This window comes from Clostridium chromiireducens (genome assembly GCF_003575225.1).
In the GTDB taxonomy this organism is placed as follows: domain Bacteria; phylum Bacillota; class Clostridia; order Clostridiales; family Clostridiaceae; genus Clostridium; species Clostridium chromiireducens.
Window position 1 is genome coordinate 1 of the sequence record NZ_QXDJ01000007.1, and the last position, 115,343, is coordinate 115,343.

Consider the following 115,343-nt stretch of genomic DNA (forward strand, 5'->3'; position numbering starts at 1 on the left):
CGTAAGCTAGTAAGACCCCTTGAAGACTACAAGGTTGATAGGTCAGAGGTGTAAGTATGGTAACATATTTAGCTGACTGATACTAATAGGTCGAGGGCTTGACCAATATAATCAAGTTGTAATACATCAAAATTTATATGCAATTTTGAAAGAACATAATTCTTTCAAGAATGACGTTCCGCGATAGCTCAATGGTGGAGCACTCGGCTGTTAACCGATAGGTTGGAGGTTCGAGTCCTCTTCGCGGAGCCATTTTTTTATTTAAAATTAAATAAAAAATTATGAAAAAATTAAGATTTTAAGGTCGAGAAATCGGCTTTTTTTTGTTGTATAAAACGGATGAAAAACTTATACTATATATAGATGTGACGCAGTATTTTTCAAAATAAATTACTAGTTGTGTTAATTAATAAAGAATAAAAATCATTGGAGCATAAGAGGTATTACAAAAATGAAGCATAATCATAGGTATAATAGTAAAATGAGAAATATTAAAAGAGCAAGAACTATTATTTTATTTATTGTAATGGGTGTATTTGTTATTGTAGGAAGCGCAGTAATGGCCCAAAAATTTTCAGCAAGCAAACAAGAAGTACAAGCTCTCGACGATACTAGTAAGGGAACAAATTCAGAAGCTAATAATTCAGATAATAAGGAAAGTACAACTGTAGAATCGTTAAAGAATGATCCTGTAGCCGATGATGTAGCATTTGTAGAAAAATATTTAGATCAACAGATGAGAGGACAAATGCCTGATGGAGCGGATGGTAAAAAAGTTGTTTATTTAACATTTGATGATGGACCATCAGAAACCGTGACACCACAAATATTAGATACCCTTAAGGCAGAAAATGTGCATGCAACATTCTTTCTTGTAGGAAAGTCAGTTAATGAGAGTGAGACTACAAAAAAATTAGTAAAAAGAGAATTAAGTGAAGGAAATGCAATAGGAAATCATACTTATTCACATAATTATAATTATTTATATCCGCATGGGAAAATTGATTTAAATAACTGCATGGCAGACTTTGAGAAAACAAATCAGGCGTTAAAAGATGTTTTAGGTCAAGATTTTTCCACAAGAGCTGTAAGATTTCCAGGCGGCCATATGACATGGAAGAGTAAGGATGCTAAAGGCATGGGGGATATGGATAAGGCATTACACGATAAAGATTATCACCAAGTTGATTGGAATTCATTGTCTAAAGATGCAGAAGGTGCCCCAAAAAATGCTGAACAGCTAAAGCAAGAAGTTATAAAAACTATGTCTGGGAGACAAAAAGGAATTATATTAATGCATGATACTTATGGTAAAGAGGAAACTGCAAAAGCTTTACCAGAGATAATCAAGTATTTAAAGGAACAGGGATACGAGTTTAGAACTATGAAATAGTTTATAAAATAAATATAATTAGATAATAGTAACATTCACTTATAAATAGGCCATATTACTTAGAGGTAATATGGCCTATTTTTATATCTAAAAACAAATTAGTTATACTACGCGATAGTTTACGGAAATTATAAATAATCGGAATATAAGCTACTACAAATAAAATTATGAATCTTAATATTTATGGTTGTATTAGTTATTTTAAAAGATAGATTAACTAATTATTTCTTCTAATTGAAATACAAAGAATTAATGGTAAACTAGTAATATATACTTAAATGATTAAGGATTTATCAGATAAAATATATGTTAAAACAGTTAATGGGATGCATAGAGTTATAATACTTAGTGAAAATTAACTTTGTATCATATTATATAAGAAAGAGGAGGAATAAAATGTTATCAAAAAATATTGTTAGCGAGGTATTAGCAAAATGCTTAGTAACTGGAGGCGATTTTGCTGAAATATTTGAAGAAGACTCAATTAATAATTCAATATCTTTAGTTGATGGTAAAGTAGATGATGCTATAGGTGGAAGAATATATGGAATAGGAATAAGAATTTTCAAAGGTTTAAATAGTGTATATGCTTATACAAATAATAATAATTTAAACAGTCTTTTAGAAACTGCATATAGAGCTGCATTAGCTTTAGGAGATGTAAAAGGGGAAGCAGGTAATTCAATAGTACTAAATGAAAAGAGTATCACTACAATACATCCAATAATTTATTATCCTAAGGCTGTTGCTTATGATAGAAAAATAGCTATTCTAAAAAGTGCTTATAATGGAGCAAAGAATTTTAATAATGAAATATCACAAGTTATAGCAAATTATGGGGATAAAGAACAGAATGTTTTAATTGCCAATACAGAAGGGTTATATGTTCAAGATACAAGAATAAGAACTAGGCTTGGAGTAAGTGCAATAGCATCAAAAGGAAATGAGAATCAGACTGGATTTGAAGGTCCGGGCAGACATACAGGGATTGAAATGTTTGAAAGTGTAAACCCCGAATATCATGGAAGGGAAGCAGCAAGAGTAGCGCATACAATGCTTCATGCTAAAAATTGTCCTGCGGGCAATATGACTGTAGCAATAGATAATGGTTTTGGCGGAGTTATATTTCACGAAGCTTGTGGCCATTCATTAGAAGCAAGCGCTGTAGCTAAGGGAAATTCAGTTTTTGCAAATAAATTAGGAGAGCAAATAGCATCGACAAAGGTAACAGCTATAGATGATGGTACAGTGCCTAATGCTTGGGGATCACTAAATATAGATGACGAAGGCCATAAGACACAAAAGAACATTTTAATTGAAAATGGTATTTTAAAAGGCTATATGATCGATAAGTTGAATGGAAGACGTATGAATATGGAGTCTACGGGAAGTTCAAGAAGACAAAGCTATAAGTTCCAGCCAACTTCGAGAATGACTAATACCTATATAGCAGCTGGAGATGATAACACAGATGATATTATTAAATCTATAGAAGACGGGTTATATGCTAAGAAATTAGGTGGGGGTTCAGTTAATCCTGTAACTGGAGAGTTTAACTTTGCTGTTCAAGAAGGATACTTAGTCAAAAATGGAGTAATCCAAGAACCAGTAAGAGGAGCAAGTCTTATAGGTAAAGGCAGCCAAGTACTTATGGATATAGATATGGTTGGAAACAACTTAGATGTAGGTCAAGGTATGTGTGGCTCGTCATCAGGAAGCATACCTACTAATGTAGGGCAGCCTATGATTAGAGTAAAGAAAATGACTGTTGGAGGTAGATAGATATGGATTTTAACTTATTTAAAGATGAATTATTTAAAGAGGCTAAAAATTCAGGATTTGAAGAATGTGAAATATATTACTCTGATTCTGAAAGTTTAAACTTAAATATTTATGAAGGTGAAGTTGAGAAATATAAATTAAATAACTCCTTTGGTCTTTCTTTTAGAGGAAAGATAAATAATAGGATGGGATATTCTTATACTGAGATATTAGATGAAGAAGCGATAAATACACTTGTTAAAAATGCAAAAGAGGCAGCGCTTGCTATAGAAAATGACGATGTGCAGTTTATATATGAAGGTGATAAAGAATATAAGAAATTGGACTGTTATAAAAAAGAATTGGATAGTATAAAACCGGATGAACTAATTTCACTTGCACTGGAAATGGAAAAGGAATGTAGGAAGCAATGTGACAAGGTTGTAAGTTTTCAGGGGTGTGGAATTGGATACGGTAAGGGGACTTATGGGATAATAAACACTAAAGGTTTGAACTTAAAAAGTGAAAGAAATAGTTTAACTGCTTATGTAGTTCCAATAGTAGAAGAAAATAATGAGAGATATGATGGAACAGGATATGTTATGGCTAAAAAGGCAAATGATATTAAGCCTAGTGATTTAGCAAAGCAAGGTCTTGAAGAGGCGCTTTCGAAAATTGGTGGGAGAAGCATTTCATCAGGTAAGTATAAGATAATAATAAATAATGAGGCAATGGTATCACTACTTGGAACATTTTCATCAATTTTTAATGCTGAACAAGCACAAAAAGGATTATCGTTATTAAAGGGAAAAGAAGGCGAAATTATAGCGTCAGATATAGTAACTCTAGTTGATGATCCACACTTAGAGGATGGGCTTGGAACAACAGCCTTTGATGATGAAGGTGTTGCAACCTATAAAAAAGAAATAATATCTAAAGGAAAATTGAATACATTATTATATAATCTAAAAACTGCATATAAAGCTGGTGTTAAATCTACTGGTAATGGATTTAAAGGTTCATATGCTTCAATTATAGGGGTCAGTCCAACGAATTTCTACATTAATCCAGGAAAAAAATCTTTTGAGGAGCTTTGTAGTGATGTTAAGGAAGGGATTATCATTACTGATTTTGCAGGATTACATTCAGGGGCTAGTGCTGTAACAGGAGATTTCTCTTTAGCTGCAAAAGGTTTTATGATTGAAAATGGGAAAAAGAGTTTTCCAGTAGAACAAATCACAGTTGCAGGAAACTTTTTCACATTGCTAAAGGATATAAAAGACGTGGGAAGTGATTTGAAGTTTCCAATGAGCAGCATAGGATGTCCTTCTGTTGTTGTAAAGGAACTTTCAGTAGCAGGAAAGTAATTAGATGTATTATGAATAATGAATAATTAGAGACGAAATTCTATAAAAGTTTCTAAATAGATGCAATGTTAAATAGTTATAGAAAATCTCAACTTTAATTATTCATTATTATTATATCAATAAATAAGCTAAGGTGGTTTAAAGAGTAATGAATATAACCTATATTTATCTTTTTCATTTTATAATTTATAGCTTTTTAGGATGGATATGTGAAACTACTTATTGCTCTATTATTGATAAACAATATGTAAATAGAGGGTTTCTAAAAGGTCCATTCTGCCCAATATACGGCGCAGGAGCACTTATAGTTGTTATAATATTATCACCGTTCTCAGATAATATTATAATGTTGTATTTAACTGCAATGATCTTTACAAGTATATTAGAGTACATTACAGGATTTTTACTAGAAACGATGTTTCATCTTAAGTGGTGGGATTATTCAAATTACAAATTCAATATAAAGGGAAGAGTATGTTTATTGAATTCAACGCTATTTGGTATATTATCAGTTATTACAATAGAAATAATAAATCCAATTTTAGTAGATATTACTAAAAGTTTTTCAATAAATGTTGTAATATGGACATGCAATATACTGATTATTTATTTTGCAGTAGATGCAATGATTACTACAGCAAGAGTTATGCAATTGGGTGGAAAATTAAAAGAAATGAGTACATTATTTGAAGAGATTAGGGAAAAGAGTGAAAGCTACAAGGGGCTTCTACAGCAGAATTTAAGTAGGATCGATGAAATAATTGGACAGGATAATGAAGCACTTGCGCATACAAAGGAACAAATCAACAAATTAAAACTTAAATTAGAAAGTGTAATATTAAAAGATAAATCTGTTAATAAACGTATTATTAAAGCATTTCCAAATATAAAATCTTTAAACCATCAATATTCTCTTGATAAACTAAAAGAAGAGATAAAAAAGCTAAGAAGAAAATAAGAGGAATAAATAATGAGAAAAAGTATATCGATGCTTATAGTTATAATGTCATTATTTGGAGTATTAAATCTGATAATTTTAGGATATCAAGATGTTGATATCATTATTAGAATAACGTGTATAATTGGAATTTTAATTCTTGAGTTTCTAAATGGTTTCTTAAAGATTAGTGAAAAATATATAAATTTACTTCAACTTATAGGCATTTTGAGTTTTGAGAGTTTGGGTTTTTCAGGAACTAGTTTTTTTCTGCCAATAATAGTTTTTAAAGTAGTTAAAAATAGAGTAAGGCTCTTTGCTTGCATTGTTATTAATATAGGAATAATGAGTTACTTATCAAGAGAAAACTTGTTTTATATGTACGTGTATATTATAATTGTTAACTTGTATTTATATGAATTAAAAAAGAAATATGAAAACGAGCTAGAAATGAAGGAATTTAACAGAGGACAAAGATATGAAAGCCACCTAATGGAAAATAAGGTGAGAAATTTAGAAAGATATATTGAACAAAATAATATAGTAATAAGCTTAAAAGAGAGAAACTTCATGGCACAAAAGCTTCATGATCATCTGGGTCACAGGATAACAAGTTCTCTTATGCAGTTAGAAGTAACAAAAGAAACATTAGGAAAGGATAATGATATTGCTAACAAATACTTACTTACAGCAATGGAAAACCTAAGAGAAGGGATGGATGAAATAAGAAATATTTTAAGAAATGTTAAGCCTAGGGATAGAGTGATTGGAGTAGAAAAAATAAAGGAACAATTATTAAAATTTGAATATAGCACAGGTATAAAAACAAGTTTAAAAGTAGAGGGCGATATAAATAAATTTATATTAAAGTTATGGATGGTATTAGAAGAGAATATTAATGAGGCTTTAACTAATGCGGCTAAGTACTCAATGGCTAGTGAAATTACAATATCAATTTTTGTATATAACAAAATAGCAAGGATAGAGTTTCGAGATGATGGGAATGGATATAAGAGATTAAATAAAGGATTAGGCCTTAGAGGTATTGAGGAAAGAGTTCAAGGGCTTGGAGGAAGAGTAGAATATTATAGCGACAATGGTTTTGTTATCAATATGATTTTTAATTTGGAGGAGCTAAAATGAGCATTAGGATATTAATATGCGATGATGATACTTTGATTAGAGAAAGTTTAAAAATTATTCTGCCACTTAAGGGCGATATCGAGGTAATTGGAGACGCAGCTAATGGAAGAGAATGCATTGATTTTTGTTTGGAAAATGAAGTTGATGTGGCGTTGATAGATATAAGAATGCCTATTGTTAATGGAGTTGAGGCAGTACGTGAAATTGTAAAAAACACAAAAACTAAATGCATAGTTTTAACGACTTTCGATGAGGAAGATTATATAAATGAGGCAATCATATATGGAGCAAAAGGGTACATATTAAAGAATAATTCTCCACAGCAAATAGCAAATTCAATAGTCTCAGTTTATAATAATACCATTGTAATGAATGAAAATGTGTTGGGCAAGCTTCGGGTAAAAGAAAGCGAACCAGAGATAAAGAAATATAATTTTACGGATAGAGAAGTAGAAATAATAAAAGCTATTAGTGAAGGATTAAGTAATAAGGAAATTAGTAATAAATTATTTATTTCAGAAGGTACAATAAGAAACTATATTACAACAATATTAAATAAAACAGGACTAGAACACAGAACGGCACTAGCTGTTAATTATTTAAAAGGAAATTTATAAATGAACAAAGTGAAATATGACAAATGTAATATATAAAAGGTGAGTTTTCTAACTATTGAAGATTCACCTTTTTTTATATACTTGTATCATGGAGACTAAGAATGTATAAAAAGTTTGAAATAGTGTTTGACTATATATTCATTCGTTAAAGAGTAATTTGGAGGTAATTATTAATGAGAATGTTAGAAATTAAAAAGCTTTATAAGGATTATGGGAATCAGGTAGCTGTTGATGGAATAGATTTAATAATTGAAAAAGGTCAGATTTATGGAATCCTTGGACCAAATGGAGCAGGTAAAAGCACGACGATTGGTATGATATGTGGATTGATCACAAAAACTTCAGGTGAGATAACCTACGAAGAAGAAACTAATAAGATAAGAAAGTGGAAAGAAAACATTGGAATAGTACCGCAGGATTTTGCTTTATATTGGGATTTGACTGCTGAAGAAAATATTAGTTTCTTTTGCTCCTTATATGGATTTAAAGGACAAGATCTTAAGTATAGAACAGCTAAAACATTAGAATTTGTAGGGCTTACAGATGTGAGAAATAAAAAGGTTTCAGAATTTTCAGGTGGTATGAAGCGAAGGCTTAATATCGGATGTGCCATAGCTCATTCACCTAGGCTTATAATAATGGATGAACCTACAGTTGGAATAGATCCACAATCTAGAAATCATATTTTAGAATCAGTTTTAAAACTTAGAGATGAAGGCGCTACAATAATATATACTTCTCACTATATGCAGGAAGTTGATGATATTTGTGATAGAATTGCTATTATTGATAAAGGTCATATTATTGCAGAGGGTACGAGTGAAGAACTAAAAAATTTAATTGGAGATAAGAATACCTTAAATATATCTGTAGCAAAGAAAATAAATGGCTTAGAAAGTATTATTAAGGAAGTTACGGGAGTCGAAAAAGTAGCGTTCTCAGATAACCAATATAAGATTACTACATTGAAAAGTAGCAATTTAATATCGAATTTGGTAACTGTTATTTCGGATAATGGGGGAGATATAAAGAATATAGCTAATGAAGAGCCTAGCCTTGAAGCAGTTTTTCTAGCCTTAACGGGTAAAAAGCTTAGAGAATAGCGTTACAAAGTTAAATATTTAAAAAAAGTAAAGGTTATTCAATTATATAAGTTAGAGTTAGAAAGTTTAAATTTTCAGCTAATGGGGGATTAATATGTTTTTAGCAATGTTAAAAAAGGAATTTAAGCAGATGTTAAGATCTAAAAAAACTTTAGTTTTTATGTTTATATTTCCAATAATTTTAATTACAACTTTGAGTGTGGGTCTCAAAAATTTAATGGCTTCAGGAGATATTTTTGGTTCTGGAAATGAATTTTCAAAGGTCTATTATACAATTAATGGTGAAACGAGATATGAGCATGGTTTTTTAGAATTTAAAGAAGGTGTTGAAAAAGCAGTTAATATCAAATTCGAGGAGACTCCGTCTTTGGATGGGGTTAAAGATGAAGTTGATAAGTATAATGCTTTAGTTCATATTGAAGTTAATAATAGTGGTTTTAACCTCTATTCCTCAAAGAACGGGGAAAAGATTAAAACAAAGATATTTAGAGGAATATTTGAATCAATTCTAAATGAATATGCAGCTTTTGATACTATAGGAGAATATAATCCAAAGGCTTTTGAAAATTTAGTACAGAACAAATATGGCGAGTATGTTGTCAAAGAGAATATTGGTGAAGCTCGTGATATAACTTCATCAGAATATTATACGTTCGCAGAACTGGCCATGATTATTTTGTATATCGCAGGCATAGTAGGTGAGTCTGTATATAAAGAAAAACAACTCACAACAATTAATAGAATAAGACTATCTAAAATGAGAGAAAGCTCATTAATAGGAGCAAAGGTTATTGTCGGAGTGACAATATCTGTTTTACAAGTTTTGTTAATATATATCTATTCTACCTACGTATTAGATGTAAATTGGGGCATCAATACGCTTAAGTTCATGAGTATGTTCTTTGTATTTGGAGTCTTTGTTTCTGTAGTGGGAGCCCTTGTTGGAATTATCGCAAAAAATGATACTACGGTTACAGGCATAGTACAGGTAGCTATAGTAGTAATGTGCTTCTTAGGCGGAGCATATACCCCACTTAGTGTAATGGTTGGAATGGGACCGATAAGTAAGCTATTATGTATTAGCCCAGTGTATTGGATTAACATAGCAATAGGTAGTTTACTATGTGGAATAAAATCGAATGCATACTTCATCGCAATGATAGTACCCTTAGTTTTGTCAGCTTTATGTCTAATTGCATACTTTGGGATCTTAAAAAATAAGGAGGGCATTGCAAATGATTAGAATAATAATAAATGTTGCAAAAATCTTGTTAAAGAGAAAAAGCTTTTTAATTACGACCTTCTTTCTTCCCATTGCATTAATTTTTGCTTTTACAGGTATAGAAGATGGTAATTCAAGTATAAAACTTGCAGTTATAAATGAGGATAGTGGAGCTTTTGGTAGAGAAATAGAAGAAAAATTATCAAAGCTTGATGGAGTAAGTAAGGTAGAAGTTAAGAGTGAGGACTATGTACAAGATCTGGTCTATCACAAATACGAAATGGTAATTAAAATAGATAAGCTATTTACAGATAATATTATAAAAGGAGAAAAGGGGGAGATTTCCTATCAATCAATTTCGAATAATGACACAGAAGCTGTTATTAAAAGTTTCCTAGAAAGTGAAGTAGCTGCTCTAGCTAAGATATCAAATAATATAAATGTAGAGGATAGCGGTATAGATAAAGTTATAAAGACATATAGAGAAGCAAGACCGGAGTATGAGGTATTAAATAGTAGAGATATAAAACCAAGTATATTATCTTCGTTAGGAATAATATTTTATTTATTATTTATTACAGCATCAGGAAATTGTAGATTTATCTTAGAAGATGAAAAAGAAGGTACAAAGGGAAGAGTTCTTATGGGAAATATTAGTGAGAGACAATATTACTTTAGCCAGTGCATTGTATTCTTTCTTTTCACAGCGGTACCATCAATAGAATATTATGCTGTATGCAAGATACTTGATTATGAATTTGGCTTCAATAACACTATAATTTTGTTATTTCTAGCACTGTTAATGTCTTTATTAGCTATTACTTATAGTATAATGATAGCGTCAATAGTAAAAAATAAATCAGTTTTCACCATTATCAATTCAGCATTAACTGTGCCTGTGTTCATGTTAAGCGGTGCTTTTTGGGATTATGGAATGATGAGTAAGGGATTACAGAAAATCGGCGATGCTCTTCCACCAAGATGGATTTTTATGGCCATAGAGAAATTACAGGCAGGAAACGGATTTGTGTCAATTTTACCTATAATAGGTGGAATACTTGTATTATCAATTCTGTTTTTATTGTTGAGTGCTTTTTTTACTCAGAACAAGATTGTATTAGTTAAAGAAAATGGTTAAGTTGATATTGACAGTGATATGAATAAAGATAAGAAAGATGATGCATTAGCTAAACATGATGTAAAATTTAACAGAAGGATTATGAATTTAATAAATCACAAACTTCTTTTATAATATGAAATATATACAATACTAGGAAGGGAGTAAATTCTTTTACGATAAGAATTTACTCCCTTTAGATATCTTATATATGCTTAACTAACATTATGTGCGTAGTTTGCACGAATCATTTTATCTGAAATCTCAAGTGATTTTTTATAAATCTCTTTCTCTTTATCAGTAAGGTTTTCTCCACCTTTAAGAGTTCCATTAGTTATTACAGCAAAGGATTTGTTTGTATTTAATAGATTTCGCCCTAGAGCACTATTTTCATATTTATCCTTTTCAACTCCAAGTAAGTATAACAAAGTTGGCATTACATCAATTTGTCCGTTATACATTTTATCAAATGTTTTTCCTTGTTTAGAAGATGGATCATAAATTATAAACGGAACAGTAGGATTTCCAGTATTTAAATACCAATCTTCTTTATGAGATAATTGACCAATAGTATCATCATAATATTTATGAACGCCAGTATGATCACCCATTATAACTATTAAGCTATTTTCTAGTAAGCCTTCTTTAGTGAGTAAATCAATGAAATGTCCTATTTGTTTATCTGTATAGTGAACACTTTCAAAATACCCTCCAAGCTTACTTGCATTTAACTCTGGATCAAGCCCAAGTTCTCTATATTTTTCAGGAATATCAAATGGTCCATGACTTGATAAAGTTACTGTTTCTGAGTAAAAAGGCGACTTTTGCTGTTTTAGCATAGGGACAACTTGTTCAAAATATCTTTGATCACTAATACCAAGTCCGATTTGCTCATCTACATTGAATGAATAATAATCACTAAACTTATCAAAACCAATACCGATTAATCCATTCGCATAATTCCAGAATGAACCTTTATCAGGGTGAATTGCAGTAGTACTATAGCCTTCTTTTTCTAATAAATTAGGTAGAGAGTTATAGTTAGTATTAGGGTATCTAAAGAAAGTACTTCCTTGTCTTAATGGCAACATAGAAGTATTAACCATTAAGTCAGCATCAGAACTTGTCCCTTCATTAACCTGCTCGAAAGTATTAGGAAAATACAAAGACGTTTGAATTAATTTATTTAAGTTAGGAGTAATCTCTTTACCATTTATTTTTTTACCAATAACAAAACTTTCTAAAGATTCAACTTGAATATATATTAAGTTTTTGCCTTTTTCAATACCAAAGTACTCATTGTTAGGCAAGTCTTCTTTTTTAGTTTCAAATAATTCTTTTATGTCGGCCTTATCCTGATCTGTCAATTTATATGGCTTAGAATCACGGTATACAGTATAGCAATCAATGATATGATATCCGACAGGAGAAAAGTATTTAGCTGTATTTGATTTATCATAATTACTAAATAAATAAGCATTATGAACATCTTTGTTATTAAACACATTTATACTAATGGGAACATAAATTATAAACAATATTGGTAAAATAGAAGTACATAAAAAAGTTTTTATAGCTCGTCCGTGATTTTTCGAAAAGGACTTTCTTGCTATGAATACATATATTGCCAATAGTATAAAATCAAGTAAAAATATAAAATCTAAATTACTGGTCATAGATAGTATACTTCCAGACATATTATCTAAATTAGCTGTTTGTGTTAATATTAATGCAGATGGTACAGTTAGAAAGCCTCTAAAATACCAAATATCAGTTAATATTAATAACGTTAAAAAAAGATCCATAGTGAAAGTGTATATTATTCTGCCTGTCCCTTTAAATAAAAAAGAGAAGCTGAAGAATACTAAAGAAAAAGCTATGTAATAATTTATAAAAGGATCAGCGGCCTGATAACCATTAAAAAAATCAAGAGCATATGGATTTTTATTAGACGCAAAACCTTGAAAAATAATCCCTTTTAATACTATAGAAGCAACAGGGATTAAAAATAAGATAAGTCTTATGATCGTATCTTTATTTAAATTACGTTTCAAAAAATTATTAATTATAGAGTTAAAAGAACTCATTATTTCACCTCAATTCAATATATGACTACATTATATAGTATACATAAATTTATAAATTAAACAAATATAAATTAATGATATAAGAGTAATTAAAAGGTAAATGAAATATTTATAAAAGTGAGGTGATTTATAAATTTGGCATGGTATACTATTAATGAGAAAAAATTTATATAATAAAGGTATAATTAGTTAATTAAATATACTTATGAATTCGAAAACTCACATTTGAGAAATTAGCTACTAAAATTTGATATATTAATAGTAGATTAAAATATTGTAAAGGGGCTATAAGGATGAAAGAAATTGATTGTAGGGGATTACCTTATCTAAAAATAATAAGAGAGATAAAGAAATATTTTAATTCAATTGGTGAAGGTGAAGCAATTGTTATAGTAAATAGCGAGCTTGGAAGATCTAATGTTTTGAGATATGCAGCACATAAAGGATATCAGTTAGATGAAGAAAATGAAGAGAATAGGTTTTTAATAAAGATAGAAAAAAGAGGGTGCTTGGAAGTTGAAGATGAGGGTGAGATATTCTCAATACTAATAACAAGAGAGAAACTCGGAGAAGGTGACGATGACTTAGGAAAAATTTTAATGAATGAATACTTCGAGGTACTAAATGAATATGACAAACTTCCAAAAGAAATTCTATTTTTAAATTCAGCTGTTAAACTATTCCATAAGGATTCTATGGCTATGGAAGAGATAAGGCTCTTATATAAAAAGGGAGTGAATCTTTTAATTAATGATACATCCCTAGAACATTATAATTTAACAGATCAAATTACTTTTGGGGAAATAACAAGTATGTATGATATGGTTGTTGCTATGAAAAGAGCAAAAAAGTTAATAAGACTTTAGGAATTAATACTGGAGGATATCAGGATGCCAAATTACGATTTAGTTATTATAGGAGCAGGAATAGCTGGAATGACAGCAGCAATTGGAGCTGCAAAGGAAGGTATAAAGAGAATCTTAATTATAGAACGAGAGAATTATGTTGGGGGAATAATAAATCAATTTATTCATAATGAATTTGGTAAAAAGTTAATAGGGGAATTAGTAACAGGGCCGGAATATGTTGACTTTGTAGAGAGACAGATAAATGAACTTGGTATACAGATAGTTCTGGATACTACAGTACTTGACGTAACTAAGGATAATGTAATTACTTACGTGAATTCAGAAGAAGGAGTTAAGGATATAACTGCTATATCTATAATTTTTGCTATGGGTGCAAAGGAAAGATATTCAGGAAATGTTGTAATCCCAACCAATGGACTTACTGGTATATTTACTGTAGGTGAAGCTCATAGGATAATCAATCTAGAAGGGTACCTTCCTGGAAGAAAAACTATTATTATAGCAAAAGATAAATGGGGGTTTATAGTTGCAAGAAGGTTAATAATAGAAGCTGGAAGCATAGAAGGAATAGTAATAGAAAAGACATTTAAAGAAATGGCGGATGCTGAAATAGTAAGTATTATTGATGGATTTGATATTCCTATAATTCAGAACTCTAGAGTAATTGAAATTGAGGGGAATAATAGAATTGAAAAAGTAAAGATTATGAACTTAACTAATGAAGTAATAGAAGAGAAAGAGTGTGACTCCTTATTATTATCAGTTGGTTTCTTTCCAGAAACGTCTATAATAAAAAAATTAGATATTAAAATGAATAATGAAATTGCAGGTCCTAAGGTGGTGGATTTTGAAACATCAATAGATGGATTATTTGCATGTGGAAATATTATTTACGGAGAAAATGCATTTCACATGAAAGAGACAGACGGAATTGAGTGTGGAATCAAAGCGGCACAATACATAAAGAAGGTTACAAATTAAAGGTATTGTGAAGTATTTTTATGCCTTTCCGTTTATCAATACTTATAATGATTTAATACATTTCATATATAATCTTTAGGAGATATTTGCAAAATACTTAAAGTGGTAGCAAAACAAAGAAATAGAATACATATATGTGGAGCAGGCATTGAAAAATAAGCTGATGCATATCTTAATGGGAAGCTGTTCCGTTTTTGCTTGTCCTGTGCTTGCCACAGGAACATGCAGAAATGGGTGCAACTTTCCATTTAGATATGCCCAGTGAAATTTTTCATAGTCCTGAGGAACATATATGTATTCTATTTCGGTTGTTCATTGCTTCACTTTAAGTTCTTCGTAATACCTTTATAATGTAAAAGTGCTACTTCATACATAAGTTCATGCCCTTGAGAAGTTAAGTGAAGACCATCTATGTAGATATCATTCCTATCCAAGGTTAAATTGTAAAAATCGATGAATGATAATTTATATTTATTACAAAGACTGATAAGTTCTTCTTTTAATAAGAATAAAGCATCTTCAGCATATTTATATAGATGAGAGGGAGAAAAGAGATCATTGGCCATTTTACCAATAATTTTTGGAGGAATCCCGATAGTTATTTCAGAATTAATATCTATTCCATCTTTAATCATTAGTTCTATATTATCAATTATTGAAGATACTTGCCTTCCTAAAAGAAGGTCATTTGTGCCGGCCATTATAAAGATTTTTCGCGGAGAGTAAACTAAAACATCATTGTAGTAGCGGGTAAGCATTGTAGTAGTTGTCTCACCATTATGGGCTTTATTTAGTGCAGATAAAGAAAGTTTTTCAATAAGCTTATATACCCAAGAGTTATTTTTGTTTACTCCGTATCCAAAAGTTAGACTATCACCTAAAAAAATAATATCAATATTATTGCTCATCATTAATTCCTTTCAACTACATGTACATTTAAAATAATTTATTAAAACATTTTTTACATATTAAAGTTTTCCCACTATCGGCTTTTACATAGTCATTTGAAGTTATTACTTTATTACAGATGCTGCAAAGGATATTTTTAGTTGAAGCATCTCTAGGAATCTCACTATGATTTTCTAAATAACTTGGACTTGATTTTGGTATTTTATTCTCTTTCAATCCCTTAGAGTCTAAGGAATTAGATTGGTTATTTAAGACACTTTTCTTTATTGGAGAATATAACTTGGCTTTTGTAGGTACAGTTTTTTTTGTGATTGTATACCCAAAATCATATTCACTTTCAGAAAATAGTTCTAATTCAAATCTAGGATTATCTTTATCATAATATTCTTCTGTGAAAATTTTAGTTATTTGAGCGTCGTTAATAATCAATCCGCTTTTTTCTATACCGTCAAAGATACTTTTGGTAATGTTAATAGTATCTGGATGACGTTTTTCGCTTTTATAATATACTCTTAATATAGCTATCAGACTTTCAGAAAAAGTGATATCTGGATTTTGACTTCTTGCAAGCAATGCAATCTCTTGTTCATATAAAGCGTACCTATCATGATATTTTCCAGAACTATGTGGTAAAATTGCGCGACCGTTAGTATTATGTAATTTAAAGTTCGATTTGGTAATAGGCGAGCCTGTAATTACCACCTTAGCATAATTAGACATTTAGATTCTCCTCAAGTAAAAATTAAATTATTACTTCAAATATACAGTATATATAGCATTTATACAATAATCATGGATTAGAAGCGACTACATATATATGAGCAAGCTACAACTTAGAATATTCAGCGATTTTTTTTGTATGGTTGTCGTAATGAATGTATTTACGATTTTAGTAAGTCGTAACATAAATATATAGTACATGTTGAGCATATATAAGAAAATTTAACTTTGATATTGTAATATATATAAAGTATAATGTTTTAGTGGTAACTAAAAAGTAATATAATTAAATTATGTAAAATATTTGATTAACTATTAAGATTATATTAAACGATATGAAGAACACATGAATTTAGCATAAATATAAGGTAAAATAGATTTTAGTAGAAGATAGTATTATAATTCAGAATAAAGTTAAACTAAGATTCTTTTGTTTAGCTTTGTTTGTGATAAAAGAGGTATGAAATATGGATAAAAAAATAATTTTAGCTATAGAATCAAGTTGTGATGAAACTTCAGCTGCCGTTGTAGTAAATGGCAGAGAGATTTTATCTAATGTAATTGCATCACAAATTGAAACACATCAAAAATTTGGAGGGGTAGTACCTGAGGTTGCATCAAGAATGCATATTGAAGTAATAGACAGTGTTGTTAAGGCAGCTCTTGAAGAAGCAGAAGTATCATTAAATGATGTTGATGCTATAGGGGTTACATATGGCCCAGGACTTGTGGGAGCTCTTTTAGTAGGGCTTCAATACGCAAAGGGATTGGCATTAGGATCAAAGAAGCCATTGATTGGAGTAAATCATATTCAAGGGCATATTAGTGCAAATTTCATTGAACATAAGGATTTAAAACCGCCATTTGTATCACTAGTTGTTTCAGGCGGCCATACATTTATAGTAAATGTGAAAGGTTATAGAGATTTTGAAGTAATTGGTCAAACTAGAGATGATGCAGCAGGAGAGGCTTATGACAAGGTTGCTAGAGCGTTAGACCTTGGATACCCAGGTGGACCTAAAATTGATAAGTTGGCAAAAGAAGGAAATGAAAATGCAATAGAATTTCCAAGGGCTAAATTTCAAGATGATACATTAGACTTTTCTTTTAGCGGGGTTAAATCTGCTGTATTGAACTATTTAAATAAAGCTAAAATGAAAGAGGAAGAAATAAATAAAGCTGATATTGCAGCATCTTTTCAAAAAGCAATAATAGATGTATTAAAGACTAACCTATTTTTAGCCTGCGAAAGAAATGGAATTAAAAAAATTGCAGTAGCGGGTGGAGTTGCATCTAATTCATATTTAAGAGAAACTCTTCTAAGAGAAGGAAATAGAAGAGGAGTAGATATTTTGTTTCCGTCACCAATTCTATGTACTGATAATGCAGCAATGATTGGAAGTGCAGCTTACTTTAATTATGCAGAAGGAGTAGTCTCTAATTTAGATATAAACGCAAGACCCAATCTTAAGCTAGGGGAGAGGTAGATTCTAATATGAAGTTATTATGGCATTCCAATGGAATACATAAAGTTGAAAAGGATAAAGTCAGCAAAAGAAGAGTTCTAAAGAAAAGTATAATTTTCATTATTGGATTACTGGTTTTAGGATTTGCAGTGCATATTATAAATAGTTTTGTAGATAATGCAAGATTGAAATCAAGATTTAAGTATGTAAGAATAGATGGCAAAAAAATGGAGTATAGAATTAAAAATCCTGGAGAATATACTGTAGTTTTTGATGGAACAATTGGAACTAATATGTATGAGTGGGAGAAAATCTGCAAAGAATTGGAAGAAAAAAAGATTTCAACATTCATATACAATAGAAGGGGATATGGATTTAATGATGGCGGGGATGCTAGAACACCTGAGGAACAAGCTAAGGATTTAAAGCTTTTGCTTAGAAAAGCTGGGGCACCAGAACCGTATATTTTAGTTGGAGAAGAGTATGGAAGTTTAGTTTCCACAAATTTTGTTAATTTATATTCAGATTCAGTTGCAGGTGTTGTGTTGGTTAATCCAATATCTGAAGAAGAAATCAAAACTAAACCGTTCAAAGATCTAATGAAAGCAAAATATTATAGAAGTATATTTGAAGAGATAGGCACTAACATTAGTTTAACCTCATTATTAAGTAAAATGGGATTGACTAGTGAAAATACTACTTTTAAAGAGAATTTAACTGGCAGTGAATTAGATGAATTTAATAGTTTTAAAAATAGAACAAATTATAAAGAAGCAGTTTCAAATGAATTTAAAAACTTATACAAGAATGTGTCTAATAGTCAAACCGATGGATTGTTAGGTAGTAAACCATTTTATTTGATAACGGATAAAGAGGAAGATCCTATTAGAAATATAGGACAATCAGCAAGTACAATAGTATATAAAGAGGAGATTGATGGATCCCCACTTTCATTATTAGATTCAGATACAATTGTTAATGGAATAAATAGCGTTCTAAAAGATGCGAAGAAATTAGTTAAGAAGTCATAGCGTTAAGTAGATTTCTTTTGAACTAAACGTAAAAAATAATATTTTTATAGACAAATATTATTTTTTACACCTTAATAAGAAAATTATATTTAATTATATATTATTGTCATTTATTTGACACATAATAATTTTATACTATCATTATAGAACTACTATTACTAGTAGTCATAACTTGAAGTATAAAATACTTTAAAAGCATCATAGATAATGTGGCACAATTGCTAGTTGATAAGTTAATAATTGATATTATATTTAGGAGGAAAAATATATGAGTGATAATAATGAAAAATATATTGATGTAGAATCATTACCAGTAAACGAAGGTCAGCAAGTTTCATGGGAAAACTGTTTTCAAAATAATGGTAATGCTTATGTAGAACCTAAGAGGAAAGAAAGAAGGGGGCTGCGTCTATTAGGAAAGATAGCAGGAATTTTAATTCTTACTATGGTAGGCGGCGTGGCTGGAAGTGGAATTACTTATTCTATAATGAGACCCAATAATGTAGCAGCTACAAAGCAAATAACAAGTTATATTCCTCAATCTTTTACTTCAAGTACATCAGATGCTATGTCAGCAGCAGATGCATTTAATAAAGTTGCACCAGCAGTTGTTATTGTTTCAACTAAAAGTACATCCAGTAATGGATTTACAAGTGGAGAAGTAGATGGAATGGGATCAGGCTTTATTATTAATGAGGAAGGTTATATATTAACTAATTACCATGTAATTTCAGGTGCGAAAGAGATTACAGTTACATTAAGTAATAATACAGAAGTAAGTGCATCAGTAGTCAATTATGATCAAGAAAAAGATGTGGCGATGCTTAAATTAAAAGAGGGAACTACAGTTCCAGCAGTTGCAGAGCTTGGAGATTCAGATCAAATATATCCGGGTGCAGAAGTTATAGCAATAGGAACACCTCTTTCAAAGAATTTTGCACAAACTCTTACAAAAGGAGTTATAAGTGGTAGCAACAGAACAATAGAAGGCCAAAGCGGAACTAGTGTGAATTTAATTCAAACAGATGCTGCTATTAATCCAGGTAATAGTGGTGGACCGCTAGTAAATGCAAAAGGAGAAGTTATAGGAATAAACTCCATGAAGATAGGATCTCAAGCGTTAGGAGAAACTAACATTGAAGGAATAGGATTCGCAATTCCTATAAATGAAGTAAAAAATAAAATTGATTCTTTATCAAAGCCAATATTGAATTTAGGAATTCAAATAAGAGAAATTGATAGTGCTACTGCTAAAAAATATGACTTAGTAGAAGGAATATATGTAGCTTCTGTTGATGAGTACTCACCTGCTGAAAAAGGCGGACTTAAGATCGGAGACATTATTGTAAAGTGTGATGGGAAATCATCTAAAACATTTAAAGAACTTAAGGATATAAAAGAGGGCAAAAAAGCTGGTGACACAATGAATATTGAAGTAATAAGAGATAAGAAAACAGTTGACGTTTCAGTAGTATTAGAAGAAAAAACAAACTAGAATTAAAGATAGCTAAGGTTAAAATGAAAAGGTAAGTTAGAATGGAGAACTAGAATTGGTGATATATGGAGCTAATTCTAGTTTTTCTTTATGCTTTAATAATAAGTTAGTTTATCCTTTAAAAGTTCATAGAAAAGTAGTAAAATTAATGATTATAAGGGTAAGGCATTCTTAGTTTTAGTTTTTAGATGCCGGTAGAAAAGAAGGGGATAAAAACATGGAAGAGGTAATATTGAATATAATTATGCATAGCGGAGAAGCTAGAAGCCATGCTATGGAAGCGATTTCTTCAGCAAAAAGTGGTGATTTTGATGAAGCAAGAGAGCTAATAGTTAGGGCTGATGAGGAATTAGGATATGCCCATAGCTCTCAAACAAGTCTAATTCAAGGTGAAGCTGCAAATGACAATATAGAATTTTCACTGCTTTTAGTTCATGCTCAAGATCATTTAATGACAACGATGACTTTTAAGGATCTAGCAGTGGAACTAATTGAAGTACATGAAAAAATAAACTCTATTAATAAATAGATTGAGGTATTACGTATGAAAAACAAAATTAAATATGCTATTTTATTTTCAGCTCTTTTAGTTATAGGGATAATAAGCATTAACCTATTTCAACCAAATAAGGATCAACAGGTTAAAGGAAGCATAGAACTTTTAGTAAATGAAAATTCCTATGATTATTTGGTAGAGTGTGCTAATAATTTTATGAAGCAAAATGATAAGACTACGATTGTGATAAGCAGATTAGAGAATCATAATCAGATAATTACTAGCAAAACAGAAGATAAAGTTAAAAATAAAGTTCCTAATATAGCTCAAATTGACAGATATGATTTTGAACAACTAAAACTAAACGGTTATGAGTACTATAATAAAGATAATAAACTTTTAAGTGACTATGCTAAGAATTTTTCTAAATATAGAGTATCTCAAGTAAAGTATGGTGAAAACGCTATAGGAATACCATTAACTTCCAAGCCGTTAGCTTTTTATGTTCGAGAGGATATGTTAAGGAAATACGGATATAAGAAAGAGAGCATGAATACATGGGAAGATGTTATAAGGATTGGTAAGGATATATATACAAAAAGTCAAGGAAAAGTTAGTATTATTAATGCAACTGGACAAGATTATGAGGATCTGTTGGACTTAATAACAATGGAGATATTAAGCGATAATGAAAAAAACATGGATGTTATAAAATCAGAAGTTCAAGCTATGATGAAGAACTTAAAAGATAATAATGTTTTAAATTTTCAAGAGGATGGAGAATTTTTAGCTAGGATATCTTCAATCAATGCGATTAGAGAGATAATGGCTTTAAATGAACCTTGCGAATGGAGTGCGGGCAATGTTCCGAGTCTTAAACCAGGAACAAATAAGTTTTTTGCATCTGAGGGAGATAATCTAATAATATTAAATCAGAATAATGATAATGAAAAACTTATAGAAAAATTTATAACATATGTAATTACTAATAATAAGGAAGCTATAAAATATGTAGAGGAGGGAAGATTCTTTTCAAGTTATTTATCAACTTATAATAATAAAGAAATAGAAAATCCAGTGAAGAATTTTATTGGTAATAGTCCGCTTCTAATACTAAGTAATATAGAAGAAAAGGCTCCGGAAATTAGTGATTATGATAAATATATAAAGTTAAAGCAAGAGCTTAGAACACAGTAGGTATTGTATTGTGGGAAACTTAAAGTTAAGCGTGAACAACCGAAAGAGAATACATATATATGTATTCTCTTTCGGTTGCTTGGTGGTAAGTCTAGGTTACTCCATTAAGTTGAGTATTACTCAATAACTTTTTGTATGCATCTAAAGTTTTTTTAGCAGTCTTCCTCCAGGTGAATTCTAGACTTCTTAAATAACCTCTTTCACTTAGATCAGCCTTTAATTGTTCATCATTTAGAAGAGTTACTAAAGCTTTTTCTAATTCATTTATATTATGTGGATTTATTAAAATTGCAGTATCGCCAGTAACTTCTGGAATTGATGTTAAAGTAGATGTTATAACTGGTACCTTACAGCTCATGGCCTCTAATGGTGGTAATCCGAAACCTTCATATAAAGAAGGATAAATAAATGCATCACAACCACTATAAAGAATAGGTAAAATATCATCTTCTAAATATCCACAAAAAACAATTTTATCTTCAAGGTTGTTATTTTTCACAAAAGTGAGAAGTTTTTCACCTTCATCTTTCAAAGGACCTCCTAAAAGTAATTTATATGGTTTATCTAAGTCCTTATAAACTTTACTAAAAGCTCTAATTATACCTAAAACATTTTTTCTTAAGCTAAAACCACCAATGTACAATATATATGGTTCTTTAACTCCGAAGGTATGATCCACATATAGCTTGCAACTATTTTTATCTAAAGGCTTAAAGTTACTATTAGCAGCAAGTGGAGTGACAAATATTTTTTCTTCTGGATAGAAACTAAAGAATTTTAAAATATCTTTCTTTGAGTATTCAGAAACTGTTAGAATACCGCTGGAATTAGATATTATATTAGGCATATCTCGTAAAAATCTTTCCAAATAGCCTTTCCCAACAGTTTCAGGCATAATATATGGAATCAGGTCGTGAATTGTAACAATAGTAGGGGTTTTTGTATCAAAATCAAGTCCTATTCCATTTTGAGGGATATGATATAGATCAGCATGAAATCTATTCAATTGACTTGGAATATAGCATTTCTCATAAAAACCGCCATGTCTACCAGAAGAATATACTACATTTGTATTTTCTTTATTGAAAGCACTGTTAAATTCTCCAGTGCAAAATAAAGTATAGTAATCTTTCGAATCTAAAGAAAGGATTTCTGATATAAGATTATTAGTATAAGTACCAATGCCGGTCCCATGATGTAAAGTAGCACTACGAGCATCAATGGCAATTTTCATATGAACACCTCAATAAATACATATATAGTATAAAGTATTAATTAATATTAATATTTGTGAATCTAAATCACAATAAATTATTTAAATACATATAATAAAAATAAATAATGGCTGGTAGGAAAGTTTTATGGAGAATAATAAGGATATACTCAAAATTAAAAGCTATGTTGAAGAAAATTATAGCCTAAATGTAGATAATATAGAAAAAGTAAAAAACAGCTACAGAATTATTACGAAAGATGAGGGATATTGTTTAAAGGTAATTAAATATGATTTCTCTCATTTTTATTTTATTTTTTCTGCTATGAAACACCTACAAAGAAAAGGATTCACCAATATTCCTGAGTTTATTATGAACAAAGAAAAAAGAGAATATGGAAGTGTGGATGGAAAATATGTTTATTTAACAAAGTGGATTTCTTCAAGAGTAAGTAATTATGATAATCCTTTAGAATTAGCAGCAATATCAAATGAACTTGCAAATTTACATCAATGTAGCAAAGGCTTTACTTTAGAACTAAAAATGAGACCTAGAATTGGATGGTTTTCTTGGACCAATGTATTTGAGACTAGAAAAAATGAGATATTGGATTTTAAAAATAGAATAAACCAAAAAGCATATAAATCGAGTTTTGACTTACTGTACTTAGAAAATGTTGAGAAGGAAGTAAAAAGAGCAGAAAAAAGTATATTAGGTCTTCAAAAAAATAATTATGTAAAGGTTATGGAGAAAGAAGTTTTTACCAGAGGATTTTGTCATCATGATTATGCCCATCACAATGTTTTAATAGATAATAATAAAAACATCAATATAATAGATTTTGATTATTGTATATTAGATTCTCATATTCATGACTTGGGATCTTTGCTAATAAGGGCTATGAAGGATGAAAAGTGGGACAAGGAAAAAGCAGACTTAATACTGAATTCTTATAGCAAAGGGATGGAAATTAAGAAAGAAGAAATACCATTAATAAGAGAATTTATAAGATTTCCACAAGCCTTTTGGCAAATAGGTTTGCAAGTATATTGGGAGCAACAACCTTGGGGAGAGGAGTTTTTCCTTAATAAATTAGAGAAATATTTAGATGATTGTGATGGTAGAGAAAAGTTTATTAATAGTTATTTTGATGGAGGAAATTAATATGGATAAATTATCAATAACTGAATGCTTAAGGTTAAAGGGAATAACTATTATTGGACACGATTTTAGCTATGATAAAAACATAAGCAAAAGAGACATCACTTCTCAAATTGAATTAATAGTAGAAATTCAGAAATCTTTGATAGGTTGTAATTTTCCTGGATTAAGCAGAATTAGAAGCATAATAGGTAGGGAAGTAGAGGAATATAAAGTCCAAGTAAAAAAATTGCAAAGACATTATGAATATATAGTTAGTAAACCTTGCACAAGCGAAATAGAAAATTTAATTTTATCAGATGGAAAGATGATGCTTAAAAAAGCAAAAAGGGCAGTAAATTATATTTATGAACATGATTATTACGGTGTTATAAAGCGTAGTATGAATAGAGAAGAGATATGTATTGGTAAAGTTGATAAAAATAATTTAAGAAAAGTTGAAGGAAATATTGAAATAGGGACAATTAAAGGAATGGCATACAATTTAGTAGAAGAGGATTTATATTATTATATCAAAAGGCTGCAAAGGAAGGAATTTCAAATAGATGAAAAAGAATTAATAGAAATGTTTGTGCGAGCATCTCATCTATCTTTTAACAGTCTTGATTATTTAAAAGGTCTATGTAGTTACCCAAAAGATTTTATGAAGAGCTGGGAAAGGTATAGAGATAGAAAGAAAGATGGAATTAACGAAATACATCACTCATTAAGTGTTTGCAATTTAGAATGTAAGGAGGATAAAAAAGAGAAAACTGTTGAAGAGATACTATCAGAATTAAAGCGAAGTTTAAAGTATGAAAGCAAAAGTTTTATCATATAAGTATCTTTATGAGAGGAAATTTTTATATATAGCTTAGTTATGTGGGAGGAAAAATATGAATAAAACTAAGTATTCAGAAAAAAATTATTTATGTGACTATGATTTGAGTTTGAAATTATTTGATGAATTAGAAATAAAGGTAAAAGATATTACGCCTCTTAGAAAAGTATTTGTATTATATACAGATGAGGGAAATAAGATTTTAAAAAAAGTGAATTATGGAGTAGATAGAATAAATCTAATAAGTGATTCTTTAGAATATGTTAAAAAAAAATATAATCATGTAATATCATACAAAAAATATAAAGATAATTCGAGCTATAAGAAGTGGAAGGATGATATCTATATTGTAATGGATATACTAGATGGACGGGAAGCATCATTTTCAAATCCTATAGAAATAGATCTTTGTGCAGAAAATATAGCACTGATGCATAAGGCATCTAAAGGGTTAAGAGAATATTTAAAAGACAAATATAATAGAGATTTTTTAGATATATCACTTAAAGAAAAGTTTAGAAAGGCATATGATGAATTAATTTCTATGAAGGAGCTTGTAGAGTGTTACAGATACAAAAATGAATTCGATAATTTGTTTATTGATAATGTAGACAAATACTTGATAGAGATTAAAGAAGTTCAACATTTGCTTGAAAAAAGTAAATATGAAGAATTAATAAAAAGTGGGGATACTATTTCTCTTTGTCATAACGATTTAGCTTATCATAATTTTTTAACTAAAAATAATGAGGTAAATATAATAGATTTCGATTTTATGACAATAGATTTAAGAGTAATGGATATTGGAAATTTTATCTTAAAGTCTATAAAAAATGCAGGCTTTGATATAGATAAAATGTTAACATGTATCAATGGATATGAGAATATCTCTACATTAAAGAAAGAAGAAAAAGAGTTATTATATATATTAATAAAATTTCCTAAAGATTTTTATACGATTTCAAGAGATTACTATTATAAAAGGAAAAAATGGGAGTATGAAGTTTATTTAAGCAGGTTTGAAGCAAAATTAAATAATGAGGATTTCAGATATGACTTTTTGAAAGCATATGAAAATAAATTTCTTATAGAAAAGCCGACTCAACAATGAATTAATTTATAGATTTGATATTTAAAGAGGAGCACTCTTTTGAGAGTGTTAAATAGAAAGTGGCTGTAAGCATTTCATTAATAAAAGCTGTTTCGTTATTTGACATACTATTTTGGAATAACTATGGAATAAAACAGCTTTCAGTTAGTAGGATTCACAGCCATTTTTTTGTTAGCTAATACCAGACTATTTCTAATTATATTGAAATTTTATATATAAATCGTTCTAAAAGTATTATTATAGTGTATTAGTATGGGAAAGTTATTGACACAAGACAAACGACTTGGTATATTGTTTATAATTTTAATCGACATAGGAGGGATGCTAAATGCTTAAAAAATCTCTTTTGGATATGAATTTGGAAGACATTAAAACCGGATATTTATTTAATTCAGATAAAGGAATATATGAATGTTTAATTTGTGGAGAAATCTTTGAGGCAGGAGAAGTATATCCGATAAATGGAAGGTTTTTTGATGCTAATAAAGCAGTAGCTTTCCACATTAATGAGAGACATAATTCTATGCTTGAGCTTTTACTTGAGTTAGATAAGAAATATACAGGAGTTACTGAAAATCAAAAAAGTTTGTTAACAGATTTTTATAATGGTTTATCAGATAGTGAAATAGCTAAGAAAAATGGAGTAGCAGCGGCGACTATAAGGCATCAAAGATTTGTGTTTAGGGAAAAAGCTAAACAAGCAAAAGCATATCTTGCTATTTTTGAATTAGTTGAAAATTCTACAAAAAAACAGCAAAAAGAAAATTTAGTTGAATTACATAATGGTGCAAAGATGGTAGATGAAAGATATGAACTTACTTATGGAGAACAAAATAAAATAATAGAGACATATTTTGATAACAGTGAGTCTCTAAAATTAAAATCTTTTCCTACAAAAGAAAAACGAAAAATAGTTGTGCTCAGAAAAATATCTTCTTTATTTGAGATGAACAAGAAATATTCAGAAAAAGAAATAAATATAATATTAAAGACGGTGTATCAGGATATTGCCACGCTACGAAGATATTTAATTGAATATGGTTTCATGGAGAGAACTACGGATTGTAGTGAATACTGGTTAAAGATTTAAGTTGAAAAGCGGCCTAAGTAGAGGTTGATTTTTAATGGTCTAATAAAATTTTCTGGAATTAACAGGCAGCCTATTTTGGCTGCCCATTTTGGTATATAAGTTTTTGATTCAGGTGCAAAAAATCTCCACTTGAAGTATTTTATAAATGGGTTATATGAGGAAAAGGTTATAAGATGATTGAGCAACAAAACTAGGTAGAAATCCTCAGCTCTAAAAATAGGCAAATGTTTTATCCAGTATTATTTTAAAGTTTTAATATGGATTCATAAGCCGATATTGTATCGAGAGCAGTTTTATCCCAGGAAAAGCTTTTACTACGAGTTAAGCTTTTCTTGACCATGGTTAGTCTTAATAAGCTGTTACTTAACACTCTTTCGATATCATAAGATAATGCATCTATATCATTTGGATCTATAAAAAGTGCAGATTCATAACATACTTCTGGAAGTGAAGTAACATTAGAAGCTATTACAGGCGTTCCACAAGCCATTGCTTCTATAGGTGGTAGTCCAAAGCCCTCATAAAATGATGGGTATACTAAAACTTCAGTAGCATTATAAAATAAAGGCATATCTTCAATAGGAATAAAATCTGTAAAAACAACATTGTTAGAGAGATGTAATTCCTCAGCTCTATTTCTATATTTTTCATAGGAAGCGCCTTTTTTACCTGTAATCACTAACTTGAAAGTTTCTTTTAACTTATTAGGAAGATTTGCATATGCTTCAATTAGACCTATTATATTTTTTCTTGGGCTAAAGCCACCAACGTATAATATGAAATCTTCCTGTATGCCATATTTTTTTGTGATAAGATCTTTTGATTGACATTTACTAAGTGGCCTATAAATATCTTGAGCAGCAAGTGGAGTAACATAAATATTTTCAGAAGGAAAATCAAATTCTTTAGCTATATCATCTTTAGAAAAATTAGACACGGTAATTATTCCGTCACAGTTTTTCAGGATTTTAGGCAATTCATTATTAAATATTCTAAGGTATCTATCACTAACAGTTTCAGGCATTCTTAACGGGATTATATCGTGCAATGTAATAACTTTTTTACAAGTGATATTTTCTGATAGTCCAACTCCATTCTGTGGTACATGGTATAGTTCAATATCAGTATTATTCAATATATTTGGAACATTTACATCATCCCAAAAACTGTTAGAAGATGTTGAGTCAACGAATGAAGTTTTAAAATTACTTTTTAAATTTTCTATAGAGTTACATTGTGGCATGAAAATTAAATAGTTATTATCAGAATCAACATTACTAAGACTTTGTATTAATTGATTAGTGTATGTGCCTATTCCAGTTCCGTGATACCACTTTGCAGCTCTGCCATCTATTCCTATTTTCATTATTAAACCCTTTCATAGCATTTATCCTAATCCATTATATTAAAAGAATATAAAAAATGTTAATAAAAGAAATACAACTCTCATATAAATATACAGGAGGTGAGAACTATGATGAGGGAATTTGAAATAGAAAGACAATTTAACATTAAGATAGAAAAAATTAAAGCTAATAAAGGAGTATACTATCTTAAAACAGACAAGGGCGAAAGATGTTTAAAGAAAATAAATTATGGACCTCAAAAATTATTATTTGTATACGGTGCTAAAGAGCACTTGAGGAAAAATGGTTTTAATAATTTAGATAAATATTATTTAAACATAAATGGAGAACCTTATGCATTAGTTAATGAAGATTTATACACTTTATCTGAATGGTTAGAAGGAAGAGAATGTGACTTTCATAATATAGATGAGGTAAAGATTGCAGCTAAAACTTTAGCTAATCTTCATGAAGCATCTAAAGGATATGATCCACCAGAAAATTCTAAGCTTAAAAGTGATCTTGGTAGATGGCCTCATTTAATAGAAAAGAGAATTAAATCTCTGGATAAAATGAGAGATATGGTGCGAAAGAAGAGTATAAAAAGTGATTTTGACATACTGTATTTAAAGTCTATGGAATTTTATAAGGAAATTGGAAAGAAGGCTTTAGCAACCTTAAATGAATCAGACTATTACGAATTATGCATGTTTGCAGAGAATGAAAAAAGCTTTTGCCATCACGACTTTACTTACCACAATATAATCTTAAGTGAGAATATGGATGTACATGTTATAGACTTTGATTATTGCAAAAGAGAAATTAGAACCTTTGATATTAGTAATTTTATGATAAAAGTTCTAAAGCGAGTAGAATGGAATTTAGAATTTGCTAATGCAATTATAGATTCGTATAATTCAGTATATCCGTTAAAATCAGAGGAATATAAAGTATTATATGCATATCTTCAATTTCCACAAAGATATTGGAGACTTGCTAATAGGTACTATTATAATGAAGTTAACTGGGGACAAAATACATTTGCAAGTAAATTAGAATCCATAATAAATGAGCAGGAAAAGTATCTAGATTTCTTAGAAAAATTTAAGAATGATTATAAAATATAACGAGCAAATATTAAAGGAAAGAACTGGTTAAAAATAATTTTATATTATTTTTAACCAGTTCCTTTATTATTAAGACTAAGAAATATATATGAACAGCTATTATAATGAGAAACCTTTAATAACCTCTACCATATTATAAATTGTGAAATAATATCATAGGAAGAGAATAATGGAGATAGGAGATATTGTTGTAAGAAAATCATACAATAAAGATATTACATTTAAGATAATTGATATCAAAAATAATAATGGTAAAGATAATATTATTTTAAAAGGAATTAATATAAGAATAATAGCTGATGCAAGTATAGACGATTTAGAAATGGTTGAAGAGGAAGATAGCGGCTCTCAAGATAAAATTCTAAATACTAGAGTAAATGAGGCTATAAAGAAAGCTATGATTTTAAGGGGAGATCTTAGGGATAAAGTTGAGAAGTCTCCAAAAATAAAAGCAAAAAATGATTTAATGTTTGGTAGGCCTGGAAAAATACTTCATGTTGATGGAGATAGTGAATACATGGAAACTTGCTTGAAAGTATATAAACAATTATCATTGGATGCTGTTGGCAGAGCTATACCTGAAAGAGAACAACCAGATGTAATTGTGGATTTAGTTAAAGAAGTAAAACCAGATATTGTAGTTCTGACTGGTCATGATAGTGTTCTAAGAGACCCCAAAGATTATCTATGCCTAGACAATTATAGAAATTCAAAATATTATTTGGAATCTGTTAAGAATTTGAGAAATTATAATTCAAGTTATGATGAGTTAGTCATATTTGCAGGAGCATGTCAAAGTTGCTATGAAAGGATATTAGATGTAGGTGCTAATTTCGCATCGAGTCCCAATAGAGTTTTAATTCATTGTCTTGATCCTGTTTTTGTATGTGAGAAGATTGCTTATACAAGGATAGATAAAGTAGTATCGATAACTGATGTAATTGAGAATACAATAACAGGGATAAAGGGAGTTGGAGGGCTACAGACTAGAGGCAAATATAGAGAGGGATATCCTAAATCTCCATATATTTAAATATATGGTTAACAAGTTAGCTAGCAATAGTATTAAAATCTTTTTAATAATTTTTTGTTGCAAAATATAACAAATCTAATGTTCATATATTATAAAGAGGGCTATATGCGTATTGAAATAAAAGTAATATGCTATAACCTTCTTTTTAACGCTTTATTTGAGATGATTGCTATTATTAATTAGGATTTGCATACAGGATAATATGGACCAAAATTCAAATTAATAAAATAGTAATTTTTATTATTGATGGAATATGGTTTATAATTAAAATATTAAAAAAACAAAAATAAAGTATGTAAGAAGGAATGTTGATGAGAGCAAATCTAAATTTAATAATTAAAAAGAGTATTAGAAGGATAAAAGATATTTTTTCTATAGAGGAGATTGTAAAAAAGCATAAGCTACACAGTATATTTAACACGATTATTATTATAGCAATATTAATTTTTTCATTATTTACAATTCTTTCGTATAGAATGGTTGAATATAGTAATAGCAACCAAAATAAAATGTATGAGGATGGATACTTGGCATCCAATTATGCTAATAAAATTAATGAAGATATTTTAAACATAAGAATAAATTCAATTTTATATTCAACTTCCTATGAACAAGCTATAGCAGATGAGTTAAAAGTATATGGAAAAGATATTGAAGATAACGTTAATAATTATAAATCACTTCATAATTTAACAGAAGAAGAAAAGGATATACTGAGCAGACTTGAAAAAACCAATGAGCTTCATTCGGTTAAGGTTAAGGAAATGATTTATGACATTAGTAAGTCGATAGAAATTAAAGATACTGTAGTTAAGGAAATTTTTTATTTAGAGAATACAACAATTGGATTAAGTAAGCAATTACTAGACTATTCAAATGTGTATGTACATAATTTAAATGACAAGAATAAAGAGATAAATAGGATAGTTATAAGCACAATTATTATTGTTAATTTGGCTATGGTATTTCTATTTATTATAATTATTTTTATCGTTAGAAAAATTAATGAAACTGCAGATTTTTATGCTTTTTATAGTTCTATTACTGGATTACCAAATAAAAAATATGTGGTAGATACTTTAGCTAATGACATTTCTAAAGTGGGTAAGGATAAATATGGAGTATTAGCAAGCCTTGATGTGGACAACTTTAGGGCAGTTAATGATACCTTGGGACATAGCTGTGGTGATAAATTTTTGAAGGAAGTTGGAAGAAGGTTCAAAAAGATAATAAATGCAGGAGATTATGTCTGTCATGTCAGTGGAGATGAGTTTTTATTTTTTATTAAATCTGTAAATAATAGAAATGAAGCTGAAATTATGGCAAAGAAAATATTAAATACGTTTGAGGAAGTATTTTGTATCAAAGGAAATAGAATTGATTATGTAACTTCAAGTTTAGGATTAGCGGTCATTAATAAGGATGGAAATGATTTTGAAACTTTATATAATTATGCAGATGATGCTATGTATTATTCAAAAAGGGCTGGAAAAAATAGATATAGTTTTTATGATAGGGAAATGAGTTCAGGAGTATATGAAAAAGCCATAAAGAAAAAAGAAATTGAAGAAGGAATTAAGAATGGAGAATTTAAGGTGTTTTACCAGCCTAAGATATCAAATAAAGAAAAGTTTTTAGGGGCAGAGGCCCTTGTAAGATGGATAAAAAATGATAATAAAATCATACCACCATCAGAATTTATAGAATTTGCAGAAAATGAGGGACTTATAAAAAATATAGGTGAAGTAGTTATTATCGAAGTATGTAAAAAAATAGATGAGTGGATTAAGAAAGGTTATAGCAACTTTAGGATAGCGATTAATTTATCAGCGGAACAACTTATAAATGATGAGCTATGTGATAAGGCATTAAATATTATAAAAAAATTTAGAATTCCATTTGAATATATAGAATTCGAAGTTACTGAATCTATAATAATAAAGGACTTTAATGTTGCAATTAAGAATATTGAAAAAATTAAGAGTTATGGTATTAAAGTCAGCCTTGATGACTTCGGTACTGGATATTCATCTCTAAATTACTTAAAGGAACTTTCAATTGATTGTGTAAAAATTGATAAGTCATTCATTGATAATTTAGTTTTTGATGATGCAAGTAATGTTATGGTTAATACAATAATAAAGATATGCCATTACTTTGGTTATGAGGTAGTAGCTGAAGGCGTTGAAAAAAGAGAACAAGTTGACTGTTTAAAAGATTTAGATTGCGATATATTTCAAGGATATTATTTTGGAAAACCAATGAATCACGAGGACTTTGAAAGTCAATTTTTACTAGATTTAGATAGATAGATTTATATAGTCTATTAAGTATCTAGAAAATTAAATGAAAAATATAATTAAAAAGTAAATTTCATAAGAAATAGAATAATAATTAAAAAAATACAGATAATAAAATAAAATAGCCGATAAATATATATAATTGGAAAAATGTTTACATTGACAATATACCGTTGTTAATGATAAAATAATAATTTTACTTGACAAAAATAAGCCTATAAGGTATAATATATAATGAAAGAGGGTGTTTACATGGAAAAAGTTAAAACTATTGCTTCCATTAAAAACGACATAGAGAGGCACGTAGGTCAGAAAGTGACTCTGAAAGCTAATGGTGGAAGAAAAAAGATTTTAGTTAACGATGGTATAATTGAAAGTGTATACCCAAGCATTTTTGTAATAAGATTAAAAAATGACACCCAAAGGACTGTGACATATAGTTATTCAGATGTATTAACAAAGACTGTACAATTGGTATTTCCAACTAGAATATAAACTTCGATTAAATCGGGGTTTTTCTTTTTAATAAAGAATATTAAATAATAACTTTACAAGTAAATTTATTATTTAATATTTATTTTTATTATAATTTAAATAAATGGATGTTTTTAAAAATGTAAGATAATAACTTTCTGGTGATATTTCTGAATAGGCGCCATTAGAGAAGTAAATTATTGGAAAGTTTAAGATGTGTTTATGAGATGTTTTGAAAAAAATTACCAATAAATTGATAATTTAAACGCAAAATTCGCTAAGAAAGCTGAATTAATTGCATGCAAATACAAAAAAAGAAAGATGGTGGGTTTCCATCTTTCAACTATGGTATAAAAGGGTATTGAGAATTTATGAGAGGTTATATGGTCAATAACCACTTACTATATTACGACAAAAAATAGTATATGTCAATAAAAAACGAAAAAAAATTTAGAAGAAAAAATTATCAGGCGAAAATTATAAAATCTTTACTAAAATTTAATATTAAAATAAAAATATACCTATCATAAATTTCATCTTAAAAGTATATAAATGAATAATAGGAATTTTATGGAGGTATAAAAAAGATGGCAGATATAGATATCATAAAAGAAAATGTACAATTTGAGCAGTTACTTAGAGAAAACAATACTAATACAGTATTAAAAGATGAATACTTAATACCAGATACTCATCCAGACGTACAAGAGATATTAACTGTAGAAGCTAGACCGACTATAACTAATAAGGAACTAATTGGTGATAAAATAGTAATTGAAGGTAAAGTTGAATACACAGTAATATATTTAGCTAAAGAAGATGGCTTAGTGGCAAATTCGGTTAGCTATAACCAAAACTTCACTAATAATATTGATTTAAATCAAGGTGAAAATAAAGTGATTTGTGAAGCGGAGTGTAATGTTGAACATATAGAAGCTGCTATAATGAATGAAAGGAAAATATCTATCCAAGGCATAATTACAATAGATTGGGAGCTTTATAAAAGCAATGAATTCGAATTTGTAAAAGATATAGAAGGAAGCGATGAGGTAGAAGTATTAAAAAATACAGAAACAATAAACAAAATGAATGCAACTGAAAATGTTGAATTAGTTGGTAGATCTATGATCAGAGTAGGAATGGATAAGCCTCAAATTAGTAAAATATTAAAATGTTCATTATTACTGCACAAAAAAGAAATAAAAATTGTAGACGACAAAATATATCTTGGATGTTACTGTAAATTAAATATTTTATACAAAGGAGAGGATTCTAGAGAATTAATTCCGTTAGAGGACGATGTTTACTTATCAAAAGAAGAAGAAATTAGAGGCATTACATCAGATATGATTCCAAATGTTTCATATGAAGTGTTAAATAATGACTTAATGTTAGAAGAAGACGACTTGGGAGAAGTAAGAATCGTAAATGATGAGTTCGTAGTGAGAGCGAATGTTAAAATATTTTCAAAGGAAAATATAGATACAATTAAAGATGCATATTCTACTAAATGTTTGCTTGGGCTTAAGAAAGATGAACATGAGGTTGGCATTCTACATGGAATTAATAACTCTGAATCAATAATTAAGTATAATATTCAATTGAAAGATAATGATTTAAGACCTGAACATATTATATCTGCAAATGGAACTATAATAATAACTGATAAGCAAGTTATGAGAGATCGAGTTGTTGTAGAAGGCATTGTTAAAGCAGATGTGCTATACAAGACAACAGATGAGGAAAAATATTTATCACATATTAAAGCTGAAATACCATTTTCAGCAATGATAGATATTAGTGGTGCTGACGAAAATATGAAATCTATAGTGAAAGCAAATTTAGAAAACATAGATGCAGCAATAGAAGGAAATAGTATAGCAATTAAAGCCAATATAATATTATCTGGCAAGGTTTTATACGAAGTAAATAAAGAATTTATTTCAGACATAATTGAGGAAGAGGGAGATATTCCAGAAAAAAAAGCAAGCATAACTATTTATGTTGTGGGTAAAGGCGATACTTTTTGGGATTTGGCTAAGAAGTATAATACAACAGTAAATGATCTGATTAAAATAAATAAAATTGAGGATCCTGAACATATAGAAGAGGGAAGAAAATTAATAATTCCGGGAAGAGCTATTTTTTAGGAAATAATAAGTTCATAAAATAAAGAGAGGTTTCAAGAGGCTTTATAGTTATCTGGAAGCCTCTTTTTGTTGAAGCTAATTTTTTGAATAATTATTAAAATTCGTGGATAGAATATGTAATGCATGATATGAGGTGATAAAATTTGAAAAAAGTTTTAAGTGGTAATTTAATAATCATTGGAGGAGCAGAAGATAAAGAAGGAAAAAAAGAAATTCTAAAAAGAGTATGTGATTCTATTGATAAGAATGAAGATGTATTATTAGTTGCAACAATCGCAACTGACTATCCCAAAGAAGCCGCGAGTAAATATAAAGAAGTTTTTGGAGAGCTTGGAGTAAAAAATATAAAAGTATTAGATATAAGCGAGAGAACAGAAGCATCTGACGATATGAATGTAGAACTAATAAGAGAGTCTGCATTAATATTTTTTACAGGAGGAGATCAATTAAAAATAACAAGTTTAATTGGTGGAACTCCAGTTTACGATGCGTTAGAAGAAGCATGGAAGAATGGTGCATTTATAGTAGGGACTTCAGCAGGGGCATCTGTAATGAGTGACACAATGATAGTTCAAGGACAAGATGATGATGATCCAAGAAAATGTACATTAAAAATGTCTCCAGGACTAGGGTTAATTAAAGATGTTATAATTGATCAACATTTTGCTCAAAGAGGAAGAATAGGAAGGTTATTAACAGGAATCGCACAAAATCCTGAAGTTTTAGGAATAGGAATAGATGAAAATACGGGAATAATAGTTAATCAATCCGGAAGAATAGAAGTTATAGGAGAAGGGGCAGTTTATTTTATTGATGGTAGTGCAATTACTTATACTAATGTCTCAGAATTATACGCGGATGATATTTTAAGTATGCACAATGTTAAATTACATGTATTAACTGATGGAAATAAATTTGATCTTATAAAAAAGTCACCTTTTGAGGAGGAAAAGTTTAGTCATGAAGATACTACAAAAGAGAATATATGAAGGACAGAATGTTTATTCTCATAAAAAGTGTATAAGAATAGATGTCGATTTAGAAGGATATTGTGAAATTCCAAGCAAGGATATACCAAATTTCAATTTTAATCTTGTTAATATTATACCAGAGTTAAAAAATCATAGATGTGGTATTGATGAAGAAGGAGGCTTTGTTAAAAGACTCAGTGAAGGAACATACTTAGCACATATTTGTGAACATATAATGATTGCAATACAAAATAATTTGGGTATGGATGTTTCATATGGAAAGGCAAGAGAAATTGAGGGGGATATGTATTATATCATCATCCAATATGAATATAAAAATACTGCTACTGAAATTGCTAATTTAGCTATTGATTTAGTAAATTCATTAATTAAACAAAACCAAATAGATTTTAGTGGAAGAATAGATATTATAAAAGAAATTCTACAAAATGAGCAAATGGGAGCAACTACAAAAGCAATTTGTGATGCAGCGAAAGAATATAATCTTCCGGTAATGCAACTTGGTGATAGCAATATATATCAAATAGGATATGGAAAAGCTGGTAGAATAATAGAAGCATCAATAGGAAGTAAAACAAAGTGTGTAGGTGTTGATATATCTTGTGATAAGCTTTTAACAAAACAATTACTTCAAAATCAGAATATTCCTGTAGCAGAAGGAAGCAAGGTACATAATTTAATCGGATTATTACAGGAAGCAGAGAGAGTAGGATATCCAGTAGTATTAAAACCTCAATGTGGAAATAAGGGTCAAGGGGTAATCCTTAATATAAATAATCAGAAGCAATTAGTTGAAGCATTCATGAATTTAAAGAAAAAGCAAAAGGATATAATTCTTGAAAAATATCTTGATGGAAGAGATTATAGAGTTTGTGTAGTAAACTATAAGGTGGTGGCGGCATCGTTAAGACTCGCACCTTTTGTTATTGGAAATGGCAAGGATACTTTAAAGAAATTAATTGATGTTATTAATGAGGATCCTCTTAGAGGAGAAGATCACGAAAAAGCATTAACTAAAATAAAAATTAATCAAGAATTAATTTCTTGTCTCTCAAAAAGAGGATTAGAATTAAACTATATACCTAAAGACGGAGAAAAAATATTATTAAGAGAAAATGCAAATCTTTCAACTGGTGGTATGGCAGTAGATTGTACTGATGAAATTTGTGAAGAAAATATTGAACATTGTATAAATGCGGCGAAAACTTTAGGGTTAGATATATGTGGAGTTGATATCTGTACAAAGGACATAAGTGTTCCACTTGAAAAGAACAATGGTGTTATATTGGAGGTAAATGCTGCTCCAGGAATAAGAATGCACCATTATCCTCTAAAAGGAAGAACGAGAAATGTAGGAAAAGCGATTTTAGAAATGCTTTATGATGAAAAGCCATATAATATTCCTATAGTTTCTGTTACTGGAACAAATGGAAAAACAACAACTACAAGACTAATAAGTCATGTGCTAAGAAAAGTGAGTAATACTGTAGGAATGACATCAACTGATGGTATATATATAAACGACAAATGCATTCATAAGGGTGATGATGCAGGATTTGAAAGTGCAAGGACAGTTTTATTAAATAAAGATGTAGAGGTAGCAGTTTTAGAAACGGCTAGAGGTGGATTGGTAAAAAGGGGGTTAGCGTATGATCTTGCAGATGTAGCTGTTGTAACCAATATAACAAATGACCATTTGGGTTTAGATGAAATTAATAGTATTGAAGAACTAAGTTTTACAAAAGCATTAGTTGGGGAAGCGGTAAAACCTAATGGAGTTGTGGTAATAAATGCTGATGATAAATACAGTAAAACTATAATTAATAGGTTTGAAGCTGAGAAGATTTATTTCTCTAAGTCAAAAGAGAATCCTTTGATACAAGAGAATATAAATAATGGTAAAATAGCTGTCTTCATAGAAAATGATATTATATGTGTAGTAAACAAAAATAAAAAATATGAGGTAGTTTCAGTAAAAGAATTACCTATATCTTATAATGGACAACTGGAGTATAATATCGAAAATGCTATGGCAGCTTGTGCAGGATTGGTAGGTCTAAATATTGATTATTGTATTATCTCAAAAGGATTTATGGATTTTAAATTGGATGGAAAATACAATAGTGGAAGGTTTAATGTATATAATTATTATGGTAGAAAAGTTATTTTAGATTATGCCCATAATATAGAGGGATATAAGGCGGTTATATCTTCATTGAAGAAGATGAAAGGAAAAAGTAATCTTATTGGTGTGATTGGAATACCAGGAGATAGAAAAGATGATATAGGGTATGCGATTGGAGAAATATGTGCCAATAGCTTAGATAAGATAATTATAAAAGAGGATAAAGATAGACGTGGCAGAAATGTTGGAGAAATTGCAGAAATTTTAGAAAAATCTATATTAAAAGCAAATAAAAATGCAGATATAGATATATGCTTAGACGAAGTAGAAGCCTTAAAACATGCTATAAGTGCCAGTAATGAAAATGACATAATTGTAGTTTTTTATGAAAAATTAGATGCGCTTGTAGATGTTATAAATAAAGAGTATTTAGTAGAGTCAAACACCAGAAAGTACAGACGATATATTAATAGTCTGTAACTTGAATTTAATAAGGAACAATACTTTATGCTTTATTAAGCATAAAGTATATACCCCAATATCTCAATGAATGCATAATGAGCCTTTTTTAAATAACTTATTAGACAAGATTTTTTAGCTATGATAGAATATTGTTAAAATGTGCAGAGGAGATATATAAAATGAGGATTAAGGCTTATGCAAAAATAAATATCGCCTTAGATGTTGTGGGGAAAAGAGAAGATGGATATCATTTATTACGAATGATAATGCAGACTATAGATTTATATGACATAATTGAAGTAGAGAAGTGTGAGTCAGGGATAAATATAACTTGTAACAAGCATTATGTTCCTACAGATGAAAGAAATTTAGCATATAAAGCAGCAAGATTATTTAAGGAAACTTATTCTATTGATGAAGGAGTTAATATAAATATAATAAAAAACATTCCTGTATCAGCTGGACTAGCGGGAGGAAGCACTGATGCATCGGGAGTTCTAAAAATTATGAATAAGTTATTTAATATTAATGCAAATAATAATGAGCTAAAAGAGTTAGGATTAAAGTTAGGTGCAGATGTTCCGTACTGTATTAGTGGTGGAACAGCATTATGTGAAGGCATTGGTGAGAAAATTACAAACTTAAAAAGCTTTCAGAATAAGATTTTAGTTTTAATAAAACCGCCTTTTGGAGTTTCGACTAAAGAGGTGTATAAGAGTTTTGATTTATCCAAAGTTGTTTTTCATCCTAGGATAAAGGAGTTAATAGAAGCTATAGAAAATGATGATATTTATTTTATCGCCAATAATATGAAAAACTTATTAGAAAATGTAACTCTGAAGAAGCATAAAATTATTTCTAATATTAAAGAGGAAACTATACTGAATGGTGCCATTGGTACTATGATGAGTGGTAGTGGTCCTACTGTTTTTGCTTTCTTTGATGATATGCTAAAAGCGCAAATGTGTTATGATAATATGAAGAAGAAGTATAAAGATGTATTTATAACAAGAACAATTTAACTTGAAAAAATGTATAAAAAGCCTCCAAGTGGTAATACTTTGAACTACAAGGGGGTTTGTTTATGAAAAGATATTTAAGATTAAGAAGATTAGTATATATAATTGTATTGTGTTCAATTGTAAGTATATTTAGCGGGTGTACAAGTGTTGGAGCAAATAAAGATCTTGAAAGTAGTGCTTTTGGAATGCTAAGTAGAGCTGAAACTCAAGATAATGTAAGAATGCTAGATTATAATGAAGTTAAGGACTCATTAATAAGATTTCATGTTATAGCTAATAGCGATAATGATGATGATCAAAAATTAAAAATAGAAGTGAAAAATAAAGTTATAGATTATTTATATCCTTATTTAAATTCTTCGGAATCTTTAGATGAGTCTAGAGAGATCATAAAAGATAAGATGCAGGATGTAAAAAAGATAGCTGAAGAAGTGATTAAAAATAATAATTATAAATATGATGTGAAAGTTGAATTATCTAGAGAAAATTTTCCGGATAAATCCTATGGGAACATTACCTTGCCACAAGGAAATTATGAAGCTTTTAGGATAATCATAGGAAGTGGACAGGGTAGAAATTGGTGGTGTGTGATGTTTCCGCCATTATGCTTTGTTGATGAATCCAAAGCCCAAGTTGAATATGATAAAACAGAGGAAAAGATAAAGGTGAGCGATGGTAAAAAAAATAGAGCCGAAGAAGTAAATTTAGATAAAACAGAAGAAGCAAATAAAGAAGGAAATAATAATATACAAATAAAATTTAAAATTTTAGAGGTACTTAAAGAGATATTTAATTAAATGGAATAAGAAGACGAAAGAGTTCAATATAAAAAACTGGACAAGTTTTTGTACTATGTGTAATAGTACAAAATAAATTAATAGAATAATGTGAAATAAGATTGAAATGTCAGTTTAAGTATTATGCTAATGAAAAATATATGTATAAAAAATCGGAGGCCGAGTATATGAATAAAAAAGCAATTATAACTGTTGATAGTGCTGTTTTAAATGATGAAGAAGATTTAATAGGAGTAGTGACGCCTGGGGAATTTTATGAAACAGAAGACGGATTTAGAGTAGAATATGAGGAGACAAAATTATCAGGTATGGAAGGTACCAAAACTATTATAATAATAAGAGAAGATTCCTTCGATTTAATAAGAGAAGGGACGACAGAAACTAAGATGGAATTTAAAGATAGGCAAAAGACTGTATCTTTATACAAAACACCTTATGGGGTAATGGAAATAAAAATAGATACTAAAAAATTAGAGATTAATGTTGATGAAGAAGGTGGAATAATAAATACAATGTATGCCTTAGAAATTGGTGGACAACCTGCATTAAAGACTAATTTATCAATTGAAATAAAAGTACAGTAAATTATAGGATACTTAATAACCTCCTTTTCAATATAATAAAAAGATATATTTAAACTGATTAGTTTACAACTATAAGGATATAATTTGAAATGGAGGGATAATTATGGAAAATAGATTGAAATATTTAAGTATTTTAAGAAATATATGCAATTACTATGAAATTAGTGAAGAAAAGTTTATAGAACTGTTAAAGGATAGAGATAATAAATATATATTACTTTTATTATTAAAAAATAATAATTGCTTAGAAACTAGTAGGATAAAAGAAATGCTTAAGATCAAAACATCTAGAAGCATAAATAGTAATTTGAAAATAGCAGAGGAAAAATTACTTGTGAATAGATTTTTTAGAGAAAAGTATTTTGAACTGGAGAATACTATAGAAAAGAGTGACATAACGAATTTATAAAAAAAGACTAGATATTGATATAAATATGTGATATTATAATACCTATGTTATTAAGCAACACAAATACCCCATAGTATATTTTATGGGGTGATTTACATTATAGCATTACTTTACGAATAAGTCAACATCAAGTTGTTGGCATATTTTAACATAGGGAGGATAAAAATGAATACAAAATACATTTTTGTTACAGGTGGAGTTGTTTCAGGTATTGGAAAAGGAATAACGGCAGCATCTCTTGGGAGATTGTTAAAGAATAGAGGAGTGAAAATTTCTATTCAAAAATTTGATCCATATTTAAATGTAGATCCAGGAACAATGAGTCCATATCAACACGGAGAAGTTTTTGTAACGGATGATGGTGCTGAAACGGATTTGGATCTAGGTCATTATGAAAGATTTATAGATGAGAACTTGACTTTAAACTCAAATGTTACAACTGGTAAAATATACAGTTCGGTTATAGAAAAGGAAAGAAGAGGAGAATATCTTGGAGCTACAGTTCAAGTAATTCCTCATATAACAAATGCAATAAAGGATAAGGTTTATCAAGTAGCAAATGAAAGAGATGTTGATGTAGTAATAACTGAAATTGGTGGAACTGTTGGTGATATAGAATCTCAACCATTTTTAGAAGCTATTAGACAAATAAAAAGTGAAGTTGGAGCTGAAAATGTTTGTTACATCCACGTTACCTTAGTACCATACTTAGGAAAAGCAGGAGAATTGAAAACAAAACCAACTCAGCACTCTGTAAAAGAATTAAGAATGATAGGTATTCAACCAGATATAATAGTTTGTAGAGCTGAAAAAGAATTGACAGATGATATTAAAGCTAAAATAGGTTTGTTCTGTAATATAGATGGAAGATCAGTAATTCAAAATCTTGATGCAGAGCATTTATATGAAGTACCATTAATGTTACATTCAGAAGGATTAGATAACCTTGTATGTGAGAAATTACATTTAGGATGTAGAGACATAGATAATTCTGAATGGATCGAAATGGTAGATAGGATAAAGAATCTTAAGAATAACGTAAGAATAGCTTTAGTTGGTAAATATGTTGAATTACATGATGCATACATATCAGTAGTTGAAGCATTAAGTCATGGTGGATTTGCTAATGATTCTAAGGTAGAAATAAAATGGGTCAATGCTGAAAATATTGAAAGCAGCAGTGCTGATGAAATGCTTAATGATGTTGATGGTGTTCTAGTACCAGGCGGATTCGGAGATAGAGGAATAGAAGGAAAGATTGAAGCTATAAAGTGGGCAAGAGAGAACAAGAAACCTTTCCTAGGGATTTGTTTAGGAATGCAATGTGCTGTTATTGAATATTCAAGAAATGTACTAGGATTTGAAGATGCTAATAGCTCAGAAATAAATCCGGATACAAAACATCCTGTTATAGATCTTATGCTAGATCAAAAGGATATAGAGAATCTTGGAGGTACAATGAGATTAGGTCAATACCCTTGTAAATTAGATGAAAATAGTAATTCTTATAAAGTTTATAAGAAGGAAACTATAAATGAAAGACACAGACATAGATATGAATTCAATAATGAATTTAGAAAACAAATAACTGAAGCAGGAATGAAAATTGTGGGAACTAGTCCTGATGAAAGGTTAGTTGAAATTGTTGAGGTTGAAGATCATCCTTGGTATGTTGCAGTTCAATTCCATCCAGAATTGAAATCAAGACCAAATAAACCACATAAATTATTTGTAGGCTTTATTGAAGCGGCAGTAAAAGAAAAATTAGTAAAGTAAATTTGTTTTATATGCATGTTTAATATATAATAATTTTAGGCATAATAATTATATGAACTGGTAAACTTATTTTATAGCTTACCAGTTCAAAATTATATATAATATATTTAACTTAATAAAGTTATAACATTAGTAAATTTATAGAACATCAAAAATGATATCGTATAATATTTAATATTATTCTAAAATATTTCTAAAGCGTTGTATCACATCTGATTATCTTATTATTAAATTTTCCAATACAACTATAATTAAAATGAATTGATTTTTATAGATTAATAATCTATAAATTGGAGGTGCGAATTTGACAAAACAAGATTATGAAAGCATGACTTTAACTAGTTTAAAAGAAATTGCTAAAGATTTAGGTGTTAAAAATATATCTAAATATAAAAAGAATGAACTTATAGAGGAAATATTAAAGAGTTCTAATAATTTTATAAAAAAAGATGGAACAATATTAAGAGAGAATATAGCTCCTAAAGTTGGAGAAAAAACTCAAGATAATACTGAAAAAAATAGCGCTAGGGAAGTTGAAAAAGTTAATAGAATTTCAGAATCAAGAGAAGAAGTAAATAAAATTGAAGCTGCAGAGAAAAAAGAAAATTTGAAAGAGATGATAGATGAATCTAATGTGGCAAAAGGGATTTTGGAAATTTTAGAAAATAATAGTTTTGGTTTCTTAAGATGCAAAAATTATTTGACCAGTAGTGATGATATTTATGTATCTCCATCTCAAATTAGAAGATTTAATCTAAGAACAGGGGATGAAGTTGAAGGAAAAGTAAGAGAAGCTAAAGAAACTGAAAAATTTAAAGCACTTTTGTTTGTTCAAAAGGTTAATGGGGAGCATCCAGAGAAGGCAATAGGTAGAAAATCGTTTGAAACTTTAACTCCTATATATCCAAAAGAAAGATTGAGATTAGAGACTTCCGACAAAAATGATTTGTCATCTAGATTAATGGATATAATTTGCCCAATAGGTAAAGGGCAAAGAGGAATAATAGTAGCACCACCTAAAGCAGGAAAGACTACTTTGCTAAAAAAGGTGGCGCAAAACATATCTAAAAATTATCCGGAAGTTAAACTGATAGTACTACTTATAGATGAAAGACCAGAAGAGGTTACGGATATGAAGCGGTCTATAAATGGAGATGTCGTTTATTCAACTTTTGATGAAGAACCACAAAATCATGCAAAAGTAGCTCAAATGGTTCTGGAAAGAGCAAAGAGGATGGTTGAGCAAGGAAAAGATGTTGTCATACTTATGGATAGTATAACTAGATTATCAAGAGCTTATAATTTGACAATAAATCCTACTGGTAGAACTTTGTCGGGTGGTCTTGATCCAGGGGCTCTTATAATGCCTAAGAAATTCTTTGGAGCTGCAAGAAAAATTGAAGAGGGAGGAAGCTTGACAATACTTGCAACTGCGCTTGTTGAGACAGGTTCTAGAATGGATGATATGATTTTTGAAGAGTTTAAAGGTACAGGAAATATGGAAGTTCATCTTGATAGAAGATTACAAGAAAGAAGAATTTTCCCTGCTATTGATATATATAAATCAGGAACTAGGAAAGAAGATTTAATTTTATCCAAAGAGGAGTTAGATGTAGCATTTTCTATAAGAAAGACAATGTATAAGGATGGTAATTCGGACGGTGTTACAGAAAATCTTATCAATATGTTATCTAAGACTAATGATAATAAAGAATTTGTAAATGTTTTTCAAAAGAAGAGTTAATAACATAATGAAAAAGGATGACCAGTTAGATTTACGGTCACCCTTTTTATTTATTTGAAATTAAATCGTTTGCTATGTCGACTATTTTGGTTAAAGAATATGTTGAAGATAATTCTTTTAATTTAAGTCTTAAGTTAATTAATTCGTCTGGATTATCTATTAAGCGATTCACTGTATCGTTAATTTTATTTAAATCTTTTATATAAATTGAATATCCCTCGGTTGTAAGAAAATCTATATTCTCACTTTCTTGTCCGGGTATAGCAAAAGGAATCACTAATGGTATATTTTTAACTATAGATTCTGTAACTGTTAAACCACCAGGTTTTGATACAATTATATCGCAATAATCCATAAGGTAAGAAATATCTTGAGTAAAACCTAGTATATGAAGTTTTTTATTCGCAAAATTATTTTCCTGACAGTATTTAACCAACTTATTCTTTAGGTGATTATTTTTGCCACAGACAACAGTAATTCTTAATTTCTTTGGATTCTTTAATAATTCTTTTAGCACTTTAAATATGGTATTTAGCCCGAGGCTACCACCCATAAGTAATATATTAAAATATTCATCATCCTTTAGAGTGTCGGCAGAAGTAACTTCTGTGTAAAACCTATTGCTTATTGGAATACCTATAGGATAAATCTTGTTAGGACTCACAGTTCTATTCATTAATGATTGCTTTGTATAGTTACTGCCAGTTATATAAGCATCAACACAGGAATCTACATATAGATAATGAGCTTTAAAATCTGTAACCACTAAAATGAATGGAGTTTTTAATCCTTGTTTTTTTAAGTCTGAGATAACACTGATGTTTATAGAGTGAGTGGCTATAATTATATCAGGCCGTATCTCATCTATTACTTTTGAAACTTTCTTTCTAGTCATAAAGAAAATAATCTTTAAAAATTTATTAATATATTTGTTGTCGGTTAAGTTGTAAAATAAGCCATAAGTTCTAGGGAATTTTGCGGCGGAAATTTCATATGCCATTACAATAATATCATTAAGAAATTTACTATTCTTAGCTAGAAAATCAAGTTTTGTAATTTCGTAACCAGCATTTTTAAAAGATTCTGCTACAGAAGTGGCAGCCTGATTATGTCCTTGGCCCGTAGATGTTGTTAAAATTAAAACTTTTTTCACGAAAGTCACTCATTTCAATAGTATTATATTACATAGTTTACCATATCTATTGTGCAATTTAAATACTAAATTATACATGGTAATATATTAAAAGTTAGTTAATTAACCTAATTAATGCAAAAGTTCAGGTTTTAATTAGCCTTATTTAAATTTTTTACATATTTATAAAATGCAACAAAAAAAGGAAAGACATTGTCTTTCCGTAAGGATATTACTTGCTGCCAAGGTTGAATCTCTTGTTGAATTTATCAACTCTTCCACCAACGTCAACAATTTTTTGTTTACCAGTGAAGAATGGGTGGCATTTAGAGCATATTTCAACTTTTAGTTCTTCTTTAACAGAACCAGTAGTGAAAGTGTTTCCACATGCACACTTAACCACTGTTTCGTGGTGGTATTCTGGATGTATGCCTTCTCTCATTATTTTTCACCTCTTTCAATTATATAAACTTATGTTAATTATTCAATAACAACCATTAGATTATAGCATAGTGGAAATTTAGCGTCAATAATAAAGTGAAACTTTTCAGATGGAGTCTTAACTCCAGCTGAATTTAGTTGAGCTTATACCCTCGGAGGGCACCTTGTCCAGGAGTTTGTAGCTGTTATTTCCTACTTGAAAAAGAGTAATTGTTTCAGGTGCTATCTATAGGATAAAATATAGATGCAAATAATATAAAAATGTCTTTTTATGATGAGTATTAAATGATATAATCGTGTATGATACCTTTAAAAGGAGAGTACTTTAAAGATGAGCAAATTATATTTTAGATACGGAGCTATGAATTCAGGTAAGTCAACCCATTTAATGCAAGTTGCTTATAATTATGAAGAACGCGGGATGAAAGTGATTATTATAAAACCTAAAGTTGACAATAAGGGTGGAAATACACTTGTATCTAGACTTGGGGTAAATAGACAAGTTGATTTATTGATTTCGGAGAACGACAATATTTTAGAGATAATACATAAGTATTTAAACGAAGGTGAAAACATAGATTGTATATTAGTAGATGAAGTCCAATTTATGAAACATGAACAAATAGACCAATTATTTGAAATAGCAGTGAGAATTAATATACCTATAATATGCTATGGACTTAGGACGGATTTCAAAATGGATGGGTTTGAGGGGAGTAAAAGATTGCTATTATTAGCACACAGCATAGAAGAAATGAAAACAATATGTGCGTGTGGAAAGAAAGCTATATTTAATGGTAGAAAGGTAAGTAATAGATTTGTGTTTGAAGGTGAACAGATTGCTATAGATGAACAAAATAATGTTGAATATGAATCATTATGTGGAGAATGTTATTATAAATATAAAGAAAAATAATAAAAGAGAGTAAGTGATTTTATTAATGAGAAGATGTGATGTTGGAGGTCAAGCTGTTATAGAAGGCGTTATGATGAGAGGTAGTAAAAGCTTAGCAACAGCTGTTAGAACTCCTAATGGAAAGATAGAAATAGATTTTAAAGATAATAGGCCAGTAACAAAGAAATATCCGTTTTTAAATATACCATTTCTTAGAGGTTTTTTTGTGCTAATAGAATCTATGAAAGTGGGTATGGAATCTTTAAATTATTCTGCCACATTTTTAGAAGATGAAAATGAGGAGCCATCAAAATTTGAAAAGTGGTTAGAGAATAAATTAGGGAAAAGTGCTAACGACGTATTAATGGGAATAACGATGTTTATTTCATTCATTTTTGCTATAGGACTTTTTGTTGCGTTACCAACAGGGATTGCATCATTTTTTAAAGAAACAGGAATTTCAAATATAATGCTTCATTTAATAGAAGCAGGCATAAGAATTACTATTCTTTTGCTATATATGTTTTTTATCAGTAAACTTAGTGATATTTATAGGGTATTTCAGTATCATGGAGCAGAACATAAAACTATATTCTGCTATGAAGCAATGGAAGAATTAACGGTTGAAAATGTTAGAAAACAGCCAAGGCTGCATCCAAGATGTGGAACTAATTTCTTGTTCTTAGTAATGCTTGTTAGTATAATAGTCTTTTCGTTTACAGGATGGGGAGGTATTGTTGAAAGATTATTATTTAGAATTGTGCTTATACCGGTTGTTACGGGAATTAGTTATGAACTAATAAAATGGCTTGGTAAAGATGATGGTATTTTATCGAAGATAATAGCTTATCCTGGTCTTAAATTACAGTTGCTAACGACTAAGGAACCTGATGATTCTCAAATAGAAGTCGCTATAGCGTCTTTAAAAGCGGCAGAAGGAATTAAAGATCCAAATAAAAGTATAGAGGAATTAATAAATGCAGGAGCCTCTACGCTAAAGGAAAGTGGAATTGATACAGCAAGATTAGATGCTGAACTGCTATTAGGTAACATAATAGAAGAGAGCAGAATTTATTTAATTACCCACAAAGAAGAAGAAGTTAGTGCAGATAAGGCGGAAAGATATTTTAAATTTATAGAAAAACGTAGAAATAAAATGCCTGTTAAATATATTTTAAATAAGTGTGAGTTTATGGGGATTGACTATCATGTTGAGGAAGGTGTTCTAATTCCAAGAGATGATACAGAGATACTAGTTGATGAGGTGTTAAAAAGTATAGGAGAAAATGAAGAAAAGCAAGTGTGTGATTTGTGTTGTGGATCAGGGGCAATTGGTATAGCATTAGCTCATTATAGACAAAATATAAAGGTGGATTTAATTGATTACTATCCAATTCCGGAAAAAGTATCATTAATAAATATAAAGAAAAACAAAATGGAAGATAGAGTAGCGTTTATAAAGAGTGATCTGTTAGAAAAACCTATAGAAGATAAAAAGATGTATGATATCATAGTCTCTAATCCCCCATATATAGAGGCAGAAGAGATTGATAAACTTATGGATGATGTTAAAAATTATGAGCCTCATACTGCTTTGGATGGTGGAACAGATGGGTTAGATTTTTATAGGAAGATAATTGATCAAAGTCAATATGTACTGAAACAATCTGGAATATTAGCATTTGAAATAGGATATAATCAAGGAGAAGCAGTAAAATTATTAATGGAAGAACATTACTTCGAGGATATAAAAGTTATTAAAGATTTTGCGAGCCTTGATAGAATAGTAATTGGAATTAGAATATAATTAAATATAAAAACTCAAATTAAAAAAATGGCTAGTTGGTTAACCACATAAAATATGATATAATGTAGAAATGTGAAAAAAAAAGTACGGAGTGATTAAATGTTATTAGATAGATTAGACTTTATAGAAAATAAATATGATGAATTATCAGTTAAAATTAGTGATCCATCAATTATGCAAAACCAAAATGAATGGAGAAAACTTTGTAAGGAACATGCAGATTTAGAGATTATCGTAAATGCCTACAGAGATTATAAAAAAGTAACTGAAGATTTAAAAGCTAACAAGGAAATGCTAAGTGGTGAAAGTGATAAAGAAATGAGAGAGATGTTAAATGAAGAAATATCTGATCTCACAAATAGGGAATCTGAATTAGAAAGAGAAATTCAAATTTTATTACTTCCAAAAGACCCTAACGATGATAAAAATGTATTTGTTGAAATCAGAGGGGGCGCAGGTGGAGAAGAGGCCGCACTATTTGCATATAACTTATTTAGAATGTACACTAGATATGCGGAAACTCAAAGATGGTCTACAGAAATTATGAGTTTAAACGAAACAGATCTTGGTGGGTTTAAAGAAGTTGTATTTATGATTAAAGGTAACGGAGCGTACTCTAAATTGAAATATGAAAGTGGCGTTCATAGAGTACAAAGAGTTCCAGATACTGAATCAAGTGGAAGAATTCATACATCAACTGCTACAGTAGCAGTTCTGCCAGAAGTAGATGATGTTGAAATAGAAGTAGCAGATAAAGATGTTAGAATTGACGTGTTCAGAGCTTCGGGAAATGGGGGACAGTGCGTTAATACTACAGATTCAGCTGTAAGAATTACTCACTTACCAACAGGTCTTGTAGTTTCATGCCAAGATGAAAAATCACAATTGAAAAATAAAGAAAAGGCTATGAAGGTTTTAAAATCAAGGCTTTATGAACAAGCAGAGAGAGAAAGAGCAGAAGGAATAGCTGAAGATAGAAAAAGTCAAGTTGGTACAGGGGATAGAAGTGAAAGAATAAGGACATATAATTATCCACAAGGAAGAGTTACTGACCACAGAATAGGATTAACTTTATATAAATTAGACGCATTCTTAAGTGGAGATCTTGACGAAATGATAAATGCACTTATTACAGAAGATCAGGCTGAGAAAATGAAGTTAATGGGAAATACACAAATGTAATAATTACTCAATAAAGCCTTGCATTGTATATGTAGGGCTTTAAAAGTAATTTGGGGGACTAAATATGGATATATATAAAGCTATAAAAAAGGAAAGATTACATTTGAAGATGTTTTTAATTATTATGGTTATTATTGGGAGTATTCTTCCACTAATATTAATAGTGACTGGATTAACTACTATATTTTACACAAGTTATGTTGTTTTTATTGAAATTTTGATTATTATATCTATCATAATTAAAATGAATGCTTACAAAGTGGAATATAGATATTCTAGTAATAGATTGATTTTTAAAGTTGGAATTTTATCTAAGGAATCATTAATTATATGTGATAAAGTTATTTTAGTACATACAAACAAATCAGACTATGATTTAGAAATTGTTTTGGTAACAAGTGTAAAGTTTAAAAACAGAGGGTTGAGGTTAATTGACCCGAATGTCCTTAAAAGATACCCACAAATTGCAGAAGATTACAATGTCGTTAAACAAATTAATCCTCAGAGAGATTATTATTTGCAGGTAATCAAGAGAGGTGGATTGAAGAAGTATTTACTATTGGATTCTATATACAGGAATTGTGTTAAAGCTACTTATACTGATGATAGTATACAAAATATAAAAATAGCCAGGGGACAGCTTATAGTTTAAGAAATAAGACATATAAAAAGAAGAAAGGAGGTAGAAAAGGTGGAAACTAAGTTTAGTATAATTAAGGATGTTAAGGAAGATGAGGAAAAGATAAGAGAAGCGGCAGAATTTATTAAAAATGGAGGGACAGTCGTTTTTCCGACAGAAACAGTTTATGGGCTAGGGGCAGATGCTCTTAATGAAACTGCGGTTGAAAAGATATTTAAAGCAAAAGGTAGGCCTCAAGATAATCCGTTAATAATCCATGTGGCATCAAAAAATATAGAGCCATATGTTATGGAAATTCCAGAAGTGGCTAATAAACTTATAAATAAGTTTTGGCCAGGACCGCTTACAATAATTTTAAGAAAAAAGGGCATAATACCCAATGTGACTAGTGCAGATTTGAATTCTATTGGCATCAGAATGCCGGATAATGAAATAGCTAGAAAGCTAATTGAATTATCAAATACCACAATTGCCGCTCCTTCAGCTAATATAAGTGGAAGACCAAGTCCTACAGATTTTCAAAGATGTGTTGAGGATTTAGATGGAAAAGTAGACTGTATTCTAGGAGGAACGCAAAGTGATGTAGGAGTAGAGTCTACAATTGTTGATTGCACTGTGGTCCCTCCTATAGTTCTGCGTCCAGGCGGTATTACGTTGGAAATGCTTAAAGAAATAGATTCATCAATTGAAATAGATAAAGCTATAATGGAGAAACCCAGGGAGGGATTGAAACCGAAGGCCCCAGGAATGAAATATAAACATTATGCACCAAATGCCAAAGTGACAATAATTTCCGGAGAAAGAAAAAAAACTATTGAAAAAATAAAAGAAATGGTACACTATAATATAGAAAAAGGTAAAAATGTTTGTATTCTTACTGTCGAAGAAAATGTGAATGAATATACAGAGGGTGATTGCATAGTTATGGGAAGTATATTTAATTTAGCGACAGTTGCTAAAAGTCTATTTGAAGCTTTAAGAAAATGTGATGATTTAAATGCGGATTTAATTCTAGCAGAAGGATATAAAGAAGAAGGTTTAGGTATAGCTATTATGAATAGATTAAATAAGGCTGCAGGATTTGATATCATAGATGTATAGTTATATATAATCAATATATTTGACATAAACTAAATTTAAGATTAAATATTAATGGGAGATGGTTTGATTATGAAAATTGCAATTGGATGTGACCATGGTGGATTTGAATTAAAAAACGAGATTATCAAGTTTTTAGAAAGTGAAAATCATGAAGTGAAAGATTTTGGGACTCACTCTACTAATTCTTGCGATTACCCTGACATTGCATTACCTGTAGCAGAAGCAGTCGTATCAAAAGAGTTCGAATTTGGTATATTAATTTGTGGTACTGGAATAGGAATTAGCATTGCAGCGAATAAAGTTCCAGGAATTAGAGCAGCGTTATGTTCTGATACTTTTAGCGCACATGCAACAAGAGAACATAATAACGCAAATATTTTAACAATGGGCCAAAGAGTAGTCGGAGCAGGTCTTGCTTTAGATATAGTAAATACTTTTATTACAGCTAAATTTGAAGGGGATAGACACCAAAATAGAATAGATAAAATTTCAGAAATTGAAAAAAAATATACACATTAGAAAAAAGCAGCTATGCTGCAATTAGGAACATTTATATTAGAAAAAAGCAGCTATGCTGCAATTAAGATTATTTAATTAGAAAAAATCACATAATGTGAGAGAATAAATATGAAAGTTAAACGTGGAGGAATAAAGATGAGTAAAGTTACAGAAATAAATCACCCGCTAATATTACATAAATTAGCAATTTTAAGAAATGAAGAAACAGGGTCGAAAGATTTTAGAAAATTAGTTGAAGAAATTTCTATGTTAATGGCCTATGAAGTTACGAGAGATTTAAATATGGAAGAAGTAGATGTAAAAACGCCGGTGGCTATAGCAAGATGTAAAATGCTTGCAGGTAAGAAGATTGCAGTTGTTCCCATTCTAAGAGCTGGTCTTGGTATGGTAGATGGAATAATTAACTTGATTCCAGCAGCAAAGGTTGGACATATCGGATTATATAGAGATGAAGAAACACTTCAACCAGTAGAATACTTCTGTAAGTTGCCGCAAGATATTGCTGAAAGAGATATAATAGTTGTTGATCCAATGCTTGCAACAGGAGGATCATCAATAGATGCTCTAACGATGCTAAAAAATAGAGGTGCTAAAAATATGAAACTCATGTGTTTAGTAGGAGCTCCAGAAGGAATTGAAGCAATACAAAAAGCTCATGATGATGTTGATATTTACTTAGCTTCTATAGACGAGAAATTGAATGAAAATGGATATATTGTACCAGGTCTTGGTGATGCAGGAGATAGATTATTTGGAACTAAGTAGTGGTACTAAATCTATGTTCATTTTAAGAATAATATTTAAGAGGTCTTTAGACTTATAAATATATTAGATTTATTTACTGTTAAATTAATTAACAAAGAGCTTTGCTCTTTGTTCTTTAAGTAACCTGGCACAACTTGATTTTGGGGATGGTAAAATGGAGAGACGTGATAAACAGAATTATTATTTAGATATTGCTGAAACAGTCTTAGAAAGAGGAACTTGTTTAAGAAGAAATTATGGTTCAATAATTGTTAAAAATGATGAAATAATTTCTACTGGATATACAGGTGCTCCTAGAGGTAGAAAGAATTGCATTGATTTAAACAGTTGCATAAGAGAAGAACACAAAATTCCAAGAGGAAAACAGTATGAACTTTGTAGAAGTGTACATAGTGAAGCTAATGCAATTATAAGTGCTTCTCGAAAAGATATGATAGGAGCTACTTTATATTTAGTTGGAAAAGATGCAAATACAAAAGAATATGTTAAAGATGCTAATTCCTGTTCAATGTGCAAGCGATTAATAATTAATTCGGGAATTGCTTATGTTATTATAAGAGATTCTAAAGATGAATGTAGAGAAATAAGTGTGAATTCATGGATAGAAAATGATGATTCTTTAAAAATTATGAAGGATGCAGGTTACTAGAGTTTATTAGGATTTTAGCATTTATATTATCCAACAAGCATATGCGAGTTGGGTTTATTTTTAGGATTTGAAAATTCTAGGTAGATTCGTGTCAAATTTAAATATATGCACAAGGTGATTAAAATCTATAATAGCTTATATATAGGAGGAAATAAATTGAGTAGAAAGAAGATTATTACTATTTTTGGAACAAGGCCCGAAGCTATAAAAATGGCACCTTTAGTAAAGGAATTAGAAAGAAGAGAAGAAATAGAATCAAAGGTTTGTGTAACAGCTCAGCATAGAGAAATGTTGGATCAAGTTCTAGAACTATTTGATATTAAACCTGATTTTGATTTAAACATAATGAAAACAAAGCAAACGTTAACTGGAATTACAGGTAGAGTTTTGGAAGGCTTAGAGGAAGTGTTTAAAGAAGAAAGACCTGACATGATACTAGTTCATGGAGATACAACAACTACATTTGCAGGCTCTCTAGCTGCATTTTATCAGCAAATTAAGGTTGGGCATGTTGAAGCTGGACTTAGAACATTTAATAAGTATTTTCCGTTTCCAGAAGAAATGAATAGGAAATTAACAGGAAGTTTAGCAGACTTACATTTTGCACCAACAAAAGGTTCGAAAGAGAATTTGCTAAAAGAAGGAATAAATGAAAGTGATATATATATTACCGGAAATACAGTAATCGATGCTATGAGGCATACTGTTGAGGAAGATTACATTTTTGAAACTGAAGAATTGAATAATATTGATTTTAGTAAAAAAGTGATAATGATTACTGCCCATAGGAGAGAAAATTGGGGAGAAGGAATTCAAAATATTTGTATTGCGTTAAATAAAATAGTTGAACAAAATAGTGACGTAGAATTAGTATACTTAGTTCATTTAAATCCTGTAGTTAAGGATGTTGTATTTGAAAGACTTGGAGGAAAAGAACGAATTCATTTACTACCACCGTTAGATACAAAAGAAACCCATAATCTAATGAATAAGTCTTTTATGGTAATGACAGATTCAGGAGGATTGCAAGAAGAAGCACCTCATTTAGCAAAGCCAGTACTTGTATTAAGGGATGTTACAGAAAGACCTGAAGCAGTAGATGCTGGAACTGTTAAATTAGTTGGAACGGATGTAGACCCGATAGTAGAGGCGGCAAATGAGTTACTTAGAAATTCGGATTCGTACTCTAAAATGAGTAAATCAATTAATCCATATGGCGATGGTATAGCATCAAGAAGAATTGCAGATGCTATATTGAAATACTTTAATTTAAGTTCAAAAGAAGTAGAAGAATTTAAAAGATAAAGTTTGTCTAAAATTTAACAATTTATACTTGATAAAAGAAATGATAGCAGGTATAATTTAATTATGTTAATAATTTAACGAGAATTAATAAAATATTATAAGATTTTAGGAGGTCAAACATGAGAGACGTAGTTATTGTAAGTGCAGTAAGAACAGCATTAGGTACTTTTGGTGGAGCATTAAAAGATGTATCAGCAGCAGACTTGGGAGCTTTAGTAATTAAAGAAGCAGTAAGTAGAGCTGGAGTTAAACCAGAATTAATTGAAGAAGTTATTATGGGAAATGTAATTCAAGCGGGACTTGGACAAAACACTGCAAGACAATCAACAATTAAAGCAGGATTACCACAAGAAGTTTCAGCTATGACAATAAATAAAGTTTGCGGATCAGGTCTTAGAGCAGTTAGCTTAGCAGCTCAAATGATTAAAGCAGGAGATGCTGAAGTTATCATTGCTGGTGGTATGGAAAACATGTCACAAGCTCCATACTTAATGAAAAATGCTAGATGGGGTCAAAGAATGGGCGATGGAAAAATGGTAGACTCAATGATAAATGATGCATTATGGGATGCATTTAACAACTATCATATGGGTGTTACAGCAGAAAACATTGCAAAAGAATGGGGATTAACTAGAGAAGAGCAAGATGCTTTTGCAGCAGCATCTCAACAAAAAGCTGAAGCAGCAATTAAATCTGGAAGATTTAAAGATGAAATAGTTCCAGTTGTTATTCCACAAAGAAAAGGAGAACCAAAAGTATTTGATACAGATGAGTTCCCAAGATTCGGAACAACTGCTGATTCTTTAGGAAAATTGAAACCAGCATTTGCTAAAGAAGGAACAGTAACTGCAGGAAATGCTTCTGGAATTAATGATGGAGCAGCAGCATTTGTTGTTATGAGTGCAGAAAAAGCGGCAGAATTAGGTCTTAAGCCATTAGCTAAAATTGTTTCTTATGGATCAAAAGGATTAGATCCAGCAATTATGGGATATGGACCATTCCATGCAACTAAAAAAGCTTTAGAAAAGGCTAACTTAACAATAGAAGATTTAGACTTAATTGAAGCTAATGAAGCTTTCGCAGCTCAAAGTTTAGCAGTTGCTAAAGACTTGAATTTTGATATGTCTAAGGTAAATGTAAATGGTGGAGCTATAGCTTTAGGTCATCCAGTTGGAGCGTCAGGAGCTAGAATTTTAGTTACTCTTCTTCATGAAATGGAAAAGAGAGATGCTAAGAGAGGGCTTGCAACACTTTGTATTGGTGGAGGACTTGGAACAGCTCTTATTGTTGAAAGAGTTTAGTTAGAGTTTAAATTAATTGAGAAAGGTTACTATGTAGTCTAACATAGTAACCTTTTTTATTATGATAAAATTATTGATTGGAATTATGTATAAAAAATAAAACCGAGAGAAAAATAAAAACAATATTTAAAAAAATATGTTTAATTATATGTATTATAGCTAGTTTGAATTTAAAGTTTTAAGAAAGTTTAAGTTGCACTAGCTCGGAGTGCAAGTTAAGAGGGGAGGAAACGTCATAATAAAGTTTTTAATACTTTGTAATACTGACTAAATAAGAAGTTCTTATGTTAATTTAATATCACATAGTGTAACTATGAAGCCTAAAAAAAATAAATATTGCATAACAATAAGGTTATATATTCACTAATCAAGATGAAAAAATTATAGCCCTATAATCCTAAAATTAGAAAAAAGTAGATATATCTCCGAATTTAAAGGTGTTTTTGAATAATAAAAAATACATAAAATGGAATGAAAATGTTAACAAAAATAAAAAATAAATTATTCATATTACAGAAAATTCTGAAAAAAGATGTTAAAAAAAAACAAACATTCATAAAATGAGGAAGATGAAGTAAAACCTAATATTGACTAAGCATTTTAGAGCAAATACGACATAAACTGATTTTATACGGAAAATAAGCAAATTTTACTTTAAAACAGTGTTTTATTAAAGAAAGATATAAAGATATAATTACTGATATTGAGGTTAAGGGGGTTATGTATGAATAAAGAAGTGAATAAACTGCTTCTGCACACGCTAAAATATAGTCTTGGAAGCGGATTATTGATATCTTTAGTAATAATCTTAATTTCCACCTTTATAAATGCAGGAATCTATATGATAGGCATTTGTGTTTCCTTAATAAATTTTCTAGCTAGTGGTTATGTCATTGGAAAATTTCTGAAGAAGAATAAAGCATGGATTATAATTCCAACGTATTTCGTGAGAATGGCATTTATAATTGCTACAGTGTCACCTTTTCTGAAAAATATGGAATACGTAATATATTATATGATGGGCTTTATTTCGCATTATGTTCTACTTATAGTTTTTCGTATTAAAGAAAATAGGAAAGGAAGTGTTTAGATTGGAGCCGGTTATACCTATATTTTCTCCTGAAATTTTTGGCTTTACAGTAGATATTACCGCAGGGATAATAATCGAATGGATTGTCATTTTGATTTTAGGAATAGGTGCTTTTCTATTAACAAGAAATCTAAAGTTAAGACCTAATAAAACTCAATCAGCGTTAGAAAATATTTATCAAACAATAAGGGATTTCATGGTTAATACTATGGATGAAGAATATGAATCATTTTTGCCTTATATAGGAACGTTAATGATTTATTTACTAACACTGAACCTTGTTGGATTATTAGGCTTTAGACCGCCAACAAGTGATTTGAGTATAACAGCATCCTTTGCAATATCCACATTTTTAGTTGTAAATATAAACGCTATTAGGAAACATGGAATCCTTGGTTTTGGTAAGGGATTATTACATCCATTTGCGCCTATGTTACCACTAAATATATTGGAAAGATTTATATTACCAATGTCTTTAGCTCTGAGACTTTTTGGGAATATGATTGCGGCGGTAATATTGTTAGAGCTTGTGTATGAGAAATTAGGTGAAATATCAATATTTGCCCAATTGGGTATACCAATTATAGTACATGGATATTTTGATATATTTGATGGATTGATTCAAATGATAGTATTTACCATGTTAACTATGATCAATATCAAACAAACAGCAGAGCATTAAAAGAAAAACAAATCAACTATAATTTAGGAGGAATAATAATGAGTTTAGGAGTTCTAGCAGCTGGTATAGCTGTATTATCTGGTATTGGAGCAGGAATAGGTATTGGAGTAGCAACTGGTAAAGCAGTTGAAGCAGTTTCAAGACAACCAGAAGCACAAGGAAAAATAATGACATTCTTAATATTAGGTGCAGCACTTTGTGAAACAACTGCAATATACGGATTAGTAATGGCATTTATGTTAATGAACAAATAATGAATTCGCATGAGTTAATTACATTGACTCCGAAGGGAGGATATAGGTAAAAATGGAGATTAAAATATCAACACTGATAATGAACTGGATTAATTTTGGTATAATAATTTTAATCTTAAGACATTTCTTTTGGAATAAAATCAAAGGAATAATTGAAGAGAGACAAAATCTTATAGACCAAAAAATAAGCAAGGCTGATGAAGATGCTGAAAAAGCAAGAATGTATTTAGTAAAGAATGAACAAATTTTACAATCAGCTAAAGAAGAAGGTAAAAAAATCACTGAAGGACAAAGAGAAAAAGGTGATAAACTTTATGCAGAAATTGTTCAAAATGCTAAAACAGAAGCAAATTCATTAAAAGAAAGAGCAAGTTTAGAAATTGAAAGAGAAAAAGAAAAAGCAGAATACGAAATTAAAAAACAAGCAGTAGATTTAGCAATAGAACTTTCAGTTAAAGCTTTAGGACAACAAATTGATGAAGATACACATAGAAAACTTATTGGTGATTTTATTGCTAAGGTAGGTATGTAAGTATGTATGAATATTTAGATCGAAGGTATGCCTTAGCTTTATATGAAATTGCTGAAAGAAACAACAAAGTGGATGAATACATACAAGACTTAAAGGAAATTTGTGACCTAATTGAAAATAACACAGACTTTTATGAAATTGTTAAACATCCAGAAATTAATACAACAAAAAAGAAACAACTTTTTACTGACTTATTTAAAGGGAAAATTGATAATGAATTACTTTCTTTTATGGCTGTATTAATTGAAAAAAATAGAATACTTGACTTAAGAGGAAAGCTAAATCAATTAATTAATATCGATTTAGAAAGAAAAAATATCCTTAGAGGTATAGTGAAAACAGCTGTACCGATTTTACAAGAGGAATTAGAAAAGTTAACGGTAATTTTTGAGAAAAAGTATGAAAAGAAAATATTGTTTGAAACTGAAATAGATAAAAGCGTTTTAGGTGGAGTTTATTTAAGAATTGGAAATGATGTTATCGATGGTACTGTAAGATCAAAAATACAAGAAATGAAAGATTTAATGCTTAAGAAAGAATAGAGGTGAATCCATGAATATTAAACCAGAAGAAATAACTTCTATTATTAAAAAAGAAATAGAAAAATACGAAAAACAAATCAAAACGGTAGATTCTGGTACTATAATCCAAGTTGGAGATGGTGTTTCAAGAGTTTATGGATTAGATAATTGTATGGGAGGGGAATTATTGGAATTCCCTAATGATGTATACGGAATGGCTTTAAACCTTGAACAAGATAACGTTGGTTGCGTTCTTTTAGGAGATGAAAAGGGAATAAAAGAAGGTGACATTGTTAAAGGAACGGGTAAAGTAGTTGAAATTCCTGTTGGAGAGTCTCTAATAGGTAGAGTTGTTAATGCTTTAGGGTTACCGATAGATGGAAAAGGCCCAGCTGTTACAACTGAAACTAGACCTATAGAAGTTGCAGCTCCTAGCATAATTGACAGAAGCTCAGTTAATGAACCATTACAAACTGGGATAAAAGCTATAGATTCAATGATTCCAATTGGTAGAGGTCAAAGAGAGCTTATAATAGGGGACAGACAAACAGGTAAAACTGCAATAGGTATAGATACTATTATTAACCAAAAAGGTAAAGACGTTATTTGTATATATGTAGCCATTGGACAAAAGCAATCTACAGTTGCTCATTTAGTAAATACATTTACTGAAACTGGAGCTATGGATTATACTATAGTTGTAAGTGCTACAGCATCAGAATCAGCTCCATTACAATATCTAGCTCCATACGCAGGATGTACAATAGGAGAATATTTTATGCATAAGGGGAAAGATGTATTGATTATATACGATGATCTTTCTAAGCATGCAGTAGCTTATAGAGCTATGTCATTATTACTTAAGAGACCGCCAGGTAGAGAAGCTTATCCAGGGGATGTTTTCTATATCCATTCAAGATTGCTTGAAAGAGCAGCAAAATTATCTAAGGAATTAGGTGGAGGATCATTAACAGCTCTTCCAATAATAGAAACACAAGCTGGAGACGTTACTGCGTACATACCAACAAATGTTATATCAATAACAGATGGGCAAATATTCTTAGAATCTGATTTGTTTAATGCAGGTCAAAGACCAGCAGTAAATGCAGGTATATCAGTATCAAGAGTTGGTGGTAATGCGCAAATTAAAGCAATGAAACAAGTTAGTGGTACGTTAAGACTTGAACTTGCACAATATAGAGAATTAGAAGCTTTTGCTCAATTTGGATCTGATTTAGATAGTGATTCTAGTAGAAGACTTGAAAAAGGTAAGAGATTGGTTGAAGTGTTAAAGCAAGATCAATATAGTCCAATAGAAGTTGGAAAGCAAATTGTAATATTATATGCTGCAGTTAATGATTTCTTATCAGACATTAAAGTTAGTGATATAAGAAGATTTGAAAAAGAATTCTTAGAATATATTGATACTCATCATAGAGAAATAGAACAATCAATTGTTGCGGGAAAAACTTTAACTGATGAAATAAAATCTATGTTAGAGGAAGCAATAGTTGAGTTTAAAAAGATATTTTTAAAGGAAGCATAGCTTAAATTAAGCTATGCCCTTCTTTAGGAGGTGGAAATCATGGGTGCAGCTGGACTTCTAGATATTAAAAAGAGACTTAAATCAGTAGAAAATACCAGAAAAATCACAAATGCCATGGGGCTTGTTGCCACTTCTAAGCTGAGAAAATCCAAAAATGAATTAACAGTGAATAATGGATTTATTGACGCAACTGAACCAATAATAAAAAATCTTGCAAGTACTGTGTCTGGATACGGTAATAATATTTACATTAATGGAAACAAGAGTGAGAATAAATTATACGTAGTAATAACTTCAGATTCAGGCTTATGTGGTGGATTCAATAGTAATGTAGTTTCTTACTTAGAATCTATAACTAGAGAAAAGCGAAAAAATGCTAAGATTATTTTAGTTGGTGCTAAAGGTGGTAGTTACCTTAGAAGAGCAAAACTTGAACCTATAGCAGAGTATGTTGGTATTTCAGATTTACCGACAGTAAGTGATGCAAAAATGATATTTGATAAAGCCCTTGATATGTATTTGAATGAAGAAGTTTCGGAAATTAATATTGTATATTCTAATTTTGTGTCAGCAGTTAAACAGGAGCCGAAGGCTGTTAAAATATTACCGATAGAGAAATCTGAAGGTAATACAAATTCTGCTATTATACAACCAGATTTAGAAACAATATTAGAGGATGCTCTTAATATTTATATAAAGGGAAAGATTAGAAGTATTTTATTAAGTTCTAAATGTAGTGAGCAAAGTTCAAGAATGCAAGCTATGGATGGGGCTACAAAAAATGCTGATGATTTATTATCAGATTTAAAACTTAAGTTTAATAGAATTAGACAAGGCGTAATTACGCAAGAAATAAGTGAAATTGTTGGAGGAGCAGCAGCTCAAAATACGTAAGGAGGTATCTTATGCCTGGAAAGATAGGGAAAATAGTTCAAGTAATTGGACCGGTAATAGATATAAAATTTGATTCGGATTCTCTTCCAAATCTATATAATGCGATTAATATTAATATGGGAGATCACGAATTAGTAGCTGAAGTAGAGCAACACGTTGGAGATGATATAGTTAGAACAATCGCTATGTCAGCTACAGAAGGTTTAAAAAGAGGAATGGATGCTGTTGATACAGGAGCACCAATCTCTGTACCAGTAGGTGAAGTGGTATTAGGTAGATTATTCAATGTTTTAGGAGAAACTATCGATAAAGCTGGAGATATTGAAATAAATGAAAAATATCCAATTCATAGAGCAGCACCAAGCTTCAAAGATCAATCAGTTGAACCTGAAATGTTCGAAACAGGAATTAAGGTTGTTGACTTACTTGCACCATATCAAAAAGGTGGTAAGATAGGTCTATTCGGAGGAGCCGGAGTTGGTAAAACAGTATTAATACAAGAATTAATAAATAATATTGCGACTCAACATGGTGGATTATCAGTATTTACTGGAGTTGGTGAAAGATCAAGAGAAGGTAACGATTTATACCATGAAATGAAAGATTCGGGAGTTATTAGTAAGACTGCTTTGGTATTTGGTCAAATGAATGAACCGCCAGGTGCTAGAATGAGAGTTGCTTTAACAGGACTTACTATGGCAGAGTATTTTAGAGATAAGGGTCAAGATGTGTTACTATTTATTGATAACATATTTAGATATACTCAAGCAGGTTCTGAGGTTTCGGCATTACTTGGAAGAATACCTTCAGCGGTTGGATACCAACCAACACTTGCGACTGAAATGGGTGCCCTTCAAGAAAGAATTACATCAACTGTCAATGGATCTATTACATCAGTTCAAGCGGTATATGTTCCTGCCGATGATTTAACAGACCCAGCACCAGCGACCACATTCTCGCATCTAGATGCAACAACAGTTTTATCTAGAGGTATAGCTGAGCTTGGTATATATCCAGCGGTTGATCCTTTAGAATCTACATCAAGAATTCTTGATCCAAGAATAGTTGGAGAAGAACACTATGATGTAGCTGCTGGTGTTAAGCGTGTTCTTGCAAAATACAAAGAGCTACAAGATATTATAGCAATCTTAGGTGTTGATGAATTATCTGATGAAGATAAGGCAGTTGTAGCAAGAGCAAGAAGAATACAAAGATTCTTATCACAACCATTTACAGTTGCTGAGCAATTTACTGGAATGCAAGGGAAATATGTTCCGGTAAAGGAAACTGTAAAAGGATTTAGAGAAATTCTTGAGGGTAAATATGATGATTTACCAGAATCTGCATTCTTATTTGCAGGTTCTATAGAAGAAGTTATAGAAAAAGCAAAAAGTATAGGATAAAGGGGATGAGCAATTATGGCTAATACCTTTTTACTAAAAATCATTACGCCTGACCGTGAAGTTTACAGTGGAGAAATTGAGAAAGTTTCTTTAAAAAGTGCAGACGGTGGCTTTGAAGTTTATGCTAATCATGCAAGTATGATAGCAAGTACTATACCTTGTATTGCAAGATTTAAAGATGCTCAAGGCGTTGATAATGAGTTATTCATTTCAAAGGCACTTGCTCAAGTTAGCAATAATCAAATGATAATTTGCAGTGATGCTGCTGAATTCGAGGAAGATATTGATACAGCAAGAGCAGAAGATGCCAAGGTAAGAGCAGAAAATAGATTGAGAGAAGCTGGTTTATACAACAAGGAGAGAGCAGAATCAGCTTTGCTTAGAGCAAAACAAAGATTAATATTAACAAACACTAAGAAATAGGTTTGTGAATTTAAAGTGCAACATGTGCAGTGTGGATGAAAATCTATATTAAACATGTGCACTTTATTTTTTTATTCTATATATTGACAATCTATCACAAAATTTTAATAAGTTTATATTATATATATATAGCTGGATAGAAAAGGGAATAAAAATTAGAAGATTGGCCATAATTTAAGAAAGATAAAGTGAAGCTTTTTAGGTGGAGTTTTACACTCCTACTGAATTTAGTTGAACTAATTCAGGACCGTGCAACCGTTATTAAAGAGTATTACGGATGCTAGCTATTGGATAAATGAGGGGGATTAGATATGAATATAAGACTAAGTATAATCGCTTTTATATTATTATCTTTTTTAAATATAGGAGCTATTTCTAAGAATATGAGTGATACGGATAATTCATTTAGCATTATAGAAAATAATATTTCATGTGTAAGTGAATTTGAAGAAAATGGTGTGAAATTTCAATATAAAACTAAAGAAACAATTGATATAGAGCGCTTTAGAATAAAAGAATGCCTAACTAAAGACATAAAGGGATTATATAAGGAACTTGGAGAAAATGAATTTGAAATTATTAATGAAGATTTAAGCGCAAGTGTGAAGTTGTGGAGTGATACTCAATACAATTTTGTCGAGATTATATTGATAAATAAAAATTCTAAGTATTCAGCCACTGATTTGAAAAATATTGTTCATAAATTAGATGATCACAAATTAAAGGATATACAATATTTTTTATATTATGAAGGAAAAATCGATGATATAGATAATGAAAATTTAATAAGTAAGTTCATTAGTGAGAATAACCTACAAGATATAAAAACTACAAATATTAATAATGGTTATGTAGGAACCGGATATCTAAATAATAAAGATAGAATTAATTTTGCACAAGTCAAATATAATACTGGTTCACATATAATAATTGGTACGCCAATAATATTTGCAACATATTAAGACATATTGAGAACTTTTCAATATGATTGTTTATTTTGTTTCATTTAATGTAAGTAAGTTTTAATTACAATTTGATGTAAGGAAAATATCTTAATGCGTTAATGATACAAAGTATAAATCATTTGGATAGTCATTTCAAATGCTTAACAATTCATTATGGAGGATAATATGGAGAAAATAGTGGTTAAAGGTGTAAAGGAACTTAAGGGTGAAGTGAATATAAGCTGTGCTAAAAATTCAATTTTACCTATAATTGCAGCAACTATATTGTGCCCAGAGCCTATAGTTATTGAGGATACACCTAAATTAGAAGATGTTGATGTTATATGTAAACTATTAAGTGAATTAAATTGTGATGTTAATATTTCAAATGTAAACAATAGATTAACTATAGATACAAAGAATATAGTAGAGATGGATGCAAATACAGAACTTATGAGGAAGATGAGAGCATCATTCTTGATTATGGGGCCTATGCTTGCCAGATTTGGATATTGCAAGCTATCACTACCAGGTGGATGTAACATAGGAAGTAGACCAATCGATTTACATCTTAAGGGGTTTAAGTTACTTGGAGCTGACATTATAATGGGGCATGGTTTTGTAGAAGTGAAGGCGAAAAAAATGATTGGAAGCAGAATATATCTAGATTTTCCTTCAGTTGGTGCAACAGAAAATATCATGATGGCATCGGTGTTTGCCGAGGGTACCACTATAATAGAAAATGCAGCAGAAGAGCCGGAAATTTGGGATTTAGCACAATTCTTAAATAAAATGGGTGCTAAAATAAAGGGAGCTGGATTTGGAAAAATAACTATAGAAGGAATAAAAAGCTTGAAGGGAATAAGCTATAGGCCTATATGTGATCGAATAGAAGCAGGAACTTTTATGATAGCTGCTGCTATTACAAATAGTAAGCTAAAGATTAATGGAGTAAATGAAGAACATTTAAGACCTGTGATAGAAAAACTAAAAGAATGCGGAGTTAAGTTTAGTGAATATATAAATAATTCAGTAATTGTGGATGGAAGAGCCACTAAGAAACCTCTAGACATAAAAACACTTCCATACCCTGGATTTCCAACTGACATGCAGGCACAGATGATGAGCTTATTATCAATTGTTGAAGGTGTAAGTGTTATTACAGAAACAGTTTTTGAAAATAGATTTATGCATGTAGCAGAACTTCAAAGAATGGGGGCTAATATAAAAATCGATGGGAGGACAGCTATAATTGAAGGAGCACAAAAATTGACGGGATGTGAGGTTAAGGCAACGGACTTAAGAGCAGGGGCAGCATTGATTTTAGGAGGTTTGGTAGCGGAAGGAGAAACTGAAATAAGTGATATCTACCATATTGACAGAGGATATGTTGAAATTGAAGAAAAATTTAGAAGACTAGGAGCAGAAATTTACAGGATAAATGTTTAAATATGAAAGATTGCAAGAGGCTATCTTATTTTTAGATAGTCTTTTTTATGTTTAAATTTAGGGTGAAGTGGAATGCATAAAAGTTAACATAATTATAAAAGTTAAACATATACTTTATAGTGCAGGCTTTAGGAGGATAAGTTATGAAAATAATTAATGTAAAAACTAAAAATATTAAGATAGATAGCAGTGTGAAGACAATCGGTGTCATGACCGTGTTTATTGTTATTATATTAGTAGTACTGCCTTTAATTTTTCTTGGCACTGGAAAGGGAATTAACAGTGAATTTAGTTTGGACAATAATGATATAGTAAAGAATTCAAACATAGTTTTTCCTGTTGATGGGAAAGTTAAGCTTTACCGTAAGTCGGAAGATAGAGTTGAGGAATTAGATTTGGAAGATTATATAATGGGAGTTGTAGCAAGTGAAGTCCCAGCTAGCTTTGAAGAAGAAGCGTTAAAGGCTCAGGCAGTTGCAGCAAGAACATTTTATATGAATAAAAGGAATAATCCAGATAAAGACTCTAAAGCAAAAGGAGCAGAAGTTTGTGATACTATAAATTGTCAAGTTTACATGAGTAAAGAAGAAAGAGTATCTAAATGGGGGAAAAGTCAAGCAGAGAGCAACTGGGAAAGGATAAGAGAGTCAGTTTTAGATACAAAGGGTCAAGTTCTTACTTATGATGGGAAAGTGTTAGAATATCCTCAATTTTTTGCAACCAGTTCAGGTAAAACAGAAGATGCTAAAGATGTATTCTCAGTTGATGTACCATATTTAAAATCTGAAGAAAGCAAAGGTGAGGAAATTGCTCCAAAGTATAAAACAACTATAAAAATTCCGGTGAGTGAATTTGTAAATAAAGTAACTGGAAGATATACAAACTCAAATATTAAGAAAGATAATTTATTATCTCAAATTAAGATAGAAAGTTATACTGAGGGTGGTAGCGTAAAGGAAATAAAGGTGGGGAACACTACCATAAAAGGGACTGAGTTTAGGGAGCTATTTGATTTAAATTCAACAAATTTTAAGCTGAGTTTTGAGAATAATGTAGTATCTGTGAATTGTACAGGCTATGGTCATGGCGTTGGTATGAGTCAGTGGGGAGCAAATGTCATGGCTAAAAATGGTTCTGCATATGAGGAAATTCTTAAGCATTACTATAATGGAGTAAAAATTCAAGAAATAGAATATAAATGACATGGAATTATTTCAAGATACAGTGAACTAAGTTTGGAAAATATTAATATGGAAGAAATATTTGTAATTAATTTTAAATATTACAAATATTTCTTCTTTTTTTGTTTAAAGAATAAGAAGAAGGACATAATCTAGCTAACACTAAATTTTATTGGAAATTATAATGGAGTGCTATATGAAGCAGCGAATAATAATCCCTATAAATTTAGTTGAACTTATACATGAAAGAGGTGAAAGTCTAGGATTTGGTAGTTATAAATTATAGCTTATGAGTTATGAGTTCATAATTATTAGTACTAGGTAAATGTTCGCGGTCTATTATTGAAAATTTTAAAAAATGAAAAATAAAATGTAATAAAAGTGCTTGGTTATGTATTATTTTTCATAAAAAGGGAACTATAACAATAGGAGGTGTTCATATTGAACAAAAATTTAAAAGAGAAATTCAGAAATTTGATTAGGAAGGAGGGATTTTACATCGCTTTATTCCTTTGTCTTTGCATAATAGTTACAGTTGGAACTATTTCTTATAAAATGCTGAGCAATAGAAGTGAAGTTAATAAGACTGAAGATATTAATAAAGAATTAACATTGAACTCAGACGACAGTGGAAAAACAGTTAATGAAGTTCAGAATGCTGAGAGAGTTGATAATTCTTCAAGTAATAAAAATACAACTGATAAGACAAAGACAGAAAAAGCAGCTACGGTAGCTACAAATAATACAGTGAGTTTTGTGAATCCTTTAGATGGTGTTGAGAGCAGAAAATATACTTATCCAGCACCGGTAAAAGTAGAAGAAGGTATTTTTAGAACTATTAGAGGTGTAAACTTAGAAGCTAAAATAGGCACAGATGTTAAAGCGGCAGCCGATGGAGTAGTAGAGCTTGTAGATAATTCAGGAGTAGAAGAAGGTGTAGTTGTAGAAATTAAACATGCAAATGGATTGAGAACAAGATATGGTAATCTTGATGCCAATGTTTTAGTAAAAAAAGGTAGTAAGGTTACAGCAAATCAAGTCATCGCGAAAGTTGGAGAAACTGCAAAGGTATTTAGTAAAGATTCATTTGGAGAGTTTTTAAATTTACAAGTAATTGATGCTAATGGAGAACAAGTTAATCCAGAAAAATATTTTAAATTAAAATCTAAATAATATTTTATGAAAACAAAATATTAGTCATTCATTAATTCAAAATGAATGACTAATACAAAATGTGAGATTATGTAATTTATAAAAGTATTTAATTAAAGGAAGTGGTATTTTGAAAGATTATATTGAGGAAAGAGTCTTAGATGTAGCAAAGTATATTATTGATTCAAAAGCTACAATAAGAAAAACTGCCAAAGTTTTTGGAGTAAGTAAAAGTACGATTCATAAAGATATGACAGAAAGACTTTTAAAAATTAATCCAGAAATAGCACAAGAAACTCATTCAATTCTAGAATTGAATAAAGCTGAGAGACATATTAGAGGTGGAAAAGCCACTCAAATGAAATATAAAATTATTGAATCTTAATAAGATTAAGTCTATAATATATTATTAGTAGAATTATGTAAACATAGGTATTAATATGTATTATAGGAGTGAATAAGAGATGTGCTTTTGGAGAACAGGGATAGACCTTGCGATTGACTTAGGAACAGCAACTGTACTAGTTTATGTAAAGGGTAAAGGGGTGATATTAAAAGAGCCTTCTGTTGTAGCTATAAATAAAAATAATAATAAATTGTTGGCTATTGGTGAAGAAGCTAGAAAAATGATAGGAAGAACCCCCGGAAATATAGTTGCAGTAAGACCGTTAAGAGATGGTGTTATTTCAGATTATGACATAACACAAAAGATGCTAAAAGAATTTATTAGGAAAGCATGTGGAAAAAGAGGTATTAGGGCTCCTAAAGTAATTGTTTGCGTACCATCTCAAGCTACAGAAGTAGAGAAGAGAGCTGTAATTGATGCAGCTATGAATTCAGGAGCAAAAACAGTTCATTTAATAGAGGAACCGTTAGCAGCTGCTATTGGAGCAGGGCTAGATATTACAAAGCCTAATGGATGCATGGTAGTAGATATTGGAGGAGGGACTTGCGATATCGCTGTAATTTCACTGGGTGGAGTAGTAGAAAGAGAATCAATAAAAGTGGCTGGAGATAAATTTGATGATGCTATAATAAAGTATGTGCGAAATGAATATAAGTTAATGATAGGTGAAAAGACAGCCGAGGATTTAAAAATTAATATTGGTTCAGCATTTAAGAATTCTAGAAATCTATCATGTATGATGAAAGGTAGAAATCTTATCACAGGATTACCAGACGAAGTAGAAATTACAACAGAAGAGATAAGAAATGCAATAAAAGAACCTGTAGAAATAATAGTTGACACAGTAAAAAAAGTGTTAGAAAAAACACCACCTGAATTGGCTTCAGATATAATCGAACGAGGAATATTAATGACCGGTGGAGGTGCGTTAATACACGGATTAGATAAGCTTATAGAATTTAAGACAGGAGTAGCGGCAATGGTTGCTGAAGATTCTGTAGAGTGTGTCGCTAAAGGAACTGGTAAAGTACTTAGTTACATAGACAAGTTGGATGGAGATGTAAACTCTCAGCAAATAGTGCTTATAGAATAGCAGAAAAATAACAGTCAAAATAAGTAATTTTGGCTGTTATTTTTTATGAAATTTTAAATGGTTGGGAATTGCCCGCGATTTAAGTTATAGGCTTCCATAAAAATTCTGGATATAATCTTAGCCATATCCATAATAAAAGAAAGTCTTATACTGCGAGAAAAGAAGAATTCGGCATTGTCGCTAGAGTCAACAATACCAATAACTGATGCAATTCCGACTTCTGGAAGCTCCTTGCCCACGCCTTTACCTGGATGTATTGCGTAATTTCTTATGCGAATTTCACCTATGTCGTCTTCATCACCCAAACAAGCATCAACGCCAATAATAGATGCATCAGGATGATTGGATTGTATTTCACTTAAGCGTTCATCTATATTTAAGGCGTGAATTGGAGAAGATAAGGTACCATAAACAGGTAGGGGGAAGAAATTCTCAGTTAGTATAGTTCCAACTAATGGACCAAGACAATCTCCAATGCATTTATCAGTACCAATGCAAACTATTACCGTATTTTCGGTGATATAATTTTTAATTTCTAAAGTTAGATTGTAATTAAATTTAAGATTAATATCTGGTTTCATCAAGAATATATACCCCCTTTATAGATATATATGAGGAATAGAAAGAAGATAGTATAAAAAAAATATAAATGGTAATTAATAGTAATAAAGGAGGTATTTATGAAGAAGTATTTAATAGGTTTATTTTTATTTATCACAGTAATAATGAATATTTATTTAGTATTTTACTGGGAACCACAGGGTCAAATGAGTGCAAAAAAAGAAGATGTTGAAACGGTGGTGTCATATACAAAATCAATATATAAAGTAAATAAAGGAAAAATATTGGAACAATTATCACCTGAAAATAAGAAAGAATTAGAACAAATAATGAAAAAACTATCAGCACTAGATATGGGAAGAATAAAAGAATATTATGAAGAACCTGATGAGGAAAAAGGAGTAATAAATGCTTTTAAGCTTTTAAAGAAGAGACTTTCGAGTGAGGATTACAATAAACTGGAACAACTAAGCTCTTCATTTTTAGATATAAAGAGAATAAATGAAAAAATAAAAAAATAATTAGATTACTATGTTAAATGGAAGTATGATGTAGAAATATGAAGTAATCCGGGGATAATTTCGCTAAAAAGAGTAATTATAGAGTTGAAATAAAATCACTTTGCAGATATACTAATCATTGTTGATTAGCAATACGACAAGTGCAACAAACAAAACAATATGGAGGAATTCCCGAGTGGCCAAAGGGGGCAGACTGTAAATCTGTTACGTTTCGTTTCGATGGTTCGAATCCATCTTCCTCCACCATTAAGATGGGCGCATAGCTCAGCTGGGAGAGCACCTGCCTTACAAGCAGGGGGTCACAGGTTCGAGCCCTGTTGTGCCCACCATCTTAAAAAATATAATCAAATAAACATGCTGGCATGGCTCAACGGTAGAGCAGCTGACTTGTAATCAGCAGGTTGTAGGTTCGATTCCTATTGCCAGCTCCAACAAAATAATATGGAGGAATTCCCGAGTGGCCAAAGGGGGCAGACTGTAAATCTGTTACGTTTCGTTTCGATGGTTCGAATCCATCTTCCTCCACCATTAAGATGGGCGCATAGCTCAGCTGGGAGAGCACCTGCCTTACAAGCAGGGGGTCACAGGTTCGAGCCCTGTTGTGCCCACCATCTTAAAAAATATAATCAAATAAACATGCTGGCATGGCTCAACGGTAGAGCAGCTGACTTGTAATCAGCAGGTTGTAGGTTCGATTCCTATTGCCAGCTCCAACAAAATAATATGGAGGAATTCCCGAGTGGCCAAAGGGGGCAGACTGTAAATCTGTTACGTTTCGTTTCGATGGTTCGAATCCATCTTCCTCCACCAAAAAGAATAAACATAGTTTATTCTTTTTTATTGAATATTAGCATAATAATAGATAGTTATAATATTGACTAATTATGGATGCTATGATAAAATATTTTTGAAAATTAAATTATGTAACTCTTATCAAGAGAGGTGGAGGGATAGGGCCCTGTGAAACCCGGCAACCTGTATTAATATAAGGTGCCAATTCCTGTAGATATTTCTACAAGATAAGAAAATGATTGTTAAAATCGCGCTCTTCTTATCGAAGAGCTTTTTTTATTTATCTGATGTCTAGCAACTGTAATGCTCCTAATCCCTATTAAGATTGTTGCTAACAGTGGAACGACCCTAGACGAGGCACCCCTTGAAGGTATAACTTCAACTAAGATTCAGATGAAGAATAAGCTCCACCTGAATCAAGTTTCACTTGATATAATTAAGTTTACGCATGCTTAATTATTAAAGTAAAAAATATTAGAAATCAATGGAGAAGAGTAATTTAATTTGGTTTATATTGTATTTAAAATATAATAAGTAGATATAAGTTTTTTAAAATAAAATAATATATGTATAAAATAAAATGATACATATATAAGTGAAGGAGAGAACAAAATGAGAAGATTATTTACTTCAGAATCAGTTACAGAAGGGCATCCAGATAAAATGTGTGACCAAATCTCTGATGCTATATTAGATGCTATTTTGACACAAGATCCACTTGCTAGAGTTGCTTGTGAAACATGCACTACTACAGGTATGGTTATGGTAATGGGAGAAATAACAACAAATTGTTATGTTGATATTCCAAAGGTAGTTAGACAAACAGTAAGAGAAATTGGATATGATAGAGCAAAATTCGGATTTGACTGTGATACTTGCTCAGTTATCACATCAATAGATGAACAATCAGCCGATATTGCAATGGGTGTTGATGAAGCTTTTGAATCAAGAAAAGGTGAAAAAGATGCAGTAGAGGCAGTTGGAGCTGGAGACCAAGGTATGATGTTTGGTTTTGCGACTAATGAAACAGAGGATTTTATGCCGCTTCCAGTATACATGGCTCATAAATTATCAAGAAGACTTACAGAAGTAAGAAAAGATGGTACTTTAAATTATTTAAGACCAGATGGTAAAACTCAAGTTACTGTTGAATATGAAGATAATGTACCTAAGAGAATAGATACTATAGTTATATCAACACAACATGATGAGAAAGTAACTTTAGAACAAATTCAAGAAGATCTTAAAAAGTATGTTATAGACGCTGTTGTTCCAGCAGAGTTATTAGATAGTGAAACTAGATATTTCATTAACCCAACAGGTAGATTTGTTGTTGGAGGCCCTCAAGGAGATTCAGGGTTAACAGGAAGAAAGATAATAGTTGATACATACGGTGGTTATGGTAGACACGGTGGCGGAGCTTTCTCTGGAAAAGATCCAACTAAGGTAGACAGATCAGCTGCTTATGCTGCAAGATGGGTAGCTAAGAATTTAGTTGCTGCAGGTGTTGCTGATAAACTTGAAATTCAATTAGCTTATGCAATTGGTGTTGCTAAACCAGTTTCAATTGAAGTGGAAACTTTTGGAACAGGAAAGATTGATGAAGATAAGATTGTTGAAATAGTGGAAAAAGTTTTTGATTTAAGACCAGGAGCTATAATTAGAGATCTTGACTTAAGAAGACCTATTTATAGACAAACAGCTGCTTATGGACATTTCGGTAGAAATGATCTTAATCTACCATGGGAACAATTAAATAAAGCTGAAGAAATAAAAAAATATATCTAAGCTTTAATTGTTACTAATTAAAGCGTAATTTAAATCACTAGAGTAACTTAAAAATAGTATAGATGTATTTATTAGCTGTCTTAAATTTATTTAGGACAGCTTTATTGCGTAATGAATTTTTAATTTTATTAAGAATTAGTTAATGTATGCTGTTGTTAGATATCTTTGAGACCGTCACTTTCAAATAAGTCTAATATTCATAAGAAATTATTATATTAGAATAATATTAACAAATTAATAGTGTTAAACTATTGTGCAATTTATTTGTGATATAATAAAAAAAGAAATAAATCTAAAGTTAAATTTTATTCTTAGCAGTTTAAATAAACATAAAAAGTTTGGAGAGATTCTATGGAAGTTCTAAATGGTTTTGTAGAAAGCATTGTATTTAAAAGTGAGGATACTGGTTATGTAGTTTGTAGGATTAGGAATGAGAAAAATTTAATTAATGCTGTTGGAACTGTTCCGTTTTTGAAGGAAGGACAGAATGTAAAATTAACAGGATACTGGACAGTGCATAAGCAGTTTGGTAATCAATTTAATATTCAAGATTATGAAGAACTTCTTCCAAACTCATTAGATGGAATAGAGAAATACTTGAGTGCTGGAATAATACATGGAATTGGACCTGTAACAGCTAAGAAGATAATAGAAAAGTTTGGTGAAGAAACTTTAGATATCATGGAAAATCATATCGAAAGGCTTACGGAAATAGAAGGCATAGGCGAAAAAAAATTTCAAATAATATATGAATCTTATATAGAACAACAAGGCTTAAAAGATATAATACTATATTTTCATAAACATGGCGTTACTAATAACCAATGCATGAAGATTTATAAGAAATTTGGACCAAATGCAAGACATATAGTAGCAGATAATCCTTATATACTATGTGATGAAATATCCGGTATTGGATTTAAGACGGCAGATAGAATTGCAATGAGTATAGGAATTGAAGGCAGTTCAGATTTTAGAATACAAAGCTGCATTAAATATGTAATGAATCAATTTTGTGGTGCAGGTAACACATTTATGCCGAAGGATAATATAATAGAGGAATGTGAAAGAAATTTATTAATATCTAAGGAAGTAATCGAGAAGAACATATATGATATGTCGGCGCAGCAAAAAATTATTGTTGAAAATGTAAATGGAATTGAAGTGGGTTTTTTACTCCAGTACTATTATTGTGAGCTAGGTGTGACAAGTAAAATAATTACTTTAGGGTTGCAACAAATACAAACTATAAATTCTGACATTGATTTTGAAATTGATGTATTTGAAAAGGAACAAAATATAAAATTTGCAGAGTCACAGAGGGAAGCGATTAGTGGAGCTTTTAATAACGGTATAGAAATAATAACAGGAGGTCCTGGAACCGGTAAGACAACAATAATAAAAGCTATAATACATATTTATGAGAATAATGGGATGAAGGTAATACTTGGAGCACCCACAGGAAGAGCTGCTAAAAGAATGACTGAATCAACAGGAAGGGAAGCTAAAACAATACATAGATTATTAGAAATGGGGATCGCGGAAGATGATGAATCGGTCTTTGAGAAAGGAGAATCATCACCTCTAGATTGCGATGTGATAATCATTGATGAGGCATCTATGATTGATATAATGCTAATGCAAAATTTACTAAAAGCTATTAATTTAGGAACAAGATTAATAATTGTAGGAGATGTAGATCAATTGCCGTCTGTTGGGCCAGGAAACGTATTAAAGGATCTTATAGAAAGTGAATATATAAAGGTTGTAAGATTAAAAGAAATCTTTAGGCAGGGGTCAGAAAGTCTGATTGTAGTAAATGCACATAGGATAAATCAAGGTGAGATGCCATTATTAAATCAAAAGGATAAAGATTTTTTCTTTATTAATGAAGAAAATCAAGAAAGAATAGCTAATACAATAATGGATTTAATGAATAGGAGACTTCCTAAGTTTAATAAATCATGGGATAAATTAAAAGATATGCAGGTATTAACGCCTATGAGAAAAGGGGTGCTCGGAGTAACTAACTTAAATACTATTCTTCAAGAAATGTTTAATTCACCATCAAAAGATAAAAAAGAAAAGACTTCTCGAGATATAATTTTTAGAGAAGGAGATAAAGTTATGCAGACTAAGAACAACTATACTTTAAAATGGGTTAGAGTTAGTGGTTATGGTGAAAGTGAAGGTGTTGGTGTATTTAATGGTGATTTGGGATTTATAGAGAGTATAGATGATGAGAGAAAAACTCTTACCATTATATTTGATGAGGAAAGAAAAGTAATTTACGATTTTAATTTTTTAGATGAATTAGATTTAGCATATGCAACTACAATACATAAAAGTCAGGGAAGCGAATTTAAAGTTGTAATAATGCCAGTGTTTATGGGTTCACCTTTTTTGATGAACCGTAATTTACTCTATACGGGGATCACAAGAGCTAAACAATTAGTAGTTGTTGTTGGATTTCAAAAAGCATTAATGTATATGATTAATAATACAAATAGCATAGAAAGATATTCGGCATTAAAACATAGAATTAAAGATATAATAACTAAAGATGAGTTTGAAAATTAATTGAAGGGAGATAGGTGTATGAGGAATGTATCTAAAGTAACAGAAGAAGATTTGAAATACGCATTTGATAAAATAGAGTATTGGTATAAGAAAAATATCAAATTTCTAACAATTGTTACAGTTCCGTTTAATACATCATGTATTTTTTCAAATATAATATGTAAGCTTGCCCAAAACAATAATAAAGTATTATATGTTTGGGGAAAGAATGGAGAGAATAGAGAACTTGTTAACATTGTAAGAGAACTTAATTCAAATATAACTCATTCTTATATTGAAAAGGGGCATTCGAACTCAGATTTTACATTTATTCATTATAGCAACTTGATGAAGGTTAAAGAACATTATGATTTGGTGATTTTTGATGACATTACATACTTTTCTAATTTAAGTAATGTAACTGTAAGAGATATGCTTGAAATTTGTGCAAGTTTGGGCAAAAGAGTGCTGATATATAGTATAGAAAAATTGGCTCTAGTTGGTGAGAAGCTTGAGCTTGTAGCATATAACTACAAAAAACCTTTTGTGGAACCTAGAATATTAACAACTAGAATAGATCTAAATTTAGATATTCCATTTACTCTTTATGACTATTTTAAGTGGTTCAGAGAAAGCAATCATAAAGTAGTTATTTATGTACCAAACAGAGAAAAACTTAGCATAGTATATGATTATTTTTCTAATAAATTAAAGCTTCAAGACGTGAAGGTAATAAAAGTATCAGAGAAGGATGAAATGAAGAGATGTGAAAAGGTATCAAAATATAAAGATAAGGCAATATTTGTAATAACCAATAAAATAGAGGAGTTACTTGAATATTGCTATATGGATGATGCAGTAATATTATTTTCTGATAATGAGAGATATACGTATAAGAAACTACTATATGTATGTGGACAAATAAGAAATGTAAATCTTAAATTACCTGAGGTTTTATTAGTTTCAAATGAGGTATCAGATGATATGGAAAGAGCAAAAAGTATGGCAAGAGATTTCAATAAAAAAGTATGGGAGAAACGCTTAATAGAATTATAAGAAATTTGTGGGAAGGACTAATTGAAGTAATATATCCAAGAGAAAATTATTGCATTATATGTAGAGATGATGATTGTTTTGGAATTTGTGAAAATTGTAGAAAAGATATAAAAAGAATAAAGAATTTATATCAAGATAAAATAATAAGCTACGGTTATTATGGTGGAGTATTAAAGGAGTTAATATTAAAGTTTAAATATAAGAACAATTTTACGGCGGGGGATATACTAACAGAGCTGCTTGAAGAATATATTATTAATAATTTTAACTACAAGGAATACATAATAACATATATACCTCTATCAAAAAAATCAAAAAAGGTAAGAGGATTTAATCAATGCGAATATATGGCTAAAAAGATATCTAGAGATTTATCAATTAGAAGTTTAGAGATATTAATTAAAAGTAAGGAAACAAAAGAACAGAAAACATTAAAAAAGGAAGAAAGATACGAAAATATAAAAAATGCTTTTAATGTAAAAAGAGGAATAAAATTAAAGGGATGTAATATTATACTAATAGATGATGTAATTACTACCGGTGCAACCATTAATGAAGCGTATAAATTATTAAAAAAATATCAAGTAAACGATATAAAACTATTGACCTTAGCCAAAAGTCATATATAATATTAATGTAAAGCTAGGTTTGTGGTTGAAAGTCGAAGCTAGTCGCAGGCAAAACGATCCACGTAATTTAGGCAAAATGTCTAAGGAGCATGGTGCGGTATAGAAGTAAGTCCTGCCAGTTATATTCTGAGAGGGTTAGTAGTGAGGGATTAAATTCTATTAGCAAAAGCTCCAGCAGGCGAGTGTGGGGTCAAAAACCAGGTCAACTAGCTTTACTTTTATTTATATTTGAATTATTGCTAACGGATCAAATGAGAAATCTAATCTGAAATTTACAGTTAGATTTATTTTTTGCGCTTAATTTTCAGAATAAACTGATAATTGTCTTGTTAAGTTAGTAAAAAGATGATAAAATAATAATAACTTAAAGATATTAAGTTTAAAAAACTTTTTCATATGAGAGGGGCTGGAATTAATGAAAGTCACAGTTATAGCAAAAAATATAGAACTAACAGATGCACTAAGAGAAATAGTGCAAAAAAAGATAAGCAAATTGGAAAAGTATTTTGAAGTGGGCGTAGAAGCTAAGGTTACACTAAGTGTTCAAAAAAATAGACATAAAATAGAAGTTATGATTCCGTTTAATGGGGTAGTATTAAGAGGTGAGGAATCGACTTCTGATATGTACAAGTCATTAGACTTGGTAGAAGATAAATTGGAAAGACAAATTAGAAAGCAAAAAACTAGATTGTCTAGAAAACATAGTGGATCATTGAAATTTGCAGAAATAAATAATATAGATATCAATCCATCAGATGAGGAGTCTGGAAATTTAGTTAGAGTAAAGAAATTTGGAGTAAAACCAATGAATTCTGAAGAGGCAATTCTTCAAATGGATTTATTGGGACATAATTTCTTTGTATATCAAGATGCTGATAGCAGTAAGGTGAATGTAATTTATAAAAGAAAAGATGGAGATTATGGTTTGTTAGAACCAGAATTTATATAAAATTCATGAATATGACTGTTCGAAATGTGAGTTTAACTCACATTTCGAACAGTTTTTATATTGCGTGTGAGTAGAGAAAATCTTGTAATAAATCAACCTGCATAATATGGAATTTTTAATTCCAATATTCACATTTATTATTAATAAAATGTGAGCAAAATATTAAAAAAGAATTAAAATTAGATGTTTTATATAGGATTTAATACAAAAATCATGAGTTTTATTGAAAAGAAGATAAATAAAATGCTATAATTATAGAATACGTGATTTATAAATTGAATTTATCAAATATATTTTAGAAATTAGTGTGAAATATAGAATTTCGAAAGGATGACATTATGGGACTATTAGATGCCGTATTTGGAACATATAGTGAAAGAGAAGTTAAGAGGCTTAGACCTAGTATACAAAAAATAAATGATTTAGACGAGGCAATGCAAAAACTTTCAGATGAAGAATTAAAAGCAAAGACTTTTGAATTCAAAGAAAGATTAGCAAATGGAGAGACTTTAGATGATATTCTATCAGAAGCATTTGCGGTTGTAAGAGAAGCATCTGCAAGGGTTTTAGGAATGAAACATTATGATGAACAACTTATGGGAGGTATGATACTTCACCAAGGAAGAATATCAGAAATGAAAACAGGTGAAGGTAAAACTTTAGTTGCAACATTACCAGCATATTTGAACGGATTAAGTGGAAATGGAGTTCACATAGTAACTGTTAATGATTACCTTGCCAAAAGAGATGCTGAACAGATGGGTCAATTATATGGTTTCTTAGGATTGACTACAGGTGTTATTGTACATGAATTAAATAATGATCAAAGAAGAGAATCATATGGATCAGATATAACTTATGGAACTAATAATGAATTTGGATTTGACTATTTAAGAGACAACATGGTTATCTACAAAGAAGAAAGAGTTCAAAAACCATTAAATTTTGCAATAGTCGATGAGGTTGACTCGATTTTAATCGATGAAGCTAGAACTCCGCTTATTATTTCAGGTCAAGGTGAAAAATCTACTGAATTTTATAAGGTTGCTGATTACTTCGCAAAGAAATTACTTGAAGAAAGAGACTTCACTAGAGATGAAAAAGCTAATGCAGTAATGTTAACTGATGAAGGTGTTAGAAAAGCAGAAGCTACATTTAATGTTAAAAATTATGCTGATGCTGAGAATATTGAATTACAACATTATGTGACTCAAGCATTAAAAGCAAACTTTGCCATGAGAAGAGATAAAGACTACATGGTTAAAGATGGAGAAGTAATAATCGTTGATGAATTTACAGGAAGACTTATGGAAGGTAGAAGATATTCAGATGGTCTTCATCAAGCAATAGAAGCAAAAGAAGGTGTCAAGATTGCAAGAGAATCAAAAACGTTAGCTACTATTACATTCCAAAATTACTTCAGAATGTATAAAAAATTAGCAGGTATGACTGGTACTGCATTAACTGAGGAAAATGAATTCAGAGAAATTTATGGATTAGATGTTATTGTTATACCAACACATAGACCAATCGCAAGAAAAGATAATCCGGATTTAGTATTCAGTACTGAACTTGGAAAAATTAAAGCAGTTGCTTCAGAGGTAGAAAAAGCTCATGCTAAAGGTCAACCGGTACTGGTTGGTACAGTAAGCATCGAAAAATCAGAACTTGTTTCAAGCATGCTTAAGAAAAAGGGAGTGCCACATCAAGTATTAAATGCTAAATTCCATGAACAAGAAGCTGAAATAATAAGTCACGCAGGTGAAAAGGGTATGGTTACTATAGCTACTAATATGGCTGGTAGAGGTACTGATATTAAGCTTGGTGAAGGAGTAGTTGAACTTGGCGGTCTTAAGATAATAGGTACTGAAAGACATGAATCAAGAAGAATAGATAACCAATTAAGAGGACGTTCAGGAAGACAAGGGGACCCTGGTGAATCAACATTCTTTATTTCATTAGAAGATGATTTAATGAGAATATTTGGATCAGAAAAGATTCAAGGAGTTGTTGAAAAATTAGGACTTCAAGAAGAAGAAGCTATTGAAAGTAAAATGGTTTCAAAGGCTATTGAAAATGCTCAGAAGAAGGTTGAAGGTAACAACTTTGATATTAGAAAGCAATTATTAGGATACGATGATGTAATGAATATTCAAAGAGAAGTTATCTATAAACAAAGATCAGAGGTTCTTGAAGGTGAAGATGTAAAAGAAGAAGTATTATCAATGACAAAAGATATTATTGCAGAATCTGTTAATATTCATATTACAGGTGAAGCAGAAGATTATAGAGAAGAATTTTTAAACTTAATGGTACACTTACAAGAAATATGTATTCCAGCAGGTTTGGTTAACTTACCAAGTTTAGAGAATCTATCAAATGAAGAAATAATTGAAAATCTTTATGAAATTGCACGTAAATTCTATGAGGCAAAAGAAGAAGAATTTACACCAGAAAGATTAAGAGAAGTTGAAAGAGTTGTTCTTTTAAGATCAGTTGATACTAAATGGATGAGTCATATAGATAACATGGATCACCTAAAACAAGGTATTGGACTTCAATCATTTAAGCAAATTGATCCAGTTCAAGCTTACCAAATGGAAGGTAGTGAAATGTTTAATGAAATGATTAGATCAATCAAGGAAGAAACAGTTAAGCTATTATTCCGTGTGAAAATAGAAGTTGCTCCAGAGAGAGTAAGAGTTGCTCAAGAAACAGCAGCAATTCATGCTGAAGCATCAAGTGCAGCAGCACCAGGACCAGGACAAAATCCACCAGGTGGACCAGGTTCAAGTCCAGCAGCGCCTGTTAGGAATCTTGATAAGCATGGAAGAAATGAATTGTGTCCATGTGGCAGTGGAAAGAAATTTAAGAATTGTTGTGGAAGAGAAGCTTAAAGCAAGGTTACAATTCTTTATAACAGTTTAGCAAAAAACTTCAGAGGCTTTTAAATAATAAGTATGATATAATAAATTCCGTAGAGATTTCAAAGAATTGTTGTTTTATTGTTAAGTAGCAATTTAAATTGAAATTACTACGGAATTTTTATCAAAATAAACTGTTACTTGCTAACCGTTAACTGATTAAAAGGGGTGAAAATAGATGATTATTGAGCTTGAAAAGGAATTAATAAAGCTTCCTAATATAAAAAAATCTATAGAGGAAATGGGGGCTTCACTTTGACAGAGAAGGTCTTGAAAAGGAGCTTCATGAATTGGAATGTCAAATGCAAGAGCCAGGTTTCTGGGATGACGTTAAAAGAGCAGAGGAAGTTACAAAGAAGAGTAAGTCAATAAAGAACAAAATTGATAATTATGATAGACTAAAATCTCAAGTTGATGATATTGAAGTATTGAAAGAAATTATGGAAGATGACGATGAAGAGTCTGCAAATGAAATAATACAAACTATACGAGAAGTGGAAAATCAGATAGATGATTATAATATGAAAGTGCTCTTGTCTGGTGATTATGATAAGAATAATGCCATTTTGACACTACATGTTGGTGTGGGTGGTACCGATGCGAATGATTGGACTGAAATGCTTCTGAGAATGTACACAAGATGGTGCGAAAAACAAGGCTATAGTATTGAAACCATAGACTTACTTCCAGGAGATGAAGCGGGGATTAAGAGTGTAACATTAAAAGTTACAGGAGAATATGCATATGGATATTTAAAAGCTGAAAAGGGAATTCATAGATTGGTTAGAATATCGCCTTTTAATGCTAATGGTAAAAGACAAACTTCATTTGCGTCCATGGAAGTACTGCCAGAGCTTACAAAAGAGCAGGATATAGACATAAAGTCTGACGATTTGAGAATTGATACCTATAGATCAGGAGGTGCTGGAGGACAGCATGTAAATAAGACTGATTCAGCAGTTAGAATCACGCATTTACCTACTGGTATAGTTGTACAATGTCAGAACGAAAGAAGCCAATTTTCTAATAAGGATACAGCTATGGAAATGCTTAAGTCCAAATTGGTTGAATTGAAAGAAAGAGCGCATAAGGAAAAAATTGAAGATCTAACTGGAGAATTAAAAGATATGGGTTGGGGAAGTCAAATAAGGTCATATGTGTTCCATCCATACAGTATGGTTAAAGACCATAGAACAAATGTTGAAACTTCAAATGTCTCAGCGGTGATGGATGGGGAAATAGATATTTTTATAAATGCGTATTTAAAGCAGTAATTAGTATGGCTTACTAAGATAGTAAATATCTATAATAAAAAGAGTTGAGAAGTAAATAAAGCTTCTTAACTCTTTTTATTATTATATATGAATCTATTTATTTAATTTTTTGTTTTCGGGCAATATATAAGTTAAGATAGTCCCAAAAAGAAAATTCTCGATAAGTAGTTCGAAGAAATGTCCGAATCTTACACCAGAAGGCATAAAATCATTTGGTGCAAATAAAGGCGTTGCTAGAGGGATACTTAAAAGCAATCCCATTAAAATATATCTTTCTATTTTATTATTTACAGATAAACCTTTCAGTAAGAGATAGCCTATGATAGTCCATAAGAATCCCCTAAATATTTGAAATACGATTAAGAATGCATCTTGATGAAATTGATTTTGCATATGAGTCCAGAAAGGAAGGATATTCGTGCTTCCAGAGTAAAATACTCTTACAGCAGGGAACTGCCATGCTATAAAATATCCAAAGAAAAAATAAAAAATCATATAAAGAAAAGATAGAAAAATAAATTTTCTGATATTTCCTCCAATGGAGTTAAATTTTAGTGCGGAATTATTATTAGTTTGCACTTTTAATTTTCTCTTAATGTTTACAGAGAATAAGGCGCAAAAAATACCTATCATAGCACAAGTGAAAACTGTTATAAATACAATTAATAGAGGCATATCAATTGAATTATTAAAATATAAAGTTTCAATTTGTGTCATAAATCCAAGTATACCAAAGATAATAATAAAAATATTAATAAATAGTTTTTTTTCAGTATAATGACTTCTATTTGTATACCAAATAACTATAATTGAATTAAAAAGGCAAAGTAGAAATAAAGCAAATAACGATTTGAGTGAGTTGTGTGAGCTCTGGCTAGAAGTTTTAACAAAGCCACATATTCCCATTAAGAATCCTGATACTAGAGACCAAATTACTGTAGTAAGTATTGTTAAAAGTATAGTAAATTTAATATTTTCTTTTATAAACATATTTTTAAGCATATTGCACCTCACTAAAATAATATTTTTTAATACTTATAAGAACATTAATCAAATTGTATCCACTATATTTTGGGAACTTCAATATTGTTATCTTTGAAGTATTTAAATAATGCTTGTTCTAAAAAATCGTCAATCAGAGTTTGCTTTTCTTTCCAATCAGTATTCCAATTTTCTTTATCTTTATTGAAATTCACAAGATCTTTTAACATAGTTATATCCCCACCTGTGAATCTGTTGACCATATTCCACCAGTCTTTTGCAACTAATTGTGATTTACTTCCAGTTGGGAGTTCATTTTGAGATTTTAGTTGTATAATTTGATTACATAATTCATGCCAAGTAGAAATAATTTTTTCTGAATCCTCACTAGTAAAAGATGTTTTTATTTTATGGAAGGAATCAGTATCAAAGTATTTAACAACCCAATAGTTTTCGTTTTTTGACTGGAGTAGTGAGATAATATCAGAATATTTTTTCCAATCTATCGAATTTATTTGCTGGATTTCTTCACGAAGTGACTCAATTGCAGTAAGTGCTTCTTGCAAATACGAAATTTTATCTTGTATTATAGATGCTTGCTCTTTTAATGCGTTATCCACTTCCTTTGGAGTATCAATAGGAATTAATCGACTTTTAATATCCTCTAAAGAAAATCCAAGAAATTTTAGAGAGAGTATTTGGTTCAACTTAATCATATCCTTATTTGTATATAGACGTCTTCCTCCTTCGCTTTGTGAAGATGGTTTTAGTAGACCTTGTTTATCATAATATTGTAGAGTTCTAACAGTAACATTCATTTTAGATGCTAGTTCTCCTACAGTCATTAAATTTTCACTGTTCATAGTTTTTTATTACCTCAATTGAATAATAGCATATGACGTTACGTCATGAGCAATACTCTAAATAAAAATATTTTAAATTTCTATTAAAAAAACTTCTGCTAGAAACAGAAGTTTTTATGAAATATTGACAGACCAAGTTTTGAAAATTATTTAGAAATAAAAATTTAAATACGTAAATAAAAAAATTATATTAAGCAGCTTTATAAAAAATATCTATTAATGAATATATTGCAATGAGTATTACGCAAACATATAAGGAGATATTTAATCCGGGTTTAAGTATGGACATAACGCCACCAGCTACTAAAGCGGCAATTATTAATACACTAACAAATTTAAAGAAACCTGACTTATTTGTTAGAAGTGTTGTAACAGATGAAAACATAATTAAAATTAATGTTATAAAGTAAAATATATTTTTTAGGTTGCCTGAATAACTCATTATCTGAAATTCATTTAAAGCAATAATTGAAAGTAAAAATAATAAAGAAAAAGAACATATTCTACTAATATTTTTAACCATAACCCCACCACCTTGGAAATATTTACATAATAATTATACAGTTGAATTTTTGTCTGGGCAATAAGAATTTAATATAAAATAGCATTTCCAATTAAACGAATAGTAAAGAAATTAAAAATTGAAATTAATTCCTATAAATAGTATAAATGTATGATAAAATATACTCAGAATTAATTGAGGAGTTGAATATATGAATATTCTAATAGTTGAAGATGAAAAAGATATTAGAAATCTTATTTCTTTACATATGAGAAAAGAAAATTACGAGGTTTATGAGGCATGTGACGGAAGAGAAGCCTTAACGATATTTGAAAATGAAAAGATTGACTTGATTTTATTAGATATAATGATGCCTGATATCGATGGGATTTCAGTAATACAAAGAGTACGAGCTGTCTCTACTATTCCAATAATTTGTATTACAGCAATGGGTAATGATTCCGATAAAGTTTTGGCTTTAGGACTTGGAGCAGATGACTATTTAGTAAAACCTATAAGTCCAATTGAATTATCTGCTAGAGTGGCTTCTAACCTTAGAAGATGTTATAAATATGCTGAACATAAAGATATAATTTATTCAACAGGTGATTTGAAGTTATTTACTGAGACATTTGAAGTTTATAAGGGAAATAAAAAGATAGATTTAAATCCAAAAGAATTTAAAATACTCAAGTTATTGGTTTCAAATTTAGGGAAAGTATTTACTAAGAAACAAATCTATGAAGAAGTATGGGAAGATGCGTATTTTGGGGATTCAAATAATATTATGGTTCATTTAAGTCATATTAGAGAGAAGATAGAAGATGATCCTAAGAATCCCGTTTATATAAAAACTATAAGAGGAATAGGGTATAAAATTGAAAGGGTAAATGTTAATGAGGGCTAAAAGGATAAAAAGAAGTGTTACGACAGAGCTATTTTTTATATATTTTATAGGATATATAGCTATTAATTTGATATTACTAGCAGCTGTTATTGGTTCTATTGCAGCATATGAAATTTTATGTAACCCTCGTACATACACATCTTATTTCAAGGAATTAGAAGATAAATTAAAAAATGATTATAACGATATAACCGATGAAGATCTAGATGAGATAGATGGATTTATGATAAAAATAAATAATCGGAATATAGTGTTCTACTCCAGAGGGCATGTTATTGAAGAATTTAAACATATAAATTTACAAAGTTATATGTATCTATTTGGACTAACAAAGGACAATGAGAACTCACTAAATGATGATCTTAGAACTATGTTTGCATTATCAGAATTTAATAATTCAATAATTGATACAAGCAATAATGTTAAGTATTCTTTGTATAGCAGATACATAAAAGAAGAAGATTCATTAGTTGTGGTTGGATTTCCATATTCACAAGTTACAAAACCGAATAAGATCACAAATATAATTCCACATAATTTATTAATAAAGATAATGAGTTTTTTTAATATAATGTTAATTTTGTCAGTTGTATATGCTTTGGCTAAGGCTACTTCAACAGCATTCATAAATCCAATAAGAACATTATTAAGCGGGGTTATGGAAATATCTCATGGTAACTATAATGTAAGACTTGATATTGATAAGAAAAATGAATTTCTTGAGTTAGCTAATGGATTTAATATGATGGCAGAAACAATACAAAATGAGAAAAGTCAGAGAGAAAAGTTAGAAAAGGCCAAAGAGGATTTAATATTAGACATATCTCATGATTTGAAAAATCCCCTTGCATCTATTTTGGGTTATAGCGAAACTTTAGTTAATAATAGAGATTTAAAAGAAGATGAAAAGTTGGAATACTTAAATATAATAAATAATAACTCACAGAGGGCAAATAAATTAATAACAGATTTATTTGAGTTCTCTTTATATGATAATTCTGATTATAAAATGGTTACTGTAAAGGCTGATATATCAGAATTTATAAGGCAAACTATTGCTAATTATATTCCTGAATTTGATCATAAAAAATTTGAATATGATTTTGATATAACGGAAGAGCCTTATTATGTAATGATAAATGAAGAAAAATTATCAAGAGCAATCAATAATGTATTGGATAATAAAATTAAATATACGCAAGCAGGTGGGAAAATTGGTATAAAGACTGAGATCAGAGATAATAGTTTTTACATTATTTTATCTGACAATGGTGATAGTATTCCTATAAGGTATCGAGAAAATATATTTAATCCATTTGTTAGAGTTGATAAATCAAGGAATTCTAAAACCGGTGGAACTGGGCTTGGATTATCAATTACAAAAAAAATTCTAAATAAGCACGATGGTGATATTAGAATTATAGATAGTGGCATCGGAACAACTTTTGAAATAATGTTACCGCTTGTTGTATTTAAGAATAAGATCTAAACCTAAAGACTTAGCGCAACAACTTATTTTTTATATAGTATTTTAAGGTTAATTTAATATTATTGTAAGTAGTATTTAACAGGATATATTTATACTAAGTATAGTGGGTTATATTGGAATAGGATTCTGATGCATTATGCTTGGTATAAACTATAGAGAGGCATTGCTATAGAAAATTGTTGGGAAAGGTGTTGAAATTTTGAAATTTGATAGCGATTTTAATGAAGTTAAAATTAGGAATGTCGTGGTTATATATTTAATTACAATTGTAACTTTAATAATAGCATCGTTTTTTATATTGTCAAGTGCAGATGGAGAAATTAGTAATAGTGATATGAATAAATTATGTATGCAATCAGGTATTATATTATTTTCCATGCTAATTTACAAGGTTAAGCCGTCTAAAGAAAAAATAATTAATTTATATAATGATTTTAAAATTAAATTAAATGTCAAAGAAATTATTTGTATTATATCATTTTTCACATGCCTAAATGTAGGAGGAAGTAAACTAATAATTGATTTACTATATTTAATTGACCCAAGTTTCGCAAATGATTTTATAAATGATATCCCTTTCACTATAAATTCTACGACCGATTATTGGATGTGTTTTATAATAGTAGTCATCTTATCACCAGTTATTGATGAATTAACATTTAGATATGTTTTATTCAAAAGGATTTCAAAGAAACTTAACATTTATGCTGGATTGATTGTATCTTCTATAATTTTTTCTGCTATTAATCTCTGCCCAGAAATGATAGGCAATTTAGCATTAGGAGTTATTAATTGTATTTTATATATAAAATACGAAAATATTCTTATGCCTATGTTAATTTGTACTATAAATGGTTTGTTATATATGTTAGTAGTAATTCCTTTTCAAGGATTTAAAACTGAATATGTTACTTTGACATCGGACTACATTATTATGAATGCAATATCAGGAACTGTGTTGTTTTCTATTGGAATTATTTTTTTTATTAGATTCATAACTAAAAATAAAATTTGCTTAAGAGAAAGTTTTGATAAAGATATCAATTTGAGAATTTAATTTTAAACAAGACTCTAATTAAAAAATTATAAGCATATAATAAGGAGCCAGTATGGATAATTTTGAGAGTGAAATGAAAGATATTAATTCAAATGTAAATAAAGAAATAAATAATGGTCTATATGAAGAGAAAGAGATAACTAACTTAAATGTATTAGATACAAAAGAAAAAGATAATCTAATAACAAAACTAAAAAATAAAAAAGGTTTTTGGGGTGTTTTAGGAGCAGTTCTCTTAATTCTTATAAAATTTAAATCAGCAATTATATTTATTCTAGTGAAATTTAAATTTATATTTATATTCTTGAAGTTAGGAAAATTTATATCTACTATTGCATCCATGTTATTAATGATTGTAATATATGCTAAGACATATGGATGGACATTTGCAAGTGGTTTTGTGTTATTGTTATTTATCCATGAAATGGGCCATTACTTAACTGCGAAAGCTATTAAATTAGATGTAGGTGTACCTATATTTATTCCTTTTGTAGGGGCTTTAATCAGTCTAAAGGAAGAACCAAAAGATGCAGTGACAGAGGCAAAGGTTGCAATTGGGGGACCGTTAGTTGGAAGTCTTGGCTCATTAATTTGTTTGTTGTTATATTATATTTTAAAAGAAGACGTTTTAATGGCGTTAGCTTATACAGGATTTATGTTAAATTTGTTTAACCTTATACCTGTTCATCCACTTGACGGGGGGAGAATTGTATCAGCAATATCACCTAAGTTATGGTTAATAGGAATACCAATAGGTATAATCGCTCTTTTTAAAGCATTTAATCCTATTATATTAATGTTACTAGTACTTGGGATTGTGAAAGTTATTGAGCAATATAGAAATCCAGACAAATTGTATTATGAAGTAAAGGCAACGATGAGGTGGATGTTTGCTCTAGGTTATTTCGGATTAATATTGCTTTTGGGCCTTGGAATAACATATATCCATGGTATTCATTCTTCTATACTGATTCAATAAAAATTGGAGGGATTAAATATGTATTTTAATATACCAGGCGCAAAAGATATTCTTATTAAAAACATGACCGGTGAGGACTTAGAAGACATATACTTAAGTTTTGAGGGGATAGAAAAGCACCCTTTAAAAATATCAAATATAAGAAAAGATGGGCAAGTAGCTAAAACTTTGATTTTAAGTTATTTGCATAAAACAACAGAGCTTAAGTTACATTATTTTATGGATAATGAAAAACAAGAAATAGCAGTATATGATAATTTAAATAAAAATGATTTGAGAAAATTAATAATAACAATATATAAAAAAGGTGAACAGCTTGATGTAAAAACTACTGTTGATGAAAAAAATATTTAATTCTTGCCTTGAATTTAAATAAGTTTATAATATTAATATATATAAGATTATTGCCATTGCTAAAAATAGTAATGGCAATAATAATTTGTATGGTAAAATAGTATTATGATGGCAATAATTATTTTAGTAATAAGTCTATATTAAGATGGAGGAAGTTATGAATTCAATTGAAGAAAGAATCGCACAAGAGCTAGAAATAAAACTAAGTCAAGTTCAAAATGTTATTGGACTTTTAGATGATGGAAATACAGTTCCGTTTATTTCAAGATATAGAAAAGAAGCAACAGGAGGGCTTTCGGATGAAGTATTAAGAAAATTATCTGAGAGACTTACATATTTGAGGAATTTAGAAGAAAGAAAAGCTGATGTCACAAGGCTTATACAAGAACAAGAAAAGTTTACAGAAGAGATAGGTAACGCCCTAGAAAGTGCAACAACTTTAACAGAAGTTGAAGATATATACAGACCGTTTAAACCTAAAAAGAGAACAAAAGCAACAATAGCTGCAGAAAAGGGATTAAAACCTCTTGCAGAACTAATTTTAGAAGGAAAATTTAGTGGTAACTTAGATGAAGAGGCAGCTAAATATATAAGTGAAGAAAAAGGCGTAGCAAATAGTGGAGAAGCTATTCAAGGAGCTTTAGATATAATAGCTGAAAACATTTCTGATGAAGCTAAGTATAGAAAGTATATAAGAGAATTTGTTATTAGAGAAGGTAATATAGAATCAAAGGGAAGCTCAGAAGAGCCAACTCCTTATGAAATGTATTATGAATATTCAGAAGCAGTAAATAAAATACCTCCTCACAGGATATTAGCTATAAACAGAGGAGAAAAAGAAAAGATTCTAAGTGTTAAAATCACAGCTAATGAAGAGAAGATAATTAAATACTTAGAAAATCAAATATTTAAGGGTGATGCAGTTTTAGATGAAAAGCTAAAACTTGCAATTAAAGATTCATTGAAAAGATTAATTTACCCATCAATAGAAAGAGAAATAAGAAGTGAGTTAACTGATATCGGTGAAGAAGGTGCTATTAAGATTTTCAAAGAAAACCTTAAAGCATTATTGCTGCAAGCTCCAATCAAAGGAAAAGTAGTAATGGGATATGACCCTGGATTTAGAACAGGATGTAAAATTGCCATATTAGATGCAACAGGAAAGTTTTTAGAAAATACAGCAGTATATCCAACAGTACCTAAAAGAGATATAGAGGGAACTAAGAGAACCTTGAAAGCTCTTATTGCTAAACATAACGTTGATGTTATTTCGCTCGGAAATGGAACAGCCTCAAGAGAATCTGAAGAAGTTATTGCTGAAATGATTACTGAGATAAAAAAAGAAACTGGTAAGGAATTAGCATATGTTATTGTATCTGAAGCTGGGGCGTCAGTTTATTCAGCATCAGAACTTGCAACCAAAGAATATCCAGATCTAGATGTTACAGTAAGAGGTGCTATATCAATAGGAAGAAGACTTCAGGACCCACTGGCTGAGTTAGTAAAAATAGATCCGAAAGCTATAGGGGTAGGACAGTATCAACACGATGTTACTCCTAAAAAATTAGAAGAATCTTTGGCAGGTGTAGTAGAAGATTCGGTTAATACTGTTGGAGTTGATTTAAACATCGCAACACCATCACTCTTAACACATATTTCAGGAATAAATGCAACTATAGCTAAAAATATTGTTGATTATAGAGAAGAAGTTGGTCATTTTACTTCAAGAAAAGAATTGCTAAAAGTTAAGAGATTAGGTCAAAAAGCATATGAACAATGTGCAGGTTTCTTAAGAGTTGATGAGAGTAAAGAACCTCTAGATAATACCTCAGTTCATCCAGAATCTTATGATATAGCTAAAAAACTAATAGAGATACTTGGCTATAATAAAGAGGATTTAAAAAACAATAAATTAGGCGATATTGATGAAAGAGCAGAAGAACAAGGATTAAAGAAGTTAAGTCAAACTTTAGAAGTTGGAGAACTTACTTTAAAGGATATAATCAAGGAATTAAAGAAACCAGGTAGGGATCCGAGAGAAGGAATGCCAAAGCCAATACTTAAAACAGGAATAATAGAACTTAAGGACTTAAAGCCTGGAATGGTTTTAGCTGGAACTGTTAGAAATGTATCAGATTTTGGTGCTTTTGTAGATATCGGAGTCCATCAAGATGGTCTAGTTCATAAGAGCCAAATGGCAAATAGATTTGTAAAGCATCCTTTAGATATTGTTAAGGTTGGAGATATAGTCAAGGTTGCAATACTAGAAGTTGATGAAAAGAGAAAGAGAATATCGTTAACAATGAAAGATATTGATGAGTCTGTAGAAGTATAATTAATATATTGATTTATGAAAAGTCTTAAGAATAAAAGTATATTTATTCTTAAGACTTTTCTACTTGAGACGAGTCAATAATTATAATGTGGTACTTTACTTGTGCTTTTCTGTGATTTAGCTGAAAGTTATAGGTATTTTAATATTAAAATATTGGTTAATAACATACGCTTATGAAAAATATGATATAGTTATTATATAGGGTGGTTTATAAAAAAAGTTACAAATAGGAGGGAAAATAATGATTAGATGGGGAATTATTGGACTAGGGAATATAGCTTCACGTTTTGCGAAGAGTTTGTCGTATACAAATGAAGGGAAGCTATATGCTATTGCATCTAAAACTAAAGAAAAACGCGATGCATTTCATAATAAATATAATAGTGAAAAAGTATACGAAGATTATGATCAATTATTAAATGATAATGAGATAGATGCTGTTTATATAGCTTTGCCTCATGGTTCACATAAATATTGGTCTATTGAAGCTTTAAGGCGTAAAAAGGCTGTTTTGTGTGAAAAGCCAGTAGGTTTAAATGCAGAAGAGATGAAAGAAATAAAAACGGAAGCTTTATTAAATAATACATTTTTTATGGAAGCAATGAAAACAAGATTTATTCCATTAGTTCATGAGATTAAAGAGATAATAAAGAATAACGAGATTGGTGAAATTGTAGCTATAGAAGCTAATTTTTGTAATCATGTAGAGAATATTAATCCAGGATCATATTTGCTTGATAAGAAACAAGGCGGGGCGCTACTTGATGTAGGAATTTATCCATTGTCATTTGTTATGGATATGATTGACTCGGAAGTTAATGAGGTTAACTCTTATATGGATATAAATGAGTCGGAAGTTGATGCTTATTTTAAAGCAACAATTACTTTTAAAAATGGAGTAATAGGCACTGTAGAAGGAGCTATTGATAGAAATAAGGAAAGAACTGCTATTATTAAAGGAACAAAAGGTTTCATAGAAATACCAATTTATAATAGACCAAGTATGGTTACAGTCAACATAGATGGTAATCAGCCATATACAATTGAAAAAGAAATAGAATTTGATGATATGTATGCAGAAATTCAAGAGGTACATAATAGTTTAAGAGATTCAAAATTGCAAAGTGATTGCTTACCTCTAGATGAGTCAATTCGTGTTATGGAAGTATTAGATAGAATTAGAATAAATGCAGGACAGAAATAAGTCTGTAATGTTTATTATTACACTAATTAGGAGAGAGAAATATACAAAATGGATAAAACAAAATTTTATACCAATAGAAAAAACATTGTACTTTTGGCAACTTTATGTTGCCTTTTATGGGGAAGTGCCTATCCTTCTATTAAAGTTGGATACTTATTATTTAATATAATTGATATAGGTTCTAAGTTAGTTTTTGCGGGATATAGATTTACACTTGCAGGGATTTTTATACTTATATTTGAGTTTATTACAAAGAAAACTATATTTAGTTTTACAGCAAAACAATTTGGACAAGTAACTTTATTAGGATTAACGCAAACTGCACTTCAATACATATTTTTCTATGTGGGAATGTCATATACTACAGGAGTAAGAGGTTCAATAATAAATGGTATAGGAACTTTTGCGAGTATAATCCTGGCTCATTTCATTTATAAGAATGACAAACTAAATTTCAATAAGATAATAGGATGTATTGTTGGATTTGTAGGGGTAATAATTGTTAATTTAAATGGAGAGTCATTAGGGGGGGCACCTGTAACTTTTAAAGGGGAAGGGTTTATAATGGTCGCCGCGATTATATTTGCTATCTCAGCAATATATGGTAAGAAAATAACGCAGGCTCAAGAACCTTCAATAGTAACAGGTTTTCAGTTATTTATTGGAGGAGTTATATTAACAGTCTTAGGATTTATTTTAGGAGGAAGCCTAGAAGGATTTACAATGAAGTCAACATTACTTTTAGTATACATGGCATTATTATCTTCAATTGCCTTTGTTGTTTGGACTCAATTACTGAAATATAACAAGGTAGGAATAATTTCGATATTTAATTTTTTAATACCAGTATTCGGCACGTTATTATCAGCGTTAATACTAGGAGAAGATATTTTTGATATTAAGATATTAATAGCATTAATATTAGTTTGTTATGGAATATTCTTAGTTTACAGGAATAAAGACATAAGATAATTTCATAAACCTATTGATTTTATAAGATCTGCTGATTATTCTCTTGTTGAGATTAATTGGGTATAAAAATAAAATATACTTTTATAAGATTCAGAATACAAAACAATTACAACTATACAAATTGCCATATAAACTTGAAATATTGACGAATTTGATAAGTGATTGATTTGAAAGAATTGATAATTTAAAGTATCATAGTATTAATAAAATAAGATGAAAATGTGAAAGGTCTAATAATAAATACAGAATTTTTTATTAGTTTTTTGCATAAACGGAGGCAAAAATGAAAGTAAAATGTATTGATAATAATCTTTGTTCAACACTAATTTTAAATAAGGAATACGTAGTAATTGAGGAAGCACCTGAATATTATGTAGTACTAGATGACTTGAATAATGAAACAACTTGTAGAAAGACAAGATTTGTAGTTATAGAAGATGGAGGAATAACCAAGAAAGCCAAAGCTACGATTACAGAATTGAATTATCAACTAGAAAATGAATTTAAGGATATAAAGCAATTCGCAATCAGAAAGAACTCTAAAGGTGAAATGAAAGAAATATCTATAAAATTTAAATACAATATATAAAGTAATTTTATAAAAGAACTAGAGTATATACGAAATATTAGATAAATGTATATATTCTAGTTTATTTTTATGCACTTAATTCAGAGTATGTTTGATTCAATAAATGGATTGTTGTACGAATATATTTATTGAAAATGTTTATTAATTAATTTATGATAAATTTAGGTAAACGATATTATTAATAGAAATATCATTAAAAAATTTAGTAAATGGGGTGGAAAGATGAAATATTTAGTTTTAGATATTGGAGGCAGTGCTATTAAATATGCACTTATGACCAGTGAATTAGAATTTGTTGAGAAGGGAAATGAACCAACACCGCACGATTGTATTGAAAGCTTTATCGAAGTAGTAGGAAAAATATATGATGAGTATAAGAATGAAATAGAAGGAATAGCTATAAGTATGCCTGGAGTTCTAGATAGTGAAAAGGGTTATACCTACACAGGTGGTTCATTGACCTATAACGAAGGAAAAGAAATTGTAAAAATTCTGCAAGAGAGATGTCCTACTAAAATAACAATAGAGAATGATGGTAAATGTGCGGCTTTAGCTGAAGTATGGAAAGGAAGCCTGAAAGATTGTAATGATGGTGTAGTTATTGTTCTCGGAACCGGAGTTGGTGGAGGAATCATAAAAGATAGAAAATTACACAAGGGAAAGAATTTCTTTGCAGGTGAGTTTAGTTTCATCGCTACTGATGTTAATAATATTGAGGGAAACGGAAGCTGGTGGGGACATTTGAGTGGTTCTAAGTCTCTAATTGAAGCTGCCGCAAAATCAAAGAACATGTCAGCAGAAGAACTAGATGGATATAAAGTGTTTGAGTATGCTAATAATTGTGATGAGGATATTCTCAAAGTATTGGATGATTTTACGTATAAACTAGCAGTTCAAATTTTTAACTTACAATGTATCTTAGATCCAGAAGTGTTTGCAATTGGTGGTGGGATAAGTAGCCAGGATATACTAATTGAATATATCAAGAAAAACGTTGATAAATATCATAAGAACTTTATATCTGATGTTCCAAAACCAAATGTTATTCGATGCGAATTTAGAAATGATGCAAATCTTATAGGAGCTTTATATAATTTTATTAATCGAAATTAGAAAACATGATTTGAATAAAGAATTTGGTGTTATGTATTATAGTTTTTAAGACAGAAGTGAGAATGCGACATATTGATTATTGTAGAGAAAAGTAGGAACGATAATGTTCCTACTTTCTTTAGTTTATTGTGATATCCTTAGGGAAAGAGATTTTTATTCCAAAGAGAGATGGCAAAACTCGTTGTTTATTTTATAAAGCTCAAAATAATCCCGTGGCACCAGTGTTTTTAATGTCCATGGTGGACGATTTGTAACAGGGCTTCCTGAAGATGATGATTCAAGGATTGAGAAAATACTAATTAAAATAATATCTAATCAAGCTAAATCCTAAAAAAAGGAGCACTTCATTTAAGAAGTACTCTTTTTTTGTCTTTAGAAATATTATATTAAATGTTGAATAGCATATCGCCATAAGTTGGTATTGGCCAGAAATCTTCATCAACTATAGTTTCAAGCTTATCAGCATATTCTCTTAAAGTATTCATTTGTTCGAATACTTCGTATCTGTATATCATTCCTAAATCGAATATATCACCGTCAAAGTTATCAGCTTTTTCAACTACTTTTTCAAGAAGTGCTACATTTTTATTCAATGAAGACAATAATGATGAAACTTCAGTCAATAATTCACTCTGAACTGATACGTCAACACTTACACCAGTAGCTTTTATAGTGTTTATTGATTCAGCAAGACTTGTAGTATATTGAATTACAGCTGGCATGATTTGACGTTTAGCCATTTCAAGTGTTGTTAATGCTTCAATATTTATAATCTTATTGTAGTTTTCAAGAGTTATTTCATAACGAGATTCTGCTTCTACTTTAGTTAGAACTCCGTGTTTTTCTAAAACTGCTTGATTCTTTTCAGAAATCATAGCTTTAGCAGCTTCTACTGTAGATTTAATGTTTGGAAGTCCTCTTCTTTCAGCTTCTACAACCCATTCATCTGAATATCCGTTACCATTGAAGATTACTCTCTTATGGTTTTTAACGATATCAGTTAAAATTACTTGAATTTCAGCATTTACATCAGTAGCTTTTTCAAGTTTATCTGCAATTTCAGATAAAGTTTCAGCAACTATTGTATTTAAAACAAAGTTACATCCAGCGATTGAAGCTGAAGATGGAACCATTCTAAATTCGAATTTGTTTCCAGTGAATGCAAATGGAGAAGTTCTGTTTCTGTCAGTTGCATCTTTTGGAAGTGGAGGTAATGTATTAACTCCAATAGTTAATTCGCTTGAAGATTTAGAGCTTGTAGCTGGTCCTTTTTCAATTTGTTCTAATACATCTTCTAATTGATCTCCTAAGAATATAGAGATTATAGCTGGAGGAGCTTCATTAGCACCTAATCTGTGATCATTTCCAGCATTAGCAGCTGATACTCTTAACAAGTCTGGATATTCATCAACAGCTTTTACTACAGCACAAAGGAATAAAAGGAATTGTTGATTTTCGTGTGGAGAGTTACCTGGTTCAAGAAGGTTCATTCCGTCATCAGTACCCATTGACCAGTTGTTATGCTTACCTGATCCATTTACTCCAGCAAATGGTTTTTCGTGAAGTAAGCAGTATAAGTCGTGTTTTGCAGCAACTTTCTTCATTATTTCCATTGTAAGTTGGTTGTGGTCAGTTGATATATTTGTTGTACTAAATATAGGAGCTAATTCATGTTGAGCAGGAGCAACTTCGTTATGTTTAGTTTTAGCTAATATTCCAAGCTTCCAAAGTTCTTCGTCTAACTCTTTCATGAAATCAGAAATTCTTTGTTTTAATGTTCCGAAGTAATGATCTTCAAGTTCTTGACCTTTTGAAGGTTTTGCTCCGAATAATGTTCTTCCAGTTAATATAAGGTCTTTACGAGCATCATACATTTTCTTATCGATTAAGAAATATTCTTGTTCAGGACCTACAGTTGTAATAACTTTTTTAGTAGTAGTATTACCTAATGCTTTTAAAACACGTAGAGCTTGTTTATCTAAAGCTTCCATTGATCTTAATAATGGAGTTTTTTTGTCTAAAGCTTCTCCGTTATAAGAGCAGAATGCAGTAGGAATACATAAAGAATCATCTTTAATAAATGCTGGTGAAGTACAATCCCATGCAGTATATCCTCTAGCTTCGAAAGTAGCTCTAAGCCCCCCGTTAGGGAATGAAGATGCATCTGGTTCACCTTTAATTAATTCTTTTCCTGAGAATTCAAGTATTACTTTTCCGTCAGAAGTTGGGTTGATAAAAGAATCATGTTTTTCTGCAGTGATTCCTGTCATTGGTTGGAACCAGTGAGTAAAGTGAGTAGCACCTTTTTCAACAGCCCAATCTTTCATTGCAGAAGCAACAACGTCTGCAACATCTGGTGCAAGAGAAGTTCCTCTTTCAATTGTCTTTTTTAAAGCTTTATAAGTAGCCTTTGGAAGACGTTCTTTCATTACAGCATCGCTAAATACGTTTGAACCAAAAATTTCATTGATTTTGTTCATTAATAAAATCTCCTTTCAGAATACACAACATTTATTTAAAGTGTTATTAACTAACTAAAAAAATTAATAATTTTAAAAAAAGTTTAGATTATAAATGATAAATTGTCAATACAAAAATACAGAATAAGACACAATGTATATCTATAAATATACATATATGGAATAAATTTCAATCTAAAAATAAAAAGCTAAAGAAATATTATAATATTCTCTAGCTCCATTGCTAAAATTCATATTTAATTATTAACAATATAGACTATAGTTAATAATCTAAACTATAGCATCATATTATTTATCATATTAAAAAAATTCAGCGTTAGAACTGCCATAGTTCTATATTTACGCTACATTGATTATACTATATTGTTAAAGCTTGTTCAATACAGAAATTCGATTTTTTCTGTTAAAAAATTTACAGAAATATATATTATTGTATTTGACAAAGAATTTTTTAGGAAAGTATTAAAGTTTTTTTGTGACATTAAACGAAATTAAGTTTACATGAATAAACTTAAAAAAATAACAAGCGTAAATACTGTATTTGACGCCATAATATAATTATGAAATAATCACAACTAAGGAAATTATTACAGTATTCTATTCAATAAACCAAATGGAATTATATTAGGATACCCAGTATTAGAGTACATATTAATGGATTGTCGCTTTGTAATGAAGTAACTGCAAATGAAGATGCACATATAGATTCAGGTGTAGAAGTTTGGTTTGGCATTCTTTTAACTTGGCTCAAAAAATATACAACGGTTTAGGAGGAAAACTAAGATGGAAAATACAATTGAGAATATTAAATCTAGAAGAAGTATAAGAAAATATAAAAGTGAACAGATAAAAGATGAAGATTTATATACAATATTAGAATGTGGAAAACATGCCCCAAGTGGCGGTAATTCTCAAACATGGCACTTTACAGTCATTCAGAATAAAGAAATCTTACTAAAATTAAATGAATATATAAAATTAGCATTTGAGAAATTAGAAGTAGATGAAAATACCTATAAAAGTATGAAGTCCGGTAAGATTGCTTCTAAAAATGATAAATATAGTTTTTATTACAATGCTCCGACACTAATAATAGTATCAAATGACTCAAATTATAGTAATGCTATGGCAGATAGTGCCTGCGCTATCGAAAATATGCTCCTAACTGCAAATTATTTAGAACTTGGAGCATGTTGGATTAATCAAGTGACATGGTTTGATAGGGATGAAAACGTAAGAAAGCTTCTCTCTAGTTTAGGGATTCCGGAAAATTATAAGGTTTGTGGTTCTATATCTATTGGTTACATGGATGGTATAAAACCAAATGGAAAGACACTGAAGGAAAATACTGTGACTATTATAAGATAAAATTGGATCGTTAAAAGGAAGTACTCTTACGAATCAATTTTTGATTTTATAACCCAGCTATATCAACGGACGCAGCTACTTTTATCAAAAAACAACATATATGGTAACCCAAATTATTTGTATAGCTTGTAATTTAGTGTCAAGTGCTATAAAATAATAGCAAAGTTATGAACACGTGTGTAAAATAATTAATTTAATTATTCAATATAGTGTTCGTATCTATATTTAGAACTATTATTATAATATATTTGTAAAAGTTTTGGAGGATAAATATGGCTACTACAATTAAAGATATAGCAAAGGTACTAGGGATATCTCATTCAACTGTTTCGAGAGCATTGACAGGTTCTAAATATGTAAATGAAAAGACTAAAGAAGCGGTACTAAAAGCAGTAAAAGAATTAAACTATATTCCTAATATGAGTGCCAGAAGTTTAAAAATAGATAAAGCTTATAATATCGGAGTGTTTTTTTCGACTATAAGTAATGGAACTTCACCATATGTATTCCAAACTGTAATAAATAGTGTATACAGAAATATAGATAAGAGGTATAACGTTATAGTTAAGGGGATAGATATGTATGAAGAAAATACAATAAATCCTAAAAATTATGATGGTATACTAGTTGTTAGTCAAATGGTAAATGATGATAAGTTTATTAGAGAAATTCTAGAAAGAGATATACCAGTTGTTGTTATTAATAGAAAGGTAGATCATAATGTTATAAATATATATACAGATGAAAGCATAGGGACATATAAAGGAGTAGAGGAATTAATAAAAAATGGTCATAAGGAAATAGCAATAATTGAAGGAGCAAATAGTTTTGATTCAACAAAAATGAGAAGAAAAGGTTATGAAGATGCTTTTGAAAATTATAACATTGAATTAAATAAAAATCTAATATTAAATGGAGACTTTAGTGTAAAAAGTGGTTACGAGAGAACTAAAGAACTTCTTGAAAGGAAAGAACAATTTTCTGCTATATTTGCTTTCAATGATGAAATGGCAGCAGGCGCGATAAAAGCATTAACTGAAATAGGGTTAAAGGTGCCTGATGACATATCCATATTGGGATTTGATGGGAACGAAATTGGAAAATTTATCAGTCCAAGTATTACTACTATTAAAAGGCCTATAGGTGATATATCTAAAATTGCCATAGATTTGCTTTTAAAATTATTAAGCGATGAGAGGGATATAACGGCTAAAAAAATATATATGGAATCGGAATTAGAAATAGGAGAGTCTATTAGGAATTTGGATAATAGCTGATTTTTTAAAGAAGAATATAAATGAAAATAATAAATTTAATATTATAGAAGTTTACAATAAATATTGCTTTTGTTGTAAACTTTTTGCTTAGTTAATAGGCTTATCAAATAAAAAACTATTGCAATTCTTTACATCAGGGTATATAGTTAAGTTAAGTAACTTAGGAACACGTGTGCCAAAGTAAGGAATTCACAGTGAGCATAGAAAATTAGTATTTGATTTATTACTTTAAATAATTCAAGATGCTTTATCTTTTTTTGAACACGTGTGTATATGCACTGAAAGTTAAAATAAAAAGCATTTGTATAATTATTTATAATTTAAAATATTTTTTGTCATTCTAGGAACACGTGTGCTAATAATTAATTTGAAGGGAAGAAACAGCATGAATATGGAAATTAGATACTCAAATCATCCAGAAGATTCAAAAAGATATGATACAGAGACATTAAGAAGACATTATTTAGTTGAAAAAGTGTTTATGGAAGACGAAGTGAATTTAGTTTATAGCCATAACGATAGAATAATATTCGGGGGTATTACTCCAGTAAAAGAAATATTAAGACTTGGAGTGTCTAAAGAGTTAGGTACAGATTACTTCCTTGAGAGAAGAGAACTCGGAGTTATTAACGTAGGCGGAGAAGGAACCATCATAGTGGATGGGACAGAATATAACATAAAATATAGAGATGGGTTATATGTTGGACAAGGTGTACAAAATGTAGAATTTACTTCAATTGATCCAAAAAATCCAGCTAAATTTTATATTAATTCAGCACCAGCGCTTAAATCTTATCCAACTGTAAAAATAGATTTAGAAAAAGCCAATAAAATAAAAACTGGTGATTCACTTACATTAAATAAAAGAACTATAAATCAATATGTACATCCAGCAGTTTGTGAAAGCTGTCAGTTAGTAATGGGGCTAACAATATTGGAACCAGGAAGTGCATGGAATACAATGCCATGTCACACACACGAAAGACGTATGGAGGTATATTTATATCTTGATCTTCCACATGATCAATGTGTAATGCATTTTATGGGTGAAGGAAAAGAGACAAGACACATTGTAATGAAAAGTGAACAGGCTGTAATTTCACCAAGCTGGTCAATACATTCTGGAGTTGGAACACAAAACTATTCATTTATCTGGGGAATGTGTGGGGAAAATCAGACGTTCGATGATATGGATCATATTAAGATAGAGGATTTAAAATAATAAACATGGAAATGAGGTATATATTATGTCAAATATTCTAGATCAATTTTCAATGGATTTTTTTAGATTAGATGGAAAAGTAGCAATAGTTACTGGAGGAAATACAGGACTTGGTCAGGCATACGCTGTAGCATTAGCAAAAGCAGGCGCAGATATAGTTGTTCCAGCTCATAATAAGGATTGGGATGAAACAAGAGAGTTAATAGAAAAGGAAGGCAGAAAAGTTGTATTTATACAAGCTGATTTAACTAAGAAAGAAGATAGAAAAAATGTAATAGATGTAACAATGAAGGAATTTAAAAAGATAGATGTATTAGTAAATAATGCTGGGACTATAAGAAGAGCGCCTCTTCTTGAATATAAGGAAGAAGACTGGAATGCGGTAATGGATATTAATTTAAATGCAGTATATTTCTTGAGTCAAGAAGTAGCTAAGATAATGGCTGAGCAAGGTTCGGGAAAGATAATTAACGTAGCTTCGATGTTAGCATTCCAAGGTGGGAAATTCGTACCACCATATACTGCAAGTAAACATGGTGTTGCAGGTATAACAAAAGCATTTGCAAATGAATTAGCATGTAAGAATATTCAAATTAATGCTATAGCTCCAGGATATATAAAAACTGCAAATACTGCACCAATAAGAGCAGATAAGGAAAGAAATGCAGAAATTCAAAGCAGAATACCGGCAGATAGATGGGCTGAACCATTTGACTTAATGGGAGCAATAGTATTTTTAGCAAGCAAAGCATCAGATTATGTTAATGGACATGTATTAGCTGTTGATGGCGGATGGTTAGTAAGATAGTTTTAAACAGCATTGAATGTTAGACAGAATGTCTCAAGAAGAATATAGAAAAGCAACGATTGACGCAGTTAAAAAACTTTAAAATAGAATTATTAAAAATGGTTGTTGCTAAGTGCACTACCCTTTTGACATTTAGATAAAATTTCAACTGTTCTTTTAAATCTGAATAAGAAAATATATTAAGCTCCAATTTATCCTATAATCATAGTATTGATTATAGGATAAATTATAAATTAAACCTATATAGGCTAGATTTTTATGCTTATATTGTTTTATAATTATTTCGTCAATCATTTAATAATGATTACTATGGAAAAGTAGCAAAATTTAATAAAAAGGAAGATTATAATGCAAAGTATATTTTATTATAATACAGAGATTGGCAAAATAGGGATAGAAGAAAATGGGGCAGCGATCACAAAGATATTTTTTATAAATGAAGATTTACAAGAGGATATATCAGAAAAAAGTGAAACAGAATTGATAAAGGAAGCTATAAGGCAGCTAAATGAATATTTTCAAGGAAAGCGTAATGTTTTTGATTTACCTTTAGAACCTAAAGGAACAGAATTTCAAAAGAGAGTATGGAATGCTTTAAAAGAAATTCCTTTTGGTGAAACGAAAAGCTATGGAGACATAGCAAAAATAATAGGGAATGAAAAAGCTGCGAGGGCTGTTGGAATGGCTAATAATAAAAATCCAATTCCGATTATAATACCTTGCCATAGAGTAATTGGTTCAAATGGTAAACTAATTGGTTATGCTGGTGGTCTTGATATAAAAGAGAAGCTCCTTAAAATTGAAAAAAATTATAATAAATAAGAAGAAAACAAGTCTCGATAATGAATTGAACTCTATTATCGGGACTTTTAATTTTGTGATAAATGAAGAAGTAAGGTTCAAAATAGTTTAAAAATAATCTATCTATTCTTTCCAAATAGGCCTTTTAGTGTTATTCCAATACCTGCGGCAGTCATGCCAAACATAAGTATACCTTCAAACAAACTAACAGGCATAAAACTCATTCTAAGACCCATTAATATACCCATTAAAATAATAAAAATGCCTACAATAATTAAAAACCAACCGATTACAGAATGTTCATTAAAAAATAGTACAATTATTCCTATTAGTAGAGGTAATAGAACTAGTCCAAAGTTAGGAGTAAATCCGAAAACTCTAGTAAGGTTAAATCCAGTCGAAATAATAGTATTTTGAAATATCATATAAATACCAACTAAAAATACCACTATTCCGCCGAAGAATGTTAATATATTTCCTTTGGGAGCTTTATAGTAATCTAAATTATCTTCTACATCTTTTTTCTTTTTAAACATATTATCCCCCTATCAAATAAGCACAGTATTAGTTATATTATAAAATAAATTTAACTATTTTTCAAATATTAGTAAGTTTAAAATGCTGTTTTAAAAGGCATTTATAGATTGATTGAAATATATATACTTAAAAGTGTTGAAAAAATACTTTAAATAACTTATAATTACTTATGAGGTGGTTATGTGATTGAAAAAGATAGATATGAAAATTTCAAGGAAGATAATGCATGCTCATATAAGGAAAGACTGAAATTAAATGTTAATGAAAAAAGAAGAATTGTCGAGAAAGCTATGAAATTTATTCATAATAATGGGACATATTTCTTTGATGTTTCTACGAGTGTTGAATTTCTTGCTAGAGCTTTAGATAAAAAGGTTACTGTGTTTACTCATTCGATAGATAACTTTAATATACTTTCTGAAAAAAGTGATATAATAGTAAATTTAATTGCTGGAGAATTCAATAAAAAGAATCGCTTTTTTTATAAAACAAATTATGAGAGATGCTTAAACGGAATTAAATTTGATTCAGCATTTTTAGGAGCTAGCGCTATAAAAAGTGATGGTATATATTATGAAAACGAGGAAGATGCTTATATTAAGAGTGAGATAGTAAAGAGATCTGAGAAAGTAATTTTGCTTGCCGAACATCAAAAATATGAAAAATATGCTTACTATAAGGGATTAGATTTAGATCAAGCAAACATTATTATAGTTGATCCAATATCAGTTTCCTCTTTTAGTAATATTATAGTGTCAAATAATATCAAAATTAATCCTAAAAGTCTAGTTATTATATAGAACAAGGATATATCTAACGAGTGAGATTACAGAAATGAATCGGAATATTAAGTAGTTAAATTTATACGCTTATATTAATTGAGAAAAGGTGATTTAATGTATCAAGAAGAAAGACTATTAAAAGTATTAGAATATTTGAATGAACATAATTATATGTCTATTCATGACATATGTAAGATGTTTAATGTATCAAGGGATACTGCACGTCGTGATATTGTAAAACTTATAAATGAAGGCACTGCAATTAGGACTCATGGAGGAATTAGCTTGCCTATATTAAAAAATACTATTAAAGAATATAAGGAAAGAATTGAAGCATATTCTGAAGAGAAAAAAGATATTGCAAGAAGGGCCCTAGAATTCATAGAAGAAGGTAAGCATTATTTCTTTGATGTTTCTACGATAGTAAGTTTTCTAGCACAAGAAGTTAATAAGCCTATTTGGGTGCTTACACATTCTCTTGATAACATAGAAATACTTTCGGAAAAAGAGGAGATTGACGTGCATTGTGTAGGTGGGTACCTTAATAGAAAAAATAGATTTTTTTATCGGGCAGATAGTACAAGTTACCTTGATAAAATGAGGTTTGATACAGCGATATTAGGAGCAGCATCTATAACAGAAGATGGAATATACTATGTTGATGAAGAAGATGCATTAACCAAGCAGATAGCAGCCCAAAAATCTAATAAGGTAATTGTTCTTGCCGAATATGATAAATTTAAATGTTTAAGTTATTATAAAGGATTAGATTGGGAACAAATTGATGTAATTATTACTGATAAAATACCGCCATCTGTTTTTGTAGAGATCATTGAATCACATGATATTCAACTGATAATCGCTAATAATATAGAGTTCTTAAGTAATTGTAAGTAATTTATATTCTATAATAAATAGTTTAAGGGGATGAGTATATGAAGAATTTAAAAATGGTATGCTTAGATATCGATGGAACTTTATTAAATTCAAAGCATGAGATTACAGAAAAGGTGAAAAGTACTATAAATGTAGTTGCAAATGAGAAGAAAATACCTGTAATTTTAGTTTCAGCAAGAATGCCTAAAGGTATAAAGTTTCTGCAAAAAGAACTTGGAATAGAGGAACCAATTATTTGTTACAGCGGGTCTTTGATTTTAGATAAGGATAATGATGTATTAGCCAAAGAATTCATAGACGTATCTGACCTTGAAGAAATATATAAATTAACTAGTAAGAACAATATTCACATGAGCTTATATAAAGATGATGAATGGTATATAGAGGAATTAGATTATTGGGCTAGACAAGAAAGTGAAATAACAAATATTATTCCCAATATAATTAATTTTAAAGAATTAATAGAAAAGTGGAAAAAAGATAGATTAGGGCCAAATAAGATTTTATGTATGTCTAAGCCAGAAGAAATAAATTTCTTAAAAGAAAATATTAAGGGAATTAATTTAAATATATATCCGTCTAAGCCAACATATTTAGAAATTATGCCGACAAAGGCATCAAAAACATCTGCAATCAACTGTCTGCAAAAGAAATATAATATAGATAGGTCAGAAATTGTAACAATGGGCGATAATTACAACGATATTGATATGTTAGAGTATGCAGGAATTGGAGTGGCAATGGGGAATGCGCCAGAAGAGGTGAAGATACATGCCGATGATATAACTTTGACTAATGATGAAAATGGTGTTGCAGAGGCATTAATAAAATATATTATTTAACAACAAAAAGGGGAAGGTTTTGTGAAGTATTTTATTTCAAACTATCACAAAATCATCCCTTTTTTAGGTATTAATAAATATTTATAGTTAAGATTTTTTAATTTCGTAGAATGTCTGCATTTTAATAGATTGATTATAATCACCAAATCCTTCACCAAATAAGGTGAAACCTCCGACATTTTTAGTATCCTTAGGAACAGAGAATCTAAAAGTTATAGTGCTAGTATAATCTATACTAAGCTCATCAATTGTGGTTTCAGAGATTTTATAGCCGCCATCAATAAAAGTCCCATCTTTATTAATTGACAAAGTCTTAAGTCTTCCATACTGATTGCAGATTTCAGGCCACCAGTTAGGAGTAAATCTTCCACGTCTAGCACCAAAATCTCCAGGGCTTACCCAATAACCTAGGTCAATATTATTAATTGAAAAATGTATATCAGACGGATAATTTTCATTGTAACCTGGGCTTTCAGATGAGATCTCAAAAGAAAGCTGTAATTCTGTTAGTTTTTGTCCAGCAGTTAAGTGGTTTGGAAGATTATATTCTATAAACCCAGTAGTAAACCATAAAACTGATGCTTGAAAATGTTCAGGAAATAAGAAATAACGAGGATCGTCAAATTCACCAATAATATGATCTTTCGTTGAAATTCCACAAGTGGCTGTAATTTGACAGTTTGAATAGCAGCCTACTTCAATTTCATCTTTATATGAGGCAATATCTAATTTCTTAGGAAGCAAGTCTATTACCATCATATCATGAAGTGGTTTGCAAATTTTCATAGAACCACGTTTCCCAGACATAGTATGGATTTCTATTAAACCAACTTCTTCTAGCTTTTTAATATGAAGAGATATAGCACTATTAGTTAAATTAAGCATTGTAGCTAAATCATTTAAGTTTTTATCGCCATCTTCATATAATATTTCCATTATTTTAAGACGCATAGGAGCACCGAGGGCCTTGAAAACTTCACTGGCATCTTTCATTGATTCAAAATGTAACATAAATTTTCCTTTCTAAGTCAGAGGTAGATTTTTAGTCTTTAATAAATAGTAAACCAAAATTCAGCAGAAATTATACCTTAACAAGGATATCAATAATTACTTTAACTTATAACTTAAATAAATAAGAATTGAAATATATGCATCTCATAAATGATAACTGAATTATAGCAAAAATGATAATGCTTGTAAATCAATAAAGAATAGGGATAATGAGGATAAAAAATATATAAAATGCATTGACGACATTATTTGGTTATAGTATATTATAAATAAGGTTAAATTAAAACTTAAATATTAAAGTATTTACTTAAACAAAGGGGGATATTATGAGCAAGCTATTTGTAAACGTGCAAAATAAAAAAGGAAAGATTAATAAAGAAATTTATGGACACTTTTCAGAACATTTAGGTAGATGTATATACGAAGGATTATATGTAGGTGAAGATTCTAAAATTCCTAATACAAATGGAATGAGAAATGATGTAGTACAAGCTTTAAAAGAAATAAAAATACCAGTACTTCGTTGGCCAGGTGGATGTTTTGCTGATGAATATCACTGGAAAGATGGAATTGGACAAAAAGAAAATCGTAAAAAAATGATAAATACTCACTGGGGTGGAGTTGTAGAAGATAATAGCTTTGGTACTCATGAGTTTATGGAACTATGTAGACAACTTGAATGTGAACCATATATTAATGGTAACGTAGGAAGTGGAACTGTTCAAGAAATGTCTGAGTGGGTTGAATACTTAACATTTGAAGGTATCTCTCCAATGGCTGATCTTAGAAAGAAAAATGGTAATGAAGATGCCTGGAAGGTAAAATATTTTGGAGTTGGTAATGAAAATTGGGGCTGTGGTGGTAATATGACACCAGAATATTATGCGAATGAGTATAGAAGATATCAAACTTATTGTAGAAATTATGCTGATAATAAACTTTATAAAATAGCTTGTGGAGCAAATGCAGACGATTATGATTGGACAGATGTTTTGATGAAGAATGCAAGTAATTTCATGGATGGATTATCTCTTCATTACTATACCATTACAAAGAATTGGGTAGAAAAAGGCGCTGCAGCTAAATTTGACGAAAAAGAATGGTATACAACATTAAAGAAGACATTAAAGATGGAAGAGTTAATTTATAGACATGGTGCTATAATGGATCGATATGATCCAGAAAAAAAAGTTGGATTAATAATTGATGAATGGGGAACTTGGTTTGATGTTGAAGTTGGAACTAACCCAGGATTTTTATATCAACAAAACACAATGAGAGATGCTTTAGTTGCAGGTATTAACTTAAATATCTTTAACAAAAACTGTGATAGAGTCAAGATGGCAAATATTGCTCAATTAGTAAATGTACTTCAATCTGTTATTTTAACAGAAGGAGAAAAAATGGTATTAACACCAACTTACCATGTATTTAATATGTATAAAAGCCATCAAGAAGCAACACTTGTTGAAAGCTATATAGAAACTCAAGATATTGGAGTTGAAGAAGAAAATCAAGTGCCTAATTTACATGAATCAGTATCTGTAGATGCAGAAGGAAGAATTAATGTAACGTTAAATAACTTATCTGTTTCTGAGTCTTATGACATACAAGGAATCTTTGCGGACAGAGAAATCAAATCTGTAAAAGGTACAATTCTATCAAATGAAATGGGCGCTTACAATGATTTTGACGCACCAGAAGTAGTGAAACCTGCAGAATTTATAGATTTCAAGATTACAAATAAAGGGGTCGACTTTAAGATTCCTAAATGTAGTGTGATTCACTTAGTAATAGAATAATATGAAACAGAGATTTTGTAAAAAATGCTTATTAGATGAGATATTTGAAGAAAGAGAATATCAGCATATGCAGGATTATATTAAAAATTTAGATAAGCATATAAAAACAGAAGATGAAGCATATAAAAAACGACTAGGAATATGTATGCAATGCGATAATTTAATTAACGGCATGTGTAAAATTTGTGGTTGCTTTGTTGAGATGAGAGCAGCAATTAAGAAAAATTATTGCCCTGATATAGAAAAGTACTGGTAAAATAATCATAATAAAAAGAAATAGATCAAGATTTATCAGAGGGATCCGTAAGTGGAAAAAATTTAAAGGATATTTCTTTAATACCTGCAAATGCAAAGAAATCGAAGATTATATAAGAAGTATTACAATCATTTTGTAATTAAATTAATGATAGCAAAAACTATATATAATACTCTTTAATCATATATAATAATATCCCATAAATTAATAATGGCCTTATCAAGCACAAGTTTTAAACCTATCTCTAAGTGCTTGATAAGGCTAAAATAATTGAAATTTCCAACCTTTACTTTAAGAATGAACATATCCCATAAGTCTACTAATTTTATTAGCGACGTTCATAAATTCATTTTTGTAATTTAGTAGATCTTCGATAGTATTAAATATAGTAACTGATGAAAGGCTAATCGAAGCAATAATTTTATTAGTTCGATCAAAGATAGGCACAGCTATACATATTACTCCTGTATCATATTCAATATTATCTAGTGAATATAAATTTTTTCTTATATCGCGTATTTCTTCTATAAGAATATCCACATCAATTATTGTATTTTCTGCATACTTTACAAACTCTGTATCTTTTAATAGCTCTCTTATTTTATCATCAGAAAATTGAGACAGTAATAACTTACCAGAGGCAGTACAATAAATAGGTGCTTTTTTACCTATGCTGGAAGACATTATTATATTTCTACTAGTATTTTCAGAAGATACCTTATCCACATAAATTATGTTTGAAAATGATTCATCTGGAATACAAAGATGTATAACCTCATCAACTTTATTCGCAAAATCATATATATGAGGTCTAGCGACATTAATTAAATCCATACTACTTGTTATGGAAGAAGATAAGTTGAGAATTTTAATTCCAAGTTGATATTTATCATTTTCTTTATTTTGGGTAACATATTCTTTATATTTTAAAGTTGTAATTATTCTATGTATAGTACTTTTACTCAAACCTAAGCTTTTTGATAGTTCACCAATTCCGCATCCCTTTGGAGATTCTGCTAAACAATCCAGTATATCTAGAGCACGTTCTACAGATTGAACTAAATTAGAATTATTTAAATCCTCAGACATATTAAATCCTCCTGAATAATATTTTCTTTATATTACATTGTAATGTCTAAAGTAAATTTTAACAAATAGAAAATTTAAAGTTTTTATACTAGTATGATTGACAATTATGCGTGATAATATTAAAATTAAGATATAAATGAAACGGTGTTCCACTATGTGGAACGATATAAAAATAAAGTGAAGATAATATTAAGCCTAATAAAAAATTTAATAATGAGATATATAATATTTTTTAATTATATATGATATTAATTTCAAAATTAATCATAGCCTTATCAAGTATAAATATATAAACCTATCTCTACGTACTTGGTAAGGCTAAAAATAAATATATAAGTTGAAAGTGGTGTATTAATTTATGGACGTAATTACTATAGGAGATGCAATGATTGCAATGTGTCCTCAAGAAAAGGGACCAATAATATTTTGTGATACATTCAAAAGAAAATTAGGTGGAGCAGAATTAAATGTTGCAATGGGGTGTGCAAGATTAGGATTAAAATCAGGATGGATAAGTAGGCTTGGTAATGATGATTTTGGAAAACATATATTGAAAACTGCAAGAGGAGAAGGGATAGATACGTCAGAAGTTCAACTTGTAGATGGATATCCAACTTCAGTATATTTTAGAGAAGTTTTAGCAGACGGATCAAGTAGGTCATTTTACTACAGAGAAAAATCTCCTACAAGTACAATGAAGTGTGAAGATTTAAATGAGGAATATTTTAAGAGTGCAAAAGTACTCCATATCACGGGAGTATTTCCTTCAATAACTAATAATAATCAAGAAATTATATTAGAAGCAGTAAAACTCGCAAAGAAAAATAATCTGACTGTATCCTTTGATCCTAACATTAGATTAAAAATGTGGACAAAAGAAGAGGCAAAGGAATATATAGAAAAATTATTAACAGACGTGGATATTCTTTTAATAGGTGATGAAGAAATTGAAATATTATTAGGGGATGTAACTATAGAAGATGCAATCAAAACTTTCCATGGTTATGGAATTGGTAAGGTTGTAGTAAAAAAAGGAGCTAAGGGTGCTCTTGGTTCAGATGGAGAAAATATCTATGAAGTAGATGCTATTAAGCCAAAAGCATTAGTAGACACAGTAGGTGCTGGAGATGGATTTGCAGCAGGATTTTTAAATGCATTAATAAAGGGTGAAACTTTAGAAGGCTGTGTTAGATATGCAAATGCAGTTGGATCCCTAGTGGTTGGTGTTGAAGGTGATAATGAAGGATTACCTTACCATGAGGATGTTTTAGTACATTTAGGGCAAGCTAAAAAAATAGAAAGATAGAATTAAGATTAAAAATAATATTAAAATAATTAGATGAGGTGTTAAAATGTTCGAAAAAATTTATAATACATTAAAAGAAGAAAAAGCAGTTGCTGTTATTAGAACAAAGACATACGAAGAAGCAAAAGAAATAAGTATAGCAGCAATTAAAGGTGGAATGAACATTATAGAAGTAACAATGAGTGTTCCAAATGCACCTAAGTTAATAAAGGAATTAAAAGAAGAATATAAAAATGCTTGCGTTGGAGCAGGAACTGTATTAACTAAAGATGCTGTAGATGCATGTATTGAAAACAATGCTGATTTTATTGTTTCTCCTTGTATAGATGAAGAGGTAATAAGTTATGCAAATCAAAGAAAAGCATTAATAATACCAGGGTTAATGACAATGTCAGAATTAAATAAAGCTTATAAGTTAGGCTTAAGATTTATAAAAGTATTCCCAGGTAATGTTGTTGGAAAAGCGTTTATAGGAGCAGCAAAATCAATATTTCCAGACCTTAGCATAATGCCAACTGGTGGAGTAAACAAAGATAACATAGATGAATGGATACAAATTGGAGCAGACTGCAGCGGTATTGGTAGTGATTTGAATAAAGTATATAAAAGTAACGGAGCAGCAGGTGTTACAGAATATTGTGCTGAAGTTATAAGTAAAGTAAAAAGTCTATAAGAAAAAATATATAATTATTAATTAGCTTCTTAAATAATAACCATAATATATAGAATAATCCACATAGATATTAGTATTAACTATATTCTCTGTGGATTATTTATTTAATAGATCTGTTTATAAAGTTCTTTTGGATTTAAGCCGTTTTTCTTGGCCATAGATTTCCAACTCGAATTTCCGGCAATTTTAAATATAAATTTAGGCATCTTTGCATTAACAAGTATATTTTCTTTAGCAGGAGTAGAAGTCGAATTTTCTATATCTTCTTTTAATGCTAAATATGCATTGTAAACAGGTTTTTTCATTCGAGAATTAAGAGGCATATCTTTAGAGCCTTTCATAAATTCTCCCCCACCTATTCCAACTCCAAAGCGCCAATTGAAATCAAGTCTATCACAGAAGTGTTTCATAATATTAATTGCGGTTTTATTCTGAGTACCTTCTATAAAGCCGCAGTTGATAATACAATACATATCAAGTTTTATAGTACCATTTTCTTTAATAAAATCTTCAAAAGCAGCCATAAATTCTAACATAGTGCTGGGAAAACAATCAGCATATAAAGGGGAAACAAAAACAATTTTATTATAGGATGCAATTTCTTCAAACAATGATTTATCTTTCATAAATGTACCTATATAATATTCTTTCGCAGTAATATTTTTATCTAATAATTTCATTAATTCATTTATAAGATGGCTGGAAGTGCCTTGTCCCTTTCTTGGGCTGCCATTTATAATACACAATTTAGTCATTAATTTAACCCCCTACAAACTTTTTATTATTGTTCTTATATCTGATGTTTTTTTTACTACATAAGTTTTATAATCGGAAAAACA

106 protein-coding genes, 8 tRNA genes, 1 rRNA gene and 1 riboswitch (1 of these 116 running past the window's edge) are annotated in these 115,343 nt (G+C 29.9%); of the genes, 99 read left to right on the forward strand and 16 right to left on the reverse strand.

The features are described from left to right. From D2A34_RS22055 to D2A34_RS22105, 11 genes are all read left to right on the forward strand, one after another. A 23S ribosomal RNA gene (locus D2A34_RS22055) occupies positions 1-106 on the forward strand; the annotation flags it as partial. Positions 107-177: 71 nt separating this feature from the next. Further along, a tRNA-Asn gene (locus tag D2A34_RS22060) sits at positions 178-252 on the forward strand. Positions 253-451: 199 nt separating this feature from the next. Then, entirely contained in the window at positions 452-1,393 is a 942-nt protein-coding gene (locus D2A34_RS22065; RefSeq protein WP_119367959.1) for a polysaccharide deacetylase family protein, read from the forward strand. Positions 1,394-1,789: 396 nt separating this feature from the next. Further along, positions 1,790-3,175, forward strand: coding sequence for a TldD/PmbA family protein (locus D2A34_RS22070; RefSeq protein WP_079442083.1), 1,386 nt, complete (start codon positions 1,790-1,792; stop codon positions 3,173-3,175). A gap of 2 nt (positions 3,176-3,177) precedes the next feature. Beyond that, the gene (locus tag D2A34_RS22075; protein ID WP_119367960.1) at positions 3,178-4,521 is read left to right on the forward strand and encodes a TldD/PmbA family protein; all 1,344 of its coding nucleotides are present in this window, start codon (positions 3,178-3,180) and stop codon (positions 4,519-4,521) included. A 148-nt stretch (positions 4,522-4,669) separates the two neighbouring features. Next, positions 4,670-5,479 (forward strand): putative ABC transporter permease, encoded by an 810-nt coding sequence (locus D2A34_RS22080; RefSeq protein ID WP_079442085.1) that lies wholly within the window; start codon positions 4,670-4,672, stop codon positions 5,477-5,479. A 12-nt stretch (positions 5,480-5,491) separates the two neighbouring features. Further along, the gene (locus D2A34_RS22085; protein WP_079442086.1) at positions 5,492-6,601 is read left to right on the forward strand and encodes a sensor histidine kinase; all 1,110 of its coding nucleotides are present in this window, start codon (positions 5,492-5,494) and stop codon (positions 6,599-6,601) included. Then, positions 6,598-7,218: a response regulator transcription factor gene (locus D2A34_RS22090; RefSeq protein ID WP_079442087.1), complete on the forward strand. Its 621-nt coding sequence runs from the start codon at positions 6,598-6,600 to the stop codon at positions 7,216-7,218. Before D2A34_RS22085 ends, D2A34_RS22090 begins: the two co-directional genes overlap by 4 nt. A 173-nt stretch (positions 7,219-7,391) precedes the next feature. Continuing rightward, complete coding sequence (locus tag D2A34_RS22095) at positions 7,392-8,321, forward strand: ABC transporter ATP-binding protein (protein ID WP_079442088.1); 930 nt, start codon at positions 7,392-7,394, stop codon at positions 8,319-8,321. Positions 8,322-8,415: 94 nt separating this feature from the next. Beyond that, positions 8,416-9,564 carry an ABC transporter permease gene (locus D2A34_RS22100; protein ID WP_079442089.1) on the forward strand — a complete coding sequence of 383 codons (1,149 nt, stop codon included), beginning with the start codon at positions 8,416-8,418 and terminating at the stop codon, positions 9,562-9,564. Beyond that, a complete protein-coding gene (locus D2A34_RS22105) occupies positions 9,557-10,681 on the forward strand; it encodes an ABC transporter permease (protein WP_119367961.1) in 1,125 nt (374 codons plus the stop codon). The genes D2A34_RS22100 and D2A34_RS22105 overlap by 8 nt, the downstream gene beginning before the upstream one ends. 194 nt (positions 10,682-10,875) lie before the next feature. Here D2A34_RS22105 and D2A34_RS22110 read toward each other — a convergent pair whose 3' ends face one another. Beyond that, positions 10,876-12,747, reverse strand: a complete 1,872-nt coding sequence (locus D2A34_RS22110) for an LTA synthase family protein (RefSeq protein ID WP_119367962.1) — start codon at positions 12,745-12,747, stop codon at positions 10,876-10,878. Positions 12,748-13,040: 293 nt separating this feature from the next. Between D2A34_RS22110 and yedF the strand changes: the two genes are divergently transcribed. After that, positions 13,041-13,613, forward strand: coding sequence for a sulfurtransferase-like selenium metabolism protein YedF (gene yedF, locus D2A34_RS22115; RefSeq protein WP_079438949.1), 573 nt, complete (start codon positions 13,041-13,043; stop codon positions 13,611-13,613). A 24-nt stretch (positions 13,614-13,637) separates the two neighbouring features. Beyond that, a complete protein-coding gene (locus D2A34_RS22120; RefSeq protein ID WP_079438948.1) occupies positions 13,638-14,597 on the forward strand; it encodes an NAD(P)/FAD-dependent oxidoreductase in 960 nt (319 codons plus the stop codon). 320 nt (positions 14,598-14,917) lie between these two features. Here the strand turns inward: D2A34_RS22120 and D2A34_RS22125 are convergent, their stop codons facing one another. Together D2A34_RS22125 and D2A34_RS22130 are read right to left on the reverse strand one after the other, a co-directional pair. Then, complete coding sequence (locus D2A34_RS22125) at positions 14,918-15,505, reverse strand: GDSL-type esterase/lipase family protein (protein ID WP_079438947.1); 588 nt, start codon at positions 15,503-15,505, stop codon at positions 14,918-14,920. 28 nt (positions 15,506-15,533) lie between these two features. After that, positions 15,534-16,226, reverse strand: coding sequence for a RusA family crossover junction endodeoxyribonuclease (locus tag D2A34_RS22130; protein ID WP_079438946.1), 693 nt, complete (start codon positions 16,224-16,226; stop codon positions 15,534-15,536). Positions 16,227-16,693: 467 nt separating this feature from the next. Between D2A34_RS22130 and tsaD the strand changes: the two genes are divergently transcribed. From tsaD to D2A34_RS22155, 5 genes are all read left to right on the forward strand, one after another. Further along, positions 16,694-17,713: a tRNA (adenosine(37)-N6)-threonylcarbamoyltransferase complex transferase subunit TsaD gene (gene tsaD, locus D2A34_RS22135; RefSeq protein WP_079438945.1), complete on the forward strand. Its 1,020-nt coding sequence runs from the start codon at positions 16,694-16,696 to the stop codon at positions 17,711-17,713. A gap of 8 nt (positions 17,714-17,721) precedes the next feature. Continuing rightward, a complete protein-coding gene (locus D2A34_RS22140; RefSeq protein WP_079438944.1) occupies positions 17,722-18,723 on the forward strand; it encodes an alpha/beta hydrolase in 1,002 nt (333 codons plus the stop codon). Between the two features lie 268 nt (positions 18,724-18,991). Then, positions 18,992-20,218, forward strand: coding sequence for a S1C family serine protease (locus D2A34_RS22145; RefSeq protein ID WP_079438943.1), 1,227 nt, complete (start codon positions 18,992-18,994; stop codon positions 20,216-20,218). A gap of 217 nt (positions 20,219-20,435) precedes the next feature. Continuing rightward, positions 20,436-20,747 (forward strand): PTS sugar transporter subunit IIA, encoded by a 312-nt coding sequence (locus tag D2A34_RS22150; RefSeq protein WP_079438942.1) that lies wholly within the window; start codon positions 20,436-20,438, stop codon positions 20,745-20,747. 15 nt (positions 20,748-20,762) lie between these two features. Continuing rightward, positions 20,763-21,911, forward strand: a complete 1,149-nt coding sequence (locus D2A34_RS22155) for an ABC transporter substrate-binding protein (protein ID WP_079438941.1) — start codon at positions 20,763-20,765, stop codon at positions 21,909-21,911. 91 nt (positions 21,912-22,002) lie between these two features. Here D2A34_RS22155 and D2A34_RS22160 read toward each other — a convergent pair whose 3' ends face one another. Beyond that, the gene (locus D2A34_RS22160; protein ID WP_079438940.1) at positions 22,003-23,145 is read right to left on the reverse strand and encodes a glycosyltransferase family 4 protein; all 1,143 of its coding nucleotides are present in this window, start codon (positions 23,143-23,145) and stop codon (positions 22,003-22,005) included. A 127-nt stretch (positions 23,146-23,272) separates the two neighbouring features. On the opposite strand from D2A34_RS22160, the gene D2A34_RS22165 reads away from it, so the two are divergent. From D2A34_RS22165 to D2A34_RS22180, 4 genes are all read left to right on the forward strand, one after another. Beyond that, complete coding sequence (locus D2A34_RS22165; protein ID WP_079438939.1) at positions 23,273-24,289, forward strand: CotS family spore coat protein; 1,017 nt, start codon at positions 23,273-23,275, stop codon at positions 24,287-24,289. A gap of 1 nt (position 24,290) precedes the next feature. After that, positions 24,291-25,106 (forward strand): spore coat protein, encoded by an 816-nt coding sequence (locus tag D2A34_RS22170; protein WP_079438938.1) that lies wholly within the window; start codon positions 24,291-24,293, stop codon positions 25,104-25,106. 55 nt (positions 25,107-25,161) lie between these two features. Then, complete coding sequence (locus D2A34_RS22175) at positions 25,162-26,217, forward strand: CotS family spore coat protein (protein WP_079438937.1); 1,056 nt, start codon at positions 25,162-25,164, stop codon at positions 26,215-26,217. 328 nt (positions 26,218-26,545) lie between these two features. Continuing rightward, complete coding sequence (locus tag D2A34_RS22180; protein WP_079438936.1) at positions 26,546-27,307, forward strand: DUF2087 domain-containing protein; 762 nt, start codon at positions 26,546-26,548, stop codon at positions 27,305-27,307. Positions 27,308-27,551: 244 nt separating this feature from the next. On the opposite strand, the gene D2A34_RS22185 is transcribed toward D2A34_RS22180, so the two are convergent. Next, positions 27,552-28,673: a glycosyltransferase family 4 protein gene (locus D2A34_RS22185; RefSeq protein WP_079438935.1), complete on the reverse strand. Its 1,122-nt coding sequence runs from the start codon at positions 28,671-28,673 to the stop codon at positions 27,552-27,554. Between the two features lie 108 nt (positions 28,674-28,781). Between D2A34_RS22185 and D2A34_RS22190 the strand changes: the two genes are divergently transcribed. The 13 genes from D2A34_RS22190 (at position 28,782) to rho (ending at position 45,648) form a co-directional block, all read left to right on the forward strand. Further along, positions 28,782-29,780, forward strand: coding sequence for a CotS family spore coat protein (locus tag D2A34_RS22190; RefSeq protein ID WP_079438934.1), 999 nt, complete (start codon positions 28,782-28,784; stop codon positions 29,778-29,780). 169 nt (positions 29,781-29,949) lie between these two features. Further along, on the forward strand, positions 29,950-30,813 hold the full coding sequence (gene yabG, locus D2A34_RS22195) for a sporulation peptidase YabG (protein ID WP_079438933.1): 864 nt from the start codon (positions 29,950-29,952) through the stop codon (positions 30,811-30,813). 311 nt (positions 30,814-31,124) lie between these two features. Next, positions 31,125-33,125, forward strand: a complete 2,001-nt coding sequence (locus tag D2A34_RS22200) for a putative bifunctional diguanylate cyclase/phosphodiesterase (RefSeq protein ID WP_079438932.1) — start codon at positions 31,125-31,127, stop codon at positions 33,123-33,125. Between the two features lie 240 nt (positions 33,126-33,365). Continuing rightward, positions 33,366-33,608: a Veg family protein gene (locus tag D2A34_RS22205; RefSeq protein ID WP_011967739.1), complete on the forward strand. Its 243-nt coding sequence runs from the start codon at positions 33,366-33,368 to the stop codon at positions 33,606-33,608. Positions 33,609-34,174: 566 nt separating this feature from the next. Further along, a complete protein-coding gene (locus D2A34_RS22210) occupies positions 34,175-35,737 on the forward strand; it encodes a DUF3794 and LysM peptidoglycan-binding domain-containing protein (protein WP_079438931.1) in 1,563 nt (520 codons plus the stop codon). Between the two features lie 143 nt (positions 35,738-35,880). Then, a complete protein-coding gene (locus tag D2A34_RS22215) occupies positions 35,881-36,726 on the forward strand; it encodes a cyanophycinase (RefSeq protein ID WP_079438930.1) in 846 nt (281 codons plus the stop codon). Then, complete coding sequence (cphA, locus tag D2A34_RS22220; protein ID WP_119367963.1) at positions 36,698-39,334, forward strand: cyanophycin synthetase; 2,637 nt, start codon at positions 36,698-36,700, stop codon at positions 39,332-39,334. The genes D2A34_RS22215 and cphA overlap by 29 nt, the downstream gene beginning before the upstream one ends. Positions 39,335-39,495: 161 nt before the next feature. Beyond that, on the forward strand, positions 39,496-40,338 hold the full coding sequence (gene ispE, locus D2A34_RS22225) for a 4-(cytidine 5'-diphospho)-2-C-methyl-D-erythritol kinase (protein ID WP_079438928.1): 843 nt from the start codon (positions 39,496-39,498) through the stop codon (positions 40,336-40,338). A gap of 62 nt (positions 40,339-40,400) precedes the next feature. Next, complete coding sequence (gene spoIIR, locus D2A34_RS22230) at positions 40,401-41,135, forward strand: stage II sporulation protein R (protein WP_079438927.1); 735 nt, start codon at positions 40,401-40,403, stop codon at positions 41,133-41,135. A gap of 167 nt (positions 41,136-41,302) precedes the next feature. After that, positions 41,303-41,719: a YwiB family protein gene (locus D2A34_RS22235; protein ID WP_079438926.1), complete on the forward strand. Its 417-nt coding sequence runs from the start codon at positions 41,303-41,305 to the stop codon at positions 41,717-41,719. 103 nt (positions 41,720-41,822) lie between these two features. Beyond that, positions 41,823-42,128 carry a hypothetical protein gene (locus D2A34_RS22240; protein ID WP_079438925.1) on the forward strand — a complete coding sequence of 102 codons (306 nt, stop codon included), beginning with the start codon at positions 41,823-41,825 and terminating at the stop codon, positions 42,126-42,128. Positions 42,129-42,293: 165 nt separating this feature from the next. Continuing rightward, positions 42,294-43,904, forward strand: coding sequence for a CTP synthase (locus D2A34_RS22245; RefSeq protein WP_079438924.1), 1,611 nt, complete (start codon positions 42,294-42,296; stop codon positions 43,902-43,904). A gap of 304 nt (positions 43,905-44,208) precedes the next feature. Continuing rightward, positions 44,209-45,648: a transcription termination factor Rho gene (gene rho, locus D2A34_RS22250; protein ID WP_079438923.1), complete on the forward strand. Its 1,440-nt coding sequence runs from the start codon at positions 44,209-44,211 to the stop codon at positions 45,646-45,648. Positions 45,649-45,694: 46 nt separating this feature from the next. Here rho and D2A34_RS22255 read toward each other — a convergent pair whose 3' ends face one another. Then, entirely contained in the window at positions 45,695-46,801 is a 1,107-nt protein-coding gene (locus D2A34_RS22255) for an MGDG synthase family glycosyltransferase (RefSeq protein ID WP_119367964.1), read from the reverse strand. Between the two features lie 211 nt (positions 46,802-47,012). Continuing rightward, a complete protein-coding gene (rpmE, locus tag D2A34_RS22260) occupies positions 47,013-47,222 on the reverse strand; it encodes a 50S ribosomal protein L31 (protein ID WP_079438921.1) in 210 nt (69 codons plus the stop codon). 330 nt (positions 47,223-47,552) lie between these two features. On the opposite strand from rpmE, the gene D2A34_RS22265 reads away from it, so the two are divergent. From D2A34_RS22265 to mreB, 25 genes are all read left to right on the forward strand, one after another. After that, a complete protein-coding gene (locus D2A34_RS22265; protein ID WP_079438920.1) occupies positions 47,553-48,137 on the forward strand; it encodes a thymidine kinase in 585 nt (194 codons plus the stop codon). 25 nt (positions 48,138-48,162) lie between these two features. After that, entirely contained in the window at positions 48,163-49,923 is a 1,761-nt protein-coding gene (gene prmC / locus D2A34_RS22270; RefSeq protein WP_119367965.1) for a peptide chain release factor N(5)-glutamine methyltransferase, read from the forward strand. Between the two features lie 99 nt (positions 49,924-50,022). Beyond that, entirely contained in the window at positions 50,023-51,105 is a 1,083-nt protein-coding gene (gene prfA, locus D2A34_RS22275; protein WP_079438918.1) for a peptide chain release factor 1, read from the forward strand. A 64-nt stretch (positions 51,106-51,169) separates the two neighbouring features. Beyond that, positions 51,170-51,757 carry a hypothetical protein gene (locus D2A34_RS22280; protein ID WP_119367966.1) on the forward strand — a complete coding sequence of 196 codons (588 nt, stop codon included), beginning with the start codon at positions 51,170-51,172 and terminating at the stop codon, positions 51,755-51,757. 39 nt (positions 51,758-51,796) lie between these two features. Beyond that, positions 51,797-52,846, forward strand: coding sequence for an L-threonylcarbamoyladenylate synthase (locus D2A34_RS22285; protein WP_119367967.1), 1,050 nt, complete (start codon positions 51,797-51,799; stop codon positions 52,844-52,846). A gap of 69 nt (positions 52,847-52,915) precedes the next feature. Further along, positions 52,916-53,365: a ribose 5-phosphate isomerase B gene (gene rpiB, locus D2A34_RS22290; protein ID WP_119367968.1), complete on the forward strand. Its 450-nt coding sequence runs from the start codon at positions 52,916-52,918 to the stop codon at positions 53,363-53,365. 135 nt (positions 53,366-53,500) lie between these two features. After that, the gene (upp, locus tag D2A34_RS22295) at positions 53,501-54,130 is read left to right on the forward strand and encodes a uracil phosphoribosyltransferase (protein WP_079438914.1); all 630 of its coding nucleotides are present in this window, start codon (positions 53,501-53,503) and stop codon (positions 54,128-54,130) included. A 154-nt stretch (positions 54,131-54,284) separates the two neighbouring features. After that, a complete protein-coding gene (locus D2A34_RS22300; protein ID WP_079438913.1) occupies positions 54,285-54,779 on the forward strand; it encodes a deaminase in 495 nt (164 codons plus the stop codon). 156 nt (positions 54,780-54,935) lie between these two features. Further along, entirely contained in the window at positions 54,936-56,084 is a 1,149-nt protein-coding gene (wecB, locus tag D2A34_RS22305; protein ID WP_079438912.1) for a non-hydrolyzing UDP-N-acetylglucosamine 2-epimerase, read from the forward strand. Between the two features lie 119 nt (positions 56,085-56,203). Next, on the forward strand, positions 56,204-57,385 hold the full coding sequence (locus tag D2A34_RS22310; RefSeq protein ID WP_079438911.1) for an acetyl-CoA C-acetyltransferase: 1,182 nt from the start codon (positions 56,204-56,206) through the stop codon (positions 57,383-57,385). Positions 57,386-58,109: 724 nt separating this feature from the next. Continuing rightward, positions 58,110-58,475 (forward strand): hypothetical protein, encoded by a 366-nt coding sequence (locus tag D2A34_RS22315; protein WP_079438910.1) that lies wholly within the window; start codon positions 58,110-58,112, stop codon positions 58,473-58,475. A 1-nt stretch (position 58,476) separates the two neighbouring features. Continuing rightward, on the forward strand, positions 58,477-59,157 hold the full coding sequence (locus D2A34_RS22320; protein ID WP_182629443.1) for a F0F1 ATP synthase subunit A: 681 nt from the start codon (positions 58,477-58,479) through the stop codon (positions 59,155-59,157). 38 nt (positions 59,158-59,195) lie between these two features. Next, on the forward strand, positions 59,196-59,411 hold the full coding sequence (gene atpE, locus D2A34_RS22325; protein WP_079438908.1) for an ATP synthase F0 subunit C: 216 nt from the start codon (positions 59,196-59,198) through the stop codon (positions 59,409-59,411). Between the two features lie 52 nt (positions 59,412-59,463). Continuing rightward, the gene (locus D2A34_RS22330) at positions 59,464-59,943 is read left to right on the forward strand and encodes a F0F1 ATP synthase subunit B (protein WP_079438907.1); all 480 of its coding nucleotides are present in this window, start codon (positions 59,464-59,466) and stop codon (positions 59,941-59,943) included. A gap of 2 nt (positions 59,944-59,945) precedes the next feature. Beyond that, entirely contained in the window at positions 59,946-60,485 is a 540-nt protein-coding gene (locus D2A34_RS22335; protein ID WP_119367969.1) for a F0F1 ATP synthase subunit delta, read from the forward strand. Between the two features lie 10 nt (positions 60,486-60,495). After that, entirely contained in the window at positions 60,496-62,010 is a 1,515-nt protein-coding gene (gene atpA / locus D2A34_RS22340) for a F0F1 ATP synthase subunit alpha (RefSeq protein WP_079438905.1), read from the forward strand. A 39-nt stretch (positions 62,011-62,049) separates the two neighbouring features. After that, positions 62,050-62,904: an ATP synthase F1 subunit gamma gene (gene atpG, locus D2A34_RS22345; RefSeq protein WP_079438904.1), complete on the forward strand. Its 855-nt coding sequence runs from the start codon at positions 62,050-62,052 to the stop codon at positions 62,902-62,904. 11 nt (positions 62,905-62,915) lie between these two features. Continuing rightward, positions 62,916-64,307, forward strand: a complete 1,392-nt coding sequence (gene atpD, locus D2A34_RS22350) for a F0F1 ATP synthase subunit beta (protein ID WP_079438903.1) — start codon at positions 62,916-62,918, stop codon at positions 64,305-64,307. Positions 64,308-64,322: 15 nt separating this feature from the next. After that, entirely contained in the window at positions 64,323-64,730 is a 408-nt protein-coding gene (gene atpC / locus D2A34_RS22355) for an ATP synthase F1 subunit epsilon (RefSeq protein ID WP_079438902.1), read from the forward strand. A gap of 311 nt (positions 64,731-65,041) precedes the next feature. Beyond that, positions 65,042-65,692, forward strand: coding sequence for a hypothetical protein (locus D2A34_RS22360; RefSeq protein WP_079438901.1), 651 nt, complete (start codon positions 65,042-65,044; stop codon positions 65,690-65,692). Positions 65,693-65,860: 168 nt separating this feature from the next. Beyond that, positions 65,861-67,123, forward strand: a complete 1,263-nt coding sequence (gene murA / locus D2A34_RS22365; RefSeq protein ID WP_079438900.1) for a UDP-N-acetylglucosamine 1-carboxyvinyltransferase — start codon at positions 65,861-65,863, stop codon at positions 67,121-67,123. 143 nt (positions 67,124-67,266) lie between these two features. Continuing rightward, a complete protein-coding gene (spoIID, locus tag D2A34_RS22370; protein WP_119367970.1) occupies positions 67,267-68,325 on the forward strand; it encodes a stage II sporulation protein D in 1,059 nt (352 codons plus the stop codon). Between the two features lie 420 nt (positions 68,326-68,745). Further along, positions 68,746-69,477: a M23 family metallopeptidase gene (locus D2A34_RS22375; RefSeq protein WP_079438898.1), complete on the forward strand. Its 732-nt coding sequence runs from the start codon at positions 68,746-68,748 to the stop codon at positions 69,475-69,477. Between the two features lie 109 nt (positions 69,478-69,586). Continuing rightward, on the forward strand, positions 69,587-69,841 hold the full coding sequence (spoIIID, locus tag D2A34_RS22380; RefSeq protein WP_079438897.1) for a sporulation transcriptional regulator SpoIIID: 255 nt from the start codon (positions 69,587-69,589) through the stop codon (positions 69,839-69,841). 79 nt (positions 69,842-69,920) lie between these two features. Further along, positions 69,921-70,955, forward strand: coding sequence for a rod shape-determining protein (gene mreB / locus D2A34_RS22385; protein ID WP_079438896.1), 1,035 nt, complete (start codon positions 69,921-69,923; stop codon positions 70,953-70,955). Between the two features lie 53 nt (positions 70,956-71,008). Here the strand turns inward: mreB and yyaC are convergent, their stop codons facing one another. Then, entirely contained in the window at positions 71,009-71,539 is a 531-nt protein-coding gene (yyaC, locus tag D2A34_RS22390; RefSeq protein WP_079438895.1) for a spore protease YyaC, read from the reverse strand. A gap of 96 nt (positions 71,540-71,635) precedes the next feature. On the opposite strand from yyaC, the gene D2A34_RS22395 reads away from it, so the two are divergent. The 15 genes from D2A34_RS22395 to prfB all read left to right on the forward strand — a co-directional run bounded on the left by D2A34_RS22395 (position 71,636) and on the right by prfB (position 84,008). Further along, positions 71,636-72,037 (forward strand): hypothetical protein, encoded by a 402-nt coding sequence (locus tag D2A34_RS22395; RefSeq protein WP_119367971.1) that lies wholly within the window; start codon positions 71,636-71,638, stop codon positions 72,035-72,037. A gap of 161 nt (positions 72,038-72,198) precedes the next feature. Then, positions 72,199-72,283: transfer RNA gene (locus D2A34_RS22400), tRNA-Tyr, on the forward strand. A gap of 7 nt (positions 72,284-72,290) precedes the next feature. Beyond that, a tRNA-Val gene (locus D2A34_RS22405) sits at positions 72,291-72,366 on the forward strand. 27 nt (positions 72,367-72,393) lie between these two features. Next, positions 72,394-72,468 (forward strand) — tRNA-Thr (locus D2A34_RS22410). A 12-nt stretch (positions 72,469-72,480) separates the two neighbouring features. Further along, positions 72,481-72,565, forward strand: a tRNA-Tyr gene (locus tag D2A34_RS22415). A 7-nt stretch (positions 72,566-72,572) separates the two neighbouring features. Continuing rightward, positions 72,573-72,648 (forward strand) — tRNA-Val (locus tag D2A34_RS22420). A 27-nt stretch (positions 72,649-72,675) separates the two neighbouring features. Further along, positions 72,676-72,750: transfer RNA gene (locus D2A34_RS22425), tRNA-Thr, on the forward strand. A gap of 12 nt (positions 72,751-72,762) precedes the next feature. Beyond that, a tRNA-Tyr gene (locus D2A34_RS22430) sits at positions 72,763-72,847 on the forward strand. Positions 72,848-72,964: 117 nt separating this feature from the next. Then, positions 72,965-73,063, forward strand: a riboswitch (SAM riboswitch). A 378-nt stretch (positions 73,064-73,441) separates the two neighbouring features. Beyond that, a complete protein-coding gene (gene metK, locus D2A34_RS22435) occupies positions 73,442-74,617 on the forward strand; it encodes a methionine adenosyltransferase (protein WP_079438893.1) in 1,176 nt (391 codons plus the stop codon). Positions 74,618-74,968: 351 nt separating this feature from the next. After that, the gene (gene recD2, locus D2A34_RS22440; RefSeq protein WP_119367972.1) at positions 74,969-77,197 is read left to right on the forward strand and encodes an SF1B family DNA helicase RecD2; all 2,229 of its coding nucleotides are present in this window, start codon (positions 74,969-74,971) and stop codon (positions 77,195-77,197) included. Between the two features lie 18 nt (positions 77,198-77,215). Continuing rightward, positions 77,216-78,232 carry a hypothetical protein gene (locus D2A34_RS22445; protein WP_079438891.1) on the forward strand — a complete coding sequence of 339 codons (1,017 nt, stop codon included), beginning with the start codon at positions 77,216-77,218 and terminating at the stop codon, positions 78,230-78,232. Beyond that, positions 78,205-78,861 carry a ComF family protein gene (locus tag D2A34_RS22450; protein ID WP_119367973.1) on the forward strand — a complete coding sequence of 219 codons (657 nt, stop codon included), beginning with the start codon at positions 78,205-78,207 and terminating at the stop codon, positions 78,859-78,861. Before D2A34_RS22445 ends, D2A34_RS22450 begins: the two co-directional genes overlap by 28 nt. A 415-nt stretch (positions 78,862-79,276) precedes the next feature. Next, on the forward strand, positions 79,277-79,810 hold the full coding sequence (hpf, locus tag D2A34_RS22455) for a ribosome hibernation-promoting factor, HPF/YfiA family (RefSeq protein WP_079438889.1): 534 nt from the start codon (positions 79,277-79,279) through the stop codon (positions 79,808-79,810). 338 nt (positions 79,811-80,148) lie between these two features. Further along, positions 80,149-82,707: a preprotein translocase subunit SecA gene (gene secA / locus D2A34_RS22460; RefSeq protein ID WP_119367974.1), complete on the forward strand. Its 2,559-nt coding sequence runs from the start codon at positions 80,149-80,151 to the stop codon at positions 82,705-82,707. A gap of 205 nt (positions 82,708-82,912) precedes the next feature. Beyond that, a protein-coding gene (gene prfB / locus D2A34_RS22465) for a peptide chain release factor 2 (RefSeq protein WP_119367975.1) occupies positions 82,913-84,008 on the forward strand; the annotation gives its coding sequence in 2 pieces (ribosomal slippage) (positions 82,913-82,990 and positions 82,992-84,008; 1,095 coding nt in all). Positions 84,009-84,101: 93 nt separating this feature from the next. Here the strand turns inward: prfB and D2A34_RS22470 are convergent. Together D2A34_RS22470 and D2A34_RS22475 are read right to left on the reverse strand one after the other, a co-directional pair. Further along, positions 84,102-85,010: a hypothetical protein gene (locus tag D2A34_RS22470; protein ID WP_119367976.1), complete on the reverse strand. Its 909-nt coding sequence runs from the start codon at positions 85,008-85,010 to the stop codon at positions 84,102-84,104. A 62-nt stretch (positions 85,011-85,072) separates the two neighbouring features. Next, positions 85,073-85,852 (reverse strand): MerR family transcriptional regulator, encoded by a 780-nt coding sequence (locus D2A34_RS22475; RefSeq protein ID WP_119367977.1) that lies wholly within the window; start codon positions 85,850-85,852, stop codon positions 85,073-85,075. Positions 85,853-86,085: 233 nt separating this feature from the next. Here D2A34_RS22475 and D2A34_RS27070 point away from each other — a divergent pair, with 233 nt between their 5' ends. The 11 genes from D2A34_RS27070 to D2A34_RS22530 all read left to right on the forward strand — a co-directional run bounded on the left by D2A34_RS27070 (position 86,086) and on the right by D2A34_RS22530 (position 97,353). Then, a complete protein-coding gene (locus D2A34_RS27070) occupies positions 86,086-86,262 on the forward strand; it encodes a hypothetical protein (protein WP_202117334.1) in 177 nt (58 codons plus the stop codon). 303 nt (positions 86,263-86,565) lie between these two features. Continuing rightward, complete coding sequence (locus D2A34_RS22485) at positions 86,566-87,261, forward strand: response regulator transcription factor (RefSeq protein ID WP_079438885.1); 696 nt, start codon at positions 86,566-86,568, stop codon at positions 87,259-87,261. Continuing rightward, on the forward strand, positions 87,251-88,750 hold the full coding sequence (locus tag D2A34_RS22490; protein ID WP_079438884.1) for a sensor histidine kinase: 1,500 nt from the start codon (positions 87,251-87,253) through the stop codon (positions 88,748-88,750). Before D2A34_RS22485 ends, D2A34_RS22490 begins: the two co-directional genes overlap by 11 nt. A 199-nt stretch (positions 88,751-88,949) precedes the next feature. Next, positions 88,950-89,807, forward strand: coding sequence for a CPBP family intramembrane glutamic endopeptidase (locus D2A34_RS22495; protein ID WP_119367978.1), 858 nt, complete (start codon positions 88,950-88,952; stop codon positions 89,805-89,807). A gap of 52 nt (positions 89,808-89,859) precedes the next feature. Continuing rightward, complete coding sequence (locus D2A34_RS22500; protein WP_119367979.1) at positions 89,860-90,786, forward strand: site-2 protease family protein; 927 nt, start codon at positions 89,860-89,862, stop codon at positions 90,784-90,786. 18 nt (positions 90,787-90,804) lie between these two features. After that, a complete protein-coding gene (locus D2A34_RS22505; protein ID WP_079438882.1) occupies positions 90,805-91,140 on the forward strand; it encodes a hypothetical protein in 336 nt (111 codons plus the stop codon). A 157-nt stretch (positions 91,141-91,297) separates the two neighbouring features. Further along, positions 91,298-93,475, forward strand: coding sequence for a Tex family protein (locus D2A34_RS22510; RefSeq protein WP_119367980.1), 2,178 nt, complete (start codon positions 91,298-91,300; stop codon positions 93,473-93,475). Positions 93,476-93,716: 241 nt separating this feature from the next. Beyond that, complete coding sequence (locus D2A34_RS22515) at positions 93,717-94,679, forward strand: Gfo/Idh/MocA family protein (protein WP_119367981.1); 963 nt, start codon at positions 93,717-93,719, stop codon at positions 94,677-94,679. Between the two features lie 48 nt (positions 94,680-94,727). After that, positions 94,728-95,651, forward strand: coding sequence for a DMT family transporter (locus D2A34_RS22520; RefSeq protein WP_119367982.1), 924 nt, complete (start codon positions 94,728-94,730; stop codon positions 95,649-95,651). A gap of 283 nt (positions 95,652-95,934) precedes the next feature. After that, the gene (locus D2A34_RS22525; protein WP_079438878.1) at positions 95,935-96,240 is read left to right on the forward strand and encodes a hypothetical protein; all 306 of its coding nucleotides are present in this window, start codon (positions 95,935-95,937) and stop codon (positions 96,238-96,240) included. A 222-nt stretch (positions 96,241-96,462) separates the two neighbouring features. Continuing rightward, positions 96,463-97,353, forward strand: a complete 891-nt coding sequence (locus D2A34_RS22530) for an ROK family protein (RefSeq protein ID WP_119367983.1) — start codon at positions 96,463-96,465, stop codon at positions 97,351-97,353. Positions 97,354-97,739: 386 nt separating this feature from the next. Here D2A34_RS22530 and D2A34_RS22535 read toward each other — a convergent pair whose 3' ends face one another. After that, positions 97,740-99,833, reverse strand: a complete 2,094-nt coding sequence (locus tag D2A34_RS22535) for a glutamine synthetase III family protein (RefSeq protein ID WP_079438876.1) — start codon at positions 99,831-99,833, stop codon at positions 97,740-97,742. A 783-nt stretch (positions 99,834-100,616) separates the two neighbouring features. On the opposite strand from D2A34_RS22535, the gene D2A34_RS22545 reads away from it, so the two are divergent. The 5 genes from D2A34_RS22545 to D2A34_RS22565 all read left to right on the forward strand — a co-directional run bounded on the left by D2A34_RS22545 (position 100,617) and on the right by D2A34_RS22565 (position 105,330). Further along, positions 100,617-101,201: a nitroreductase family protein gene (locus D2A34_RS22545; protein ID WP_119367984.1), complete on the forward strand. Its 585-nt coding sequence runs from the start codon at positions 100,617-100,619 to the stop codon at positions 101,199-101,201. A gap of 272 nt (positions 101,202-101,473) precedes the next feature. Then, positions 101,474-102,478: a LacI family DNA-binding transcriptional regulator gene (locus D2A34_RS22550; RefSeq protein WP_119367985.1), complete on the forward strand. Its 1,005-nt coding sequence runs from the start codon at positions 101,474-101,476 to the stop codon at positions 102,476-102,478. Between the two features lie 391 nt (positions 102,479-102,869). Next, positions 102,870-103,700, forward strand: coding sequence for a 5-dehydro-4-deoxy-D-glucuronate isomerase (gene kduI, locus D2A34_RS22555; RefSeq protein WP_182629453.1), 831 nt, complete (start codon positions 102,870-102,872; stop codon positions 103,698-103,700). A 25-nt stretch (positions 103,701-103,725) separates the two neighbouring features. Beyond that, entirely contained in the window at positions 103,726-104,508 is a 783-nt protein-coding gene (gene kduD, locus D2A34_RS22560) for a 2-dehydro-3-deoxy-D-gluconate 5-dehydrogenase KduD (protein WP_079442415.1), read from the forward strand. A gap of 348 nt (positions 104,509-104,856) precedes the next feature. Further along, positions 104,857-105,330, forward strand: coding sequence for a methylated-DNA--[protein]-cysteine S-methyltransferase (locus tag D2A34_RS22565; protein WP_079442414.1), 474 nt, complete (start codon positions 104,857-104,859; stop codon positions 105,328-105,330). A gap of 98 nt (positions 105,331-105,428) precedes the next feature. On the opposite strand, the gene D2A34_RS22570 is transcribed toward D2A34_RS22565, so the two are convergent. Beyond that, on the reverse strand, positions 105,429-105,845 hold the full coding sequence (locus D2A34_RS22570) for a hypothetical protein (RefSeq protein WP_079442413.1): 417 nt from the start codon (positions 105,843-105,845) through the stop codon (positions 105,429-105,431). A 183-nt stretch (positions 105,846-106,028) separates the two neighbouring features. Here D2A34_RS22570 and D2A34_RS22575 point away from each other — a divergent pair, with 183 nt between their 5' ends. The 3 genes from D2A34_RS22575 to D2A34_RS22585 all read left to right on the forward strand — a co-directional run bounded on the left by D2A34_RS22575 (position 106,029) and on the right by D2A34_RS22585 (position 108,367). Beyond that, entirely contained in the window at positions 106,029-106,646 is a 618-nt protein-coding gene (locus tag D2A34_RS22575; protein WP_079442109.1) for a DeoR/GlpR family DNA-binding transcription regulator, read from the forward strand. Positions 106,647-106,742: 96 nt separating this feature from the next. After that, positions 106,743-107,525 (forward strand): DeoR/GlpR family DNA-binding transcription regulator, encoded by a 783-nt coding sequence (locus tag D2A34_RS22580; protein WP_119367987.1) that lies wholly within the window; start codon positions 106,743-106,745, stop codon positions 107,523-107,525. Between the two features lie 38 nt (positions 107,526-107,563). Then, on the forward strand, positions 107,564-108,367 hold the full coding sequence (locus D2A34_RS22585; protein ID WP_119367988.1) for a Cof-type HAD-IIB family hydrolase: 804 nt from the start codon (positions 107,564-107,566) through the stop codon (positions 108,365-108,367). 87 nt (positions 108,368-108,454) lie between these two features. Here D2A34_RS22585 and D2A34_RS22590 read toward each other — a convergent pair whose 3' ends face one another. Continuing rightward, positions 108,455-109,360 (reverse strand): ArsR/SmtB family transcription factor, encoded by a 906-nt coding sequence (locus D2A34_RS22590; RefSeq protein ID WP_243128385.1) that lies wholly within the window; start codon positions 109,358-109,360, stop codon positions 108,455-108,457. Positions 109,361-109,704: 344 nt separating this feature from the next. Here D2A34_RS22590 and D2A34_RS22595 point away from each other — a divergent pair, with 344 nt between their 5' ends. Genes D2A34_RS22595 through D2A34_RS27695 form a run of 3 tightly spaced genes read left to right on the forward strand, consistent with a single transcriptional unit; the run spans position 109,705 to position 111,575 of the window. After that, positions 109,705-111,180 carry an alpha-N-arabinofuranosidase gene (locus D2A34_RS22595; RefSeq protein ID WP_119367990.1) on the forward strand — a complete coding sequence of 492 codons (1,476 nt, stop codon included), beginning with the start codon at positions 109,705-109,707 and terminating at the stop codon, positions 111,178-111,180. A gap of 1 nt (position 111,181) precedes the next feature. Beyond that, positions 111,182-111,436: a DUF6171 family protein gene (locus D2A34_RS22600; protein WP_079442114.1), complete on the forward strand. Its 255-nt coding sequence runs from the start codon at positions 111,182-111,184 to the stop codon at positions 111,434-111,436. Between the two features lie 43 nt (positions 111,437-111,479). Next, entirely contained in the window at positions 111,480-111,575 is a 96-nt protein-coding gene (locus D2A34_RS27695; protein ID WP_423236649.1) for a hypothetical protein, read from the forward strand. A gap of 152 nt (positions 111,576-111,727) precedes the next feature. On the opposite strand, the gene D2A34_RS22610 is transcribed toward D2A34_RS27695, so the two are convergent. Beyond that, positions 111,728-112,525 (reverse strand): IclR family transcriptional regulator, encoded by a 798-nt coding sequence (locus tag D2A34_RS22610; RefSeq protein WP_119367991.1) that lies wholly within the window; start codon positions 112,523-112,525, stop codon positions 111,728-111,730. A 358-nt stretch (positions 112,526-112,883) separates the two neighbouring features. Between D2A34_RS22610 and D2A34_RS22615 the strand changes: the two genes are divergently transcribed. After that, positions 112,884-113,831, forward strand: a complete 948-nt coding sequence (locus tag D2A34_RS22615) for a sugar kinase (protein ID WP_119367992.1) — start codon at positions 112,884-112,886, stop codon at positions 113,829-113,831. Positions 113,832-113,877: 46 nt separating this feature from the next. Beyond that, entirely contained in the window at positions 113,878-114,504 is a 627-nt protein-coding gene (locus D2A34_RS22620) for a bifunctional 4-hydroxy-2-oxoglutarate aldolase/2-dehydro-3-deoxy-phosphogluconate aldolase (protein WP_079442117.1), read from the forward strand. A gap of 104 nt (positions 114,505-114,608) precedes the next feature. Here D2A34_RS22620 and D2A34_RS22625 read toward each other — a convergent pair whose 3' ends face one another. Beyond that, on the reverse strand, positions 114,609-115,259 hold the full coding sequence (locus tag D2A34_RS22625; protein WP_079442118.1) for a flavodoxin family protein: 651 nt from the start codon (positions 115,257-115,259) through the stop codon (positions 114,609-114,611). Between the two features lie 12 nt (positions 115,260-115,271). Further along, on the reverse strand, positions 115,272-115,343 hold the 3' end of the coding sequence (locus D2A34_RS22630; RefSeq protein ID WP_119367993.1) for a flavodoxin family protein. 441 nt of this gene lie beyond the right edge of the window; only the last 72 of its 513 coding nucleotides appear in the window; its start codon lies off the right edge, out of view; it ends in the stop codon at positions 115,272-115,274.

Excerpts from the sequence above, each read along its gene's own strand:
- D2A34_RS22550 (WP_119367985.1), top strand. The coding sequence starts at position 101,474 with ATGGCTACTACAATTAAAGATATAGCAAAGGTACTAGGGATATCTCAT.
- D2A34_RS22130 (WP_079438946.1), bottom strand. The coding sequence starts at position 16,226 with ATGTCTAATTATGCTAAGGTGGTAATTACAGGCTCGCCTATTACCAAA.
- D2A34_RS22175 (WP_079438937.1), top strand. The coding sequence starts at position 25,162 with ATGAATAAAACTAAGTATTCAGAAAAAAATTATTTATGTGACTATGAT.
- D2A34_RS22470 (WP_119367976.1), bottom strand. The coding sequence starts at position 85,010 with ATGCTTAAAAATATGTTTATAAAAGAAAATATTAAATTTACTATACTT.
- yabG (WP_079438933.1), top strand. The coding sequence starts at position 29,950 with ATGGAGATAGGAGATATTGTTGTAAGAAAATCATACAATAAAGATATT.
- D2A34_RS22070 (WP_079442083.1), top strand. The coding sequence starts at position 1,790 with ATGTTATCAAAAAATATTGTTAGCGAGGTATTAGCAAAATGCTTAGTA.
- D2A34_RS22200 (WP_079438932.1), top strand. The coding sequence starts at position 31,125 with ATGAGAGCAAATCTAAATTTAATAATTAAAAAGAGTATTAGAAGGATA.
- spoIID (WP_119367970.1), top strand. The coding sequence starts at position 67,267 with ATGAAAATAATTAATGTAAAAACTAAAAATATTAAGATAGATAGCAGT.
- D2A34_RS22245 (WP_079438924.1), top strand. The coding sequence starts at position 42,294 with ATGAATACAAAATACATTTTTGTTACAGGTGGAGTTGTTTCAGGTATT.
- D2A34_RS22075 (WP_119367960.1), top strand. The coding sequence starts at position 3,178 with ATGGATTTTAACTTATTTAAAGATGAATTATTTAAAGAGGCTAAAAAT.
- D2A34_RS22210 (WP_079438931.1), top strand. The coding sequence starts at position 34,175 with ATGGCAGATATAGATATCATAAAAGAAAATGTACAATTTGAGCAGTTA.
- D2A34_RS22065 (WP_119367959.1), top strand. The coding sequence starts at position 452 with ATGAAGCATAATCATAGGTATAATAGTAAAATGAGAAATATTAAAAGA.
- kduI (WP_182629453.1), top strand. The coding sequence starts at position 102,870 with ATGGAAATTAGATACTCAAATCATCCAGAAGATTCAAAAAGATATGAT.
- D2A34_RS22590 (WP_243128385.1), bottom strand. The coding sequence starts at position 109,360 with ATGAAAGATGCCAGTGAAGTTTTCAAGGCCCTCGGTGCTCCTATGCGT.
- D2A34_RS22600 (WP_079442114.1), top strand. The coding sequence starts at position 111,182 with ATGAAACAGAGATTTTGTAAAAAATGCTTATTAGATGAGATATTTGAA.
- prmC (WP_119367965.1), top strand. The coding sequence starts at position 48,163 with ATGAGAAGATGTGATGTTGGAGGTCAAGCTGTTATAGAAGGCGTTATG.
- D2A34_RS22090 (WP_079442087.1), top strand. The coding sequence starts at position 6,598 with ATGAGCATTAGGATATTAATATGCGATGATGATACTTTGATTAGAGAA.
- upp (WP_079438914.1), top strand. The coding sequence starts at position 53,501 with ATGAGTAAAGTTACAGAAATAAATCACCCGCTAATATTACATAAATTA.
- D2A34_RS22625 (WP_079442118.1), bottom strand. The coding sequence starts at position 115,259 with ATGACTAAATTGTGTATTATAAATGGCAGCCCAAGAAAGGGACAAGGC.
- atpG (WP_079438904.1), top strand. The coding sequence starts at position 62,050 with ATGGGTGCAGCTGGACTTCTAGATATTAAAAAGAGACTTAAATCAGTA.
- D2A34_RS22615 (WP_119367992.1), top strand. The coding sequence starts at position 112,884 with ATGGACGTAATTACTATAGGAGATGCAATGATTGCAATGTGTCCTCAA.
- D2A34_RS22475 (WP_119367977.1), bottom strand. The coding sequence starts at position 85,852 with ATGAACAGTGAAAATTTAATGACTGTAGGAGAACTAGCATCTAAAATG.
- D2A34_RS22280 (WP_119367966.1), top strand. The coding sequence starts at position 51,170 with ATGGATATATATAAAGCTATAAAAAAGGAAAGATTACATTTGAAGATG.
- D2A34_RS22145 (WP_079438943.1), top strand. The coding sequence starts at position 18,992 with ATGAGTGATAATAATGAAAAATATATTGATGTAGAATCATTACCAGTA.
- cphA (WP_119367963.1), top strand. The coding sequence starts at position 36,698 with ATGAAGATACTACAAAAGAGAATATATGAAGGACAGAATGTTTATTCT.
- D2A34_RS22360 (WP_079438901.1), top strand. The coding sequence starts at position 65,042 with ATGAATATAAGACTAAGTATAATCGCTTTTATATTATTATCTTTTTTA.
- yedF (WP_079438949.1), top strand. The coding sequence starts at position 13,041 with ATGAAAGAAATTGATTGTAGGGGATTACCTTATCTAAAAATAATAAGA.
- D2A34_RS22160 (WP_079438940.1), bottom strand. The coding sequence starts at position 23,145 with ATGAAAATTGCCATTGATGCTCGTAGTGCTACTTTACATCATGGGACC.
- D2A34_RS22100 (WP_079442089.1), top strand. The coding sequence starts at position 8,416 with ATGTTTTTAGCAATGTTAAAAAAGGAATTTAAGCAGATGTTAAGATCT.
- D2A34_RS22445 (WP_079438891.1), top strand. The coding sequence starts at position 77,216 with ATGAGGAATGTATCTAAAGTAACAGAAGAAGATTTGAAATACGCATTT.
- D2A34_RS22150 (WP_079438942.1), top strand. The coding sequence starts at position 20,436 with ATGGAAGAGGTAATATTGAATATAATTATGCATAGCGGAGAAGCTAGA.
- metK (WP_079438893.1), top strand. The coding sequence starts at position 73,442 with ATGAGAAGATTATTTACTTCAGAATCAGTTACAGAAGGGCATCCAGAT.
- D2A34_RS22265 (WP_079438920.1), top strand. The coding sequence starts at position 47,553 with ATGAGCAAATTATATTTTAGATACGGAGCTATGAATTCAGGTAAGTCA.
- D2A34_RS22170 (WP_079438938.1), top strand. The coding sequence starts at position 24,291 with ATGGATAAATTATCAATAACTGAATGCTTAAGGTTAAAGGGAATAACT.
- atpD (WP_079438903.1), top strand. The coding sequence starts at position 62,916 with ATGCCTGGAAAGATAGGGAAAATAGTTCAAGTAATTGGACCGGTAATA.
- kduD (WP_079442415.1), top strand. The coding sequence starts at position 103,726 with ATGTCAAATATTCTAGATCAATTTTCAATGGATTTTTTTAGATTAGAT.
- ispE (WP_079438928.1), top strand. The coding sequence starts at position 39,496 with ATGAGGATTAAGGCTTATGCAAAAATAAATATCGCCTTAGATGTTGTG.
- D2A34_RS27070 (WP_202117334.1), top strand. The coding sequence starts at position 86,086 with ATGAGTATTACGCAAACATATAAGGAGATATTTAATCCGGGTTTAAGT.
- recD2 (WP_119367972.1), top strand. The coding sequence starts at position 74,969 with ATGGAAGTTCTAAATGGTTTTGTAGAAAGCATTGTATTTAAAAGTGAG.
- D2A34_RS22080 (WP_079442085.1), top strand. The coding sequence starts at position 4,670 with ATGAATATAACCTATATTTATCTTTTTCATTTTATAATTTATAGCTTT.
- D2A34_RS22095 (WP_079442088.1), top strand. The coding sequence starts at position 7,392 with ATGAGAATGTTAGAAATTAAAAAGCTTTATAAGGATTATGGGAATCAG.
- atpA (WP_079438905.1), top strand. The coding sequence starts at position 60,496 with ATGAATATTAAACCAGAAGAAATAACTTCTATTATTAAAAAAGAAATA.
- D2A34_RS22300 (WP_079438913.1), top strand. The coding sequence starts at position 54,285 with ATGGAGAGACGTGATAAACAGAATTATTATTTAGATATTGCTGAAACA.
- D2A34_RS22545 (WP_119367984.1), top strand. The coding sequence starts at position 100,617 with ATGGAAAATACAATTGAGAATATTAAATCTAGAAGAAGTATAAGAAAA.
- D2A34_RS22395 (WP_119367971.1), top strand. The coding sequence starts at position 71,636 with ATGAAGAAGTATTTAATAGGTTTATTTTTATTTATCACAGTAATAATG.
- D2A34_RS22585 (WP_119367988.1), top strand. The coding sequence starts at position 107,564 with ATGAAGAATTTAAAAATGGTATGCTTAGATATCGATGGAACTTTATTA.
- murA (WP_079438900.1), top strand. The coding sequence starts at position 65,861 with ATGGAGAAAATAGTGGTTAAAGGTGTAAAGGAACTTAAGGGTGAAGTG.
- D2A34_RS22240 (WP_079438925.1), top strand. The coding sequence starts at position 41,823 with ATGGAAAATAGATTGAAATATTTAAGTATTTTAAGAAATATATGCAAT.
- D2A34_RS22335 (WP_119367969.1), top strand. The coding sequence starts at position 59,946 with ATGTATGAATATTTAGATCGAAGGTATGCCTTAGCTTTATATGAAATT.
- prfA (WP_079438918.1), top strand. The coding sequence starts at position 50,023 with ATGTTATTAGATAGATTAGACTTTATAGAAAATAAATATGATGAATTA.
- spoIIR (WP_079438927.1), top strand. The coding sequence starts at position 40,401 with ATGAAAAGATATTTAAGATTAAGAAGATTAGTATATATAATTGTATTG.
- D2A34_RS22190 (WP_079438934.1), top strand. The coding sequence starts at position 28,782 with ATGATGAGGGAATTTGAAATAGAAAGACAATTTAACATTAAGATAGAA.
- D2A34_RS22085 (WP_079442086.1), top strand. The coding sequence starts at position 5,492 with ATGAGAAAAAGTATATCGATGCTTATAGTTATAATGTCATTATTTGGA.
- D2A34_RS22580 (WP_119367987.1), top strand. The coding sequence starts at position 106,743 with ATGTATCAAGAAGAAAGACTATTAAAAGTATTAGAATATTTGAATGAA.
- D2A34_RS22105 (WP_119367961.1), top strand. The coding sequence starts at position 9,557 with ATGATTAGAATAATAATAAATGTTGCAAAAATCTTGTTAAAGAGAAAA.
- D2A34_RS22155 (WP_079438941.1), top strand. The coding sequence starts at position 20,763 with ATGAAAAACAAAATTAAATATGCTATTTTATTTTCAGCTCTTTTAGTT.
- D2A34_RS22505 (WP_079438882.1), top strand. The coding sequence starts at position 90,805 with ATGTATTTTAATATACCAGGCGCAAAAGATATTCTTATTAAAAACATG.
- mreB (WP_079438896.1), top strand. The coding sequence starts at position 69,921 with ATGTGCTTTTGGAGAACAGGGATAGACCTTGCGATTGACTTAGGAACA.
- D2A34_RS22180 (WP_079438936.1), top strand. The coding sequence starts at position 26,546 with ATGCTTAAAAAATCTCTTTTGGATATGAATTTGGAAGACATTAAAACC.
- D2A34_RS22535 (WP_079438876.1), bottom strand. The coding sequence starts at position 99,833 with ATGAACAAAATCAATGAAATTTTTGGTTCAAACGTATTTAGCGATGCT.
- D2A34_RS22610 (WP_119367991.1), bottom strand. The coding sequence starts at position 112,525 with ATGTCTGAGGATTTAAATAATTCTAATTTAGTTCAATCTGTAGAACGT.
- D2A34_RS22620 (WP_079442117.1), top strand. The coding sequence starts at position 113,878 with ATGTTCGAAAAAATTTATAATACATTAAAAGAAGAAAAAGCAGTTGCT.
- secA (WP_119367974.1), top strand. The coding sequence starts at position 80,149 with ATGGGACTATTAGATGCCGTATTTGGAACATATAGTGAAAGAGAAGTT.
- D2A34_RS22315 (WP_079438910.1), top strand. The coding sequence starts at position 58,110 with ATGAATAAAGAAGTGAATAAACTGCTTCTGCACACGCTAAAATATAGT.
- D2A34_RS22510 (WP_119367980.1), top strand. The coding sequence starts at position 91,298 with ATGAATTCAATTGAAGAAAGAATCGCACAAGAGCTAGAAATAAAACTA.
- tsaD (WP_079438945.1), top strand. The coding sequence starts at position 16,694 with ATGGATAAAAAAATAATTTTAGCTATAGAATCAAGTTGTGATGAAACT.
- D2A34_RS22125 (WP_079438947.1), bottom strand. The coding sequence starts at position 15,505 with ATGAGCAATAATATTGATATTATTTTTTTAGGTGATAGTCTAACTTTT.
- rpiB (WP_119367968.1), top strand. The coding sequence starts at position 52,916 with ATGAAAATTGCAATTGGATGTGACCATGGTGGATTTGAATTAAAAAAC.
- D2A34_RS22570 (WP_079442413.1), bottom strand. The coding sequence starts at position 105,845 with ATGTTTAAAAAGAAAAAAGATGTAGAAGATAATTTAGATTACTATAAA.
- D2A34_RS22185 (WP_079438935.1), bottom strand. The coding sequence starts at position 28,673 with ATGAAAATAGGAATAGATGGCAGAGCTGCAAAGTGGTATCACGGAACT.
- D2A34_RS22565 (WP_079442414.1), top strand. The coding sequence starts at position 104,857 with ATGCAAAGTATATTTTATTATAATACAGAGATTGGCAAAATAGGGATA.
- D2A34_RS22235 (WP_079438926.1), top strand. The coding sequence starts at position 41,303 with ATGAATAAAAAAGCAATTATAACTGTTGATAGTGCTGTTTTAAATGAT.
- D2A34_RS22515 (WP_119367981.1), top strand. The coding sequence starts at position 93,717 with ATGATTAGATGGGGAATTATTGGACTAGGGAATATAGCTTCACGTTTT.
- D2A34_RS22500 (WP_119367979.1), top strand. The coding sequence starts at position 89,860 with ATGGATAATTTTGAGAGTGAAATGAAAGATATTAATTCAAATGTAAAT.
- D2A34_RS22165 (WP_079438939.1), top strand. The coding sequence starts at position 23,273 with ATGGAGAATAATAAGGATATACTCAAAATTAAAAGCTATGTTGAAGAA.
- D2A34_RS22330 (WP_079438907.1), top strand. The coding sequence starts at position 59,464 with ATGGAGATTAAAATATCAACACTGATAATGAACTGGATTAATTTTGGT.
- D2A34_RS22485 (WP_079438885.1), top strand. The coding sequence starts at position 86,566 with ATGAATATTCTAATAGTTGAAGATGAAAAAGATATTAGAAATCTTATT.
- D2A34_RS22530 (WP_119367983.1), top strand. The coding sequence starts at position 96,463 with ATGAAATATTTAGTTTTAGATATTGGAGGCAGTGCTATTAAATATGCA.
- D2A34_RS22520 (WP_119367982.1), top strand. The coding sequence starts at position 94,728 with ATGGATAAAACAAAATTTTATACCAATAGAAAAAACATTGTACTTTTG.
- D2A34_RS22310 (WP_079438911.1), top strand. The coding sequence starts at position 56,204 with ATGAGAGACGTAGTTATTGTAAGTGCAGTAAGAACAGCATTAGGTACT.
- D2A34_RS22490 (WP_079438884.1), top strand. The coding sequence starts at position 87,251 with ATGAGGGCTAAAAGGATAAAAAGAAGTGTTACGACAGAGCTATTTTTT.
- D2A34_RS22595 (WP_119367990.1), top strand. The coding sequence starts at position 109,705 with ATGAGCAAGCTATTTGTAAACGTGCAAAATAAAAAAGGAAAGATTAAT.
- D2A34_RS22110 (WP_119367962.1), bottom strand. The coding sequence starts at position 12,747 with ATGAGTTCTTTTAACTCTATAATTAATAATTTTTTGAAACGTAATTTA.
- D2A34_RS22205 (WP_011967739.1), top strand. The coding sequence starts at position 33,366 with ATGGAAAAAGTTAAAACTATTGCTTCCATTAAAAACGACATAGAGAGG.
- atpC (WP_079438902.1), top strand. The coding sequence starts at position 64,323 with ATGGCTAATACCTTTTTACTAAAAATCATTACGCCTGACCGTGAAGTT.
- rpmE (WP_079438921.1), bottom strand. The coding sequence starts at position 47,222 with ATGAGAGAAGGCATACATCCAGAATACCACCACGAAACAGTGGTTAAG.
- hpf (WP_079438889.1), top strand. The coding sequence starts at position 79,277 with ATGAAAGTCACAGTTATAGCAAAAAATATAGAACTAACAGATGCACTA.
- D2A34_RS22525 (WP_079438878.1), top strand. The coding sequence starts at position 95,935 with ATGAAAGTAAAATGTATTGATAATAATCTTTGTTCAACACTAATTTTA.
- atpE (WP_079438908.1), top strand. The coding sequence starts at position 59,196 with ATGAGTTTAGGAGTTCTAGCAGCTGGTATAGCTGTATTATCTGGTATT.
- D2A34_RS22450 (WP_119367973.1), top strand. The coding sequence starts at position 78,205 with ATGGGAGAAACGCTTAATAGAATTATAAGAAATTTGTGGGAAGGACTA.
- D2A34_RS22140 (WP_079438944.1), top strand. The coding sequence starts at position 17,722 with ATGAAGTTATTATGGCATTCCAATGGAATACATAAAGTTGAAAAGGAT.
- D2A34_RS22120 (WP_079438948.1), top strand. The coding sequence starts at position 13,638 with ATGCCAAATTACGATTTAGTTATTATAGGAGCAGGAATAGCTGGAATG.